A 115,343-nucleotide genomic window follows, 5' to 3' on the forward strand; every position below is an offset into this window, starting at 1 on the left:
CGCTATCAGCGCCCGTCAACACCCGTCAAGTCTTTGACAATATTTACGAAATCATCGCCGCGGTGTTCAAAGCTGTTGTATTGATCAAAGCTTGCGGCGGCGGGGGCCAGCAGGATGGTATCGCCTTCCTGTGCTTCGTCCCGGGCGCGGCTGACGGCGCGTGTCATGTCGGTGCAGATTTCGACGTCCAACCCCTTGAGTTGCATCGCGAAATGCGCCGCCTCGCGTCCGATCACGTAGGCTTTCACAACCGAGCCTGTCGCGTCGAGCAGGGCATCCAGCCCGCCTTCCTTTTCCAGCCCGCCACAAATCCAGCGGATATTCGGGAATGCCCGCAGGGCCTGTCTTGCACTATCCACGTTTGTGGCTTTGCTATCGTTGACGTAGCGTACGCCCCCTACCTCGGCGATGGTCTGGCTGCGGTGCGGCAGACCTGCGAAACTGTGAAACGCCGCTTCGATCTGGCGGGGTGCATAGCCGAGGGTGCGGGCCACGGCGTAGGCGGCACAGGCGTTCTGATGGTTGTGCGCGCCGGGCAGGCCGGGAATGGCGCGCAGGTCGATGGTGCCGATCTGGCGACCCTTGCGATATTCGGACAGGAACCCCTTGCGGGCAAAGACGGACCAGCCGGGGCCGCCCAGCTTGCGCGCGCAAGACACTGAAATCACGCGATCATCTGCCGGGCTTTGGGCAAGCTGGTTGGCCAGCATCTGCCCCTCGACCTCGTCCACGCCGATGATGCAACGGTCGGGACCGCCTTCGGCGAACAGCCTGCGCTTGGCCGCGAAATACCCCCCCAAACCGCCGTGGCGATCCAGATGATCGGGAGAAAGGTTCGTGAAAACAGCAACATCCGGGGTAAGCGAGCGCGCAAGCTCGGTCTGGTAGGATGACAGCTCCAGCACCACGATACCGCCGTCTTCGGGTGGGTCGATGTCCAGCACGCCGCGCCCGATATTCCCGGCAAGCTGCACGTCGCGGCCGAATTCACCCAGCATGTGCGCGATCAGGGCCGAGGTGGTGGATTTGCCGTTCGATCCGGTCACGGCAATGACGCGGGGCAGCTGGTCGAAACGATCCCAGTCCGGTTCCGCGAGGGAGCGGAAGAACAGACCGATATCGTTGTCGACGGGCACGCCCGCCCGCAGCGCGGCGGCGATCACAGGGTGGGGCCGCGGATAGAGATGGGGGATGCCGGGAGAGGTGACGAGGCAGGCAACATCCTGAAAGGCATCAGGTTTCGTGAGGTCGCGCAGAACAATGCCCTCGGCCTCGGCCAGCTGCGCAGCGGTGGGGCCATCGTCCCATGCGATGACAGTCGCCCCCCCGGCCCGCAGCGCGCGCACCGTCGCCAGACCCGAACGCCCAAGCCCCAGAACCGCAACTGTCTGACCTTGAAAACCCTGTACCGGAATCATGCGCATTCTCCTGTCGTGCCGGGCAACCTTGCCCCCCGGCGCGGGGAAGTTGCAAGGCGATGAAGCGGCGGGACGATGGCCGCTGGGGTGTCGGTGAGGGGTGTCGGTACGCCGAAACGGCGACTCGGCGCAAACCCCAGGTTAACAAGGCCGAAGTGCGAAATCGCAACGTCGGTATCTGAACGGTATCTATTCGGTTTCCGGGCGGTGCCGTCGGGCGGTGAAATGCGACTGTTAACGCACCGTGCGTTGCCGCAGGCCGCAAAGGGCGGGCAGAATGCCGCCCCGGCCCGGCCCGGATGGTGCGGGGCGGGGCGCGCGGTGGATACCCCCTGCCCGGCCCCGTTTGACGTGCTGAGCCGGGCACACGCGTGGCCGGCCCGCAGCAGCGTCAGCGTAGTTTCACAGCAGCGTCAGCGCAGTTTGAGTGTCGCGAGGCCGATGATCGCCAGGATCAGCGAGATGATCCAGAAGCGGATGACGATCTGCGGTTCCGCCCAGCCCTTTTTCTCGTAATGGTGGTGGATCGGGGCCATCAGGAAGACCCGTTTGCCGGTGCGCTTGAAGTAGGCGACCTGGATGATCACTGACAGCGCCTCGACCACGAAGAGACCACCAACGATGGCGAGGACGATTTCGTGTTTCGTCACCACGGCAATCGCGCCGAGCGCGCCGCCGAGGGCGAGGCTGCCGGTGTCGCCCATGAAGACGGCGGCGGGGGGCGCGTTGTACCACAGGAACCCGAGGCCGCCGCCGACCAGACCGGCGACGAAGATGATGATTTCGCCGGTGCCCGGAACGTAGTGCAGGCCGAGGTATTCGGTATAGTCGACCCGGCCCACCGTATAGGCGATGATGCCGAGCGCCGAGGAGGCAATCATCACCGGCATGATCGCAAGACCGTCCAGCCCGTCGGTCAGGTTGACCGCATTTGCGGCGCCGACGATGACGAACATGGCAAAGGGGATGAAGCCGTAGCCGAGGTTGATCAGCACGTCCTTGAAGATCGGCAGCGCCAGTTCGAATTGCAGATCGCTGGGGTGCAGCCAGGTGGCCCAGAGGCTGGCGATCAGGGCCACCCCGAAACCGATGGCCAGACGGACCTTGCCCGACACACCTGCGGTGGTCTGCTTGGCCACCTTGGCGTAATCGTCGGCAAAACCGATGGCGGCAAAGGACAGGGTGACGAACAGGACCAGCCAGACAAGCGGGCTGTCGAGGCGGGCCCAGAGCAGCGTCGAGGTGACAAGCGCCCCGACGATCAGCAACCCGCCCATGGTCGGCGTGCCCGCCTTGAGCAGGTGGGTCTGCGGGCCGTCTTCGCGGATCGGCTGGCCCTTGCCCTGGCTGCGGCGCAGCACGTTGATCAGCGGCGGGCCGAACAGAAAGCCGAAGATCAGCGCCGTCATGAAGGCCCCGCCGGCGCGGAACGTGATGTATCGGAAGAGGTTGAAGATGTCGCCGCCATCCGAGAGGGCCGTCAGCCAATACAACATCTCGTGGGTCCTTCCTTGGGTATCGCTTAATCGTCGGCGGGATGGCTGAGTTTTCGCAGGGCGTCAACGACAAGTGACACACGGGAGCCTTTCGAGCCCTTGATCAGCACGACATCGCCTGCGTCGACCAGGCGCAGCGGCTCTGCTGCCAGTTTGTCGACCTTTTTCACGAATCGACCGCGCTTGTGATCGGGCAACGCATCGTAGAGGCCCTGCATCCGCGGCCCGACGCAATGCACGAGGTCGATGTGTTCCATCGCGGGCAGATCGGCCAGCGCGCGGTGCATCGCCAGTTCGTTGGTGCCAAGCTCAAGCATCTCGCCCAGGATGGCGACGCGGCGGCCGTGGGCGTGGCGACCGAGGTTGTCGCGCGGGTGCGAGGCCGCCAGCACATCCAGCGCCGCCCCCATGGAGGCGGGGTTGGCATTGAAGGCGTCGTCGATCAGCTCGAAAGACAGGGCACGATCCAGCGGGTCGAGCACACGTTTCTGACGCAGGCCACGGCCGGCGGGCGGGGTCCAGCGGCCGATGTCGGCCAGCGACAGCGCCCTGTCGCAGCCAAGAACCTGCGCCACGGCCAGCACGGCAAGGCCGTTGAGCGCGAAGTGGTGCCCGGCGGCAGAGACCTTGTAGGTGATCGGCGTGCGCCAGGCGCGGGCGTGACAGACAAGGCAGTCTTCGGCCAGCGTGACCTTTTGCAGGCGATGGTGGCAGGGCGTGGTTTCCCCGAACGTCAGCACGCGCGCGCCATGATCGCGCGCCGCCTGGACCATCAGCGCAGTGGTCGAGAGGTCGCCGTTGATGATGGCGGTGCCGCCGGGTTCCAGCCCTTCGAAGATCGTGGCCTTTTCCCGGGCAATGCCCTCGATCGACTCGAAGGCTTCGAGGTGGGCCGGGGCGATGGTGGTGATCAGGGCGACATGCGGGCGCGCAAGGCGCGCAAGCGGCGCAATCTCTCCGGGGTGGTTCATGCCGATCTCGATCACCGCGCATTGGGTGTCGCGCGGCATCCGCGCCAGCGTCAGGGGCACGCCCCAGTGGTTGTTGTAGCTGGCCTCGGCCACGTGGGTGCGGCGCTGTGCGCCCAGCACGTCGCGCAACATTTCCTTGGTCGAGGTCTTGCCCGCCGATCCGGTGACGGCGACGACCCGACCCGTCATGCGGTTGCGGGCGGCGCGGCCCAGATCCTCCAGCGCCTGAAGCACGTCGGGGACGATCAGCAGCGGCGCATCCCGAGCGACCCCGTCGGGGACATGGGTGACGAGGGCGGCGGCGGCCCCGGCGTTGAGCGCCTGCGCCACGAAATCATGCCCGTCGCGGGCGGCCTTCAGCGCAACGAAGAGATCACCCTGCGCGATGGAGCGCGTGTCGATGGAGACGCCGGTGGCGCGCCAGTCGCCCTGCGCCTGACCGCCGGTCGCGGCTGCGGCCTCTGCCGCGTGCCAAAGAACCGTGCCGAGCGTCATGCGAGGCGCCCGTCGAGGGCGGCGACGGCAACCGAGGCCTGTTCGACATCGTCGAAGGGATAGGTTGTCTGGCCGATGATCTGGCCGCTTTCGTGCCCCTTGCCCGCAACCAGCAGGGCATCGCCCGGGCCAAGGGAATCGACGGCGCGCAGGATCGCCTCGGCGCGATCAGCGACCTCGACCGCGTCGGGACAGCCGAGCATGACGGCCTGGCGGATCGTCGCGGGATCTTCGGAGCGGGGATTGTCGTCGGTGACAAAGACGAGATCGGCATGTTCCGCCGCCGCCTGCCCCATCAGCGGCCGCTTGGTACGGTCGCGGTCGCCCCCGGCACCGATGACGGCCACGATCCGGCCCATGACGTGCGGGCGCAGCGCCTTGAGCGCGGTCGCGACCGCATCTGGGGTATGGGCATAGTCGACATAGACCGCCGCACCATTGGCACGGGTGGCCGCCAGCTGCATCCGGCCCCGCACACCGGCGAGCTGTGGCAGGACGCCGAACACCTGCTCGGGCGGTTCGCCCGTCAGGATCGCGAGCCCCGCCGCCACCAGCACGTTTTCGGCCTGGAATCCGCCGATCAGGTTGAGGTGGATCTGGTAGTCTTCGTCATTGAAGCTGACCCGCAGCGTCTGGCCCAGCGGTTCGAAGCGGCGCGCCATGATGCGCATTTCGGCGTCCGGGTGCATCCCCACGGTCAGCACGTCGATGCCGCGCATTTCCGCCGCCTCGGCCATGTCGGGGCCGCGCGCGCCGTCGATGTTGATCACGGCGTACCCGTCAGGCGGCAGGACACGCGTGAACAGGCCTGCCTTGGCGGCAAAGTATTCCTCGAACGAGGCGTGATAATCCAGGTGGTCCTGCGTCAGGTTGGTAAAGCCCGCGCCGCGCAGCATCACGCCGTCAAGGCGGCGCTGCGCCAGCCCGTGCGACGACGCCTCCATCGCGCAGCGGGTGACGCCGGCGGCGGCGGCATCGGCCAGGATGCGGTGCAGCGTGATCGGTTCAGGCGTGGTGTGGGCCAGCGGATGGGCATAATCGCCTTCGACGCCGGTGGTGCCGAGGTTGATCGCCTTTTGTCCCTGCGCCTGCCAGATCTGGCGCAGGAAGGTGGCGACCGAGGTCTTGCCGTTGGTGCCGGTCACCGCCGCGACGACCGCGGGCTGCGCGCCGAACCACAGGGCCGCGGCGCAGGCCAGCGCCTGACGCGGGTCTTCGGCGATCACCAGCGCGGCGTCGCTGTCGGCCAGGTCGCGGGCGGCAAGGGCCGCGCCTTCTGCATCTGTCAGGATGGCGGCGGCGCCCATGCGCAGCGCCGTTTCGATGAAGGCGGCACCGTGGATGCGCGTGCCCGGCAGGGCGGCGAACAGGAACCCCGGTTCAACATCGCGACTGTCGACCGCCAGCCCCGAGACCTGGACGGTCCGACCGGAGCGGCCATGCAGCCCGAGTTGCGCGAGAGACTTTGTCTGCCCGCCTGAAACGCCATTCCGATCCGCCATTCCCGCGCCTTTCCGGGCCATGCTGCCCGCCTCAGTTCGATGTGAGGGTTATATCAGCCACACGCTGGGGTTCAACGTAGGGACGCAGGCCCAGAAGCGGCCCGATCCGGCGAATGATCTCGGCGGCGACGGGCACGGTTGTCCAGCCTGCCGTGCGGCGATCTTCGCCATAGATGAAGGTTGAGGGTTCGTCGAGCATGACGATCAGCGCATATTTCGGATCGCGGATCGGGAAGATCGAGGCAAAGGTCGCGATGGTCTTGTCGTCGTAGTAGCCGCCCGTCGGTTTGAGCTTGTTCGCAGAGCCAGTCTTGCCGCCGACATCATAGCCCGGCACCTCGCCAAACGAGGCGGTGCCTTCGGTGACGACCTTGCGCAGCAACTGGCGGGCAATGGCCGATGTGGCCTCGCTCATCACGCGTTCGCCATCCTGCGGGACCGCCTGTTTCAACAGGGTCGGTTTCAGCAACCGCCCGCCGTTGGCAACCGCTGCATAGGCGGTGGCCAGCTGTAGCGGGGAAATCGACATGCCGTGCCCGTAGGACACGGTCATCGTCGTCAGGTCGGACCAGTTGGTCTGCCAGTTCGGCTTGGTCATGGCGGCTTCGGACAGTTCGACCGGCGAGGGCACGAAAAAGCCCAGCTTGTGCAGGAATTGCTGCTGGCGCTCGGCGCCGATCATCTGGGCAATTCGGGCCGTGCCGATGTTGGAGCTTTCGATCAGGATCTCGCTGACCGTCGCTTCCTTGCCGAGATAGTGGTCATCGCCGATACGAAAACGGCCCCAGCGGATCGGGCCGCGGATATCGACGACGGTATCAGGCGAGACGAGGCCGAGTTCCAGCGCCTGGCCGATCGTGAAGATCTTGAACACCGAGCCGAGTTCGTACACGCCCTGAACCGAGCGGTCGAACAGCGGGCTGTCGTCGGGGTGGCCCGAGGTCGGCAGGTGGGGCCGGTCGTTGGGGTCGAAATCGGGCAGCGAGGCCATCGAGACGATTTCGCCTGTGTGCACATCCATCAGCACCGCCGAGGCGCCCTTGGCATTCATCAGCTTCATGCCGCCGTCGAGCACCTGTTCCAGCGCGGCCTGCACGGTCAGGTCCAGCGACAGTTGCAGCGGCTTGCCGCCGTTCGCGGGGTCGCGCAGTTCCGCATCGAAGGAATGTTCGATGCCGGCCGTGCCCTTGATTTCGGCATAGCTGACGTCTTCGGTGCCGAAGGAGGTGCCGCCGAGGATATGCGCGGCGATCGGACCGTTGGGGTAGAGGCGCATTTCGCGGGGGCCGAACAGCAGCCCGGGATCGCCGATGTCATGCACGGCCTGGCGTTGTTCGGGCGACATGGTGCGGCGAATCCAGTAGAATTTGCCATTGCCGGTAAAGCGTTTTTCCAGCTTTTCCGCATCGAGTTCGGGAAAGATCTTTGCCAGTTCGCGCGCCGCGTTCGCCGGATAGATCATCTGGTGCGGGTGGGCATAGAGCGAATAGGTTTCCATGTTGGTCGCCAGGATGCGCCCGTCGCGATCCAGGATGTCGCCACGCTGGGCCACGATCCCCGCGCCGCGCGCCGAGGCACGCGGTTCTTCGGGGGTGGAGGAGGCCATGGTGCCCATCCGTGCCCCGACCGTCGCAAAGGCACAGACAAAGGCCAGCCCCAGCACCAGCAGGCGCCCTTCGGCGCGGGCGCGGGCGCGGTCGCGCATCGCCTCGTGGCGCAGGCGCAGGTTTTCACGTTCGATGGCGTCGGGGTTTTCGCCCTTTTCGCGGGCTTGCAGGATACGGGCCAGCGGGCGCAGCGGAATGCGGTTCATCTCTGGTTATCCCCCCAGGGCTTCGGCCAGGGCGCGGGCAATCGCATCCTTGGTGACATGCGCGACCGGCGCCTGGGTCCGCGCCGGGGCGACCGGTTTGCCTGCCGCAGGCGCGGGCGCCTTGGCCGCCGGAGCGGGGGCCGCAACGGCGGCGGGTGCCTGCGGATCGGTGGGTCGGTTCATCGTCGAGACGTCGACGGGTTCGTTGAACACCAGCGGCAGGACCGGATCGGGATAGCGCACCTGGGTGACCTTGCCGAATTGCGCCGGGTCGATGGGTTGCAGCTTGAGATTGGTGAAGTTCATCTCGGCCAGTTCGCGCAACCGGTCGGGGCGGTTCAGATAGGCCCATTCGGCGCGCAGCATCGACAGGCGCGCGCGCGATGCCATGATGCGGTTTTGCAACCGTTCAGCCTGATCGATGGCGGCCTGCGTCTGATAGTTTTCCCGGTACGCCCAGAAGGCAAGGCCGATCACGGCCATGGCGCTGAGCACATAAAGCAATGATTTCATCGACGTTTCCCCCTGTTCGTGTTGGACTCTTCGCGGCCCGCCTTCTTTGCCCCCGGCATACCCAGCATGGCACGATCGATATCTTCGGAGGGGGCATCAGTGCGGAATCCGACGCGCAGATGCGCCGAACGCGACCGCGGATTGAGCTTGAGTTCGTCTTCGTCGGCGCGGATGCCCTTGCGGGTCTTCTGGGTGAAGGCGGGCACCTCCTCCTCCAGCGCGGGGGCATAGCGGTTGGCATTGCCGGTGGTGCCCGAACGCAACTGGAAGAAGCGTTTGACCATACGGTCTTCGATGGAGTGAAAGGTGACGACAGCCAGCGCGCCGCCGGGTTTCAGCGCCCGTTCCGCCGCCATCAGGCCATCGGCCAGCGCGCCATATTCATCGTTCACGGCGATGCGCAGACCTTGAAAGGTGCGCGTGGCCGGATGGCTCTGCCCCGGCTTGGACCGCGGCAGGCAGCCCTCGACGATCTTGGCCAGACGGGCAGTGTTGTTGATCGGGGCCTCTTCGCGTTCGCGTACGATGGCCTTGGCGATGCGGCGCGAGGCACGTTCTTCGCCATAGAGATAGATCAGGTCGGCCAGTTCGGCCTCCTCTAGGTCATTGACCAGATCGGCGGCGGATGTGCCCGACTGGCTCATCCGCATGTCGAGCGGCCCGTCGCGCATGAAGGAAAAGCCGCGTTCAGCCAGATCGAGCTGCATCGAGCTGACACCGAGGTCGAGGACGATCCCGTCCAGCCCGCCATCGGTCTGCGCCTCGGCAATCTTGTCGAGGTTTGCAAAGTTGTCCTGCACCAGTTGCAAACGCCCCGCGTAGTCGCCGATCCAGCCCTGCGCCATGTCGATGGCCAGCGGATCCTGGTCGATGCCGATGACCTTGGCGGCCCCGGCGTCGATCAGCCCACGGGCATAGCCACCCGCGCCAAAGGTGCCGTCGGCCCAGACGCCCTCAACCGGCGCGACGGCCTTGAGCAGCGGCCCCAGCAGAACCGGAATGTGCGGCGTCTCGGGGGCGGAATTGTCATCGGCCATTGCTCAGGCACCCCCGGTCGCGGCTGCGGCGTGGCCGCGCAGCTCATCGAAGATCGCCGCTGGATCAAAGGTATCGTCCTCTTGCGCAAGCGCGGCCTCTTGGTCCGCGACCACGCGGGCATAGGCGGCCGGGTTCCAGATCTGAAACGTCTTGCCGAAACCTGCGAACATCACCGCATCGCCCATGGCGACACCGATCTTGCTGCGCAGTTTCGCGGGCAGCACGATCCGCCCGGTGTCGTCGATGGAGAAATCCAGGGACTCGGTCAGGAACATGCGGGTCATGGCCTTGGCGCGCGTGCCGGCACTGGGCATGCGATCGATGAGGTCCTGGATCTCGCCCATGGACTCGACGGAATAACATTCAATGTGATCGGTGAGGTGGGAGCCGTAGACAATGGTCATGCTGACGCTCTTGCCCTCGGTCCAGTCGGGATCCTGCGATTCAAGGACACGGCGGAAGTTGGCCGGGATGGACACCCTGCCCTTGGAGTCAATCTTGAGCTCCTCTTCGCCTTTGAACCTTTTGATACGCAAGGTTCTACCCAATCCCCTACCGGATCCCCCCTTGACGCCTCATGCCTGAATGGCGACCCTGAAACGGAAAACGGCGGATAGGAGCTGCTGCCACTGCCCTATCCGCCGCCCTCGTCCCGTTTCCGGGTATGTCCGACTGCGCGCGGCCACCTGGGGGGATGTCTGCTCGCCCCGCACGCCGGATCTCTTTGGTTCGATGAAAGCGGGGCCTGTACTACTTGCTGCCTGGGAAGTTGTTTTTATGAGGTCTTGTGCCTCTTAATTTCCCGTCCTCATCTTGTGATCCATGGATGCCATGGGAGGGGATGGGACGCAAATGGTTTTTTTGGGAATTCATGGGAAGATGTGGTTTTCGACGCAGGCAAAAAACAAGATGTAGAGGCTTTTCGGCATCGCCTTTGCCGCTAATTAGCGCCCCTCAGGCCACCCAACCACCACATATAGTTGCGACTGCGCCATGCCATGCGGTGCGCCACCCCTCTGCCAGCAGGTGAAAAAAATCGCGTCTGTCGCCCGAACGCCATGGAACCGGCGACATTCTGCGGATCATTTCGTGCCCTAGGTGCCCGATTTGGCCAGATTCCGCGCCTCACGACGGTGTGATTCGCCTTGAGCAGGGGATGTAACAGGGCCGGTGAGGCCGGCAATCCCATGTCATCCCAATCAGACAGTGAAAATTTGCGTTTCGGCAAGCCGAGGCGATGAAAACCACCCCTTGCGCGGCTTCGTGACCCGCAAGAGCAGAAATCGGCGGGGACATGCCCCGCCGATCCCATCTCGTCCCATCCTGATGCGCTACGTCTACGCGCCCGCGCGATGGCCCGCGCGCGATCGGGGTCGCCTCAGAACAGCCCCGTCGCGATCATCCGTTGCGCCAGTTGGGCATACGCCTGTGCCTGCGCGCCCTCACCCGCCGCGATCGGCGTACCACCATCCCCGGCCAGCCGCGTGTCGAGATCGAGCGGCAACGCCCCGAGCAGCGGCACACCCATCTTGTCGGCCTCGGCCGCGACACCGCCATGTCCGAAAGGATGCGATTCAGTGCCGCAATGCGGACAGACAAAGGTCGACATATTCTCGATCAGGCCGAGGATCGGCGTCTTGAGCGTCTGGAACATGTCGATGGCCTTGCGCGCATCCAGCAGCGCCACGTCCTGTGGGGTCGAGACGATGATTGCCCCGCTGACATCGGCACGCTGGCACAACGTCAGCTGCACGTCGCCGGTGCCGGGCGGCAGATCCACCAGCAGCACGTCCAGCTCTCCCCAGTTCACCTGGCCGATCATCTGCTGCAAGGCGCCCATCAGCATCGGACCACGCCAGACAACGGCCTTGCCCTCGTCCATCATCAAGCCGATCGACATCATGGTGACCCCGTGCAGGTGCAACGGTTCGATCACCTTGCCATCGGCAGAGGCGGCGCGCTTGGTCGCCCCCATCATGCGCGGCTGCGAGGGCCCGTAGATATCGGCGTCCAGCAACCCGACGCGCCGCCCCTGGCGAGCCAGTGCAACCGCAAGGTTGGAGGAGACGGTCGACTTGCCGACACCCCCCTTGCCCGAACCGATCGCGACGATGTGCTTGATGCCCGCAGGTTTGAGCGGCGCGGTCTGCGGTTTCGGATGGCCGCCGATCTTGAGACTGGGCGGCTGATCCGAGGGGGCGGAGGACGGGGTCGGTGCTTTTTGCGACGGCCCGTGCGCCGTCAGGATAGCGCTGACACGAGAGACGTCGGGCAGCGCCGCCACCAGATCTTCGGCGGCGCCCCGGATCGCGTCCATCTTGCGCGCAATGTCCGGATCGGGCGCCTCGATGACGAAACGAACCGAGTCACCCTCGATGGTCAGCGCCCTTATCATGTCGCGCGACACCAGGTTGCCACCGTCCGGCAGCGTGAGTCGTTCGAGTTCGATTAAAATTTGATCACGTGTGACGGGCAAGGCGCTCTCCTTCTTCATGCCCTGCATAGGTGCGTATTTTCCCAGTCGCAGCAAGGGCACGGGGACGATTTCCTCTGAAAACAACGCGCAGCCGGCCGTTGTTCGTACGCAAGCAACCGGTGTCACGCCTTCGTTAACTTTAGGTCAATGCTTCTTATGCACTTTCTGCATAGCGGCGTTGAAGAACCAACCATTGTGCAAACGCAGCAAAACCGTAAATTGGGGTCAACAGCGACGGACATGAACGACAACGCTTCGATCCGACGCACCGAGAGTACGAGACGAAAGGTTTTAGTAAGATGGCAATGGTATCAGAGATCCACGGCAAATCCGCAGCTGGTCGCGCACAGGGCAACGTTATTTCCCGCCTGATCAGTGCTGTCACAGAACGTCAGTCCCGCTTCTGGACGTACCGCAACTGCGTGAACGAACTGTCGGCCCTGAGCAACCGCGAACTGCGTGACCTTGGCCTGCATCGTTCGCAGATCCGGTCGATTGCCTACGAAGAAGCCTACCGCAAAGCGGCATAAGTTTTCCGAGATCAGCGGCCCTCTCCTCCTCCCTGGGCCACTGAGACCAGCGGCGATACCTCTCCTCCTCCCTGGTATCGCCGCGCCTATCCCCGAAGCAGGGTAACGCTTCGCAAGAATTCACGGCTCTCTCCTCCTCCCTGAGCCGTGATGCCAAGACCGACCGAGCCTCTCCTCCTCCCTGGCTCGGTCGGGCACTGGCAAAAGGATCGATCGCCCCTCCTCCTCCCTGGGCGATCGTGACACTCCGGTGATGCCTCTCCTCCTCCCTAGCATCACCGGCCCCATCCCCGGAGCAGGGTCACGCTCCGCAAGAATTCACGGCTCTCTCCTCCTCCCTGAGCCGTGATGCCAAGACCGACCGAGCCTCTCCTCCTCCCTGGCTCGGTCGGACTTTCGGCAAGATATCGATCACCTTCTCCTCCTCCCTTGGTGATCGTGACATGAACCGCGGTGCCTCTCCTCCTCCCTGGCACCGCGGTTTTTTGTTGTCTGAGATCGTTGAATTAGGGCTCTGCCCTCTGACGCCTTCGGCGCCATTCACCCGGGGTATTTCTGGCCAGATGACAGGAGAGCCGAGCGGCTCCGTATCATCTGGCCTAAAATACCCTGGGGGAGCCGCGCAAAAGCGCGGCGGGGGCGAAGCCCCGGTTTTACAGATGAGAACTCAGGATATCGCTGACATGGTCAAACGGGTTGAGCGATCAGAAGGGGACGTCTTCACTGCCTGTCACGAATTTGGCGACCACTTTCTTTGTGCCGGCCTTGTCGAAAGCGATCTCCAGCTTGTCACCCTCGATCGCAACAATTTCACCATAGCCGAACTTCTGATGGAACACGCGCTCTCCCACTGTATGTGAACTGATCGCGCCAAGATCGAGAATGGGACTACGGGTTTCGCGCGGCTGACTGACAGGACGATGGTTTGCACGCGCCTGCAGACGCTTCCAGCCCGGCGAATTATATCCGTCCGCTGCCGCAACCTTTGCGTCAATCGTGTTTGCCGGCGATCCGGCTGCACCGAATCCCCCGCCATAGAGTCCGGGTGGCGTCAGCACGTCGACGCTTGCATCTGGCAATTCGTCAATGAAGCGCGACGGCAGCGCAGATTGCCATTGGCCAAAAACGCGGCGGTTGCCGGCGAATGAGATCGTGCAGACCTTTTCGGCGCGGGTAATCCCGACGTAGGCGAGGCGGCGTTCCTCCTCGAGGCCCTTCTGGCCCGATTCGTCCATACTGCGCTGGCTGGGGAAGAGACCGTCTTCCCAGCCCGGCAGGAAAACCACGGGAAATTCCAGCCCCTTGGCGCCGTGGAGGGTCATGATCGAGACCTTCTCGCCTTCCTGCTCTGTCTCATTGTCCATGATCAAACTGACATGTTCCAGGAAACTTTGCAGATTTTCGAAACTTTCCAGTGCCTTGATCAGTTCCTTGAGGTTTTCCAGACGTCCCGGAGCCTCTGGCGTCTTGTCGTTCTGCCACATGGCGGTGTAGCCGGATTCGTCCAGCATGACCTCGGCCAGTTCGACATGCCCGATTGAGGCACGGGGGCGATCTTCGTCCAGCACGACGGCCTCGCCATCCTCGACAAGGCTGCCGGGGGTGTGCAGGCGCGCGATTTCATGCCAGCGGTCCATCTGCTCGACGAAGCGTGCCAGCAGACCGGCCGCCTTGCCGCCCAGCCCCTTGTCCTGAAGCAGGATACGCGCCCCATCGAGCAGCGAGACACCATTTTCGCGCGCTGTCATCTGGATCTTTTGCTGGGCCTTGTCGCCAAGGCCACGCTTCGGCGTGTTGACGACACGTTCGAACGCCAGATCATCGGCGGGCGAGACGGCGAGGCGGAAATAGGCCATGGCATCGCGAATCTCGAGCCGTTCGTAAAAACGCGGGCCGCCGATGACGCGATACGGCAGTCCGATGGTGAGGAACCGATCCTCGAACGCGCGCATCTGGTGGCTGGCACGGACGAGAATCGCCATGTCATCGAGAGAAAACGGGGGCATTCCGCGGGTACCGCGCTGCATCGCCTCGATATCATCGCCGACCCAGCGCGCTTCTTCGTCGCCATCCCAATGACCGATCAGGCGAACCTTTTCACCATCCGTCGCCTCGGTCCACAGATCCTTGCCGAGACGCGATTCGTTGCCTGCGATCACCGAGGAGGCGGCGGCGAGGATATGCGGTGTGGAGCGATAGTTCTGTTCCAGGCGGACCACCTTGGCCCCCGGAAAGTCCTTTTCGAACCGCAGGATATTGCCGACCTCGGCACCACGCCAGCCATAGATCGACTGGTCGTCATCACCGACGCAGCAGATATTCTTGTGCGCGCCCGCCAGCAGACGCAACCAGAGGTACTGGGCGACGTTGGTATCCTGGTATTCGTCGACGAGGATGTATTTGAACCAACGCTGATATTGCGCCAGCACATCGTCGTGCGTCTGAAAGATCGTCACGACATGCAGCAGCAGATCCCCGAAATCGACGGCGTTCAGCTCCAACAGGCGACGCTGGTACTGGTCATAAAGTTCGGTGCCGCGATTATTGAAGGCCGATGCTTCGGAGGCGGGCACTTTCGACGGCGTCCAGGCCCGGTTTTTCCAGCTGTCGATGACACCGGCCAACATGCGCGCCGGCCAGCGTTTGTCGTCGATGTTGGAGGCCGCAAGCAGCTGTTTCATCAGGCGAATCTGGTCGTCGCTATCGAGGATGGTGAAGTTGGACTTCAACCCGACCAATTCGGCATGGCGGCGCAGCAGCTTGACGCAGATGGCATGAAAGGTGCCGAGCCACGCCATGCCCTCGACCCCCTCGCCCAGCATCCGGGCCATGCGGTTCTTCATCTCGCGCGCGGCCTTGTTGGTGAAGGTCACCGACAGGATCTCGTTCGGGCGGGCGCGCTGCGTCGTCAGCAGGTGCACCATGCGTGCGGTCAGCGCCTTGGTCTTGCCCGTGCCGGCACCGGCCAACATGAGAACCGGGCCATCCAGTGCCTCGACCGCCTCGCGTTGCGCGGGGTTGAGATCATCCAGGTAGGGCGTGGCGGGTTGAACGCGCGCCATGGCCCGCTGCGACAGCGGGACGGAGGCAGCGGCCTCGAAGGCGTCATCTTCGGAATAAGAGCTCATGCGTTCATCTTACAGCGTCGCTGAGGAATTGCCAACGATGGTTCACCATTTGTTCACATGGCAATCGAAACCATTTGGCTGCGCAAGGTCAAGCCCCTGCTGCTACCAGCTATACCCAAGCTTTTCGACGACATCGGGGTGATATTCCCGAAAGCGGGCGCAAAGATCATCGTTGAACACGCTGCGCCACAATTCGCTGCGACCGCTGGTGATATGCTTGCTGCGTTTCATCTGAGGGTTGAAGACAGAGTTCTTGAAGGCGACGGCGAGCGCCAGTGGCATATAGGCCGGAGACACGCCGAAATGAGAGAACATCTGCTCAAACCGCTCCATTCTCGTGTCTGTCATCAGGTCTTCGAGGTGAATGAAGAGCGTGTCCTTGTGGCCGGGGGACGAGGCCGCGGTCGACATCCTCTGGATCGTCAGACCGGCGACGTTTTCCATCTCGAACACCAGGCGCGCGCGATCATCCGGCAGTGTGTGCAAGTATTTCTGATTGGAAGAGCGGGATCACCCTCAGCGCAATTGGCTGCGGTAACGATGTGGGCATCGAAAAACCGTTGGCGCGCATCGAATAGTGTGTCGCCATGTAAGTCTCTGGTTGCGCTGCGATGCAGCGTGGGGTTTCTTGGGTTGTAGAGACGGGAGGCAGACCGTCGGGATACGCTGCATCAAGGAACAGACATGGCCGATTTCCAAAAAATCCTCATCGCCAACCGGGGCGAGATCGCGATCCGGATCATGCGCGCCGCCAACGAGATGGGCAAGAAGACGGTCGCGGTCTATGCGGAGGAGGACAAGCTGAGCCTCCACCGCTTCAAGTCGGACGAGGCCTATCGCATTGGCGAGGGGATGGGGCCGGTCGCCGCGTACCTGTCGATTCCGGAGATCATCCGCGTGGCCAAGATGTGCGGTGCCGATGCAATCCATCCCGGATATGGCCTGCTGTCGGAAAACCCTGATTTCGTCGATGCCTGCGATGCGGCGGGGATCACCTTTATCGGGCCTAAGGCCAAGACCATGCGCCAGTTGGGTGACAAGGCCAGTGCACGTCGCGTCGCCATCGAGGCCGGGGTGCCGGTGATTCCCGCGACCGAAGTGCTGGGCGACGACATGGAGGCGATCAAGCGCGAGGCAGGCGAGGTCGGCTATCCCCTGATGCTGAAAGCCAGCTGGGGCGGCGGCGGGCGGGGCATGCGCCCGATCAACAACGAGAAGGAGTTGCCCGAAAAGGTGCTTGAGGGGCGGCGCGAGGCCGAGGCGGCCTTTGGCAACGGCGAGGGGTATCTGGAAAAGATGATCATCCGCGCCCGCCACGTGGAGGTGCAGATCCTGGGTGACAGCCAAGGCAACATCTACCACCTGTTCGAGCGCGATTGTTCTGTTCAGCGGCGCAATCAGAAGGTGGTTGAGCGCGCCCCTGCCCCCTACCTGACCCCGGAACAACGCGCCGAGGTCTGCGAGCTGGGACGCAAGATATGCGCGCATGTGAATTATGAATGCGCCGGTACGGTCGAATTCCTGATGGATATGGACAGCCAGCAGTTCTACTTCATCGAGGTGAACCCGCGCGTGCAGGTTGAACATACCGTGACGGAGGAAGTCACCGGCATCGACATCGTCCAGGCGCAGATCCTGATCGCCGAGGGCAAGACGCTGGCCGAGGCGACGGGCAAGGCGTCGCAGGGCGATATTTATCTGAACGGCCATGCGTTGCAGACCCGGATCACCACCGAAGATCCGCAGAACAATTTTATCCCCGATTATGGCCGCATCACCGCTTATCGCACGGCGACCGGCATGGGCATCCGTCTGGATGGCGGCACCGCCTATGCGGGTGGGGTGATCACGCGGTACTACGATTCGCTGCTGGTCAAGGTGACGGCCAAGGCCCAGACCCCGGAAAAGGCGATTGCCCGGATGGACCGCGCGCTGCGCGAGTTCCGCATTCGCGGCGTCAGCACCAACATCGCCTTTGTGCAGAACCTGCTGAAGCACCCGACGTTCCTGTCGAACGAATACACGACGAAATTCATCGACACGACGCCGGACCTGTTCGATTTCGCCACGACGCAGGACCGGGGCACCAAGGTGCTGACCTATATCGCGGATATCACCGTCAACGGTCATCCCGAAACGACGGGGCGCGCGACGCTGCCCGAGGGCTTCAAGATGCCCAAGCCCCCGACCCCGCGTGGCGACGCCCCCGCCGGCACCCGCACCCTGCTGGATGACAAGGGGCCGAAGGCGGTGGCCGACTGGATGCTGGCGCAGAAACAGCTGCTGATCACCGACACCACCATGCGTGACGGGCACCAATCGTTGCTGGCGACACGGATGCGCTCGATCGACATGATCACCGCTGCGCCGTCCTATGCGGCCAACCTGCCGCAGCTGTTCAGCCTTGAGTGCTGGGGCGGCGCGACCTTCGACGTGGCGTTCCGGTTCTTGCAGGAAGACCCATGGCAGCGGCTGCGTGATATCCGCGCCGCCTGCCCCAACATCCTGACGCAGATGCTGCTGCGCGGCTCCAACGGCGTCGGCTATACCAATTATCCCGACAATGCCGTGCAGGCGTTTGTGAAGCAGGCGGCGGAAACCGGGATGGATGTGTTCCGCGTGTTTGATTCGCTGAATTGGGTCGAGAACATGCGTGTCGCCATGGATGCAGTCGTCGAGACCGGCAAGATCTGCGAAGGGGCGGTCTGCTATACCGGCGATATCCTGAACCCGGATCGCGCCAAGTACGACCTGAAGTACTATGTCGCCATGGCGAAAGAGCTGGAAGCGGCAGGCGCGCATATCCTGGGGCTGAAGGACATGGCCGGGTTGCTGAAACCTGCCGCCGCGCGGGTCCTCATCAAGGCGCTGAAGGAGGAGATCGGCATTCCGATCCACTTCCACACCCATGACACCAGCGGTATCGCCGGGGCCAGCATTCTGGCGGCTTCCGAAATGGGCGTCGATGCCGCCGATTGCGCGATGGATGCGCTGTCGGGCAACACGTCGCAGCCGACCATGGGTTCAATCGTCGAAGCCCTGGCGCATACCGAACGCGACACCGGCCTCGATATCGAGGAAATCCGCCAGATGTCGGATTACTGGGAGGCCGTGCGCGGCCAGTACATCGCGTTTGAGTCCGGCATGCAGGCCCCTGCATCCGAAGTTTACCTGCATGAGATGCCGGGTGGTCAGTTCACGAACCTCAAGGCGCAGGCGCGCTCCATGGGGTTGGAGGAGCGCTGGCACGAGGTCGCGCATACCTATGCGCAGGTGAACCAGATGTTCGGGGATATCGTCAAGGTGACGCCGTCGTCCAAGGTGGTCGGCGACATGGCCCTGATGATGGTGTCGCAGGGGCTGAGCCGGGCCGAGGTAGAAGACCCTGCGCGCGACATTTCCTTTCCCGACTCGGTCATCGACATGATGCGCGGCAACCTCGGGCAACCGCCGGGCGGGTTCCCTGCCCCGCTGGTCGCCAAGATCCTGAAAGGCGACGCGCCCAACCTCGACCGCCCGGGCAAGCACCTGCCGCCGGTCGACCTGGAAGCGACGCGGAAGGAGCTTTCGGACAAGCTGGAGGGGCGTGAGGTCGATGACGAGGATCTGAACTCCTACATCATGTATCCGAAGGTGTTCACCGATTATGCCGCCCGGCACGAAATTTACGGCCCCGTGCGCACCTTGCCGACCAAGACGTTCTTTTACGGAATGGAACAGGGCGAACAGATCAGCGCCGAAATCGACCCCGGCAAGACGCTGGAAATCCGCCTTCAGGCCGTGGGGGATACGCGCGAAGATGGCAATGTGCGGGTGTTCTTCGAACTGAACGGCCAGCCGCGGGTGATCCGCGTACCGGATCGGTCGGCCACCGGCGCCTCTGCCGCGCGCCCGAAGGCCGATCCGACCAACGCAGCCCACGTCGCGGCACCGATGCCCGGTGTCGTCGCCTCGATCGGCGTCAGCGCGGGACAGGCGGTGAAGGAGGGCGATCTGCTGCTGACCATCGAAGCGATGAAGATGGAGACAGGCATGCACGCCGACCGCAGCGGCAAGATCAAGGCCGTGCATGTCACACCCGGCGGGCAGATCGACGCCAAGGACCTGCTGCTGGAATACGAAGAGTAAGGCACACCCAAGCACCGGACATGCGCCCCGCTGTTGCCGGCAGTGGGGCGTTTTGCGGTGGATGCGGCCCCGCCAATGAGCTCTCATGACGCGGCGTCGAGGAGACGTGATTGAACCCATCGGCGGCGGACACGTTTTGTAGGCAAGAGCAAGCAAACACGAGGTTCCGCCATGAGCGCCGATATCACCACGATCAACCCCGCCAACCAGGAGCAGATTGCAACCTACACCCACATGAGCGACGCCGAGGCCGAGGCCACTGTCGACGCCTGCCACGAAGCCTTCATGAGCTGGCGCGAAACTTCGGTCACCGACCGCGCGTCGGTGATCAAGGCGATCGGCCAGGGGTTGCGCGACAACAAGGAAGCCTTCGCGCAGCTGATGACGCAGGAAGTGGGCAAGCTGATCGGCGACAGCCGGCAAGAGATCGAGCTGTGCGCCGCGATCTGTGATTTCACGGCCGAGAATGGGCCGAGGGAGCTGGCCGAGGTAGAGCGCGACATTGACGGCGGGACAGGTGTCATCGCACACGCGCCCATTGGCGTGATCTACGGTATCCAGCCGTGGAATTTCCCCTGCTACCAAGCGGTGCGCTATGCCATCGCCAACCTGATGGCGGGCAATGGGGTGTTGCTGAAACATGCGGCCAATTGCACCGGCAGCGGGTTGTTCCTGCGCGACGTCATGGAACGCTCTGGCCTGCCCGAGCATCTGTTCAGCGTTCTCGTGATCAGCCACGATCAATCCGACCGCATCATCCAGCATCCGCGCGTGCGGGGCGTCACCCTGACCGGTAGCGAGGTCGCCGGGCGGCACGTCGCCGAAAAGGCTGCAAGTGTCCTGAAAAAATCCGTCATGGAGCTGGGCTCGAACGACGCCTACATGGTGCTGGACGACGCCGATCTGGATCTGGCTGTCGAAACCTGCGTGGCAGGACGGTTGTACAACAACGGCCAGACTTGCGTGAATGCCAAGCGCTTTATCATCACCGAAAAGAACTATGACGCCTTTGTCGAAGCCTTTACCGCCAAGATGAAGGCGGTCGAGCTGGGGGACCCTACCGCAGAGGGCACAAAGCTGGGGCCGATGTCGAAGGTTGATCTGCGTGACGCGCTGCACGAACAGGTCGAGGAGAGCATTGCCAAGGGCGCGCGCGCATTGTGCGGGGGGACGGTGCCCGATCGCACGGGCGCATGGTACCCCGCGACGGTTCTGGTGGACGTGGCCCCTGGTCAGCCCGCCTACGATGACGAGCTGTTCGGGCCCGTCGCGTCGGTGATCAAGGCCAAGGACGACGAGGACGCGATGCGGATCGCCAACGACAGCCGGTACGGTCTGGGCGGCGGCATCTTTTCCCGTGACGCAAAACGTGCGCGAGAGTTGGCGATCAAGTATTTCGACACGGGCATGGTATCGATCAACCGTTACAACGTAGCATTGCCCAACATGCCCTTTGGCGGGGTCAAGGATTCCGGCTATGGGCGCGAACACGGCGGCTTTGGCATCAAGGAATTCGTCAACACGAAATCGGTCTATCTGGCCGCCTGACGCCTCTTGGTCAGGGCCGGGTTTCGCGCCCTGCCCTTCGGCCCTGCCACCATGTCATTGGATACGGACTTTCGGCCCCTTTCCCAGGAAAGGGGCCGTCTGCACGAAAGCGCCCATCTAAGCGCCGCGCCGTGCCTGTTGCGCGGCCGTGTCGATCTGGGCCCGTAACAGTTGCAGCGTCTTGAGCGTTTGGTGGTAGCTTTCTTCGGTCATGCCGCTGTCGCGCGCAATGCAGCCCGGAACCTCGGCCGCCTGGGCCGCGCGCACCCGCCCCGTTTCGGTCAACGCCACCACAACACGCCGTTCGTCCTGCTGGGAGCGCACACGCGTGACCAACCCCGCCGCCGTCATACGCTTGAGCAGCGGCGACAGGGTATTCGTCTCCATCGCCAATGTCGCACCCAAGGTGCCGACGCCCTGCCGGTCCTGATCACGAAGCGACAGCAACACAAGAAACTGCGGATAGGTCAGATCGAGCCGTTCCAGATGCGGCGTGTAGAGCCGGATAAAGGCGTGGCTGGCCGCATAGAGGTTGAAGCATAGCAAGGCCTCGGTCCCTTGCGGGGCCGTCACCTGCGGAGAGTTGGGGGGCAATGATGGCTGGATATCGGTCACGCCTCCAAAATAAGTCGCGCACGACTTTATCACAAGTCTTGTCTTGGGTGGCGGATGACATATATATCGTGCACGACATAACCGCCTGCGATACAAAAGGACCCTCTCCATGGCCATTCAACCTCTTTACACCACCACCGCCTCTGCCAGCGGCGGTCGCGAAGGCACCGCCGGCACCGACGATGGCAACCTGTCCGTATCCCTGGTGATGCCCAAGGAACTGGGCGGACCGGGTGGCGACGGCACCAACCCCGAGCAATTGTTTGCAACCGGCTATGCCGCCTGCTTTCACTCTGCGCTGAAAATGGTGGCCGGCATGTCGAAGGTGAAATTGCCCGAGGGCGCAAAGACCTCGGCCGAGATCGGTATCGGCAAGCGCGAAGACGGCCAGGGTTCTGGGCTGACCGCCGCACTGACCGTGACCCTGCCCGGGCTTGAGGGCGACGTGGCCGACGATCTGATCGCCAAGGCCCATGCCGCCTGCCCCTACAGCGCGGCGATCAAGGGAAACGTTGACGTGACTGTCAGTCGCGCCTGACGGGGCCTACCCAAGACCGAATGGCCCGGACGGCCCAGTGCCACCGGGCCATTCACCAGTCAGGCGCGCCAATCCGCCGCGATCAAAATTCTTCTCAGCGCGGCCAAATTTCCTCTTGCGGCCAGACGGTGTTCTTTATACATCGTGCGACACCAAACGGATGCGGGCGTAGCTCAGGGGTAGAGCATTACCTTGCCAAGGTAAGGGTCGAGAGTTCGAATCTCTTCGCCCGCTCCAATTGGTCCTTTTCGAAGGAAAGACCCGGGATCACCAATCCCACGCCAAGGAAGCGGGCGTAGCTCAGGGGTAGAGCATTACCTTGCCAAGGTAAGGGTCGAGAGTTCGAATCTCTTCGCCCGCTCCAACACTCTCTCATGAAACTAAAGACTTAGCCTTCGGGCGTAGGGAAATGCCACAGCCGTCTTATTTCGAGACGCCGCAGGGAATTACTGCCGCTTTCGCGCGGGACCCCATCCTGTTTGCTTTGCTTTGATCAAATAGAGGCAGGGTCAGGTCAGATGCCGCTCTGCAGGCAGGCCGCACCGAGACCCTTGCGGCGCCGCCAGAGCGACACCCTCTTGCAGGTAGGGTCTGCCGGAACCTCGTCGGCCAGAAGCAACCCTGAAATCTTTGGCCTTTGTCTATCAGGTTCAGGATATGCAGCGGCGATTATAGATTGAATCGCACAGACTTCCTCAAGTTACCGAAAGAAGCTTCCCGCCAATCTGGCCGCGCCGTCAACTGGCGCGGCCGCGTGGAGAGTTCAAAGCGGCTGGAGCAAAGACACCTAGTCGAACTCCGCAGCATCTGGATCGGGCCCGATCCGCGCACCTGTTTCCATACCTTCGATCGCAGCCATATCGGCATCCGACAGCTCGAAAGACTGGGCTGCAAAATTGGACGCCATGTGATCAGGGTTGCTTGAGCGTGGGATCACCGACAGGCCCAACTGTATATGCCAGCGCAGAATGACTTGGGGAACCGAACGATCCAAACGCCTCGCGATCTCGACCAATGTCGGGTCAGAGAAAGCGTTGGCGCGCCCTAGCGGAGACCAGCTCTGCGTGATGACTCCCCGCTCGGCATTGGCTGCGCGCATATCGGACTGCTGCATCCGTGGATGCAACTCGATCTGGTTCAGAGCCGGGGCCACGCCGGTTTTGGCGATGATGCGATCAAGGTGCGTGGCCGTGAAGTTCGACACCCCGATCGAGCGCACCAGCCCGGTATCGCGGGCCTCGATCAGCGCCTGCCAGGTTTCGACGTAGAGGTCCTTTTCCGGGCACGGCCAATGGATCAGCATCAGGTCCAGGTAGTCGAGACCCGTCCGCTCAAGACTGCCCCGTATTGCTGCGCGCGCAGCGTCACGGCCCTGGTCGGAATTCCAGACCTTGGAGGTGACGAACAGATCCTCGCGCGCGACGCCGCTGTTACGCACGCCGCGGCCCATTCCGGCCTCATTGCCGTAGATCCTGGCACCGTCGATCAGACGATACCCGAGCCCTATCGCCGTTGCGACAGCATTTTCGGTGGTTTCCTCGGGGATTTGCCAGACCCCGAAGCCCATTTGCGGAATGGAGCGGGTGTCATTCAGGCTCAGCTTTTGCATTGCGCCCTCCTATTTTTCAGGGTTCGTGCGCCGTTGAGATGGCACGTTGCGCAAAAGGGTAAACCTGTACTGGCGAAAGACCACGAAAAGATCTGTCCGCAGGCGCGCAGGTCGGGTTCGGCGTGTGCGATGGGGGCAGTTGAGTGTGCCGCGAGACGAGAGTGACAAGGATACCGTTGCATGGCTTTCGCAGCTGCGCGGGCGCCTTAGACCGGGCGCCAGCCCCCGGACCCCCGGGATATTTCCGACAGGGAAACATGTATGGGCGCGCTTGTCGGGACGACGGTGGCGGCACGGCGGTGGGGGCAAGCATATGCCCACGACAGAAAAAAGGCGCCCGTTGCGGGGCGCCTTTTCATGAGAGTTTGACCGGATTACTGATCGAGGAAGCTGCGTAGCTTGCGCGAACGGCTGGGGTGTTTCAGCTTGCGCAGTGCCTTTGCTTCGATCTGGCGGATCCGTTCGCGGGTCACGCTGAACTGCTGGCCGACCTCTTCGAGCGTATGATCGGTGTTCATGCCGATCCCGAAGCGCATCCGCAGCACACGCTCTTCACGCGGGGTAAGCGAGGCGAGGACGCGGGTCGTGGTTTCCTTGAGGTTCTCCTGGATGGCAGAATCCAGGGGAAGAATCGCGTTCTTGTCTTCGATGAAGTCGCCCAGCTGGCTGTCTTCCTCGTCCCCGATGGGGGTTTCGAGCGAAATGGGCTCCTTGGCGATCTTCATGACCTTGCGGACTTTTTCCAGCGGCATCTGGAGTTTCTCCGCCAGTTCCTCGGGCGTTGGTTCGCGGCCGATTTCGTGAAGCATCTGACGCCCGGTGCGCACCAGCTTGTTGATCGTCTCGATCATGTGGACCGGGATACGGATGGTGCGCGCCTGGTCCGCGATCGAACGGGTGATCGCCTGGCGAATCCACCAGGTCGCATAGGTCGAGAACTTGTAGCCGCGACGGTATTCGAACTTGTCGACGGCCTTCATGAGGCCGATGTTGCCTTCCTGAATGAGATCAAGGAATTGCAGGCCACGGTTCGTGTACTTCTTGGCGATGGAGATGACGAGGCGCAGGTTGGCTTCGACCATTTCCTTCTTGGCCTGACGGGCTTCTTTCTCGCCTTTCTGGACCTGCTGCACGATGCGACGGAATTCCGAGATGTCCAGGCCAACGTACTGGCCGACCTGCGCCATGTCACTGCGCAATTCCTCGACCTTGTCGGTCGAGCGTTCGATGAACATGGTCCAACCCCGGCCCGGCTTTTGCGCCATCCGGTCCATCCAGTTCGGGTCCAACTCGTGACCGCGATATTCCTCGACAAATTCCTTGCGGTTGATTCGGGCCTGGTCGGCGAGTTTGACCATGGCGCTGTCGATCTGCATGATCCGCCGGTTGATACCGTAGAGCTGGTCGATCAGGGCTTCGATACGATTGTTGTGCAGATGAAGTTCATTGACCAGAAGCACGATTTCGGAGCGCAGCTTTTGATAGCGCGCTTCTTCGGACGCATTGAAGGAGCCGTCCTCGTTCAGGGTGGCGCTGATGCGATTGTCCTGAAGCTCGGAAAGGGTTTCGTAGTCGTTGGCGATCCGATCCAGGGTTTCCAGAACACGCGGCTTCAGCGCGGTTTCCATGGCCGCCAACGACATGTTGGTCTGGTCGTCCTCATCGTCGTCGTCGTCATCCTTGGAGATCGGATTGCCGTCGGCATCGAGTTCGGGGCCACTGTTTTCCTGTTTCGGCGCGGTGCTGACGCCGCTGGTATCTACGACGGGTTCTTCGCCCTCCTCGTCCTCCAGCGAGTTGCCGAAGGTCGTTTCGAGATCGATCACATCGCGCAGCAGAATGTCTTCGGAGAGGAGTTCGTCACGCCAGATGGTAATCGCCTGAAATGTCAGCGGGCTTTCGCACAGGCCGGCGATCATCGTGTTGCGGCCAGCCTCGATGCGTTTCGCGATGGCGATCTCGCCCTCGCGGCTCAACAGTTCGACACTGCCCATTTCGCGCAGGTACATGCGCACCGGATCATCGGTCCGGTCGAGCTTTTCGTTGCCGGTGGAGCCAATCGAGACGTCGCGGTTCTGGTTGGCCTGAACCACTGCCGTCGTCTTGAGTTCCTCTTCCTCGGCCTCGTCGTCCTCAATGATGTTGATCCCCATCTCGGAGAGCATCGACATCACGTCTTCGATCTGCTCCGAGGAGACCTGATCGGGGGGCAGAACCTGGTTGAGCTGGTCATAGGTGATGAAGCCACGTTCGCGGGCTTCCGCGATCATCTTCTTCACCTGGGTCTGGCTCATGTCGAGCGAGACTTCCGCATCCTGCTCTTCGATCTGGGCTTCGTCGTTGTCCTTGGCGGCCATGGCGATACTCCTTGGCAGTGGATCGGGGCAGTGGTCGAACATCGGATCGACACGCGGTGATTCGCTTAGAGCGAATCAATAGCGGGTTTGTCCGATTCGCACACCCGTTTACCCTGAATTTCTTGAGGATACCTGTATTTTTACGTTTCAGCCGCGTGGCTTTGTGTAGCGAATCGACTGAACCAGTGCATCGAGGGCGCTTCGTTCGCCCCGATTGATTCGGGCACCATTCTCTCCCAGGTCATATTCCGCGCGATCCTCATTCTCGCTTCGTGTGGCTGCGTTGCGGGCCTGTGCAGCCTGCCCCAGACGCCAGGTCATCGCCTCATCCTCGGATCCGAGGATATCTTCCTCGGCTTCGGCGATTTCCGCCCTGAGCGCACGCGCGGCCTGAAGCTTGGCAAGCTCCTCGGCCACGGTCATGCGGGCCATTTCCTCGTCCCCCGGATGTCGCACGGGGGGGCACAGGGCCACATGGTGCTGCGCAAGCAGTTCGTCAAGGGCGCCCGGCCCCAGTGCCGCCGCTATTTCAGCGTGCAACACCTCGGTTCCGCGCCCTGCAAAGGCCAGTATCAGGTCACGCAAACGGGCGTGACGTGCATCACGGCATTCCATCCGCTCCAACCCCAGTTCGAAGTCGTCGACAATGCAGGGGGTGCAGATGATCGCCGCAAGGATGACCGCTTCGCGCAGGCCCTCGGTCGCGGCCGCGTCATCGGACGCCAGGATAGAGTTGCGGGTGGATTGCATCGGGATGGCCGGAGGTTTCCAGGGTTTGCCCTTTTCCCAGCGGCTCGATGCCCGCCCCGCCCCGCTACGCCCCGTTTGCGCGCGGCTGCGAAACAGCTCCCGGCTCTTGTCGCGCAACGCCTGTTCGTAGTGATAGCGCAGCCCTTCGTCGGGGATCTGGCGGGTCGCGGTGCGCAGCGCCGCATCCAGTGCCGCACGGCGATCGGGGCTGTCGAACGTCTTTCCTTCGGTTTCGCGCAGCCAGAGCAATTCGGCCAAGGGCAAGGCCGTCTCGACCACCTTTTGCATGGCGGCGGCCCCCTTGGCCTTGATCAATTCGTCAGGGTCCTGCCCTTCGGGCAGGATCGCGAACCGGATCGAGCGCCCGACCTGAAGCTTCGGCAGCGCCAGGTCGATCACCTTTCGGGCTGCGCGCATCCCCGCGGCATCGCCATCCAGAGACATCACCGGTTCGGGCGAAACACGCCAGAGCAGATCAAGATGATGTTCGGTGACCGCCGTGCCGAGGTTGGCGACAGCACCGCCGAACCCGGCCTCGACCAGCGCGATTGCATCCATGTAGCCCTCGGCCACGATCAGCGCGGCGCCCTTGCCGACAGCCTCTCGCGCCGGGCCGTAGTTGAACAAGGTCCGCCCCTTGTCGAACAGCTCCGTCTCGGGAGAGTTGAGATATTTCGCATTATCATTGGGATCCATGGCGCGACCACCGAAGGCGATGCAGCGGCCACGGGGATCGCGAATGGGAAACATGATGCGATTGCGGAAGGTGTCGTAGGGCTTGCCCCCCTTGGAGGACGGTTTGGCAAGACCGCAGGCCAGGATCTCCTCGGGACGTGCACCCTTGCCGATCAGGTGATCCCAAAGGCCCTGCCAGCTGTCCGGCGCGAAGCCGAGGTTCCAGCGCGCCCGGGCCTCCGGACCAAGGCCACGGCGGTCAAGATAGGCGCTTGCGTCGCGCCCTGCGCCGCCGCGCAACGCCAGCGCAAAGAACTTCACCGCCTCTTCCATCAGTTCACTGAGGGTGGCGCGTTTCTCGGCTTTCCTGGCGGCCTGCGGATCGCGGGCCGGCATCTGCATCCCGGCTTCTCGGGCCAGGATCTCCACCGCTTCCATGAATTCTACATTTTCGGTCTTGCGCACGAAGGCGATGGCATCGCCTTTTTCATGGCACCCGAAGCAATAGAAAAAGCCCTTGCGATCATCGACGTGGAAAGAGGCGCTCTTTTCCTGGTGGAACGGACAGGGCGCCCAGAGATCACCTTTGCCCGGTTGCGATTTCTTGTTGTCCCATAGGACTTTGCGCCCGACCACCTGAGCGAGCGAGATGCGGGATTGCAATTCATCCATGAACGAGGAGTCGAGCTTCATGCCGCTAAATATCGGGCCTCTGGCGGCCTAAGTCCAGATGCCGCAGGCAGCCACCTGCCAAGACGGCGGCAAGCTGCGCTGACGCCTAGAGATTTTCCCGCGCGGCGCAGCTCAGCAGACCATGGCGCAGTTCATCTAGCAGGGTCTCGGCCATGGAGCGGAAAACCATCAGGCGAAACCCATCCTCGCTGACACGCGTGACACAGGCCATCATGTGACGAATTTCGGTTCGGGCGACGGCCCCCTGCGCGAAGTGCGCCGCGCGCAGGTCCAGCGGGCATAACCGCGCCAGCACATCACGCGCCAGCGGCCCCTCCAGCAGGACGGTGCTCCAGCCGTCGGACTGATCGGTCAGCGCCGCGACATCGGAAAGAGAGTGTGCAGGCGACACGCCGATCAGCAGGTATTGGCGATGCCCGAACCACAGACACCGACCGCCCGCAGAGGTGCTTGTCTGACCGACGCCAGGCAATGCCAGGCCGTGCTCATCCATCAGCACCGTCGCCAGCGCATCGGCCCCCGCCCCCGGCATCATGCTGGTCATCTGCTGCATCGGCAGAACCCTGATCGCCGTTCCGGCGCGTTCGATCACGTCACCCTGTGGCAGCGCGTTTTGCGCACTGAGCGTTACATCAGCCACGACTGCGCCCTCCTTCGGGATCATGGAACACCGGGTCGCACACCTCGCAAAGTGCGGTGATTCCGCGCAGGTGATCCACCATGATAACCCGGTCTCCAAACCGATCCGGTCCATTTTTCAGAAACGCCAGGCCGATGAAATGCCCCACGGTCGGAGAAAAGCCGACCGAGGAAACATGCCCCTGGGCATTTTGCCGTATCGGCTCTGCATCCTCCTCGAACAGAAATGCCCCGGCGGTCAGTTGCCGAACGGGCCCGACAGGTTTCAATGCCACCAGTCGCGCCCGGTCGTCTGCCACCAGTCCGGGTCGTGTCGCGGCGGCCTTGCCGATAAATTCCTTGGACGGTGACATCATCCGCTCCAGCCCGAGATCGAATGCGGTCGTGCGGCCATCAAGCTCGGCATGGGTCAGAAACCCCTTTTCCAGCCGAAGGATGTTCAGGGCCTCCAATCCGTAGGCACCGCCCCCGAGCGCCTCGGCACGCGCGACAAGTAGGCGATACAGGCTCTCACCGTAGCGGGCTGGCACGGCCAGTTCATAACCCAGCTCTCCCGAGAAAGAGATACGGAACAGCCGCGCGGTGACGCCCGCCAGGGTCACGGGACCGCACGACATGAAGGGGAAGGCCGCGTTGGAGACATCCTGCCCGACAAGGTCGGCAAGCAAGGCGCGGGCCTGCGGACCCGCTATGGCAAACTGCGCCCATTGTTCTGTCACCGATATCAGGCGCACGTCCCAATCCGGGCGCAGTACCTGCGCCGCGAATTCCAGATGCTGCATTACCAGCCCCGCCGCCGCCGTGGTCGTCGTCATCAGGTAATGCTGCGGACCGAGGCACGCAGTCGTGCCGTCGTCCATGACGTGACCATCCTCGCGCAGCATCAGGCCGTAACGCACGCGCCCTTCCTTCAGCGTCGAAAAGGTATTGGTATAGACGAACTCAAGAAACTTTGCGGCGTCCGCACCCTGTATGTCGATCTTGCCGAGGGTCGAGACATCACAGACACCGACAGCGTTGCGCACCATCGCGACCTCCCGGTCACACGACTGCCGCCATGTCGCCTCGCCCCGGCGGGGAAAGTGGCTGGGCCGATACCACAGACCCGTCTCGATCATAGGGGCATTCATCGACAGGCTGACATCGTGGCTGCTCGTGCGCCGCCGTGGTGCGAAGCCCTGCCCCCGCCCCCCCGCCCCGAGCGCGGCAATCGGCACCGGTACGAATGGCGGCCTGTAGGTGGTCGTGCCTGTCTGCGGGACATCGCGCCCGGTCACGTCCGCCAGCACCGCGAGGGCACCCAGGTTCGACGTCTTGCCCTGATCCGGCGCCATTCCCTGCGTGGTGTAACGCTTCATGTGTTCGACGGAGCGAAAGTTTTCCGCAGCGGCTGTACGCACGTCCTTCACGGTAACGTCGTTGTGCAGATCAAGCCAGGCACGCCCAGGTCCCGGCACCTGCCACAGCGGGACAATGTCGTAGGAACCAGCCTCGGCCAGCGGAATATCAGGGGCATCTGCTGCGCGGCCAAGCGCCGCCAAGGCCTTGACGGCCGCTGAAGCCCCGGAGCGCAGACAGCCATCGGTCGAAAATACGCCTGAGGCTGCCCCTGCCGGGATCAGGTTGGGCACGGCACCCGGCGCAGGCACAAAGGCCGCAAGTGCGGAGTCCCACTCAGGGCGTCCGTTCAGGTGGCAGGTCAGGTGCACCGAGGGATTCCAGCCACCGGATACCGCGACGCAATCGCTCTGGATCTTTTGCCGCCCGGTTGCGGTACGGATCACCACCGCCTCGACCCCATTTTGACCGAGGACCTGTTCGACCATCGCACCGGCGTAAAACGGCACCGGCAGATCCGTGGTGGCACCCGGGCGCGCGTCGACCAGTGCCGCAACGTGCACGCCAGCCGCCAAAAGGTCGCGGGCTGTCCGGTGGACATTGTCGTTGTTGCCAAACACCGTCACAGCGCGGCCGGGGCTGACGGCATAGCGATTGAGATAGGTCCGCACAGCCCCCGCCAACATGACACCGGGCCGGTCATTGTTGCGAAAGGCGACCGGACGTTCAATCGATCCGGCAGCAAGGATCACCTGCCTTGCCGCGATCCGCCAGAAACAATCGAGCGGCAGATCGTCCCTGCCCGGCGCCACATGTCGCGATACCCTCTCAAGAGCACCGAACGTGCCCTGATCATATATCCCCGTCACGGTGGTGCGGGTCATGACGCGGACATTCGCCATTTCGCGCAGTTGCGCGACGGTCTGCGCCGCCCAGTCGTGCGCTGCCTGCCCGCCGATCTGCTCGACCTCGGCATTCAGCCGCCCGCCCGGCATCGCGTCCTCGTCACACAGGATCACGTCCGCTCCGGCCCGGGCGGCGGTCTGCGCCGCCATGAGGCCGGCAGGCCCTGCGCCGATCACAAGCAGGTCGCAATGGGCGAACGCCTTTTCGTTCAGATCGGGGTCAGGCGCGCCAGACAAAGCCCCGATCCCAGCGGCGCGCCGGATCAATGGCTCATACACGGCCTCCCACGCCTTTTTCGGCCACATGAATGTCTTGTAGTAAAAGCCTGCGCCCAGAAAATCCGCCAGCAGGTCATTCACCTGCAAGAGATCCCAATCGACCGAAGGCCAGCAATTCTGCGCGCGCGCCTCGAGGCCTGCAAACAGCTCCTGAGTGGTTGCACGCACGTTGGGTTCCCGCCCGGCGCCAGCGCCAATGGTCACAAGGGCGTTCGGTTCTTCACTGCCTGCACTGAAAATCCCGCGTGGGCGGTGATACTTGAAGCTGCGCGCGACCGTGCGAACGCCGTGCGCCATCAGCGCCGACGCCAATGTGTCACCCTGAAAGCCGGTGTAGTCGCGCCCGTCAAAGCGAAAGCGGATGGGACGTGAGCGTTCGACAAGCCCTGCGTGTGACAACCTCATTGCCTGCCCCCCGACGCCAGTGAGACCGAAAGGATATCATGGGTACGCGTATCACGTTCAACGACCAGAAAGGCCGAACAGCCAAATCCATGCCACCAATGTTCGCGCGATGCACCGGCGGGATTGTCACGCTGGTGCAGATAGGCGTCCCAGGCCGGGCTCCATGCGCCCTCGGGGCGATCCAGCGCGGCCCCCCGATAGGTGAATTCGCGCAGATCACGTTCGCCGCAATTTGGGCAGGTCAGTCTCATGCCGCCGGTCTCGCTTGTTGATTGCCGTCAATTTGCATCGCTTCGTCAGTGCAGGTTGTGCTGGGCCCCGGTGCCCTCTTCGTCCATCAGGCCGATGCCGTCACGGAACCGGTTCAGCCGCAGGCCGACGGCACTTTCGTGCGGACGATCCGTGGCCAGCAGGTGCGCCAGCGCAAAACCCGATCCCGGCACCGCCTTGAAACCACCGTAACACCAGCCGCAATCCAGGTAGAGGCCACCGATATCGCTGCGGTCGATGATGGGGGATCCGTCAGGCGTCATATCCATTATTCCGCCCCAGGACCGCAGTACGCGCGCCTTGCCGATCATCGGCATCAGGGTCATCGCAGCCTCCATCACGTGTTCTTTCGTCGGAAGGTTGCCGCGCTGCGCATAAGATGGGTAGAAGTCGAGGTCGCCACCGAACACCAGCCCCCCCTTGTCGGATTGGCTGATATAGAAATGGCCCATTCCAAAGCTGACCACGTTGTCGATGACGGGTTTCAGCCCCTCGGTCACGAAAGCCTGCAGAATATGGCTTTCAATCGGCAATCGCAGCCCGGCAAGGGCGGCGACCTGCCCCGAACGGCCGGCGGTAACGATGGCCACCTTGCGCGCCCGAATTGCGCCACGGCTGGTTTGCACACCTGTAACGCTGCCATTTTCCACGTCGATACCCGTCACCTCGCAATTCTGGATCAAATCGACTCCACGCTCGGACGCGGCGCGTGCAAACCCCCAAGCGACGGCATCATGACGCGCCGTTCCACCGCGACGATGCAACAATCCCCCGTGTATGGGAAAGCGCGCCTGATCGAAATCGAGATAGGGCAGCTGGCGGCGCACCGCGTCGCGGTCCAGCAGCTCAGCATCGTCCCCCTGATTGATCATCGCATTGCCACGCCGAACGAAGGCATCACGCTGGCCGTCGGAATGAAACAGGTTGATCAGCCCGCGTTGCGAATGCATCACGTTATAGTTCAGCTCCTGCTCCAACCCTTCCCAAAGCCGGAGGGAGTGCGAGTAGAATTCGGAGTTTCCAGGCAGAAAGTAGTTTGCGCGTACGATGGTCGTGTTCCGCCCCACGTTGCCGCCGCCGAAATATCCCTTCTCCAGCACAGCGACATTGCGCAGTCCATGTTCCTTGGCCAGGTAAAATGCCGTCGCCAGGCCATGACCGCCACCGCCTATGATCACGATGTCGTAGGCCTGTTTCGGGGCCGGATCACGCCAGTGCGGCTTCCAACCCCTGTTGCCCGTCAGCCCCTCTTTCAGGACACGCAGCCCGGAAAACCGCATCGTTCGCTCCTTCTGCCTGCGGGCTCAGAAAAGCAACTCTGGTGCGCAGGTGCAATGCAGGGTTTGCAGTTGCCCAAATTTAAATCAAACGCCGGGAACAAACGAAAGAAAACACCTGACAAACGGGCCAGATGCGCAGGACGGACATGACAAGAGCGCGGCACTTTGGCACCATTTCAGACAGACAGCCGGGGTGACAGGATGACGTGTCGGATCCTACTTTATTCCAAGGTCGGCAATACACTGAAGGTCGGTGAGGAACTGGCTTGGGAACTCGGCGCACAGCTTCACGAGATCGAGGTTCCGGATTGCGAAGACGGTTTTCGCGCCAGGCTGAGACAGAGGATTTCTGCCCTATTGTCGAAGGAGCCGCAGGTTTACACCTCGGACCAACCCTGGGGCAAAAGCGATCTGTTGATCCTGGGCACCCCTGCCTGCGCAGGCCGCGCCGCACTGCCCTTGCGGCAATGGCTGGCGACACGACCGGCGCTGCCTGACCGCGTCGCCCTTCTAATCACATCGGAAGAGGCCAGCTGCCCGAGTTCCGTGGTCGAAGATCTGACGCGGCTGATCGGGCGTAATCCGGTTGCCGTGATGTACGCCAGTACAACAGAATTGCCGACAGGCGCATGGAAATCGCGCCTGTCGCAGTTTCTGGATCTTTGCGTCGTCCGCTACCGCCAAAGTGCCTGACGCGACCTAAAGCCCCTTGGCCCGATAGCTCGACGCGACCCGGTCGATCGCGACAAGATAAGCGGCCGTGCGCAGATCCTCGACATCACCACGTGCGTGCCAGACCGCCCGCATTGACTGGTATGCCGTGCGCATCGTGTCATCAAGGCCAGAGCGCACCAGCTCAAGCTCGCCCGCGCCACGCAGGTACTTGTCCTTGAAACCCGGCGACAATTGCCAGCCGATGCCGCTATCCGCGGACAATCGCTCCAACTCGTCGACAATCAGCTGGTGCCGGGCCTCTTCCTGCCGGCGTTGCATTCGGCCGAAACGAATATGGCTCAGGTTCTTGACCCACTCGAAATAGGACACTGTCACGCCGCCAGCATTGGCGAAGAGGTCCGGGATGATCACACATCCCTTGCGACGCAGGATTTCGTCGGCTCCGGCGGTGATCGGGCCGTTCGCGGCCTCGATGATCAGGGGCGCCTGAATACGTTCGGCGTTTTCAAGATTGAGCACACCCTCAAGCGCCGCGGGGATGAGAATATCGCACTCCTCCTCCATCACGCTGGCACCATCTGTCACGAACTGGCCCTCGGGATAACCTGTCACGCCGCCGTGCCGATTGATCCACTCCCGCACCGCTTCGACATCCAAGCCTTCGGGATTGAACAATGCGCCATCGCGCTCGACGATCCCGGTAATGCGCGCGCCATCTTCGGTGCTCAGGAACAAGGCCGCGTGATAGCCGACATTCCCGAGGCCCTGCACGATGACCCGCTTGCCATCCAGCGTCCCGGACAGGCCCGCCTTCTTCTTGTCTTCCGGCTCGCGAAAGAATTCTTGCAGGGCGTATTGCACGCCACGGCCCGTTGCCTCCACACGCCCCGCGATACCGCCGGCGTTCAACGGCTTGCCCGTCACACAGGCTTTGGAATTGATGTCGGTGGTGTTCATGCGCGCGTATTGGTCCGCGATCCAGGCCATTTCTCGTTCGCCGGTGCCCATGTCGGGCGCAGGGACGTTCTGGGCCGGGTTGATCATGTCGCGCTTTATCAGTTCGTAGGCAAAGCGGCGGGTGATCTGTTCAAGCTCATGATCGTCCCAGTCACGCGGGTCGATGCACAGCCCGCCCTTGGAGCCACCGAAGGGTGCTTCGACCAGGGCGCACTTGTATGTCATCAACGCGGCCAGCGCCTCGACCTCGTTCTGGTTGACCGACAGCGCGTAACGAATGCCGCCCTTGACCGGCTCCATATGCTCGGAATGCACGGACCGATAGCCGGTGAACGTCTGGATCTGCCCACGCAACCGCACCCCAAAGCGCACGGTGTAGGTCGCGTTGCAGACGCGAATCTTTTCCTCCAGCCCGGGCGGCAGATCCATCAGCGCCACGGCGCGGTTGAACATCAGATCGACGCTCTGGCGAAAGCCTGGTTCCTTGACGGGTTGCATGGTTACTCCTCCCATGAGCGGGCTGCGTGACGGTCAACGTGAACCGTTAGTGTGACTGCCCTGTTAAGATTAGCGACGCCCAATCGACATTTCCCAAGGACGTCGTGTCGTCGATTGCGGCCAGTTCCGCAGGGGAATATCCCTAGGTTCCCCGGTCTTGCCCCATAGGTCACTCAGCCCCCTCGGCCGCCGCCCGCTCGGCCAGGTGAATGGCGATGACATCGGCCATCTGCTTGGTCTCGGACCCGCGCAGCACACCGCCCACCCCGATGCGCCGTCCGAGTTGCCAGTACAACCCCGGCAGGAAACGACGCGGCCCCGCAGCAGAGAGACGCAGCAGAAACCCGTTCGATGGCTTGAAGGCGAATGTGCCGCGATCCACCCCGGCAATCTGGTGCAAAGGGGCCAGAAGATGACCGGCACTGTCATACAAACCGGCCTCGGTCAGCTCCAGCGTCAGCATGGTCGCGCGGTACATGGACCAACCGGCGAAGGCCACGGCGATCGCGATGGCGAACACCAGCAACCGCATCCATGGCGACACGGGCTGCGGCGATACGCCCAGCCAGACCAGGGCAATGGCCAGCAAAGCAAGCACACCGATGCCGAACACCCGCCGCCCCGCGCTCGCTTCGACCCGCGCCAGTACAACCTTTTCCAACTCTGTCCCCTTTGCGAAATCAGTTCCTGCCCGCCCATACCGCAACGAGGCACCAAAGGCGAGATTCGAGCGGATCGACATGGCGACGGCGCGCTGCGACGCGATTGGCGGCAGGCCCGCGCGTTCACGCGTCGACAAGACGTCGGGTCATGTCCCAATAGATATCTTCAACCTCTGCCTGGCTCAGACGCCCTGCGGGGCGGAACCATGTGGTCACCCCGGTCAGCAATGCAATGATCGCAAGACAGGCCAATTTGACATCAGCGACATGCATCACTCCGCCCGCTTTGCCCCGCCGCAGGATCTCTTCCAGACGCGCCTCGTAGGCGCGACGCTGCGACTCGACCTGCATGAAATTCTCAGGGGTCAGGTTGCGCAGCTCCATGTAGGCGATGAACACCGCATCGGGACGCTCGGCGTGATAGCGCAGGTGGAACCGCGTGAACGCCTCCAGCGCCAGAACCGGATCGGCGGGCAGCACGACCTGGTCCAGCGCGGCCATCAGGTCATCCATGTGATCCGACAGCAGATCGAACAGCAGGCTCTGCTTGTCCGTCGTATGGTTGTACAAGGCCCCGACCTGCACGCCCGTCTCAGCCGCGATCTGGCGCATCGATACGGCGGCATAGCCGTGCCGTGCGAACAGGCTCACCGCCGCGCGCCGCAGGCGTTGTCCCGTCTCCACCGATGTCGATCCCGTCGTGCGTGCCATCCCGGGACATTAACTGAACAGACGTTCAGAGCAAGAGCACCACCGCCAGTGCAGGCCCAAAACATCAGCCGCTCTTGCCAAGGTCGGGCGGCTGAGGCACAGCTTTGCCATGCCCGATGACAAAACCACGCCCTTGCGCAACCTGCTGCTGATCGCCCCCCTTCTGGTGGCGCTGTGGGGCTGCAACCGCCCCCCCGCCCTGGACGCGACGCTAAGTACTGCCAATCGCGAAGCCGCCTATCCCGATCTTGTCCCCGGCAGCCGCATCACCAGCCGCACCCAGGATCAGGCCCGCCTGGACACCGCGGACGATGATGCACTGGCCGCACGGGCCGCGGATCTGCGCAGACGGGCCGATGACCTGCGGACAGCGGAAATCGGGCTGTAACCCGCGCCGCGCGGAATTGCCGAAATGCCCTGAAAAGTCGCGTTGCGCCGAAGCCGCTAAGGCGATAGGCCCTTGCAGCACAATCATATGCCAACCTGGAGAATTCGAATGAGCGAGCCTCTGCGCCTCGGGATTGCCGGCCTTGGAACGGTCGGCGTCGGCGTGTTGAAAATCCTGCGCAGGGAGGCCGCCATGCTTACCGCCCGCACCGGGCGCGAGATCACCGTCAGTGCCGTCTCGGCCCGCAATCGCGGCAAGGATCGCGGCGTGTCCCTGGATGGTTACGTTTGGGAAGACGACCCCGTTGCGCTGGCCGCACGCGATGACATCGACATCTTTGTCGAACTGATGGGCGGATCTGACGGCCCGGCCAAAGCGGCAACAGAGGCCGCGCTGAAATCCGGCAAGGACGTCGTTACGGCGAACAAGGCGATGCTGGCGGTTCATGGACAAGCGCTGGCTGAGCTGGCCGAAGGCAATGGCCGGGTCATCCGCTATGAAGCTGCCGTCGCCGGGGGCATTCCCGTGGTCAAGGCACTGACCGAAGGGCTGGCAGGCAATCGCATCACCCGCGTCATGGGTGTCATGAACGGCACCTGCAACTATATCCTGACGCGCATGCAATCCTCGGGCCTGCCTTACGACGAGGTGTTTCAGGAAGCCTCCGATCTCGGCTATCTCGAAGCGGACCCGAACCTTGACGTGGGCGGCATCGATGCCGGTCACAAGCTGGCCCTGCTTGCCTCGATCGCCTTCGGCACCCGCGTCGCCTTCGACGCGATGGAGCTTGAGGGCATCGGGCGCGTCACCATCGACGACATCAAGGCCGCCGCCGACATGGGCTTTCGCATCAAGTTGCTGGGTGTCAGCCAAATGACCGGGCGCGGGTTGGAACAGCGCATGGCCCCCTGCCTGGTGCCTGCCGCCAGCCCGATCGGGCAACTGGAAGGCGGCACCAACATGGTGGTGCTGGAGGGAGATGCCGTCGGACAGATCGTGTTGCGTGGCGCAGGTGCCGGTGAAGGCCCGACGGCGTCAGCCGTGCTGGGCGACATCTGCGATATTGCCCGCAATTTCCGCCTGCCTGTCTTTGGGCAACCTGCCGGCACGTTGACCGACGTGCAACCGGCCAGCTCGACAACACCCGCTCCCTATTATGTGCGCCTGGCGCTACAGGACAAACCCGGCGCATTGGCAAAGGTGGCCACCGTGCTGGGCGAAGCCGGTGTGTCGATCCATCGGATGCGCCAGTACGACCACAAGGGGGGCCGCGCGCCGGTGCTGATCGTGACACACAAGACCCAGCGATCCGCGCTCGACCTTGCCATTGCCGGCATGGCGGGCACCGGCGTCGTCGAAGGCGATCCGGTGGCACTGCGTATAGAATCCGTCTGACCCGCCAATCCCGGGACATCCTGCGGGGTGCCGGCAGGACCGACGAACACGGACAACAGCCAAGTGCTCTGGCAAAACCCAAGGTATATTGGCACAACTCGGGGGTGCCGACGTACCTCGGGGCACAGGCAAACCCGGCCCATCGGCCAGTGCAGGGATCAAACCAATGGCGTTTCTCGATGTCACCGCTTCGCTGACCGGACGGCGCTGGATCGGTCCTGCCCCCGAAATCGAACGCCAGGCAGAGGCGCTTGTGCAATCCGAACATCTGCCACCTGCGCTTTGCCGCGTCCTGGCGCGGCGTGGCGTCACCGAGGGGCAAAGCGCGGCGTTTCTGGAACCCAAGCTGCAGGACCTTCTGCCGGACCCGCGATCGCTGCGCGATATGGAGCGCGCTGCCGCGCGGTTTCTGCAGGCCGTCAAACAGCGCCAACGCATCGCCATCTTTGCGGATTACGACGTCGACGGCGGTAGCTCGGCCGCGCTCCTGCTGGACTGGCTGCGCCAGATGGGCCGCGAGGCAACCCTGTACGTTCCCGACCGTATCGACGAAGGATACGGCCCCAACGTACCGGCCATGCGCGACCTCGGGCGTGCGCACGATCTGATCGTCTGCGTCGACTGCGGCACCCTGAGCCATGAACCGATCGAGGCGGCGGGCTGTGATGTCCTTATCCTGGACCACCACCTGGGCGGAGAAACCCTGCCCGACTGCGTCGCCGTGGTGAACCCGAACCGTCAGGACGAAGACGGAGCGCTGGCGCACCTGTGTGCCGCGGGCGTCGTGTTCCTGATGCTGGTGGAGGCCAATCGCCAGATGAAGGCCGAAGGCGCCGCCGGTCCGAACCTGATGGATCTTCTCGACCTCGTGGCGCTTGCCACGGTGGCGGACGTCGCCCCCCTGATCGGGGTCAACCGCGCGCTGGTCCGACAGGGCCTGCGCATCATGGCGCGGCGCGAACGCCCCGGTCTGTCGGCCCTGGCGGACGTGGCGCGCATGAACACCGCACCCTCGGCCTATCACCTCGGTTTTCTCATGGGGCCGCGCGTGAACGCCGGCGGTCGCATCGGTCAGGCCGACCTTGGCGCGCGCCTGCTCTCCACCGCCGACCCGTTCGAGGCCAAGGCGATGGCCGACCGCCTGGATGAGCTGAACACCGAACGCCGCGAAATCGAGGCACAGGTGCGCGCAGCAGCGCTGGCGCAGGCTGAGGAGCGCGGACTGGAGGCTCCCCTGGTCTGGGCCGCTGGCGAGGGCTGGCATCCCGGTGTCGTGGGCATCGTCGCCTCTCGGCTGAAAGAGGCGACCAACCGCCCCGCCATCGTCATCGGCATGGACGGAGACGAGGGCAAGGGATCGGGGCGCTCGGTCGCCGGTGTCGACCTTGGCGCGGCCATTCAGCGTCTCGCGGCAGAAGGGCTGTTGATCAAGGGGGGCGGGCACAAGATGGCGGCGGGCCTGACCGTCGCCCGCGACATGCTGGAAACCGCCATGGATCGGCTGAGCACGCTGCTGGCCAAACAGGGCGCAGGCGAAGGTGGCCCGCTGGACCTTCGCCTTGACGGCCTGCTGATGCCCGGCGCCGCGACGCCAGAGCTGATCGAAAGCCTTGAGGCCGCCGGCCCCTATGGCGCTTCGGCCCCTGCCCCTCGATTTGCCTTTCCGTCCCAGCGGATCGGATTCGTCAAACGGATCGGCGAGAGCCATCTGAAGCTGTCGTTCGGCGATGGAATGGGCGCACGAGTCGAGGCGATTTGCTTTGGCGCGTTCGACGGTCCGATCGGTCCCGCGCTGGAACAGCACGGCGGCCGGCCGTTCCATCTGGCGGGCCATCTGGAGATCAACGACTGGGGCGGGCGCAGATCAGTGCAAGTGCGCCTCAGCGATGCGGCTCCGGCCTCGGAAAGCTGATATTTTTCATATATTTGATGCACCCGGCCCCGCGAAATCGCGGGCGCATCCGGCGTGCGAAATCGGCCTTTGACCGGGCGTTGAGAAAAAAGTTCACAGAGGCGAAAAAAGCGCTTGCGACCTGCAGCTACTTCTCTTAGAACCCGCCTCACGCCAAGCGTGGCCCGTTCGTCTATCGGTTAGGACGCCAGGTTTTCAACCTGGAAAGAGGGGTTCGACTCCCCTACGGGCTGCCACTTTTCCCAAGTTTGCAGCGCCTCGCGACAGGCCCGCCACCACGATCCACAGGGTCGCTTACAGCTGCAATCGGCACCGACCTGCCCTGCATTCCCCCCGACGTTTCTTGTAGATGTGCTGCGCATAGCAAGCGCGGATCGTCTTATGCTTCGGGCGCAACCTTGAGGATTGACGCCAGAAGTCCGGGAAACCGGGCATCCAGATCGTCGCGCCGCAGACTCAGCAGGCGACCCCGGCCCTTGGCCACATTGCGGATCACGCCCGCTTCGCGCAGCACCTTCATCAGATGCGACTTTGTCGACTTTGGCATTGTCGGATCACTCAGACAGCATTGCGCCATTTCCAACGGCCCCGAATCCAGCTGCCGCACGATATCAAGCCGCGCCGGATCGCTGAGCGCGAAGAGAACCTGGGTCAAAATCAGATCCTCGCACGCCGGATGCGGCAGGTCGGCAGTATTTGGCACATCTGTGTGATCCATCATGGTTCGAATATAGTTGAACCTTCTGGATTACGGTAGTAGGTATTTTGTTCGAACTTTTTCGAACCAATCCACCGACAGATGGCAGGCCCCTGATGAGCGTGACTGAGATACGATCGAACCGGATACACCGCACCGGTTTCTACCTGGTGCTGACCGGGGTCGCCCTGATGATGGCCGGCGCCAGCGCGCCTTCGCCTTTTTACCCGATCCTGCAACGCCAGATCGGATTCTCCCCGGCCGTCATGACAGGGATTTTCGCGATCTACACGATTGCTCTGCTCTGCACGTTGCTGGTGGCCGGCTCGCTATCCGATCATATCGGCCGACGCCCCGTGCTATCGGCGGCCTTTGCCGTTCTGGCGGTGTCGCTGGTGATGTTCTGGCAAGCGGACACCGTCGGCACCTTGCTGTTCGCGCGGGTGGTTCAGGGCGTGGCCAGCGGCCTGCTGCTGTCGACCCTCTCCGCCGCTGCGGTCGACCTTGAGCCGGTCGACAAACCTGGTTCTGCGGCAATCTGGACGTCGGTGCTGCCGCTGGGGGGCCTCGGGTTGGGGGCGCTGGCCTCGGGGGCCATCCTCGATTTCAGCTCTGCTGCCAAGCCGGAGGTATTCGGCAGCCTTGTGGCCATCTATGCTGCCCTTGCGGCACTGGTGCTGCTGCTGCCCGAAACAGCGCCGCGTCACGACGGCATCTGGTCGGCCCTGCGCCCCCGCATGGGCCTGCCCCGCTCGGCCCGCAAGACCTTCCTGCGCAGCGCTCCGGCCGTCTTTGCCGGCTGGGCGACAGGTGGGTTCTACCTGTCGCTCGGCGCGCCGATCATCGCGCAGATATTCGGGGTCACCGACTACCTCTTGCAAGCGCTGGTCATCACGTTGCTGGCTGGCTCCGGCTCAGTCGCGTGTTTCGTCGCGCGCCATTACACAGCCCGTCAGGTCACGTTGTTCGGCACATCGGCGCTGGCGGTCGGCACGACGTTGACGGTCCTGGGGGTGATGGCGGAACTCCTGCCGTTCTATCTGGGCGCAGTCATCGTGGCAGGCGCGGGATTCGGCACCTGCTTTTACGGCGTCATGCGCTCGATCATCCCCCTGGCAACCGCGAACGAGCGCGGAGAGCTGTTCGCGACACTGTTCACGGTAAGCTACATGGCCTTCGGGGTGCCCGTCGTCATAGCCGGACTTGCCCTGCCCCATATCGGGCTGAGCATGACCATCTGTATCTATGGCGGGGTGATCATCGTCTTGTCCGCCGCTGCCGGTCTATTGCGCAAATTCGGCACCTCCGAATAACGCCGCCGCCGCCACGCCTGCAGCCCGTTCAGCGCCTGCAGCCCGCTCAGCGCCTGCGGCCCGTTCAGCGCTTGGGCGTGGCACGACGCCCGGTGGTCAGACGATCAACCACCGAACATGCCTCGGGACGATCCGGTGCTGCCAAATCCACCGCGCGAGGACAGGGTGGCCTTGGTCATCGGGGCCTTGCCGATGGTCGAGGTCGGGCGCTGAAACAACGACGAGCGTAACTTGGCCTTGCCGCTGTTGCTGGAGTAGGCCGCCGTACCGCCTGCGTTGGTATAGCGCCCATCCGACGTACGATACAGCGGCTGCGCACCGACCATCCCGCTGCGCCCACTCAGCATGCTGCCCACCAGGTAACCCGCCATCAACGGCATGAAAATGCTGCCGGAACCACCCTCGGACACTTGCCTTTCGCTGCCGCAGGCCCCCTGCCCATGCTGTTCTTCGCAGACGGCGATGCTGTCATATCGCGGCGCGGCCTCGACATGCAGCTGCTCTGCCTCGGAAAAGGCGGTCTCGCAGGCACCTGCGGGGATCAACCCATCAGCCTGCGATGCAGCCTTGCAACTGGCGAGATCGGGAAACGCCTGCGCATCGACCTGTTCCTCTCGGCACCCTGCAAGGGCAAAGGCAGAGGCACCGAGAATGCTGAGGGCGACGGTTCTGGAACGAGGTCTCATTTTTGGCAATCCTTTGCGGGTTCAATCGCGGATGAAGTGGGGTTTGAAGCGGGACAGATCCTGCGTGATGCGCGACCGGTCCTCGCGTATGCCGATGCCGGCACATTCGGTGCCGATGATCCAGGCGCCGATCACGGGGCGGAAGCCGTCGAAAACCGGCAAGGGTGCGTACCCCTGAACGATGCGCGGTTGCTGCGCATATTCGGTGTTGTCCGCCTGCTCCTTCAGGGTGCCCTCTTCAAAGATCGAAACCGACGCCCCCTCGCGCGAGAAAAGTGGCTTGGTGACATACCCCCGTGCAAGCGCCTTGTCCGCCCTGGAAAATGCCTGTGCGACCGGCCCCGCTGCCGGGCCGGTTCCGGCCAGGGCCTCGGCAATATCGGCCTCGAAAAAGGCGGGCAACAGGTTGGGGTGCCCGGGAAACATCTGCCACAGGACGGGCAGCAACCCCTTGTTTGACAACAGGCTTTTCCATGCCGGTTCAAGAACCCTGCATTCGGCTGTCGCAAGATGGCGCGCGTAGTCGTCGCGCAGCAGGTCTTCCCAGGGGTAGAGCTTGAACAGGGTGCCGATCACCCGATCCTCTGCATCAAGGAATTGCCCGTCGGTGCTGAGACCGACCTTTTCCAGGTCGGTATAATGCGCGCCAAGCCCTGCTTCGCGCGCCGCCCAGCCCATACATTCGACCGTCGCGTAATCTTCGGCGTTCCCGCCGATGGCAGCAAAGTGCAGATCGCTGTCGGCAGCGAAGAGAGCGCGGAACCGCTCTACCAGCGACTCGTGTATGCCGTTGAACTGATCGTCGCTGTCGCGCAGCACCCCGAGCGCCTGCTGCCCCTCAAGCCAGCTCCACTGAAACGAGGCGGATTCATAAAGCGAGGTCGGTGTGTCTGCGTTGTATTCCAGCAGTTTCGCAGGCCCCGTCCCGTCATAGGCCAGGTCGAAACGGCCATAGATTTCAGGATCTTCGCGGTGCCAGCTGTCTGCGACCAGATCCCAGTGTTCGCGTGGAATCCCCATCTTTTCCATCAGGGCTTCGTCCGCCAGGATGATCGGAACCGCTTCGCGGCACATGGCGTGCAGCGCGGTCGAGGGGTCTTCGATATCATCCTCGATCTGGGCCAGGCTGAACTGGTACACCGTCCCTTCATCCCAATAGGGCTCGCCGTGCATGTCGGCGAAGGTGAACCCCAGCTCTTCGGCCTCGGCGCGCCAGTCGGGCCGCTCGGGAAGCATTATTTTTTGCAAGGTCGTCCTCCTCCGGTGACAGGGCGTGCCTAGTCGGCTTTGGCACGGATGGCCAGACGCCTGCCTGTTCGCAGGTTATGTAGGGGGTGTCACGCGCGGCTGAAAGGGCGGATCGCACCGGGGCGCGCGCCCCCCGGCTCCGCAGAGGTGCCGCCACACGGAATCCGGCGGGCGGCGCCTGCCCTTTTGGAGGCGAAAACGCCAGTCTGGCAGGGGCTTAGGCGATCGCGCAGCCGGAAAGCGCCGCGTGGTCATCAAGGATCAGCGACACCGGCACGCGCGCCGCTGTATCCAGGGCAAGGGGGCGCATGTAGGCGGCGCGGAAGCAGTCGAGGCCATGGGCCGCCGCCGGGCCGGTCAGGATCGCGCGCGCCACGCCGCCGGCAAAATACAAGCCCCCCGAGGGCATGAAAGCCAGCACCAGGTCCTGCGCGAGCACCGCCATCATGTCGGCATAAACCCCAGCAAATTCAATCGCCTGGTCGGTACTGGCAGCAAGGGCCTGGGCAAAGGACAGGTCACTGCCCGAGGAGGCGCGCCAGAGCTTTTCGCAGCCGCGCCCCGAGAAGAGATGTTCGACCGTATCATAGCCATGATCGCCATGACCGACCTGATCCGCGACGGCCTGATACAGGCGCCAGGACAACTGGATATGCCCCATTTCGGCATTCGGACAGACCACGCCCTGTTGCGTCATCACCACGGGGCTGACGTTGAAGCCGGTGCCGATGCCGGCCACCAGACGCTGATCGCCCGCGCCGTCGATGTCGATGTGCGGCGTCACGCGCAGGAAACTGTCGGCGCTGAGGGTCGAAACGGAATACCCCAAGGCCTTGAGATCGTTCAACAGTGCAACCGAGACGCCAAAGTCCGCAGCCAGCGCAACCGTGTCGAAATACCATTCGCGATTGGTCAGCCGGGCATGGGTGCCATTCACCGGCCCGGCGACCGCAATGGCCATGCGGGTCAGCGCAGGTTTGCCTTTGTCTTCAATGTATTGCGCGGCCGCATCGCGAAAGGTCGCAAAGTCGTCGTTGCGAAAGCTGGAGATGGTGTCGGGTTGGACGCGATCCCCTTCGACAAGGGCGAAACGCACGTTGGTGCCACCGACATCAGCTACTAGTTTCATCGCGTCTCATCCCTCGGGTTTGTGCCGGTGCGCTGTCGTATCCCGCGCGCGAGCGACAGGATTCCCGGCATGTGTTAGCGCTATTAGCAGAGCTGAAAACCGGCGTCCAAACGCTTTCGCCCGGCGGGGCAGTGTGCCGAGGGCGGCGCATGTCGGTGCAGGGGCGACAGGAGCCGCATAAGTCATTGAAAAGCCTAGATTCGAACGTCGGTATCTGAGCGGTATCCGAACGGTATCTGAACGGTGCGAAATCCGCGACTGGCCTGGCTGAATTTTGGGCAGCCTGGCCGCAGCAGGTCCGCAGCAGGGCCGCAGCAGGGCCGCACCAAGGGTCCGGCGCGCACGGGTGGCGCCCTGCCGGGGCGCAGCAGCGAAAACCTGCATGGGCCGGGGCCGCAGGCCGGCCATTTCTGCAACACCTTCGCGCCGTCCGCCCCCGCAATGTCAACAGTATAGACGCAAGAGCCCCGCTGGCATTAACGTCGTCATCATGGGCTACCCCATCGCACACACGGCTCATGGCACGCACTGCCTGCGCCATGAAGCAGCTACGGAGGGTATGGGCGCTGGCAAAGTTTGACTGGGTGAAACGGCTGCGGAACAGGCGTCGCGTGGCCCTGGTTGCCATCGTCGCGATCCTGCTGGGTGCCATCGCGCCCGTGGCGCTGACAGCGTGGCTGGCCAGCGTCATGGCAGAGCGCAACACCCATGAGACCCTGAACCTGTATGGCTCGGTCCCCGTCATCCGCATGGAAAAGGTAATCGAACAGGCCCACGACGTGTTGCAGACGGTCGAGGGGATGACAGGATGCACGCCGGAGCATATCGCGGCCATGCGCAACGCCGTGATGCAATCTTATTTCATCGACGAGGTCGGCTATTTCGAGGACGGAGAGCTGGCCTGTTCCTCCTGGGGGATGGCACCGCCGGGGATAGCGGAAAACCGTATCGACTTCGTTCTGCCGAATGGCGTGGGCCTGCGGGCCTCGATCACCCCCGGCCAGACCGACGCGGGCAGTGTGATGGCGCTGCACCTGGGCGCGCACAACGTGCTGGTCAGTCATACCCGCCTGGTCGAGGTGCTGAGCCTGCAAGGCGTGAGCGTCGCACTGGCTTACATGCCGGTCGGCGCGCCACCGCTGCTGCTGGCCAGTGGCGGTGATGCCGTCGCCGCCGAACTGCTGTCCCAGGCCCCGCTGGAACGCAAGGCCAATGCCCAGGGCCATCGCCATGTCGGAGATCTGTTCCGCAGCGGCGACCTGGTGGCCGTGGCAATGATGCCGCCGGAGCTGACCCACAGCAGCGACCAGCTGGACTATATGCTGCGATTGCTGCCGCTGGCCTTCGTGCTGGCCTGCATCATCGTGTTCAATGTCATCTGGCTGACCCTGCGCCGTCTGGATCTGAGGCACGAGACAAAGGCGGCGCTGCGCAGCGGCAACCTGCGGCTGGTCTATCAGCCCGTGGTCGAGCTGGCGACCGGGCGCTGCGTCGGAGCCGAGGCCCTGATCCGGTGGCAACAGCGCGACGGCAGCTATATCAACCCGGAGGTGTTCATTCCCGTGGCCGAGCAATCTGCCCTGATCGGGCAGATTTCGACCTTTGTGGCGCGGCGTGCCTGCGAGGATCTGGGCAATCTGCTGCGCACCCATCCCGAGGCGCATCTGTCGCTGAACATGACGGCCTACGACGTCACCTCGGGCGATATCGTCAGGACGCTCGAGGATACCTTCGGGCGCGCCGGGGTGCCCCCCACCAGTGTCTGGCTGGAGCTGACCGAGCGCAGCCTGATCGATTTCGAGACCAGTTGCGGCAAGCTGTCGGCGCTGCGCGACGCGGGCTATCGAATAGTCATCGATGATTTCGGCACGGGTTATTCCAACCTGCAATACCTGCAGGAGATGAAGCTGGATGCGCTGAAGATCGACAAGAGCTTTGTCGACGTGATCGGACGACAGACCGCCAACCGGTCGGTCATCGAGACCATCATCGAGCTGGCGACGACGCTGGAACTGGACATCGTCGCGGAAGGGATCGAGACCCAGGCGCAGCTGAGCTTTCTGCGACAGCGCAACGTCAGGCTGGGACAGGGATATTTCATCGCCCGACCGATGGAGCTGGCGGATTTCGTCGCCTTCTACGCCGCCTGGAAGGACGGGGCCCCCGAGGAAGTGACCTGGGTGGCCTAGGCGGGTCCGGCGCGCCTGCCGTGCCCTCTGCCGACCGACCCTGACGTGCCGTGAGCTGAGCCGCCGGGTGCCGTGGCGGGCCACCGACCGGCAAGGCGGGTGCGCGGGGCCGGTTATCCATGCAAAAGGGGCGGCGCCAGATGGCCCCGCCCCTTTTCCGATTTCAGGCTGATCCGCGGGCGGATCAGTTCAGGCGTTCGCCGGTTTCGGGGGCGAAATAGCTGACCTTGGCCAGATCGAAGGCGAGGTTCATCGCCTGACCGGCGCGGGCGCTGGTTTCGGCGTGCAGGCGTGCCGTCACCTGTTTGCCGCCCAGTTGCGACACGACATAGGTATCGGCCCCGGCGGGTTCGACCATGTCGATCAGGCAGTTCGCCTCCTGCACCTCGGCGCCGGCGCGGAAACCGGCCTCGGCGATGTCTTCCGGGCGCAGGCCCATGATGACGTTGTCGGGCAGGTTCAGCGGGCGCTGGTCGGCCAGTACCAGCGGTTCGGCAGAGTCGCGCTGGATCTCGATCCGGTGGAACGCCCCATCACGGCGCACGCTGGCCGGGATCAGGTTCATCGCGGGCGAGCCCATGAAATCGGCCACGAACAGGTTGGCGGGGGTGTTGTAGATTTCCGCCGGGGTGCCGATCTGCTGGATCACGCCGCCCTTCATGACGACGATCTTGGTGGCCAGGGTCATCGCCTCGATCTGGTCGTGGGTGACATAGACCATCGACGCGCCGAGGTTGTGGTGCAGTTTCTTGATCTCGGTACGCATCTCGACGCGCAGCTTGGCGTCGAGGTTGGACAGCGGTTCATCGAACAGGAACAGCGCCGGGTCGCGCACCAGCGCGCGGCCCATGGCGACGCGCTGACGCTGGCCGCCCGAGAGCTGGCCGGGACGGCGGTTGAGCAGCGGTTCGATCTGAAGCTGGGCTGCGACCTCGGCCAGCTTGGCGGCCTGCGTCGCGGCATCGACGCCGCGCACCTTCATGCCGAAGGTGATGTTCTTGGCGACCGACATGGTGGGATAGAGCGCGTAGGACTGGAACACCATGGCGATGTCGCGGTCCTTGGGCGAGACATCCGTCATGTTCTTGCCGTTGATGTGGACCGCGCCGCCGGTGATCGGTTCCAGGCCGGCGATACAGTTCAGCAACGTGGACTTGCCGCAGCCCGAGGGGCCGACGAGGACGAGGAAATCACCCGGTTCGATGGCGACGTTGATATCCTTGAGGATCTCGGTCGCGCCGTAGCTTTTGTAGAGGTTCTTGATGTCGAGGATGGGGGCCATTCGAGTTACCCTTTCACGGAACCGGCGGTGAGACCGCGGATGAAGTATTTACCGGCGACGACGTAGACCAGCAGCGTCGGCAGCGCGGCGAGGATCGCGGCGGCCATGTCGACGTTGTATTCCTTTACGCCGGTGGTCGAGTTGACGATGTTGTTCAGCGCCACGGTGACGGGCTGTGTTCCGGCCTGGCTGAAGGACACGCCGAACAGGAAGTCGTTCCAGATCTGGGTGAACTGCCAGATCACGGTCACGACGATGATCGGCAGCGACAGCGGCAGGAAGATCGACCAGAAGATGCGAAAGAACCCTGCCCCATCGATCTTGGCCGCGCGTACCAGTTCCATCGGGATGGTGACGTAGTAGTTGCGGAAGAACAGCGTGGTGAAGCCGAGACCGTAAACCGTGTGCACGAAGATCAGGCCCGGAATGGTGCCCGCCATGTTCAGGATGCCCAGCACCCGCGCCATCGGCAGCAGCACCACCTGAAACGGGATGAAGCAGCCGAACAGCAACAGAGAGAACAGCAAATTGGCGCCGCGGAATTTCCACTGGGCAAAGACATAGCCGTTCATCGCGCCGAACAGCGTCGACAGGGCGACGCCCGGAATCGCGATCATCAGCGAGTTCAGCAGATAGGGGCGCAACCCTTCGCAGCGGATGCCCGAACAGGCCCCCGACCAGGCCGTCTTCCACGCCTCGAAGGTGATGTCGCGCGGCAACGCGATCAGGCTACCCGTGCGGATTTCATCCAGGCTTTTCAGCGAGGTGGTCAGCATCACGAACAACGGCATCAGATAGAACAGCGCGAAGGCGATCAGAAAGACATAAAGCAGCGTGCGCAGCACGATCCGCCCGGTGCGCGACGATGTCTTGCGCGGGCTGCGGGCGGTCTGGATGGTGGCGTCAGTCATGTTTCGCCCTCAGTTCCGAATAAAGGTATGGCACCACGATGGCAAAAACGACGGCCATCATGATCATGGCGGAGGACGCCGCCTGCCCGATGTTGCCGCGCGAAAACGCCATGGCGTACATGTAGGTGGCGGGCAGATCGGTGGCATAGCCGGGGCCGCCGCCGGTCAGCGCGATGACCAGATCAAAGCTCTTGATTGCCAGGTGCGACAGCACGATGAAGGCCGACAGGAAGATCGGCGCCATCGAAGGGATGATGATCGCGGTATAGATGCGCGGCGTCGGGATGCCGTCGACCTGCGCGGCCTTGATGATTTCGCCGTCGACCGAGCGCAGGCCCGCAAGGAACAGCGCCATCACGAAGCCCGAGCTTTGCCAGACACCGGCCAGCACGATGGTGTAGATCGCGTAATCGGGATTGATCAGCCAGTCGAAGGTGAACGTCTCGAACCCCCAACCCTGCACCATCGCCTGAACGCCGAGGCCCGGATTCAGGATCCATTTCCACGCCGTGCCGGTGACGATCATCGAAAGCGCCATCGGGTAGAGGTAGATCGTGCGGATCACCCCTTCGGTGCGGATCTTCTGATCGAGGAAGATCGCCAGCAGCAGGCCCAGCACCATCGAGATCACGATGAACAGGGCGCCGAAGATGAACAGGTTGTTCATCGCCGTGTCCCACCGGGGGGTATCGAACAGCTTGGTATATTGTTGGAAGCCCTCGATTTCATAGCGCGGCATCAGCTTGGATTTTGTCAGCGACACCCAGGCCGTCCAGCCGATGAAGCCGTAGACGAAAAGCAATATGGCGGCAAAGGTCGGAGCCAGGACCATCTTTGGTACCTGCCGTTCTAGCCATTTAGTCATGGAGGAAACTCCCAAAGACGAAACCGCCCGGCCCATGACGGGCCGGGCGGCGGATTGATCGGAACGATTACATCACGTTGGCGACGGCTTCGCTCAGCATCTTGACGGCATCTTCGGAGGACATGTCCGAGTTGAAGTGCGCGGTCACGACATCGGTGATGGCGCCAGCCGCTTCGCCGCGCAGGGCCATGCCGTGGGCATAGCTGGGCAGGAGCGAACCATCGGCCGCATCCGCCTGCATATCCTCGGAGGATTTGATGGCGCAGGAGTCGAATTTGTCCAGCGACACGTCATTGCGCACCGGGATCGAGCCCTTGTTCAGGTTGAAGGTTTCCTGAAACGACGGGCCGACGATCAGCTCGGCCAGAATGTTCTGACCTTCGACCTTGTCCTCGTCACCCGAGACATCGAACATCGCAAAGCTGTCGACGTTGTAGAGATAGCCATGGCCCGGCGTCGCGGCGCAGAGGAAATCCTTGCCCGGCTCCTTGCCGGCGGCCAGGAATTCGCCCTTGGCCCAGTCGCCCATGATCTGGAAGGCGGCTTCGCCGTTCATCACCATGGCCGTGGCCAGGTTCCAGTCGCGCCCCGAGAAGTTGTCGTCGACATAGCCGCGCAGGGTGCGCATTTCGTCGAAGACCTTGACCATCGTATCGGAGCTGAGCGCCTCGGGGTCGAGATCGACCAGGGCGGACTGGTAGAAATCCGCGCCCTGCGCCAGGACGACGGTCTCGAACACCGTGGCGTCCTGCCAGGACTGACCGCCATGGGCCAGCGGCGTGATGCCTGCGGCCTTCAGCTTGTCGGCGGCGGCATTGAACTCTTCCCAGGTGGTGGGCATTTCGATGCCGTTCTGCTCCAGGATCTCGGCATTGCCCCAGAGCCAGTTGACCCGGTGCACGTTGACCGGCGCGGCGCACCATTCGCCATCGCATTTCATGTGCGCGGCAAGCTGATCGGGCAGGACGTCTGCCCAGCCCTGCTCTTCGGCCACGTCCGAGATATCGGCCAGGACGCCCTCTTCGTACCATTCCTGGATCGCCGGGCCTTTCAGCTGAACGGCGGTCGGGGCGTTGCCCGACAGGACACGGGCGCGCAGCGCGGTCATGGCCGCGTCGCCGCCGCCGCCCGCGACGGGCATGTCGGTCCAGGTGCCGCCACGCTCGGCGAATTCCTCTTGCAGGACGGCGACGGATTTCGCCTCGCTGCCCGAGGTCCACCAGTGCAGCACCTCTGCCTTCGGTTCGGCAAGGGCGGGCAGCGCCAGCAGGGTGACAGCCGTCGAGGCTGCGAAAACGGATTTCAGTTTCATTTGGATTTTCCTCCCAAAATTCCTCCTCGTCCACCGGATGGGGGACGGCGACGGGCGCATACTCACGACTTCGCGAGGTCTGTGGCAACAGGGCGCGACACCTTGGGCGAAGATTTCCCGCCGCTCTGTTACATGCTGTTACGAAACGGAAAGTGCTGCAATGCAGCGCGGGCAGATCCGGCAGGCGACAGGTCGGGCGCGCCTGCAATCCCCGGCAGATCACAGCGCAAGGACGTCCGCCCAGGTCGCAGGGGCGCAGGGGGCACGGGGGGCGCAGGGGGGGGCGCAGCCGTCAGGACGATGGCCGGGACCGGCGGCTTACAACCTGTAATTGCACAAACTGCACCGATACGGTCACGCGGCGGCCAAAACCCTGCCCCAGCGTATGGAAACCTTGCGCGAATGCCGACCGCTGACTAAGAAAGCTGCGGGAAATAAGGGGGGACATGCCAAGCGTCGGTTGGTGGACCGGGCCCGTCAGGGCAGCGTCTTGGAATGGCCTGATCATTGAAATGGCCGCCCTTGGGGTGGCCCATGGTCTGGACAGTGCGCGTGGAAAGTGGCCCGGTTAATCTGCAAGTCAACCTGAACGTCGTGGTGGCAATCGCCAGCATCATCGTCATTGTGTCTTTGCTGATCCTGCTGATCGACAACTGGAAACGCGCCGGAAAGGGGCTGACCTCGTCCGGGGGCAATTCCGACGGGCTGCGGGCGCTGATCGTCGTGCACCTGATGTTCATCTTTGGCACCGCCAGCCTGACGATGATCCAGATCGCGAATTTCTGGGTGGTTGCGACGCTGGTGATTGCCGGGGCGCTTGGCGGGATCATCGCGGGCTATGTCGCGACACGCAGCACGCTGGGGTTGTCGCGCAACGTGCGCAAATGGGCGCTGGTCTGGGCCGGGCTGAGCCTGGTGAGCATCGGCGTGAACTTTGGCCTGAAAAGCCTGCCGGCGATGCTGGTGTTCACCACGCTGATCAACATGGTTCTGGCGGGCGCCTTCGGTTGGAAGACATGGCGCGCCGCACGCACCGGCGCAACCGAGGCGCGGGTGTTGATGACGTTTCCCTTTGTCGCCATTTCGCTGGCCTATCTCTGCCGGCTGTTGCTGATGGTCATGGATGCCGACAACCGCGCCCTGCTGGTGGCCACGGCGGTCATTGCCTATGTGCTGGCGTTTTCGGCCTTTACCTGGGTGTTCGCGTCGATGTCGGTACGGGCGCACCGGTTGAACCAGCGGCTTGACTGGGCGGCGCGGCACGATCCGCTGACCGGCCTGGAAAACCGCCGGTCCCTGGCCGAGCTGTCGCAGCGCTGGCCGAACGAGAAATGGGCACAGCTGGGGCGCCGGATCATCTGTGCCTGCATCGACCTGGATCATTTCAAGGCGATCAACGATACCTACGGGCATGAGGCCGGCGATCAGATCCTCGAGGCGACGGCAAATCGCCTGAAGGTGCTGTTGCAGGGGCAGACGGGCCGCATCTTTCGCGTGGGCGGGGACGAATTCATCCTGTGGCAGGAGGTCAGCGAGGATACGAACGTCGAATTGCTGCTGGCCGAAATGCTGGATTGCCTGAGCATGGAGATCAAGTTTCGCGGTCGCTATATCCGTCCCAGCGTCAGTATCGGGTATTGCGACACGATGTTGCCCCTGCCGGTCGACGACCTGATCCGTCGGGCCGACAATGCGCTGTACCAGTCCAAGGAAAATGGCCGCGGACGGTTCAGCCGCCATCACGAGGACATCACCCAGATCGAGGCCGTCCCCGAGGTTCCGCCGGTACGCATGGCCGTCACCTCGGCCTGACGACGGGGTGGATGATGCGCCTTTGCACGGTCCTCCTTGGGCGTGAGGTCATGCAAGGAACCGGCCCAGGGGTATGTGCGGGCGTTGTCGCGCGGCGTCCGTCTGTTCACTGGCGCAATGTGCACTGCCTGTCCGGGCAATCACGGCGGCGCTGCGCCGGGCCGCGGGGCAATTGCCGCGGGCGCGGTGCTGGCCTAGTGTGGCGATGGTTCGCGACGGGCGGTCCCGGCACCCTGCCCGCTGCACGGCGCCGATGCCTCTGCCCTGCGCGACACAGCCACCCGGACGATGGGGAAAGATAATGACGATAGCGCGCCTGCTGGTGGTCGATGACGATAACGAAATGCGGGACATGCTGACGGCGTTCCTGCGCCGGTCGGGGTTCTTTGTCATGCCCGCCGCAAGCCGCGCCGAGATCCGCACCCACCTGTCGGGTGGCCGGATCGACCTGATCCTGCTGGATGTCATGCTGGGCGATGACAGCGGGGTCGATATCTGCGCCGAATTGCGCGCCGAACACGACATGCCGATCATCCTGGTGTCGGCCCTGTCGGCGGATCATCAGCGCATGGCGGGCTACGAGGTCGGCGCGGATGATTATATCGCCAAGCCCTTCAACCCCCAGCTGTTGCTGGCGCGGGTGCGGGCGGTCTTGCACCGGGCGCGGCGCACGCCGTCGCTGGTCTATCGGCGCAATACCGAACGATACGGGTTCGCGGGCTGGGTCTATGACGGCAAGCGGGACGAGGTGACCAGCCCGCAGGGCTATCAGGTGGCCCTGTCACGTCGCGAGACGGAGCTGCTGAAGGTGCTGCTGGCCAATCCGCACATCCCCCTGACGCGGGAAGAGATCGCCGCCGCGCTGGACATGGGCGACGAGGGCGCGACCGAGGCCTCGGGGCGCGCCATCGACGTTCTGGTGGGCCGCCTGCGCAGCAAGATCGAACGCAGCGCGAAGGAGCCGGACATCCTGAAGACAGTGCGCGGCACCGGCTACGTCATGGCGGCGGATGTGACCGTGGCGGCGGCATGACCACGGGCGCACGATGATCGGCGGATCGGCCAGCCTGCGGCGGCTGGGCACCATCTGGATGCTCAGCGCCTTTGCCGCCGGCGGGTTGGCGGGCGGGCTGTGGTTCGGGGCCCAAGCGGCGTGGGACAGTTACCTGGGGCGGGCCTATGTCGCCGGTGTGACCTTGTGGGATTCGCTGGCGCGGGGATCATCGACCGCCGCCGGCGTGACGATGACGCCGCTGCCGCAGGACGTGATCGCCCTGGCCGATCAGGGGGCCTTCGGACGGCTGCCGGATGTTCCCGTCCCGGCCTATGTGACGCAGGCCTCGATCCGCGATGCGACGAACGACGATTTCGGCGGGCTGCTGCTGCGCCTGGCCATCGTGTCGGACGGGGTGCAATACGAGGTGGCGCAGCTGATCCCCGGCGACGGGCGCACCGCGCCGGAAAAGCTGGGCCATGTGACGCGCCTGCTGGCCAGCTATTGTTCCCAGCCGATCCTGTTTGCCCAGATGGGCGAGGCCCCCTGGCAGCGCATCGACGGGCGCGCCGTCTGGGGCTGTGATGCCGCGCCGCGCGACACCCGGCTGGCCGGCATCCTGATCGCGCTGCTGGCGCTGGCGGCGATCTATACGCGGGTGTCCGATACCTCGGGCAGGTTCGTGCAGTTTGCCGAGACGCTGCGCAGCCGCCGCCGGCTGGGCGGCCCGCAATCCTATACCGCCGAGGGGCCAGAGGAACTCGGCGCGATCGTCGAGGCGGTGAACGCCTATCTGGAGGCCGAGCGCGAGCAGCTGTCGCGCCGTGCCACGGTGCTGTCGGGGGTCAGCCACGACCTTGGTACGCCCGCCACCCGGTTGCGGCTGCGCACCGCGCTGATCACGGATGACGACCTGCGGGCGCGCTTTGACAGCGACATCGACCGCATGACCGGCATGATCGAATCCGTGCTGACCTATACCCGTTCGGAGCTGAGCGTGGAGGAGCCGCGCCAGATCTCGCTGTCGTCGCTGGTGCAGGCCATCGTGGCGGACTTTCAGGACATTGGCCTGCCGGTCGAGCTGAGCGGGGTGGAGCCGCAGACGATCCAGGGGGGCGGGTCGGTGTTTGCCGCACGCACCCGCATCACCGCCCTGCCCGACAGCGGCCGTGTTCTGGTGACGGCGCGGCCCGTGGCGCTGCAACGGGCGGTGACCAACCTGATCGACAACGCGCTGAAATATGGCCGCCGCGCGCATGTCGAGCTGGCCGCCACGTCGGCCCGCGCGGTGATCGTGATCGAGGACGAGGGCACGGAGCAGCGCGCCGAGGATGTCGAGGCGCTGATGCAGCCGTTCCGGCGCGGCGGCAATGCCGCCGCCATCGACGGGTTCGGCCTGGGCCTGACCATTGTCACGGCGGTGGCCGAACAGCACGGCGGCACGCTACGCTTTGCCAATGGTCGCCGTGGCCTGCGCGCCGAACTGGAAATCCAGCGCAGCTGAGGTGGCGCCGAAACGCCCCGGCAAGCGGGGCGTGGTCGTAAGTGGGCGTGGGCGTAAGTGGGCTGGTTTCGCGGGGTTTGCCGCACCAGGTGAGAAGCTTGCAAGGAGAGTGAAAGATGACGAGGGACAGACCTGACGCCGCGCGCGTCGCACTGATCGGGGCCAGTGGCTGGCTGGGGCAGTTTATCGGCCCCGCCATGCTGCGCCGGGGCGTCACCACGCCCGAACGGTTCACCGCGATCAATCGCAGCGGCCCCAGCGCCGCCTATGACGGGCTTGGCGCCATCCCCTGGGCCGCGACGCTGGCCGACCTGCCCACCCCGCCCGAAGTGGTGATCCTGTCGCTGCGCGCGCACGACTTTCGGGCCGGCAGGTTCGAATGCCCGGATGCGCTGGTGATCTCGCTCATGGCGGGGGTCACGGTCGGGGAGATCGAGGCCCGCACCGGATCTGCGCGCATCATCCGCGCCTTGCCCAACGCGCTGGCCGAGATTGCGCAATCCTACACCCCCTGGCTGGCCAGCGCCGCGGTGGACGCGGCAGACCGGGCGCTGTGCCGCGCGATATTTCGCGGCGTCGGTCGCGAGGCCGAGGTGCCCGACGAAGCCGCGCTGGATGTGCTGACGACGCTGTCGGGCGCGGGCCCGGCCTTTGCCGCCCTTCTGGCGCGCGCATTGGTGCGGGCGGGCCAGCGGGCCGGGCTGAGCGAGACCGTGGCGCAGGGGGCGGCCGAGAACATGGTCTGCGGGGCGGCGCACCTCATGGCGGGCAGGATCGAAAGCGCCCCCGAAATCGTGCAGAGCTTCGTGGCCTACGACGGGGTGATCGCGGCGGCCCTGCGCGCGGCCGAGGACACCGGCTTTGACGCGGCGATCGAGGCGGCTGTCGAGGCGGGCCTGGCACGGGTCCACGCGATGACCGCCGAAGATTAGGGGGCGCTGCCCCCGTCGCCGGGCCGGCTCCTCCCCCGGGGTATTTCCGGCCAGATGACAGGGAGCCGCTGCGCGGTCAGGCGCGTTCGGGCAGCTCGGATTCGATCAGAGCGACCATGGAGGCGGCGATGACGGGGATCAGGTCGTCGTTGAAGTCATAGGCCGGGTGGTGGACCATCGCCTGGGCCTGGCCGTCGCGGGCCATGCCGAAGTTCACGTAGGCGCCCGGCACTTCGTTCAGCATGTAGGCAAAATCTTCTGCCGCGAGCAGCGGCGCGGCCTCGGCAAATGTCACCGGGGTCGCGTCTGTGGCGAGCACCTGCGCGGCATGGGCGGCGGCGGCGGTGTCGTTGCTCAGCGGCGGATAGCCCTTTTCCCAGGCGATTTCCGCCTCGATCCCGCGGGCGGCGGCGTGATGGGTCGCAATGGACCTGATGCCTTGTTCGAGAAAGCCGCGATCCTCGGGCGAGAGGCAGCGGACGGTGCCGCTCATCCAGCCGCTTTCGGCGATGACGTTATGGGCGGAGCCGACATGGATCTGGGTGACGGAAACGACCGCGCTGTGCAGCGGGTTGATGCCGCGCGAGACCAGGCTCTGCAGCGCCACGGTGATTTCCGAGATCAGCAGCGCGCAATCGCGTGCCATGTGCGGCATGGCCGCATGCCCGCCCTTGCCCGTGAAGGTGATGCGAAAGCCGTCGGCGGAGGCCATCATCGGCCCGGGCCGCGTGGCGGCAACGCCGAAGGGCAGATCGGGGGCGTTGTGAAAGCCGTAGATCCGGTCGCAGGGGAAGCGGGTGAAGAGGCCTTCCTCGACCATCCTGAGCCCGCCACCGAGGCCCTCTTCGGCGGGTTGGAAGATCAGGTGGACGGTGCCGGCGAAACGGCCATGCGCCGCAAGCGCCTCGGCCGTGGCCAGCAGGGATACGGTATGGCCGTCATGACCGCAGCCGTGGAATACACCCGGTGTGCGCGAGGCATATGGCGCGTTGGTCTGTTCGTCCATCGGCAGCGCGTCCATGTCGGCGCGCAGCCCGATGGTGGGGCCGTTGTCACCCGCATCGCCCCGGGTCAGCGTGGCCACCAGGCCGGTGGTCGCAATGCCCGTGGTCACCTGGTACCCGGCGGCGCGCAGGCGATCCGCGACAAGGGCCGACGTCCGGTGTTCGTGAAAGCCGAGTTCCGGGTGGGCATGGATATCGCGGCGCAGGGTGCGGTGATCATCGAAGCGGTGGGCGAGGAAATCTGAGACGGCGGTCATCTGGAGCCTTTCGGGTGGGCGGTATGGGCGCAGCCTCGCCCAGGCGGGCGGGCTGTGCAAGGGGCCGACGGGGGCGCCCGCAGGGCCAGCGGCCGCAGCCGCGCCCCGGTTGGTTGGCTTGTCAGGGGCTGGTGCCGAAGGTGGCACGCCATTGGGTGACAAAGCGTTGCCGGCGATGCGCATCCATCGCCACCAGCAGCTTTGGGTCGATGGCGATGGGGCGTTGCGCGCTTTCCGACAGGGAGGACACGTCGCCGTCCAGCCGTTGCACCAGGCTGTTCTGTGCCAGGATCGCCTGCCCGTCGGGCGAGAGGAGGAATTCCAGCAGGGCCGCCGCCGCATCCTTTTGCGCCGCGCCTTTCGGGATCATCAAGGCGCGGGACAGGAAAAAGGTATAATCCTCGGGTTGTATGACGCCGATATTGGGCCCGTGCCCTGACGCCACGTAGGAGCCGAGCACGTTGTAGGCGATCAGGTAGCGCCCCTCGGCCACGCCCTCGATGATCTCGTTCGAACAACAGGTGGCGATGGCCTCGGTGCGGGCAAACCCCTCCAGCAGACCGCCGAAGGTCGTGGCCTCAAGACTGTCCATGAAGGCGAAGAGGTATCCCAGGCCCGAGGTTTCGATATCGTATGTCGCGATCTTGCCGCGATAGGGCGAACTCGGGCGCCGCATCAGGTCGAGCAGGCCGAAGCGCGTGCGCGGCGCATCGGCCGCCGGGACCAGCGCGGTGTTGTAGATGATCACCGCCGGTTCGTGGGTGATCCCCCACAGTTCGTTGCGCCATCGCCGCGCCGCCGGCAGCGCCTCGGTCACGGGCGAGGCATAGGGGCTGGCACAGGCGCGGTTCACCAGGTCGACCATCTGATGCACCCCCGACGAAAACACGACGTCCGCCGCACCGGTCTGCCCTTCGCACCCCGCCAGGCTGATATCGTAGAGCGCGTTCGAGCCCCATTGTTCATAGCGCAACGATATCCCGGGGGTGCGCGCCACGAACGCCTCGAGCGCCGGGGCCAGAATCGCGATATCGGTGGTGGAGCGGACCAGCAGCGGGCGCAGCGGAGCCGCACCGCCCCCCACGTATTGCGCCACTGCCTCCTGTGCCCTGGCCGGGCCGGTCGGCGCGACCAGGGCAGCAAGCACCATAGTGAGAGGCAACAGGCGGGGCACCGGGCAGGATACGGGCCCCGGAACGCGCAGCGGCGCGGGCGACGAGACGACCGACAGGAACGGACGCGCGACGGCGCGCAGCCCCCGACCCACGGCCCGGCGCAAGGCACGCGCGCCCGACTGGCTCCCCCCCGACTGGCGCCCCCCTGATCTGGGGCGGTGTTTCGCGGATGGCGTCATGTCGGTGTTCCTTGAGATGGGGCGGCGCTGTGCTCCGGCAGGGCCAGGGTGACCCGGAAGCCCGCCTCGCCCCGACCCATTCGCAGCGTACCGCCAAAGGCCTCGGCTACCGCGCGAACGATGGACAGGCCGAGGCCGGCGCTGTTGCCGCGCGAGGCCGCCGCGCGTTCAAAGCGGCCCCCGATGCGCGTCAGCAGGTCTTCGGGCGGCCCGTCGCCGGCATCCTCGACCCAGATCTCGGCTGTCGCCGCGCCGGCGGTGACGCCGATGCGCACGGGCGCCGCGCCGTGGCGCAGCGCATTGCCCAGCATGTTCTTGACCGCCTCGCACAGGGAAATCTCATCCGCCAGTACCAGCACGGCGGCCTCTCCGATCACCAGCTCCACCTCTATCCCGGGGGCCAGAACCTCGTGGTCGCGCTGTTCCAGGACCAGCAGCGCGACATCGCGCAGGTCGACAGCCTCGGGCGGGGCGTTGTCGGTGCGATGGATCACCAGCGCCCGCGACAGCATCTGGTCCAGCAGACTGCCGAGCGAGCGGGTGCGGCGCAACAGGCGCTCCAGCCGGTGCGGCAGGTGGTCGGCATCGTCCTCCAGCGCCAGTTCGGCCTGGGCGCGGATCGCCGCGACGGGCGTGCGCAACTGGTGCGCCGTGTCCGAGATCAGGTGCTTCATCGCGCCGACCTGCCGGTCGAGCCGCGCCATGAAACGGTTGAGGGCGTGCACCGTGACCGCCACCTCGGCGGGTCCATCCTCGGGCATCGGGGTCAGGTCGTAGGGGTCGCGCGCCAGCAATTGCTCTGCCAGCCGTTCCAGCGGGCGCATGGCCGAGCGGATGACCAGAAAGGCCCCGAGGATCAGCGCCAGCCCACCGAGGCCGGTGACCAGCAGCGCGCCCCTGGTGATATCCAGCGCCATGGCGTTGCGGGCGCGCAGCGTTTGCCCGACGGTGATCGAGACACGGCCGGAATAATCCCGTTCGGAAAAGCGGCGCACGATCGTCACATAGCGCGCGCCCTCGCCCTGCATCCGGGCATCGAAATAGATCGGGTCCCGCCCCGGCACCGGGCCGCTTGCGGGCGGGTGCGCATCGGCATAGCCGGTCAGCAGGGTGCCATCCGGCCCGCGCACGGCATAGGAAATCCGATCGTCCAGCGACAGCGCCAGCAGGCCGAAGGTGGAGACCGGAATATCGGCAACCGGCGCACCGTCGATGATATCGATCGATTCGGCGATGTCGCGGGCAGCGCCGACCAACAGCCGGTCATAGGCCTGTTGCGCGGCCGTGCGGCCATAGACGAAGGCCGCCAGCGTCACCACGCAGCCGCCCACCATCAGCAGCGACAACACCCCCAGCATGACACGCGACAACAGCGAACGCTGCGCCCTGTGCGCCAGCCCACCGGCCACCGCCTCAGCCATCGCCGTGGATCCGGTAGCCCAGCCCCCGCTGCGTCTCGATGCTGACGGAAGATCCCGATAGCTTTTTGCGCAGGCGGGCGATGTACAGTTCGATCGCGTTCAATCCGACATCGGCGTCATCGAAAGTGAACAACCCGTCATACAGGCGCTTCTTGCTCAGCACCTGTTTCTGATTGCGCAGCAGCAGCCCCAGCAGGGTCGCCTCGCGCCGGGTCAGCTCCAGCGGTTCGCCCGCCAGCGTCGCACTCAGCGCGGCGGGCTGAAATGCCAGCGGGCCAAGGGCGATCACGTCTGATTTCTGATCCGCGTCGCGCCGTATGAGGGCCCGCAGACGCGCCTCAAGCTCTCTCTGATCGAAGGGTTTGACGAGGTAGTCGTCGGCCCCGAGATCCAGCGCCGAGACGCGGTCATCCACCGAAAACAGCGCCGTCAGCATCAGCACCGGGGTGCGGTCATTCTTCTGACGCAGGTCCTGCAACAGCTCGGTGCCGTTGCGGTCGGGCAGGTTGATGTCCAGCACGATGGCATCATATTTTTGCACCGACAGGAAATCCTCGGCCAGCGCGACGCTGTCGGCCAGATCGCAGGCCATGCCCGATTTGCCCAGCCGGATCGCCACAGCCTCGGCCATGTCGGTGGCGTCCTCCACGATCAGAACCCGCATCGCCCCCCCTTCCCTTTTCCAGTCGACCTGACAACATTTTTCGCGGTGACAGGTTCATGACAGCTTGTCGGTTTATCCACCGGTCATAGCCATTCGCGAGGAGCCTGCAAAGCGCAGTGCGTTGGTTGAGGACACCGGGCGGCCTTACGGCCCGGATGAAATCAGACTTGGAGGAGTTATCAAATGATTTTCAAGGCAACCCGCCTTACCGTCGCCGCCGCCCTGTTCGGCGCGCTTCCCCTTGCCGTCATGGCGCAGGACTTCACCCCCGAAAACCCCGAATGCATCGCCCCTGCCAACCCCGGCGGCGGCTGGGATTTCACCTGCCGTCAGGTCGGTAAATCCATGCAGGACGAAGGTCTGCTGAGCAAGACCATGCAGGTCGTCAACCTGGCGGGCGGTGGCGGCGGTGTCGCCTACGCCGAGGTCGTGAACAAACGCAACGACGACAACGACCTGATCGTCGCCGCCTCGACCGCGACCGCCACGCGCCTGGCTCAGGGCGCTTATCCGGGCAACACCATGGACCAGGTCCGCTGGCTGGCCTCGGTCGGCGCGGACTACGGCGTCATCGCCGTCGCCGCGGACAGCGACATTGCCGATCTGCCCGCCCTGCTTGAGATCATGAAGACCGACCCGAGCGCGATTTCCGTCGCCGGTGGTTCGGCCGTGGGTGGCTGGGATCACCTCAAGGTGCTGATCGCCGCGAATGCCTATGGCATCGAAGACGTGCGCAAGGTGAAATACATCGCCTTTGACGGCGGTGGCGAGGCTGTTACGCAACTGCTGGCCGGGTCTGTTCAGGCCTTCACCGGTGACCTGTCCGAGGCCAAGGGTTTCGTCGACAGCGGCGACATCAAGGTGCTGGCCGTTCTGGCGCCCGACCGTCTTGAGGGCGAATTCGCCAGCTTCCCGACCGCCCGCGAACAGGGTGTCGAGGCGATCGGCGCCAACTGGCGCGGTTTCTACGCCCCCGGCGGCATGTCGGATGCGGCCTATGACGCCTGGGTGTCCAAGATCGCCGACCTCTATGCCTCGGACCACTGGAAAGAGATCATGGCGACCAACGGCCTGGCCCCGCTCGACCTGCAAGGCGCTGAATTCGAAGAATTCGTCGCCACCTCGGTTCAGCAGATCCAGGATATCTCGCGCGAAATCGGCATCATCAAGTAATCGGCCCGCTACAGGCTGACCCCAACAAGGGCGCCCCTCGGGGCGTCCTTTCCACACATTCACCTTCCGCAACTTGTCGCACCAGGAGATCCTCATGAGTGATCGTATCTTTGGCGCTGTCGGACTTCTGATCGCCATCGGCTTTGCCTTTGCCGCCATGGCGATCGAGGAAAGCTTTCTGTCCGATGCCGTTGGTCCCAAGGCCTTTCCGCTGATCATCGCCGCCGTCCTCGGCCTCAGCTCCGTCGCCATCGCGCTGCGCCCCGATGACTCGCCCGAATGGCCCAGCCTCGGCCGCCTGACCGAAATCCTGGCCGCCGCCGTGGTCATGATCCTGTACGCCGAAATGCTGCCGGTCATCGGGTTCGTCATCGCCACCGTCGTCGCCGCCGCATACCTGACGTGGCGCCTCGGTTCGGGGCTGATCGGCTCGGTGCTGACCGGCCTTGGCACCTCCATCGGCATCTATGTCATCTTTCACCTCGTGCTGGGACTGTCGCTGGCGCGCGGTCCGCTCGGCTTTTAAGGGGGCGTTATCTCATGGATACCCTTTCATCTCTTGCTGACGGGTTCGCCATCGCGCTGACCTGGCAGAACCTGCTGCTGGCCCTTCTGGGCTGTTTCCTTGGCACCATCATGGGCGCGCTGCCCGGCCTCGGCCCGTCGAACGGCGTGGCGATCCTGATCCCGCTGGCCTTTACCCTCGGCCTTGGCGCGACGCCTTCGCTGATCCTGCTGACCTCGGTCTACTACGGGGCGATGTATGGCGGGCGGATCTCGTCGATCCTGCTGAATATTCCCGGCGATGAACCGGCGATGATGACCTGCCTCGACGGCTATCCGATGGCGCAAAAGGGCATGGCCGGTCAGGCCCTGTCCCTGTCGGGCATCGCATCGTTTGTGGGGGCGTTCTTTGCCACCTGGGGCCTGATCTTTCTGGCGCCGCAACTGGTCAAGATCGCGCTGTTGTTCGGCCCGGCAGAATACTTTGCCCTCTTCGCGCTGGCCTTCATGACGCTCGGCGGTGTCTCCTCGACCAACCAGGCAAAATCGGCCTTTGCCGCCGCGCTCGGCCTCGGCCTCGCCATGATCGGCGTCGACACGCAAACCGGCGTGCCGCGGTTCACCTTCGGCGAAGTGCACCTCTATGACGGTCTCGACTTTCTTGTCGCCATCGTCGGCCTGTTCGCCCTGTCCGAGGTGTTCATCTTTCTTGAAAACCGCCACGGCGAAGCCGACGGCAAGAAGGAAAAGATGGTCATCGGGCGCCTGACGCCGCCGGCGTCGATGCTGAAGCAGACCACCCCCACGATGCTGCGTTCGACTGTTCTGGGCTTTCTGGCGGGCGTCCTGCCCGGCGCCGGGGCCTCGCTCGGTTCGTTCATCTCCTACTCGATGGAAAAGCGTCTGGTCGATCCCAAGGGCAAGACCTTCGGCAAGGGCGATCCGCGTGGTGTCGCCGCCCCCGAGGCCGGCAACAACGCCGCCGCCGGTGGCGCACTGGTGCCGATGCTGGCGCTCGGCGTGCCCGGTTCCGGCACCACCGCCGTTCTGCTGGCGGTGCTGCTGTCGCTGAACATCACACCGGGGCCGCTGCTGTTCTCGCAGAACCCCGATGTGGTCTGGGGCCTGATCGCGGCGCTGTTCATCGCCAACTTCATGCTGCTGGCAATGAACATCCCCATGGTCGGCCTGTTCACCCGCGTGCTGATGGTGCCGCCGCGCATCCTGATGCCCGTGGTGGCGATGATCAGCTTTGTCGGGATCTACGGCATCTCCGGGTCGTCCTTCGATTTGCTGGTGATGGTGGGCTTTGGTCTGCTGGGCTGGGTGCTGCGCAAGTTCGACGTGCCGCTGGTGCCCATCATCCTCGGCACGCTGCTGGGCAACTCGATGGAAAACAACCTGCGCCGGGCGATCACCATCGACAACGGCAACTGGTTCACGCTGGTCGACAGCCCGCTGGCGCTGACACTCTGGGCGATTGCCATCATCGGCTTCATCCTGCCGCTGATCATCGGTCGCAAGGTCAAGTCCCGCATGCATGAGCGTGGCGACGATGAAGGCTCTACCGCGGACTGACGCGGAAGGTCGCGACGGGGTCTGAAACCGGCCCAAAGGCCGGCCGGAACACCGTTCAAATACCGACGTGATACCGACACCCGCACCGACTGGCGCGGGTGTCTTTTTTCTTGCGCGTCCCCCTCGCTGGAAATCGCCTTGCAAACCGGCGCCGTCCTGCCCAAGCCTGTGCGCAGCCAGCTCAGGACCAGAACGAAAGAGGCCCCAGATGTCGCTGCTCTCGATCACCGAACCCGCCCGCGAAACACCGGTCGTGCACCAGACCGACGTGCTGGTCGTCGGCTCGGGTCCCGGCGGTCTGGCGGCCGCCCTTGCCGCTGCGCGCTGCGGAGCCGACGTGACATTGCTTGAACGTTTCGGCTGTTTCGGCGGCAATATCACCGTCGTCGGGGTCGAGGGATTTGCCTGGTATCGCCACGCGGCCACAGTCGAGGGCGGCGGCATCGGGTGGGAGTTCGAAGAGCGCGCAAAGGCCATGGGCGCCGCCACACCCGAGAGCCAATCCCTCAGCTATGAGCTTGATAGCGAAGGGTTTAAGCTGGTCGCGGATGCACTGGTCGAAGAGGCGGGCATCCATCCCATGCTGCACCGCCAGTTCGCCGCGCCGATCATGGAGGGCTGCACGATCCGTGGTGTTATCGTCGAATCCAAGGCCGGACGAGAGGCCATTCTGGCCAAACGCGTGATCGACGCCACCGGCGATGCCGACGTCGCCCTGCGGGCCGGCGCGCCCACCGTGAAGACCCCGGTCGAACAGATGCAGGCGGCCAGCGTGATGTTCCACCTTGCCGGTGTCGACAAGGCCGCGTTCATGGCCGGGGTCCGCGCCGATCCGCAGACCTACAAGGACTGGTCGACCGGGGAATGGCAGGTCGAAACGGACAGCAAGGAGGACGACATGTTTTCCCCCTTTCTGGCCAAGCCGTTCGCGCAGGCCCTGCGCGACGGGATAATTCCGTCTCATCTCAATACCATAGGTGGCACATGGGGTGCGGTACATGACTCGGGCGAGATGACCTACATGAACCTCGTGCACCTTGCGGGCTGCGACGGCACGGACCCCGACAGCATGACCCGGTTCGAGATCGAGGGCCGTAAGCAGGCGATGCACGCCATCAACGCCCTGCGCCATTATACCCCGGGCTGCGAGGGCGTGCGCCTGCGCAACTTTGGCATGTCCATCGGTATCCGCGACACGCGCAAGATCGACGCTGCCTACAACATGACCGAGACCGACGTACGCCAGCAGGGCCGGTTTGATGACAGCATCGGGATATATCCTGAGTTCATAGATGGTTACGGCGTTCTGATCCTGCCGACGACGGGACGCTACATGCAGATCCCCTACCGCTCCATGCTGCCCAAATCCGTGCGTCACCTGATCGTGGCGGGGCGTGCCACGGGCGGCGATCGCATCGCCCATGCCGCAACACGCAACATGGCCTGCTGCGCCGTCGCCGGTCAGGGCGCGGGTGTCGCCGCCGCCTGGTCAGTGCAGCACGATTGCGACTTTGCCGAGGTCGATATCAGCGCCGTTCAGGCGATCATCGTGAAACAAGGCGCGCGCATCCACTGACACCTTCTGCGGCAGCGGCGATGGACCACTTGGTGACCTCTGTGGCGGGGATCGCGCAATCGTGTAGCCCAAGTGATCGCCAAACAGCCTCAACAGACTGAAACGGCGGGGCAATTGCACTATCGTCAGGCGTGTATACGCCAGCGGATTTCGCACCCCTCCGCCAAGGTCCCGGACGCAAGAGGAGACAGTCAGATGCACAACGCCGAACACCACCGTCCCAAATGCCTGCCCGCCCACAGGCAACTGCTAGGCGCATTGGCGTTTGCAATAGCCCCCGTCGTCGCGGCGGCCCAAGGTTTCAACGACATCCCACCCAATGCCAGCGGACAGACCCCTGCTTTTGCAGACCAAACCCGCGCGCCCGTCATTGCCGACGATCTGCGCCTTGATCGTCAGGTCATTGCATCCGGGTTGGTCAACCCCTGGGGCATGGACCAGTTGCCTGATGGGCGATGGCTGGTCACCGAACGCCCGGGCCGCCTTCGGATCGTCTCTGCCGATGGCACCGTCTCGGAGCCTGTTGCCGGCCTGCCGGAAATCGACGCACGCCGCCAGGGTGGCCTGCTGGATGTGGTTGTTCGCCCGGACTTCGACCAGACGCACCGCCTGTGGTTCAGCTTTTCACAACCCAGGGGCAATGGCACCAATGCAACCGCCGTGGCCACCGGCGTGCTGTCACAGGATGAACAGCGCCTGGAACAGGTCAAGGTGATCTTTCAGCAACAGCCCGCCTGGGCATCGACCGCCCATTTCGGTTCGCGCCTGGTCTTCGATGGGAACGGCGCGCTCTTCGTCACGACAGGCGAACGGTCCCTGCCCGGTCCGCGCGCGCTGGCGCAGGACGTCGGGACGCATCTGGGAAAGGTGCTTCGCATCGACCCTATGGGGGGGCCCGCAGCAGGAAATCCCGACATTCCCGGAGGATTGCCCGAGATCTGGTCCTGGGGTCATCGCAACATCCAGTCCGCCGCGCTCGGACCCGACGGTGCGCTGTGGACGGTGGAACATGGCCCGCGTGGCGGCGACGAACTGAACCGTCCCGAGGCAGGGCGCAATTACGGTTGGCCTGTCATCACCTATGGTGAGGATTATTCGGGCCGTCCCATCGGCCAGGGATTGACCGCACAACAGGGGATGGAGCAGCCAGTCTATTACTGGGATCCGGTGATCGCCCCCTCGGGAATGGTGTTTTACGATGCTGCGATGTTTTCAGGCTGGCAGGGCAGCGCGCTGATCGGAGGGCTGGCAAGCCAAGCTCTGATACGGCTTGAGATTGACGGGGGCCGGGTGCGTGGAGAGGCACGGTACCTGGAGGGTCAAGGCCGTGTGCGGGACGTGGACCAAGCGCAGGACGGTGCCGTCATTCTATTGATCGACGCCGACGATGGTGCGCTGGTCCGCGTGACCCCTGCCCGCTGAACTGGCTTTAATTCTTCAATGAAATCGGCAGCTTGCGACAGCGCCACTTGACCTCCGGCGGATTGGCCACAAGGTTTCAGGCGGACGGAGGAAGTCGAATTTGACAGTATTGCAGCGCCCAGGTCGTACGACACACCTCAGCACCGAACCGGTGCCATCAACCGCATCGCGCGGTGACGAAAGGCAAGGAGATCCTTCGCGTTACGTTTCGTGGCGCGTGAAATCCGTGACCGGAGGCGCATCGCGACCTGCCAGCAGTCCGATCTGACGCTTCGCCCCCTGACACAACGACTGACGTGTTTCCACCGACAACAAGACGTTGCCGGCGGCGGAGCATGGCAAAAGCTTTTTGCCACCGCATCGACAGATTGGCTCAAGAGATAGGGGCCTGCGCCGCTCAGGTGGCCCATGCGTCAGCAATACCAAGAATGCGGACCAATGACGCGGGGCCGCGCGCTGTTACATCCGACCCCGTCACCGGACTTTTCAAAGGTTCGCGACAGGGTTGAGACAGCGATGCGCCCCGATCAGACCGCCAATGGAAGGACATGACAATGACCGACAAGAACCCCGACAAAGGCTATGTTGCCATTCTGGGCTGGAGCCTGAACGCCATCAATGCGATCGACCAGTTCGACCGCCGCTATGTCGTGGTGGCGCCGCCTTGGGCACAAGATTACTGCGCGCAAAATGACATCCCTTTCGTACCTTGGGATTTCGACCGTTTGAACGAACGCTCCTACGAGCTGGCGCAACAGCTGAAGGAGATGGGCGTCGACGTGGCGATCCCGATATTCGAAGAAACCGTGGAATGGGCCGGCGCGATCAACGCCGTGCTGCTGAACCAGCCGCGCCTGTTGGGACAGGCAATGCTGTTCCGCGACAAGTCACTGATGAAGCGGCGCGCTCAGCTGGGCGGTATCCGCGTCGGCGTGTTCGAAGAGGCACATGACCGCGGCGATGTGATCCGATTTTTGAAGCGGGTCAACCAGACCCTGCTCAAGCTGGATGGCGACGTGAACGATCCGATCCACTTCAAGGCCTTCGACAAGTCCGGCACCGCCGGGCACCGGGTGATCCGCAGTCCCGAAGACGTCGACAATATCCCCGAAGATGAATTTCCCGCCCTGCTGGAAAGCCACCTGGATGGCTGGGAGTTTGCGGTCGAGGCCTGGATCAAGAACGGCAAGATCCAGTTTCTGAACATTTCGGAATACGTCACGCTGGGGTATTCGGTCTTTGTGCCGGCCACGCCCGAACTGGAACAACACCGGGCGCGCATCACTGAACAGATCGAGAAACTGATCGAGACGTTCGAGATCGACTTCGGCTTCATCCACCCCGAGTATTTCCTGACCAGCGACAACACGCTGTACTTTGGCGAGGTTGCCTATCGCCCACCGGGCTTCAATGCCCTGGAGCTGATCGAGCGGGCATATAGTTTCAACGGCTATCAGGGCCTTGTCGTCGCGTTCGATCCCAAAACGACGCAGGAAGAACTGGACGCCTTTTTCCCGACACCAATCGAAGACGCCAAGGGGTTCGCCGGCTGCTTTGGCGTCTATCCGCGCCGCCGCGTGGTCAGCAAATTGGAAATTCCCCAGGAAACTGCCGATCACCCCTATTTCGAATTCCACGAGCTGGCGGATCCGCGCGAACAGAAGGTCGCGAAACGATCGGCCTTTGGCACACACTGGGGGCTGGCGTATTTCTTTGGTGACGACCCACACCAATTGCGCGATCTTCTCAAGCAACAAGAAGAACTGGACTATTACATCTGATGACTTCCTCCGGCACGGCCCCCGAGGGCCGCGAACGCGTCAATGACGGCGCGCGGGCGGCACGTCTTGCGGAAACGCTGGACGTGGCGATCGCGCGGCTGGAACCTGCGCGCCCCTTTGCCAAGCCGCGGTATCAGCGCGCCGTGCTGGATGTGACGGCGCGGCTGTTGCAGACCGAGGGTGGCCTGGACGTGATCCGTTCCCGCGCGATGCAGATGGATGCAGCGGGCTTGTTCGCCGGGTCTGATTGGGACCGGCCAGAAGCCTTGTTGCCGCAGTTGGTCGGCACCACGTTGATGGCTGACGACCCGATCTTTGTTGCACTTGAGGCTGCCAGCCTTGCCCGCTTTCTGGCGGTCGCGAACGGTGAGGGCCGCCACGAAAACCTGCACAAGGACATGGCGGTGCACTTTCTGACACAGGTGCTGGCCCTGAACCTGAAGGACATTTTCGGCCAATCCGATGAAGCGAGCCGGGCGCTCGGGGATCGAATGGTGATCAAGCGCCAACTGCTGAACTATATCTCGGAGCATATCGGGCTGACCGACGTGCTGGGCGTCCTGGTGAGCGAGATCTGGCGCTTGCTGGAGCAACGGTCCGTGCAGGTCGCCGTTGCCAAGGACATGATCGCCCAGATTGCCATCGCGCTGGATCAAAAAGGCACCGAGCCGGGCAGCGAACGGCTGGGCGCAGAGCGCCTGGTCAGCGCGTTGTTCGGGCCGACCGTCGCATCGTTGGACGATCCGGGCATCGACGTTTACCTGGATCGCATCGCCCATTTCGACGAAACCGCCCTGTCGCGCGAGGCAATGGGGTTTGCACGTGCGATGCACGACACCGGCCTGGTTTCAGACTATCATGCGGCCTTTCTTGTCTGGGCGCTCGACTATCGTGATCGCCCTCTGGTGCCCGAGGCGCTAGGCCTTGGCACGACAGGTCTGGACTGCTGGCGGCATTATCGTCGCCTGATCGAGGATCTGATCCGCACCGCCGTCAGCCCGACGACGCCACAGGCCGCCTATGGGCTGGCGATGCTGCTGGAGCGCGGCGTATTGCACCACGCGCCCATGGTCCCCGCGCTGCACCGTCACATGCAGCAAAAGGTGCAGGGGGACGCGCGCCAACGTCTGAGGCTGAGCTTTGGCGACGCTGTGTCGCCCGAGGCCCATCTGCTGGCAGGTGTGCTGCAGGTGATCGGACAGCCACTTGGCGTCGGCCAGGGCGCGAACCCGACCTGCCAATCCGCGCGCGCCATTTCGATGTGGGCGTTGATCGAGCCCGATTTCCTTTTGCACCTGATCTCTCAGGCCTGTGAATTCGACACCGTCTTGATGCAATTCGAAGGCACACAGATCAACTCTGCCGATCTACCGGCCGGCCTGGCCGGGCACGGCCCTATTGATGCCGATCCGGTTTCGGTTCTGCTGGTCTCGCATCTGGACAGGATCTACGCGGAAATGGGCCGCCTTTGCCTTGGCCGCGAAGGGGACCCTCACCGCTGGATCAATCCGCAGTTTCACGGCTGGTGGGTGGCGCGCGACTGTGCCGTGGCTGTTGACGTGGCAACGGGTGAACTGGCCGGGTACGACCGTTTCCTGCGTCGTTTCTTTGCGGCCTATCATCCGCATCACAACGGCGACCGCCCCGTCAGCCACCCCCAGCCTGCCGGAATTGCCGTCACCGACCCGAACCAGCAGTTCGTCGGCTGGCACGCCATCGCGATCCTGCGGGTCAGCGCAGATCAGGCCGGTGTCATGCGCGTCTATTTCTACAACCCCAACAACGACAGCGGCCAGGATTGGGGCGGGGGCGTCGTCGTATCGACCAGCGGCAACGGGGAACGCTATGGCGAGGGATCGCTGGAATTTGGCCAATTCCTGTCCCGGGTCTACCTGTTTCACGATGACCCACTGCGCAGCGCCGAGGCGGCCGATGCGGTTCCCGACGCAGAATTGCCCCCGATCCATGCGCAGGCCGCTGCCAGCTGGGCCGCGGATCGCCTGCCGCAGGCAGCGCCTGCCGTCGTGCAGGATAAGATGGGCACGGAGCCGCCCGAATAGAGGCCCCTATGGGACGGCCTGGCGCGTGTCGTTACGGCCAAGCAGGGATTGAAGGATCTCGCTGCTGAGGGCGACAAAGTTCTCGGCAGCCTGCGACAGCGGCATCTCGGCGTTTGATGCAAAGGCAAAGCGATGGGTCAGGGTCGGGGCGAGCGGTCGTTTGGTAACGGGCAGATGGTCAAAGTCCCGCGCCATCAGCTCATTGACCAGAGTCAGGCCAAGACCCTCGGCAACCAGCGAACAGGCCGACAGGACCGAGTGCGCCTCGACGCGCACATTCGGGGCCAGACCGGACATCCAGAAGGCTTCGTCAAGTTCGCGACGCGGCGCCCGCATGCGCCCCAGAAGGATCAGTGGTTCGGCGCGCAGGTCTTCCATCGTGATAACCGCCTTTTGCGTCAGCGGATGCCCGTTGGGCATGACGCAAACAGTATGCGCCTCGATCGACGGACGCAGGTCCAATCCCGCGCGCTGGACCGGGATACGCAGAAACCCGACCTCGGCACGGTCATCCAGAAGCATCCGTTCGATGGTGTCATACGGGCCCGAGTGCAATTCGATCTGAACGCGATCGTTCGCCTCAAGGTATTGGCGCAAGATACGCGGCAGGATCGACAGGGTCAGGCTGGCCGGAACGGCAATACGCAGCCGTATCGCCGAAGAATTGCCACGCTTCAGGTCGCCTGCCAGATGCTGCAACTGCTGACCGCGATCCACCATGCCAAAGATCTTGCCCTGCAACGCCACGCATTCGCGCGTCGGCACCAGCCGCCCCTTGTCACGGCGAAACAGTTCGAGGTTCAGTTCCCTTTCCAGTTGCGTGACCCTGCGCGAAACTGCGGACTGCGTGATGCCCAGTGTGCTGGCGGCCGCTTGCGTAGAGCCCTGCTCGATGACAGCCCGGAACGTTTCTAGAAGGTTGAGCTGCATTTATATTCCCGCTGCGCATAGGCTCTCATGATTTTGTCATAATCTTGCATAGATTCGAATCTTCGCGCAAGTTTTCGTCAAAACAGGGACAGCCATCAAAACCATGCCATACGCCAGTCCGCCACAGTCAGGTCAACAGTCGGGCAAACTCCCCGCGCGCCTCTTGCCCTTCGGCCACCGGAGCGCACCATGACAGTCTTTATTCTTCGTCGTGTCTTGCAGGCGATACTGGTTCTGGCGATCACGTCGCTTGTGGTTTTTCTAGGGGTTTATGCCATCGGTGATCCGCTGGAGATCCTGTTGCCGGCAGACGCCTCGATGGCGGAACGGGCACAGGTCACCGCATCGCTGCACCTGGATGACCCGCTGGCGCTGCAATACTGGAACTTTATCGTTCAGGCGCTGCAAGGAAATTTCGGGCGCAGCTTCGTGTTCAACCGGCCTGCTCTGGAGGTCATCTTTGAACGCCTTCCCGCGACGCTGGAGCTGGTCACGACGTCGCTGATCCTGTCGCTGATAATCGGTATTCCGTTGGGCTTTCTGGCCGGCACCCGCCCCCGTACGGTCACGGACGAGACGATCATGACCGGGTCGATCCTGGGGTTTTCCCTGCCGAACTTCTGGCAGGGCATGATGCTGATCATGATCTTTTCAGTCTGGCTGGGGTGGCTGCCGTCGACCGGGCGTGGCGACACCGGGACGATACTGGGGGTCCGGACCAGTTATGCGACCTGGGATGGGTTCGTGCATCTGCTGCTACCTGCAACCAACCTGGCCCTGGCGCAAATCGCGCTGGTCATTCGCCTGACACGCACAGGCGTACAGGAAACCATGCCGCTTGATTTCGTGAAATATGCCCGCGCACGCGGGATTTCCGAACGGCGTATCCTGTCCGTGCATGTCTTCAAGACGATCCTGATCCCCATTGTCACGGTGCTGGGCATCGAATTCGGGTCGCTGATCGCCTTTGCCGTCGTGACCGAGACGATCTTTGCATGGCCCGGCGTCGGCAAGTTGATCATCGACTCGATCAACATGCTCGATCGGCCCATCGTCGTCGCCTACATCCTGGTCATCGTGTCGATGTTCATCGTGATAAACCTTGTGGTCGACGTGCTGTATTCGCTGCTCGACCCCCGCATCCGGAGCCGCGCATCATGATTGCCGCACGCATCAGGGGCGAAAGCATGGGCGCGCGGATTGCACGTGGCCTGCTGTCCAGTCCCAAGGCCACCATCGCCGCGATCATCTGCGTCGTGTTGATCACATCGGCCATCCTGGCGCCGCTGATCGCGCCGCAAAACCCATATGACCTGACCGAAATCGACTTTTTCGATGCCAAGTTGCCGCCGATGTCCGAAGGCTACACCGGCATGACCTACCTGCTGGGCACCGATGGGCAGGGGCGCGACATGCTGTCGGCGATGCTGTACGGATTGCGCACCTCGCTGGCGGTCGGCGTCACGGCCGGGCTGCTTGCCATGATGGTGGGCACCGCGCTTGGCCTGGTTGCCGCCTACCGAGGCGGGGTCATCGACAGCTTCATCATGCGGTTCGTCGACCTGATGCTGGGTTTTCCGACAATCCTTGTCGCCTTGATGATCCTCGTCGTCTTCGGTCAGGGGGTCGACAAGGTGATCCTGGCGCTGGTGTTCGTGCAATGGGCCTATTTCGCCCGCGCGGTCCGTGCCACGGCCATGGTCGAAACCGGAAAGGAATACGCCGAGGCGGCGCGATGCCTGGGGATTCCGGCGTGGCGCATCATGGGCGGGCATATTTTGCCCAACTGCCTGCCCCCCCTGATCGTGATCGCAACGATCCAGGTGGCCGGGGCGATTGCCGCCGAGGCGACGCTTTCCTTTCTTGGCATCGGCCTGCCGATCACCGAACCGTCGTTGGGCCTGCTGATTGCCAATGGCTATCAGGTCATGTTGGCCGGGTTGTACTGGATGTCGGTCTATCCGGGCCTGCTGCTGCTGGTGCTGGTCTTTTCGGTCAATATCGTCGGTGACCGCCTGCGTGAAATCCTGAACCCGAGGTTGGCCCAATGAGCGAGCATCTTTTGGAGGTGCGCGGGCTGCGCACATGGTTCGAGACACCCAAAGGCACCGTCAAGGCGGTGGATGGCGTGGATCTGACCCTGAACCGGGGCGAGATCCTGGGCCTTGTCGGGGAAAGCGGGTCGGGAAAGTCGATCACGGGCTTTTCTCTGCTGGGGCTGGTCGACCCGCCGGGCAAGGTTGTCGAGGGCGACATACGGTTTCAGGGCGAAGACCTGCGCGCGGCCTCGGCGCGCCGGCAACGGGCGCTGCGCGGCAATCGCATCGCGATGATCTTTCAGGATCCGATGATGACGCTGAACCCGGTCCTGCGGATCGGCACCCAGATGATCGAGACTGTGCAGGCCCATGAAAAAGTGTCGAAATCCGAGGCGCGCAGGCGGGCGAGAGATGCCTTGGGGATGGTTGGCATTCCCCACCCCGAGGAACGTATAGACGCATATCCGCACGAGTTTTCCGGCGGGATGCGGCAGCGAGTGGCGATTGCCATCGCCCTCTTGCACAAACCCGATCTGATCATCGCGGATGAACCCACGACCGCCCTGGATGTCACCATCCAGAGCCAGATCCTGTCCGAGGTCCAATCCCTGACGCGCGATCTTGGAATGGGCCTGATCTGGATCAGCCATGATCTGGGCGTGGTCGGACAGTTGGCCAACAAGGTGGCCGTGATGTACGCGGGCCGGATCGTCGAGCGTGGCGCGGTAGACGACGTTCTGGACCGCCCCCGCCACCCCTATACGCGCGGGCTGCTCGACAGCCTGCCGATGGAGAATGACCGCGGCCAGCCCTTGCGTCAGATCCCCGGCAACGCGCCGCCGCCGTTGAACCGCCCCGAGGGCTGTCCCTTTCGCCCCAGATGTGCCCGCGCCAGCGAGGCCTGCCTGGCAGAACCCGCGGAAACCGGCACCGCTGCGCGGGCGTGGCGCTGTTTCCATCCGCTTGAACAGACGGGGGTCTTTGCATGACCGATGCGCAACCGATGATCGAGGCCGCCGGCGTCATCAAGAATTTCCGCCGCAAGACGGACCTGGCCGAACGGATCGCCATGCGTGTCGGGCTGGCACAAGAACCCGGCACCGTCCATGCGCTCGACGATGTTTCGCTGAGCATCCGACGTGGCGAGGTGGTCGGACTGGTCGGGGAATCCGGCTGCGGCAAGTCCACTTTTGGCCGGGCAGTCGCCGGGATGCTCCCCCTCACGGGCGGAGTGGTTCGGCGCAACGGTCAGGATATCGCGAAATTGAAGGGTGCCGAGGCCCGCGCCATGCGTCTGGCGACGCAAATCATCTTTCAGGACCCAATGTCATCGCTCAATCCGCGCAAGAAGGTGCTGGAAATCATCGGCGAAGCCCCGCGTCTGCACGGGCTGGTTGCCCGGGGCGGTGTCCGGAATCTGGTCGAGGGGCTGATGGATCAGGTGGGTCTGGACCCGGCAATGATCAATCGCTATCCGCACCAGTTTTCGGGCGGCCAGCGGCAGCGGATCGGCATCGCACGCGCCCTGGCCGTGAACCCCGATTTCCTGATCTGCGATGAAAGCATCGCCGCGCTCGACGTGTCGATCCAGGCCCAGGTCATCAATTTGCTGGTCCGCCTGCGCCAGGACCTGTCGCTGACGTTGCTGTTCATCAGTCACGATCTGTCGGTGGTACGCTATATCTCGGACCGCGTCGTGATCATGTACCTTGGCCGCGTGGTGGAAAGCGCCCCCACAGATCGGGTTTTTGCCGCCGCGCGCCACCCCTATACGCAGGCGCTGCTGGAGGAAATCCCGCGCATTGATCGGCGCGGCCACCGCTTTTCCTCGGTAAAAGGCGAAATCCCGTCGCCGATGAACCCGCCAGGGGGCTGTCATTTCCACCCGCGCTGCCCATTGGCGATGGACCGCTGCCGGGTCGAGCGCCCGATGCTGAAACAGGCCGGGCGCGATCACGCGGTCGCCTGCCATCTGGACGGGGGCTTTGGCCGCCCCAAGCCGACACTCTTTCCCACTCAAAGCACGTTGCAGGCCGCCGAAAGCGGACTGCTCTGAATAAAAACACCATCCAACAAGGAGAAATGACATGAAACTGGCAAAAACCGCAGTCCTTGCGGCCCTGCTTTCCAGCACATGGCTGATGCCGGCCATGGCCCAGGACCTCACCATCGGGCGTGCGTCCGAGCAAAGTTCGATCGATCCGCAGTTTTCGCGGACCGGGAACAACCAGATGACGTCGGCCATGTTCTTTGACAGGCTGGTCGACTTTGGCCCCAACCTGGAGATGACCCCGGGCCTTGCCGAAAGCTGGGAGGTCGAAAACCCGACAACCTGGGTGTTGCACCTGCGCGATGGCGTGACCTTTCACGACGGATCGGCCTTTACCGCAGACGATGTGATCTTTTCGCTTGAGCGCGCGGACGAAGTGCCGAATTCGCCGGCGCCTTACACGGACATGGTGTCGGCCGTCGCCTCGATGGAAAAGGTCGATGACCTGACCCTCAAGATCACCACGAACGCCCCTGCCCCGACGCTGATGCAGGATATCGGTCGGGTCTTCATCATTTCCAATGCCGCATCTGACGGCAAGGCGAGCGAGGATTTCAACAGCCCGGCGACCGCCGTGGGCACCGGCCCCTACATTCTTGAGGAATGGAAGCCGGGTGAAACCCTGACCATGAAGGCGAATGATGCCTATTGGGCGGACGTGCCGGAGTTCAAGGACGTCGAAATCCGCTATATCTCGAACGACGCGGCCCGGGTTGCGGCGCTGCTGTCGGGTGCCGTCGACGTGATTGATGCCGTGCCGCCGCAGGACGTGCCCCGTGTCGATGGCACCGACGGCCTGCATGTCTTTTCCGCCGCATCGGGGCGGGTGATCTATTTCGGCCTGTCCATGCGCTTTGATCAGGCCCCCGGCGTGACCGACCTGGACGGCAACCCCCTGTCGGAAAATCCGTTCAAGGATGTGCGCGTACGCAAGGCCGTGTCGCTGATGATCGACCGCAAGCTGATCGTGGATCGCATCCTGGGCGGCTCGGGCGTGCCTGCGGGCCAACTGGCCGGCGAAGCGCTTGGCGGACATAACCCTGACGTCAAGCCCGATGAGGTGGACGTGGCCAAGGCCAAGGAACTGCTGACCGAGGCAGGTTATCCGAATGGGTTCGGCATCACCGTCTACAGTTCAAACGACCGTTTTCCGGGCGATGGCGATCTTGCCCAGGCTCTTGGGCAGATGCTGGCGCGGGGCGGGCTGAAGGTGAACGGGGTCGAGGCCCTGCCCTATTCCGTCTATTCCAAGGCCGCATCCGCGGGGGATTACGGCGCGTTCGTCTTCTCCCTCGGGGCGTCGACACCGAATTCGGCACCGCTGCTTCAGGCCTTGCTGCACACCTACGACAAGGACCGCGGCATGGGCGCGTTCAACCGCGTCCGGTTTTCGGACCCGGCCTATGACGCAGCCCTGGAAGAGGCGTTGCAGGAGTTCGACCCCGAGGTGCTGGACGCCAAGTTGCAGGACCTGACCACCATGGTCTTTGCCGAACAGCCCATCGTGCCGCTGTACTGGCAGAAGGTGCATTGGGGCCTGAAAGACGGGCTGAACATCAACGAAGGCCTGTCCGAACAAACCCTGCCGCAAAACGTGAGCTCTGCTGAATAATGACACCGATGACCACCTCTGAACCTGTTGTGACCGATATGGTATCCCTCACTCCGGCGGAACACGCGGGGCCAGGGGTGGTCGTGCATCGCAATGTCATGGTCGCGATGCGGGACGGCGTGCGGCTGGCAACGGATGTCTATCGTCCCGTTGCCGCCGACGGCAGCCCAGACGCCACGCCGCGCCCCGTGATCTTTGAGCGTACACCCTACGACAAGGCGGGGACGCCGCGCACGGAACTCTCCGTGGCGTCCCCCACCCCGCAAACCCGGCAAGAATTGGCGGTTCGCCTGGTCGCGGAGGGATACGTGGTCATCTGGCAGGATTGCCGGGGCCGCTACGCGTCCGAGGGCAACTTTACCAAGTATCTGAACGAAGCCGAAGACGGCTATGACAGCATGGTCTGGATTGACGGCCAGGCCTTTGGCAACGGTCGTGTCGGCACCATGGGCCTGAGTTATGACGCGCATGTGCAGATGGCCCTGGCCTGTCTGAACCCGCCGGGCCTGGCCTGCATGGCCGTGGATTCGGGCGGTTTTTCCAACGCCTTCACCTGCGGTATCCGTCAGGGTGGCGCGCTGGAGATGAAACAGGCGACCTGGGCCTACAACCGCGCGATGGAGGCCCCCCTGGCCGCCGCCGACCCAGCCATCCTGAAGGCGATCCAGTCGGAGAGCCTGGCGGACTGGATGACGCGTACCCCCTGGACACGGGGGCGCTCTCCCGTGCGGTGGGATCCGGATTACGAAGGGTATCTGCTGGACCAGTGGCAGCACGGCACATTCGACGCCTTCTGGAAAAAGACCGGCATTTGGGCCGCAGGATATTACGAGACATTCCCCAAGATCCCGATCGTGTTCATGTCAAGCTGGTATGACGTCTACGTCCAGACGACGCTGGAAAATTACATGGGGCTGAAGGGTTTGGCCGACCGCCCCCTGACGCTGATCATGGGCCCCTGGACACACGGCAACCGGTCCCGGCGGGTATTCGGGGACGTCGACTTTGGCCCCAATGCGACCCTTGATGGTCAGGTCGATCAGGACTGGCTGACCTTCCGGCTGAAGTTCTTTGCCCGATGGCTGAAGGATGAGCACGTCTCTCTGCGCGATGAACGGGTGCACCTGTTTGCCATGGGGGGCGGGTCGGGCCGCCGTACCGCCGAGGGGCATCTGGATCACGGTGGGCAATGGATCGAAGTCGCGGACTGGCCTGTTCCCGAGGCCGAACCGCTGCACCTGCATCCCCGCCCGGACATGACCCTCGGCGCGCCGCAGGATGGCGTATTGAGTTATACCTACGATCCTGTCGACCCTGTCCCGACGATTGGCGGTGCGCTGACGTCAGGCGAGCCTATCTTTGAAGGCGGCGCCTTCGATCAGACCGAGGATGCGCGGTTTTTCGGCTGTACCACACCGGGCTTGCCGCTGATCGCCCGACGCGACGTGCTGAGCTTTGAGACGCCGCCGTTGGAGGATGACCTGCTGATTGCCGGCCCCGTGACCATGCGCCTGCGGGTCTCGACCGACGCACCGGATACCGACTTCACGGCCAAGCTCGTGGATGTTTATCCGCCCTCCGAAGATTACCCGCGCGGCTATGCGATGATCATAACCGACGGCATTTTCCGGGTACGGTATCGAAAGGGATACGACCGCCCTGAACCTGTCGCCCCGGACGAAGGCGCGTTCGACATCACCATCACCCCCTTCGCGACGGTCAACCTGTTTGCCAAGGGGCACCGGTTGCGGTTGGACATCTCCTCCTCGAACTTTCCCAAGTACGACATAAACTTCAACACCGGGGACCCCGAGGGGACGGCCCGCGGCGGTCGGCCTGCCCGCAATACCCTCCACCTGGGGCAGGACAGCGTGCTGGAACTGAGCGTCCTTCCCTCTCCCCCCGCGCCCGCGACGAACCGGTAGGCGGCGCACACCTGCACCGCCCCGACTTCACCTGCACCGACATATCGGCTAGGTCGCTGTCAAAATGCGATGATAGGAGTTCCGGCATGTTGCCTTGGATCGAACTGGCGACAGCGGCGGCACCGCAGGGGGATACCCTCAGGCTGTTCCGGCGGGGCGATGAATATTCGATCCGCCTCGGCGGCGGAAACGAGCTGATGAACAGTCGGCTTGGCGGGTCGGAGGAGGCGCTGGCGACGCTGGCGCTGGACCGCATCGCGACAAAAGGCGCACCGCGTGTGCTGATCGGCGGCCTTGGCATGGGGTTCACGCTTAGGGCGATGCAGGCGGTTGCGCCGCACGACGCCCAGCTGATCGTTTCCGAAATTGTGCCCGACCTGGTCGACTGGGCGACGGCGCACATGTCTGCGGTATTCGGGACATGCCTGGCCGATCCCCGCGTCGAGATCCGAACCGGCGACGTGGGCGATGAAATTCGCAACGCCAGCGGCGCGTTCGACGCCATCCTGCTGGATGTGGACAATGGGCCGGATGGTCTGACCCGAACCGACAACGACGCGTTGTACAGCAACACTGGCCTGAGAGCGGCAAGGCGCGCTCTGAGCGTTGGCGGCGTCCTGTCCATATGGTCGGCAGCACCGGATGCGGCATTTACCAAACGTCTGTCACGCTGCGGTTTTGCTGTGCAGGAACAATTGGTTCGCGCCGGACGGACGCGGCGGGGGCCACGTCACACGATCTGGACGGCGGTGCGTGACGGCCCCTGAGGCCAAAGCGCCGCGACCCTAATCCGGCAAGGCACCTGCCAGCCAGGCAATGCAATGTCGCGCGCCTTGCAAGGCTTCGTCCGCCGTGTCGAACCGGGCCGATCCGTGATGCCCGATTGCGTACCAACCGCGCCCGTCTTCGGGGTCGCGACGATATTCGTCGAATCCGTAGCTGCCATCGGGGCGCATGAAAATATCAACGCACAGACATTCGCCCGCGAGATTGATCGATCGGATGACCTTGTTGATATGCGCCATGTCCTGATTTCCATCGCCGGTTCGCAACTGTCGGCCATCGCCGGTCGCAGCATTTTAGCCAGCGCGTGCGAGCGCGGTGAAAGCAGACAGCCAAATTTTCGGGATGGTTTTTATGGTACCGCCTCCCCGGCTTGAACGGGGGACCTCTGGATCCACAATCCAGCGCTCTAACCAACTGAGCTAAGGCGGCACGTGGGGGGTGACTTACCGAGGCCGGCCGGTGAATGCAAGAGGCAGAAAGTGGAAAATGTCGCCACCCTGCAAAGTCATGTTTCGCGGCAGGTGAGCGGAGACGAACTCCCCGCGCGCTGAAGGACTGCGAAGGCGATTGATTCCCGCCCTGGCCCGGTGTCTGCTGGTGTGGCGCGGTCCCTTTGGGCCCGGCGCTTTCCCTTGCAAAAAGGGGCGCGGGGCTGTAGCGATCCGTGATTATTTTCGGAGAACCGCCATGGGCATCGACACTGAACGCGACATCGAAGCGAACCTGCAAATCGGCCCGACCGATTCCGGCATGGTCCGCCTGTTCATTGAAGCTGGCAGCACGGAAATTCCAATGGATTTCGAACCTGAAGAGGCGCTCGAAATCGCTGAGGAACTGCGCGCTGCAGCGCAGGCTGCGGCCTCTGTCAGCAAGAAGAAACGCCGTTAAGGCATATCGGCACGGCGCCACGGCCCACAGAGCACATGCGCCGTGCCCTCTATCGCTGTATCAGATCCGCGGATCGCGAACCCCCTGAAGGCGCCGCGCGGCGTCGCGGGCAAACTTGCGCGTCATCGCCGCGCGCCGTGCCCCGGCCAGTTTCTGTTCGTCCGGCATCCGCACGATTTCCCCACCGTAGGCATCTGCAATGATCAGGCCGCTGGCCTCTGGCAAAAGGTCCAGCGGGAATTCGGCGTCGACTGCCCAGAAGAATCGGTCGCACCAGTCCAGGTAGCCCTGCCATTTGGCATCGGACATGAAATCGGCCCGGCTGGACTTGCACTCGACCACCCAAAGCGCGCCCTTGGGTCCGACAGCCATGACATCGACACGCTTGCCGCGTTCAGGCACGAACTCCTCAAGGCAGGCGAAATCGTGGGTGGCAAGCAGACGACAGACACCGCGTGCCAGAAGCTGGCCGGGCTGCGGTGCGGAGGGATCGGGGACAAAAGTTGTAACTGGCATGGGCCGAGTCTTGAACATTGCGTGAACAAACGCAAGTGCCGGTGGTGTTGTGCCACTTTGCCTCTATCTGTGTCTGAGCGCCGTCCGGCGCGCCCGAGCAGGAGAAGCCCTTGACCCCAGATGACACGCCGCCACCCGCCCCCCTGCTGCCTGATGGCACTCCGTTGCATTCCACGGCGCCCGCGCAGCGGCCTGTCACGGATCGTGGCGCACGAATGGCACGGGAACTGGAAGGACACCTGGCCTACCTCGAGACGTTCACAGGGGCGGCGCTTGGCGTTCTGTCGGTTGCGTCAGGCATCTACACCTACCTCGGGGTCAGCTCGCTTCTGGATGGCGACGGGCCGATGCTGGCCTTTGCGGCGATTGCCTATGCGGTGGCCGTGTCGACGGGGATTTTCGTGTTCTGGTCCTACATGATGCGGCTGTTCCCCGCGATGCGCACGGCGCGGTCGCGTGCGGGTCTGCTGGGGGCCATGGGCCTTGGGTCGCTGGCCATCATCGCGATGTCGTCCTGGTTGAATGCGGCGGCGCTGGCGGGGGGTGCGGCCGTCGAACAGCACCTGGCCGAAACCGTTCAGGACTATCAGGTCTCGCTTGAGCGGGCTCATGAAATTGCGCTGTCGGCGCAGGCACTTGAACGTGACGTGTCGCGCACTCAGCAAAGCTTTGCCGACCTGTCTGAGCAAGAAGCCTCAGGCGGTCTGTCTGGCTTTGCCGGGCGCGGTGCGGTGTTTCGCGTGTTGCGCCAGAAATCAGAGGAACTGGCCGCCCTGCAATCGCAGATCGAGGCACAAGGGCCCTTGGTCGAGGCGGCCTTTGCCGAGGGCAACGCGCTGTTGAGCCGTATGCGCGCCCTGACCGTCGAACCCGGCCCGGTCGAGGCCCGCTCCGTCGACTTTTCGGAGCAGGCGGTCGAACTGGCCGGCATCATTGCACAGATGCGGCAGTTGTCCGTCGCGCCGCTGGTCGCCCGCGCGGCGCAGGATCTGGCGGCCTCGGTTGTCCTGCCTGAACTGGACGGCGCGAACGAGACGACGCGCGGCGCGCAGGGGGCGACCATCACCTCGGTGCTGGGCGTGTTGCAACAGCGCGCCACCACCTTGGAGCAGGCAGCCTCCGAAGTGCTGGCCATGACCCCTGCCCCGGAGGTCACATATACACCGATATCGGCGGCAGATGCCGTCATCCGCTATGCCGGGAACTTTATTCCCAGCTGGGCCGGGGCGATCGCCATCGACCTGTTGCCGGCCGTACTGGTGCTGATCCTGGCTGTCACGCAGACGGCGATCCGGTCGGGGCGTGAGACCGCACCGATCGAGGATCGAATGACAATCGCTGAGTTGCGCGCGGCCCTGGTGGCGGCGCGCGATGTCGACACGGCCCTTGGTGAAGGGCGCGGGAAAACCCCATGACCGAGGACGCAGCGCAGCGCCCAGGCATCGGTTCAGGGACAGGCCGGGATCGGGACATGCGCACCGGCCGCACCGCTGGCGATGACCCCGAGGACCCCGTCCTGGCGGGCAGGAATCAAGCGGATGAGAGCCCTGGCGGGACGCGCCGCCAGCGCCGTCATCGGGCGCCCAAGGCCCCGGTTTCGCGTATCATGGCGGGCGTGCTGATCTTTCAGCTGGGCCTGTGTGCATTGCTGTTTGCCGGGGATCTGAGCGAGGGGCTGCGCCTGCCCGGCTGGGGCCCGAGGGCGCCCGAATTTCAGCTGCCAACCTCGCCCGGCGATCAGACGCGGCGCTATGATCCGCGCGACCTGCCAGCCACCCAACCCGCCGGGCCGGACAGCGCGCCGAGTGGGCCGATGCCGGACCGGTTGGTGCTGCGCCGCGAGGGTGCTGACTGGCGGCTGATCGGCACCATCGCACCGGGAGATGCGGACAGGATCATCCGCCAGATGGAGGCCGCGGCGGACCCCGAGACGCCGATAGAAGGGACACCCGAGGGCACGCCTGCGCCGGTGCCGACGCGCGTGTTGCTGAACTCTCCCGGCGGGTCGGTTGGGGATGCCCTGAGGCTGGGCCGACACCTGCGCCAAAGCGGGCTGGACACCGCCCTTCGGGCCAGCGACGTCTGCCTGTCGGCCTGCCCCTATCTGCTGGCGGCGGGCACCCGACGCATGGCCGAACCGGGCGCGAGAATTGGCGTGCATCAGCATTATTTCGGGGAAAACACGCTGCTTCCGGCCTTTACCGCAGTGTCGGATGTACAGCGCGGGCAAGGGTTGGTGATGCAATACCTGGATGACATGGGGGTGGACACGATGATCATGACCCACGCCCTGGTCACCCCGCCCGACGAGATCTACCTGCTGGAGCCTGAGGAGCTGGAGGACTACGGCCTGCTGACGGAACCGATGGCGCGTCTTTGATCGACAAATCAAGACCTTGCCCGCCATTTCCAACGCTTGAGCCACGCCTTTGACGATCACCGGCGAAACGAATTTGCAAAATTCGATACGGCGCCCCCTTGCCGGGTTGCCTGCAAACGCCTAACTGATGCTGAGGCGGGTGCTGCCCTTCTCGTGAACGGTTACATTCCGGTGGCCTTAAGCAAATCCGAGGGAGCTGGCTCTGTCCGGGCCCTGGTCCGGTTACCTGGCGCCCACCTGATCATCAGGTCCTCGGGAATGCACTAACCAAACGGTTGCGTTGCGGGCCCGCCACTTTCCCCCGACTCTATCGCACAAGCCGCCCGTGGCGGTGGCGCCCCCGGAGACGGCTGATGCGACGGCGGCTGCGCTGACGCCCGGCTGCGCGTGGGCAATGGTTTCATCTGCAATGGTTAACGCTGCGCGCAGGGTGTCGGTGCGACGTCGGTCGCAGCGCGCGGCGACTCGGCGCGATATGCCAGGGAAACAAGGCGAATGGCCGAAATCCGAACGTCGGTATCCGAACGGTATCTGTACGGTATCTGAACGGTGCAGGCCGCCCGCCCCGGGCCGGGTTAAGGCAGCGTGCGGTGTCAAGGCAGCGGAGGAGCACGACCCGTCGGCGCACAGCGCGGGCGGCACCCGGAGCCGAGGTCGCGCCCGCCGTGTGCCAGGCTGGATCAGGTACGGGAGTGGGCCACCGGGGAATATCCCCGCGCCGCGCTGCGTCTGGGCCCGCGACGGTCAGGCGCCGGGGCAAGCTGGCGCGCGGACTGGCCGAGACGACGACGGACCCTGCCGGGGCACGCGGTCTTTGGCAGGCTGGTCTGGGCAGATGCACGGAAGGCGGAACAGTGGGCGGTGCAGAGGGCATCGCGGCACAGAAGGCGGCACAGAGGGAGGCACGGAGGGAGGCACAGGGCGCGACTTGTGCGCGTCGGGCGGACCGTCGCGGCCTGTTGCGATTGGGCGGCGGCAACGGCCAACGACAGGGCCACCATCATGCGCCACATCGCTTTCCTTTCCGGTGCCGCGCGGCGCGGGTCGAGCGGCGAGGATGCGGGCGCGGGATCACGCGCCCAGATCGAGGTCGCGCGACGGGACCCCCATCGCTTCGGCAATCCGGCGCATGTCATCGACCGAGATCCGCCGCTTTGGCCCGCGCAGCAAAAGCCCCCAGTTGCCGGGATGATCCCGCGTCAGGTCCAGCCTGTCCAGAAGCGGGCGGATGGGCGCGGGGCGGGCCCCGGGCAGATAGGCCACGTCGACCCGGTAGGGATGGAACCCCATGGCCTGCGTGGCATGATATGGCGCGTCTGAGGTGACGCGGCCTATCGCGGTAAAGGCCTGAACCGGCGCGCCCGTTCCCATGCCCTGGCGCGGGGCATAATAGGCCAGCCAATCGCCCTTTCGCAGCGCCTTGACCGCGTCGTGCCTGCCGTGGCCCAGCTGGGCAAAGCCACCGTCGACACCGCCCTGTACATGGTCAGCCGAGGCGATGCCGATCCAGCAGGTCATGACTTTGGCCCATCCGGCGCCCGGCCCGCCTGTTCCGCGGTATGTGCGGTGATCGTATAGCCGAAGGGATCCTGAAAGGCGAAGTAGCGACCGAAGGGGCCATCCTTGGGGGCGAAGGCGATGGTAACGCCCCGGGTCTGGAGATGTGCGTGCAGCGCGTCGGCGTCGTCGCAGCCGAACCACAGGGCAATGCCGTGGCCGAGCGGGCGGGTCGCCCCGAGGTCAACGACGGGGGTGCGCACGGCAAAGGGGATCGGCCTTGTATCGAAAACCACCGCGCCCGGGGGCGCGAAGGGCGCCGGGGTCAATCCGACGATCTGCGTATAGAAGGCGCGGGCGGCGTCGAGGTCGGCCACCTGAATACCGATGAAGTCGGGGCCGATGAGGTGGGGTTGTGTGGAGTGGGGTTCGGTGGAGTGGGGCATGTCGATTGTGTTCCGTCGGCTATGACATTAATATCAGGGGACTGATATAATATAAGCCCACTGATATTGAAAGCTGAAAGATGCCACCACCCGAAAATGACGTGCCCTTCACCCCGCACGAGTCGCTGGGCTATGCCTTGAAGCGCGCCCAACAGGCGCTGCGCCTGCACATGGACAGGCGGCTGAAGGCGTTTGGCCTGACGGCGCCGCAGTACAACGTGCTGTGCAGCCTGGAGGCGGAACCGGGGGCGTCCAACGCCCAGCTGGCGCGGCGCGCCTTCGTGACGCCGCAAACCATGCAATCCATGTTGGTCAAGCTGGAGCGCGCCGCCCTGATCGAGCGGACCCCGGATAGCGACCATGGCCGCATTCAGCGCACGCAGCTGAGCCGGTCGGGACGTGAAACCCTTAGCAAGGCGCATCAGGCCGTTCAGGAAACAGAGCGTCTGGCGCAGGCGGCAGCCTCTCCCGACGCGATGAAGATGCTGTTGCGCGTTGCCGAGGCGCTGTCGTAGCGCAACCGCGAGGTGGGGGAGGCCAGAGGAAGGCCAGAAGAGGGAGGCGAGAGGCCCCGGTGGGACCGGGGGGCCGTTTGGGGGGGCGCTGGTGGGCTGTGTCAGGCCCGCATGTATTGCCACCCGTCGCGCTGGCGTTCGGCCAGATGCAGGACGGCGGCGGTGACAACTGTCAGGCCTTCGGGGGCGCTGCGGCCCGTTCTTGCAAGCGTATTGCCGCAGATCCGCAACAGCGCATCCGTCTCGGGGTCGGGGTGTTCCAGCGCCGCGGCCACGGCGGCGGCGTTCACCACGATCTCGCAGCGGGCGTCGGGCGCGGCCTTCAGCAGGTTGCGGGCGTTGTTGCGCGCACGTGCCAATGCGTCGGGTTCGGGCGCGTGAATGAGCAGGCTGATGGGGGTCACAGGGCGGCTCCGATGCGTTTTCCGATGGCGTCCAGTGCCGGGTCCGCGCGGTCGCGCGGGCGGGCAAGGGCGATATGTTCGTCCAGGACGATGCCCGCCGGGCTGCCGGCCAGCACGATGACACGATCCGCCAGAAAGGCGGCCTCGGCAATATCGTGGGTGACGAAAAGCACCGCCTTGCCGCTGGCCTGCCAGAGGCGCAGCACCTCGTCCTGGAGGCTTTCGCGGGTCAGGGCATCGACGGCCGAAAAGGGTTCGTCCATCAGCAACAGGTCAGGTTGCACCGCGAGTGCGCGCGCAATGCCGCCCCGCTGGATCTGCCCGCCCGAGAGCTGGTGCGGATAGCGGTCCGCCAGATGGCTGAGGCCGGTCAGTTCCAGCACGTCGTCGACGCGCGCGCGCCGGGTGGCGGCGGACACCTTGAGCCCCTCGAGCCCGTAGCCGATATTGGCGCGCAGATCGCGCCAGGGCATCAGGCGGCCATCCTGAAAGACGATGGCACGACGGCGGCGGTCCGGTGCTTCGGAGGTGGTGACCGTCACCGTGCCCGTGTCGGGGGCGACCAGGCCTGCGACGACCCGCAGCAGCGTCGACTTGCCCACGCCGGAGCTGCCGACGATCGCGACGAATTCGCCCGGCTCGACCACCAGGTCGAAGCCTTGCAGCACCGGGTGCGGCGCGCCGGGAAAGCTGAGGCCGATGCCCTGTGCGTTCAGGATGGGCGCCATTTCAGGATCCTTCCTTCGACCAGGCCGAAGACCCAGTCGCTGAGACTGTAGACCAGCGAAATCGCCAGCATGTAGACCACCACCGCGTCATAGGCCCCGACCCCGGCAGCAGCGTTCATTTCCTGGCCCATGCCCGGCACGCCCAGCAGTTCCGCCGCGATCAGGGTCATCCACGCCTGTCCGACGCCCGTGCGCAGACCGGAAAAGATGCCGGGTGCCGCGCCGGGCAGGGTCACCGTCCAGTGGCGGCGCAGGAAGCTGCCGTGACCGAAGGCGCGGGCCAGTTCGCCCAGGCGCGGGTCGAGGTTGCGCACGGCAGAGGCGGTGGCGAAGTAGTTGACCCAGAACACCCCGATGGAGATCACGAAGGCCGCCCCGGCGTGGCTGACCTTGAACCAGGCGATGGCAAAGATGACCCAGGCCAGCGGCGGGATCGGGCGCAGGATGCGGGCCACCCAGCCGTGCAGGTCGTCGAACGTGCGGCTGGTTGCGGACAGGAACCCGACCAGGACGCCCGCCAGGCTGCCCAGCCCCAGGCCCCAGACATAATGGATCATGCTGGACCCGATGGCGGGCAGCAGCCGGTCGGTGCGCCATTCGTCAAGAAAGGCGGCGGGCAAACGGAAGGGATCGGGCACCGTGCCCGGGCGCATCCAGCCGAAGGCCTGGGCGGATTTCCACAGCCCGATGAACAGCACCAGCCCTGCCAGCCCCATCAGGGCGCGGCGCCACCGCCGATCAGACGACGGCCGGCCGGAAGGCTGCGGCGCGGAGGACGGCTGCCGGTCGGAAGAAGGCCGCCCGGCAGCGGACTGCCCGTCAGGGGACAGCAGGGCCAATGTCAGTTCCCCGCGATGCTGTCATAGACCGAGAGGTCGAAGAGCGCGTCGAGGTCGACGGGCTGCTTGAGGGTGCCCTGCTCGGCCTGGAAATCGTGCATGACGCGGGTGCCGTCGACGATCCGGTTGGGATCGGCCACGAAGGATGCGCCGGTGCGTTCGATCGCCGCCTGGATGATCGCGGGATCCATGCGGCCACCGCCGACGTACTTGGCAACCAGCGGCGTCGCCGCCTCGGCGTCATTCACCAGCATCTCGGTCGCGCGGACATGTGCGGCCACCAGCGCCGCGATCTGATCGCCATGATCGGCCAGCACGCCTTCGCGCACCGCCAGCACCGCCCCGGGCTGGTTCGCAAACAGCTGCGAGCCTGCGGCGACGACACGGGCGTCGGGATCCTGCGCCAGAACGGAACTGACGACGGGTTCCAGGATCGCCGCGCCATCAACGGCACCGGTCAAAAGCGCCTGCTGCACCTGGGCGGCGCCCTGAGCAATGATTTCGACCTGGGACGGGTCGATCTGAAGCCCCTTGGTCAGCCAGTATTGCAGCACGGTTTCCGGCACCGATCCGCGCGGGAAGGTCGAGATCACGGGTTTGCGGCCATGGTCGGCGGCAAAGCGTTCAAAGGCCGTCGCGGTGTCGCCTTCGTCGAAATAGGGGGCCAGGTCACCGAGGGCGACAACCGAGATCTGCTCGATCACGTTGGAGGCGACGACCTTGATGTCGGCACCACGGGCGCGCGCCACCATGGCGGGGCCGATGCCGAAATAGGCCACGTCGAGCTGACCGGCCAGAAGGGCCTGCACCATGGCGGGGCCTTCCTGGAATTGCACGAGGTCGGCGTCGATCCCGGCCTCTTGCATCCAGCCTTCTTCAAGCGTGACGAAGAGCTGGGCATCGGGAAGGATCGGCATATAGCCGATTTCCAGTGTGACAGTGTCCTGCGCAAGGACGGGCTGACTGCCGAACGCGAGGGCGGCAGAGAGGACAGCAGAGAGGGTGAGACGACGCAAAAGGGCCATTTGGAAACTCCTTATTTGCCATGGATCTGGCACGTCGTTCCGCGAAAGAAAAGTGAGCCCTGCAAGATAGGAACAGCGATCAGGCCCGATGCGCGTTGGGTGGAAGGATGTTCCCGCAGCGCGGGGTTTCGGAAAACGCCGGACCGAGGCACCCCGCCCGACATTATCGCCCCTGCGGGAGGGGGTTTCGTCACCGGATCGGGCGGCCTGAAGCAGGGCCGGGGATAGGGCAACGGAGGATTTCGGGCGCCGCTGTCGTTTGACAGGTCGGGCTTTTACCGGGCGACGGTGGGCGCATGGTGGGCGCACGGTGGGCGCATGGTGGGCGCACGGTGGACCTGCGCCGCTTTACCGGGCCGGTCATGCGCCGGAATCAGGAAAGGCCCCGCGATCCGCGAGGCCCCTGGCGGTTTACCGGCGTCGGGTTCAGAACGCTTCGGGCTTGGCCTCGCGCGCCATGTGGTCGAGGACGGCGTTGACGAACTTCGGCTCTTTGGTTTCGGGGAAGAACGCCTTGGTCACGTCGACATATTCGACGATGACGACCTTGGGCGGTGCGACGCCTTCGATCATCTCGGCACCCGCGGCGCGGAACAGGGCGCGCAGGGTCGGATCGATGCGGGCGATGGGCCATTTGGCGACCAGCGCACGGTCGGTCATCTGGTCGATCTTGGCCTGCCAGTTCACCGCATCGCGCATGGTCTTGCGGAACAGGTCAAAGTCGCCCTCGGCCATCTCGTCGCCCTCGTAGGTGGCGCCAAAGCGGTGCTCCTCGAATTCGTGGATCACCTTGTCGACGGTCTGGCCCGCGGCCTCCATCTGGAACAGGGCCTGCACGGCATAGAGACGCGAAGCAGAGCGCATCTTGCGCTTCTGGTTGCCGGAGGGTGCAGCGGGCTGCGGGATCTGAGTGTCGTCGGTCATCGGTGGGCCTATCGGGTCAGGTGCCTCAGACGGAGGTTTCTCCACCGGCGAGACGATATTCCTCGGTCGCGGGCCGGAATCCGACGCCGCTTTTCGGAGCGCCCCATTTGCGCGAAAGCGCGAGGAGATGCAAGGCCGCAGCAGCCGCGCCGCCGCCCTTGTTCTGATCGTCGGTCCTGGCACGCACCAGGGCCTGGTCGCGGTTTTCGACCGTCAGGATGCCGTTGCCGATGCAAAGCCCCTGAAGGCCCAGCAGCGTGAGCCCGCGCGAGCTGTCGTTGCAGACCGTGTCGTAATGCGTCGTCTCGCCCCGGATGACGCAGCCGAGGGCGACATAGGCATCGTAGTTCGACATCCGGCCCGCCATGGCGATGGCTGTCGGCACCTCGAGCGCGCCGGGCACTTCGATCAGCTCATGTGTGGCGCCCCAGGCGGTGATTTCAGCCTGCGCCCCCGCGATCATCTGGTCGGCGATGTCGCGGTAGTAGGGGGCGACGACGATCAGCACCCTGGTGGGTTTGTCGACGCTGCCACGGGGCATGGAGTAGTGCTGTTCAGCTGCGGCCATGGCTCAGCCTCCGATCTTCTGGGTGCCGGTGATTTCAAGGCCGTAAGCCTCGAGCCCGACGACATTGGGTTGCGGCGAGTTGGTCAGCAGGATCAGCTTGGACAGTCCGAGCGAGGTAAGGATCTGCGCGCCCAGCCCGTATTGGCGCAAGGTGTGGGGCGAAACGCCGCCGCCCGCCGTCGCCAGCTTCATGTGCAGGTCGCGCAGCAGCACGACGACGCCGCGCCCTGCCCCGGCCACCATCTGCATGGCGTCGCGGAATTCGTCGGCGCGGCCCGCGGGGCCGGAGCCGACGACATCCTGAAGCGGGTCGAGGGCGTGCATCCGCACCATCACGGGTTCGTCGCCCGAGATGTCGCCCTTGATCAGCACGATATGTTCGGCGCCTTGCGTTTCATCGACATAGATCTTCAGCGTCCAGGTGCCGCCGAATTCGGATTCGATCTGCTGTTCGCTTTCGACACGGACCAGGTTGTCGTGGCGGCGGCGATAGGCGATCAGGTCGGAGATCGTGCCGATCTTGAGGCCGAAGCGTTGCGCGAAGGCGATCAGTTCGGGCAGGCGCGACATGGTGCCGTCTTCGTTCATGATCTCGCAGATCACACCGGCGGGGTTCAGCCCGGCCAGGCGCGACACGTCGACCGCGGCTTCGGTATGGCCGGCGCGTACCAGCACGCCGCCTTCGCGGGCGCGCAGGGGAAAGACGTGCCCCGGTGTCGCGATGTCCTGCTGGCCCTTGCCGGAGTCGATGGCGACGGCCACGGTGCGGGCGCGGTCATGGGCGGAAATCCCGGTCGAGACGCCCTCTCGGGCCTCGATCGACACGGTAAAGTTCGTCTCGTGACGCGAGGAGTTCTGCGAGGCCATCAGCGGCAGGCCGAGCTGGTCGACGCGCTGGCCGGTCAAGGACAGGCAGATCAGCCCGCGACCGTGGGTCGCCATGAAGTTGATCGCCTCGGGCGTGGCCATCTGGGCGGGGATGACCAGATCGCCTTCGTTTTCGCGATCCTCGTGATCGACGAGGATGAACATCCGACCGTTGCGGGCATCCTCGATGATCTCCTCGATGGAACTGATCGCATCGGACCAGCTTTCTTCGACGGGACCGGCATTTTCGTAGCTGGCGCTTTCGGACATCTGTGGCTTCCTTCTTGACGCCATTCGCAGATAACGCAGGTCAACGGCGAACGCCAGCCTGTCGGACGGTGCGGATATGGACAATTGCTGTGCGGCGCTGTGACCGCGGTGTGCGGCGATGCGGCCCTGGCCCGGGAAGGCGAAGGCGCACGGGCGGGCGGGCGGGCACCGGAACGGCAAAGGGCAGGAACGGGAAAGGGGGCGCGCGGCCTAGCCGAACAGGCTGTCCGCGCGCAGGACGCCACCGAGACGCCCCGCCATCACCCATTCGTCCTCTCGCGGGAGGGCGGTTACCGCCACGATCGACGCCGCCGGCATCTTGCCCTGCGCCAGCGCCAGCGCCTGGCGCATTGCGGCGTTGCCCCCATAGGGCGCGGGCGCGGCAAACACCGCATCGAGGGCCGGCACCCGTTCGGCCAGTTGATCGGGCGTCAGCGGCGGCACGGCAAGGCCGATGCGGCGCACGCCCTGAAGCGCGGCGAGGCGGGCCGTGACCTTTGCCGGGGGCGGGCCGCCATTGGCAAAGACCCCGAGCGCGTTGGACGAAAACAGATAGGCCCCGATATCGCGCCCCGCCGTCATGTGGATCGAGGCATAGACCGCGTAGGACAGGCCCAGTTCGCGGGCCCGTTTCACGCGGCGCCGCACCACCTCGGGCGACCGCTCGGTTTCGGTGCGATCATCCAGCGCCTGTTTCCAGGCAAGGATGCGCGCACGGCGACCGGCCTGCGAGACGGGGCCCTGATTGTGCCCCGCACCGGGCAGCCAGTCATCATCGTCAGTGATCAAGGTCGGGCCGAGGCCTCTTGCAGGCGGGCAACGTAGCGCGCCATGGTGTCGACCTCGAGGTTGATCAGATCCCCGACGGCCGCGTCGCCCCAGGTGGTGACCGCCTTGGTGTGCGGGATCATGTTCACGCCGAAGGTATCGCCCTGAACCTCGTTCACCGTCAGCGAGGTGCCGTTCAGGGCAACCGACCCTTTCGGCGCGATGAATCGGGCCAGCTCACCGGGGGCGCGGAACAGCACGCGGGTGCTGTCGCCCTCCTCGCTCAGCGACAGCAGCTCGGCCACGCCATCGACATGGCCCGAGACGATGTGGCCGCCGAGTTCGTCCCCGACCTTGAGCGGGCGTTCCAGATTGACGCGCCCCCCCGTGGCCCAGCCCGACAGGTTGGATTTCGACAGGGTTTCCGCGCTGATATCGACGTCGAACCAGTCGTCGCCCATGTCCACCACGGTCAGGCAGACGCCATTGCAGGCGATGGACGCCCCCAGGTCGACGCCGCCCATGTCATAGCTGCATGCAATCCGCGCCTTGAGGTCGCCGCGTTTTTCCAGCGCGCGAATTGTGCCGATATCGGTGACGATTCCTGTGAACATGAGCAGCCTCGTTTGAACTCTGCCCTTTGGCCTAGCGCCAAGACCAAGGCCCCGCAAGCAGGCTTTACCTTATCGCAGGATACGATAGGTCATATTTCAGCCAGTCGCATGATTTCGCACGCCCCGCGCCGCGCCCAAACACGCGTAGCCACGCGGGGATCAACAGACACAAGGGCACCAACAGACACACCGGGATCAACAACCAAACGGGGATCAACAGCCAAACGGGCACCCAAACGAAGAGCCACACGAATAGCCAAAAGGACAGACGCATGAGCGATACCCCCGCGGAACACCGGGTTTTCCTGTTCCTGCAGGGGCCGCATGGCCCTTTCTTTCACCAGCTTGCCCGGATGTTGCGGCTGGCGGGTGCCGACGTGTGGCGTGTCGGTTTCAATGCCGGTGACAGCGCGTTCTGGCCGCATCGCGCCAGCTATATCCCCTATCGTGACCAGGTAAGCGGCTGGTCGGCGGCCTGCGACACGATCCTGACGGACAAGGCGATCACCGATATCGTGCTGTACGGCGACACCCGCCGCGTGCATTCCGAGGCGATCACGCGGGCACGGGCCCGCAGCCTGCGCGTGCATGTGTTCGAGGAGGGCTACATGCGGCCCTACTGGGTGACCTACGAACGCGGCGGGTCGAACGGCAATTCGCGGCTGATGGAGATGTCGGTCGACACCATGCGACAGATGCTGGCACTGTCGGACATAGATGCCCCCCTGCCCCCGGCGCGGTGGGGCAACCTGCGCGAGCATGTCTTTTACGGCGCGCTGTACCATTGGTTCGTGATGTTCTGGAACCGCCCCTACCGGCATTTCGCGCCGCACCGCGACCTGCCCGTGACGGCGGAATTCATGTTGTACCTGCGGCGTCTGGTCAAGATGCCGTTCAGCGCGTTGGAACGGAGCATCGCGTCGTTCAGGATCCGGCGCGGCGGTTTTCCCTATCACCTGGCGCTGTTGCAGCTGGAACATGACAGCTCGTTCCGGGCGCATTCGCCCTTTGCCACGATGACCGAGTTCATCGAGGTGGTGATGCGCGGGTTCGCGGACGAGGCGCCGCGCCATCACCACCTGGTCATCAAGGCGCACCCGCTGGAGGATGGCCGCGTCGCCCTGCGCCAGGACATCCGCCGCATGGCGCGGGCCCTGGGCCTGAAGGGGCGCGTGCATTACCTGCGTGGCGGCAAGCTGGCGCAGCTGCTGGCCGATACGCGCAGCGCCGTGACGGTGAATTCGACCAGTGGCCAGCAGGTGCTGTACCGGGGCATTCCGCTGAAGACGTTCGGGGCGGCCGTCTATGCCAAGCCCGAGTTCGTGTCGACCCAGCCGCTGGACGCCTTTTTTGCCGGGGCGGTGCGGCCGGATCGCCGCGCCTACCAGGATTTCCGCCGTTTCATGCTGGAAACCAGCCAGATCGCCGGTGGGTTCTACGCCGGGCGTGCCCGACGGCAACTGCTGCGCCAGGTGGTCGACATGATGCTGGCGGAGGATGATCCCTACGATGCCCTGAAATCGGGAACCGCGGCGCCGCGGCAACAGTTGCGAATCGTCCATCGGGACGAGGCATAGCGAATGCTGGCTTTTAAACCTCTGCTTGTGTAGCGTTTTCTCAAAACACGTCCGTCCGACCTGGACCGAGGAGACTGAGCAGTGACACACAGAGCGCCCCGCTGGATTCGGTACGCCGCGATGGCGGGTGTGATGACGGCGATCTCGGCCTGTGCGATCCTGCCGCGTGTCGGTCCCAGCAAGCGCGAGATCTATGCCGGATCCGTCGAACGCAGCGGCAACGCCCACGTCGTGGCCATCAACGACCGGGTCATCCGTGCCACGGCGGTGACGCCAGCCCTCGGCTTTTCCGCCGGGTTTCGCGATGCCGCGATGCTGGGGTCGGACACCATCCGCGCCGGAGACACGCTGAGCCTGACCATCTGGGAAAACGTCGATGACGGGCTGTTGTCGAACCAGGGCATCAACTTTACCCAGCTGGACGCGGTGCAGGTGGATGGCGACGGCTTCATCTTCGTGCCCTATGCCGGGCGCGTGCTGGCCGCCGGCAACACACCCGAGGCGATCCGGCGGATCATCACCGAAAAGCTGGCCGACCAGACGCCCGACCCGCAGGTCGAGGTCCGCCGCGAGGCCGGTGACGGTGCCAGCGTGACCCTGATCGGGTCTGTCGCGGGCCAGGGGGTGTATTCGATCACGCGACCGACGCGGACGCTGTCGGCGATGATCGCGGCGGCGGGGGGGATCGGAATTGCCCCCGAGGTGGCGCAGGTCACGGTGATCCGGGGCAACATGCGTTCAAAAATCTGGTTCCAGGACATCTTTGACGACCCGCGCCACGACATTGCCCTGCGCAACGGCGACCGGATCCTGATCGAGGAAGACAGCCGTGCCTTTACCGTGATGGGGGCGACGGGCACGCAATCGGTGATCAAGTTCGAGACGCCGACGCTGTCGGGGATCGAGGCGATCGCGCAGGCGGGCGGCCTGCGATCAAACGCCGCCGACCCCACGGGCGTATTCGTTTTTCGCAGCGAACCCGAGGGGATAGCGGAGCAAGTGCTGGGGCGTCCGGGGCTGACGGGGCCGCAGCGCATGGTCTACGTGATGGACCTGACACAACCGAACGGCATGTTCATGGCACGGGATTTCCAGATCCGCGACGGCGACCTTCTGTATGTCACCGAGGCGCCGTTCACCCAATGGGACAAGACGATTGCTGCCCTTACAGGGTCGCTGGGCACGGTCAACAGACTGTCCGCCCTGGGCCAGTAGGCGATGACGCGGCGCGGCGCCGCGCCGCCCGGACCGCCCGGGCAGGAGAGCGAGGAGCGGCACCGCGTCCCGTCGGTATCTTGTCGGTATTACGTCGGCCCAGTGGGGGTCTGGATGCAACCGAGGGTGCGGCGCATCCTGCGGCTGGCGGGCTATCGCCTGCGCATCGGTCCGGCCCGCCCCGGCGATCTGGTCGCCGTCTGGGGACACGCCGAAGCCGCCCGGCGCGGCGCGGCCCTGGCGAAACGGCGCGGCGCGGCGCTCCTGCGGATCGAGGATGCCTTTCTGCGATCCCTGGAGCCGGGGCGGGCCGGGGCGCCGCCGATGGCCCTGACCGTCGACCACCGGGGATGCCATTTCGATGCGACACTGCCATCTGATCTGGAACACCTGCTGAAGAGCGAACCGCTGAACGATCCGGCCCTGCTGGCGCGCGCCGAAGGTGTCATGGCCCGGCTGCGAGAGGCGCACCTGACGAAATACGCCGCCGTCGACCCCGACCTTGCCCTGCCGACGCCGGGATTTGTGCTGGTGATCGACCAGGTGCGCGGCGATGCCTCGGTCCGGTTGGGGCGTGCGGATGCGGCGACATTCGCACAGATGCTGGCCCGTGCGCAGGCGGAAAACCCCGGCGTGCCGGTGGTGATCAAGACCCACCCCGAAACCCGTGCCGGTTTTCGCGCCGGGTATTTCGGCGCCTCGGATGCGACCGACCGGGTCACGCTGCTGGACAGTGCGATCAGCCCGTGGCGCCTGCTGGAGGCCGCAAGCGCGGTTTATACCGTCAGTTCCCAATTGGGGTTCGAGGCGATCCTGGCCGGGCACCGGCCGCGCGTCTTCGGCATTCCCTTCTATGCTGGCTGGGGTCTGAGCGAGGACCGCCACCCCGACATGCCCGGACCCGACCGGAGGGGGCGGAGACTGACGCCGGCGCAGCTGGTCGCCGGGGCGATGCTGCTGTACCCGCTGTGGTACGATCCCTGCCGCGACCGCCTGTGCGCCGCCGAGGACACGATCGAGGCGCTGGCGGCACAGGCCCGCAGCTGGCGCGAGGATCGGCAGGGCTGGCGCGGACTGAACATCCGGCTGTGGAAACGCCAGGCGTTCCAGCGGTTTTTCGGCACGGTCGTGCCCATGCGGTTCACCCCTGCCCCGGATCGGCGCCGGGTGATGAGCTGGGCCGCGCGCACACCACAGGCCGACACCGTGGTACGGGTCGAGGACGGGTTCCTGCGATCCCGCGGGCTGGGCGCGGCGCTGGTACCGCCGCTGTCGCTGGTTCTCGACGATCTGGGGATCTATTATGACCCCGCCCGCGAGAGCCGGCTGGAGCGGTTGATTGCCACGCGCAGCACCTTGCGCGCCGATCAGCGAGCCCGCGCCGAGGCCCTGATCGCGCGGCTGCGGGCGGCGGGTCTGAGCAAGTACAACACGGGCCAGGTGCCTGACCTGTCGCACTTGCGCGCCGGCCGACGCCTGCTGGTGCCGGGACAGGTAGAGGACGATGCCTCGGTCCGGCTGGGCGCGGGCGCCGTGCGCACCAACCTGGCGCTGTTGCAGGCGGCGCGGGCGGCCCATCCCGACGCGGTGATCCTGTACAAGCCGCACCCGGATGTCGAGGCCGGGCTGCGGCCCGGCGCGATCGATGCCGGGGGCCTGGCGGATGCGGTGTTGCGCGATGTCGATCCGGGGGCGGTGCTGGGCCAGGTCGATGCGGTCTGCACGATGACATCGCTGATCGGGTTCGAGGCCCTGCTGCGCGGCCTGCCCGTGCAGGTGCTGGGCCAGCCGTTCTATGCCGGATGGGGCCTGACGGACGACCTGGGGCCGCAGGTGGATCGGCGGCGGGCGCGGCCCGACCTGGCCGGTCTGGTCCACGCGACCCTGATCGACTATCCGCGCTACCGCGATCCGGTCAGCGAGCTGCCCTGCCCGGTCGAAGTGGTGGTGGATCGGCTGGCCGAGGGGCGCGCCCTGCCGCGCGGACCGGCGCTGCGCCTGCTGGCACGGGCACAGGGGCTGGCCGCATCCCATGCCCGGATATGGCGGTAGCGGAAAGCGGGTTTCTGGCGGGCTGGGTATTTGGGGGCTGGGTATTTGGGGGCCGGGTATCTGGGGGGCCGGGTATCCGGGGGGCGTCAGCTGGTGGGGCGACGCCAGCGGGTCATGACATCGGGGCCGAGACGGCGCAGATCGCTGAGGCTGAGACGCGGCGCTTCGGCCAGGCGGTCGATGCCCATGGCGCCAAGCGCAGGCCGGCCTTCGGCACCGAACAGCAGGCCGCCGTTCATCACCACCAGTTCATCCACCATATCGGCCGCCAGCAGGGTTGCCGCCAGCGCGCCACCGCCTTCGCAGAACACCCGCGTCAGCCCGGCCGAGCCGAGCGCGCGCAGGACCGACACGATATCGAGCTGCCGCCCCTGAAGATCGCATGACAGCAGTTTCGCCCCCAGCCCCTGCCATGCGTCGATCAACTGCGGATCGGCATCGCGGCCATGGCAGATCCAGACCGGCACGTCGCGCGCGGTCCGCGCCAGCGTGCCCAGCAGTGGCAGGTCGATCCGGCGCGACACGACAACACGCACCGGCTGGCGCGTGACCCCGAGGTCACGCACGGTCAGGGACGGATCGTCGATGCGCGCCGTGCCCGCCCCCACCATGACCGCGTCGTGACGATGGCGCATGGCGTGCACGGTGCGGCGCGCCTCGGTGCCGGTGATCCACTGGCTGTCACCGCTGGCGGTGGCGATGCGGCCATCCAGCGTCAGCGCGAGTTTCAGCGTCAGGAAGGGCCGCCCCTGTTCGCGCGCCAGAAAGAACCCCTCGTGATCGCGGGCGGCCTGCTCGGCCAGCAGGCCGGTGGTGACGGCGATACCGGCAGCGCGCAACATGGCAAAGCCCCTGCCGTCGACGCGCGGGTCGAGATCGGCAATGGGGGCGACGACGCGGGCAATGCCCGCCGCGATCAGGGCCTCGGCGCAGGGCGGTGTCTTGCCATGGTGGGCGCAGGGTTCAAGGCTGACATAGGCAGTGGCACCGCGCGCGGCCTCGCCCGCCTGTGCAAGGGCCTGGGGTTCGGCGTGCGGGCGCCCCCCCGGCTGGGTCCAGCCCCGACCGACGATGCGCCCATCACGCACGATGACACACCCGACCGCCGGGTTCGGCCATGTGCCACCCTGGCCGCGCCGCCCCAACGACAGGGCCAGCGACAGGTAGCGGAGGTCGTCGGCGGCGGTGCTCACTCGTCTTTCGGCGGGGTCGGGCGCAGCTCGCTGACAAACTTGTCGAAATCGTCGGCGGCCTGGAAGTTCTTGTAGACACTGGCGAAACGCACGTAGGCCACGGTGTCGATCCGGGCCAGCGCCTCCATCACGATCTCGCCGATCACCTTCGAGGGGATGTCGGTTTCGCCCATGCTTTCCAGCCGGCGCACGATGCCGGAAATCATCTGGTCGATGCGTTCCTGTTCGACGGGGCGTTTCTGCATCGAAATGCGGATCGAGCGTTCCAGCTTGATACGATCGAAATCCTCGCGGCGTCCGTTCGACTTGATGACGACGAGGTCGCGCAGCTGCACCCGTTCGTAGGTCGTGAAGCGGCCCCCGCAGGCGGGGCAGAACCGGCGCCGGCGGATCGAGACGTGATCCTCGGCGGGCCGGGAATCCTTCACCTGTGTGTCGATATTGCCGCAAAATGGACAGCGCATTCGCTGACCCCCCTATCCGTTCGACCCCGAGGTGCGCAAATCGCTATGGGGTCTTTCCGTTTTATCCACAGCGACTATAGGGGGTCCACAGCAGATTGGGTAGCATGGAAATGTGCGGTCCATATATGCTGCGAATTTGCCACGCTGACATTTGAAACACAGATAAACATGCAATCAAGAGCGCTGCATGAATAATCGCCCCCAACCGGCAAATGCCCAAATAGACAGCCTTGGGTCGCCCCGCCAGCCACCTCATCCGGCAAGAAACCGCGCATCGGTGACGTTCGTGCTTTAGTCCCGCGCGCAGGCGTCTTATGGCGAAAACGCGGCAATCTCAGATTTGCATGGAGCATTCGCCGTTCGCCCCGAAAATCGGGGCATGATTTCCGGCTGTGAACATGGGCCGCGCGACGGGGGCCCGCCGGCCCCGCAACCCTTGATGGACAAGGGCGTTGATCATAATATGTATCCCTAAGGCAGATTAAGTACGGGCATTAAGAGAGTTGAATGTTTTCTAAATCAGGTGTGTCGACGATCGACAGGCCGTCACCCGCAGCCCCCACCGGATCCGATGGATCGACCGGCGCCATCGGCAGCCCGGCGTCGGAGATGGACAGCAGCGCGGAGAGCGACGGGGACACAGAGCAGAATTGGGACGCGGAGCAGACGAGAGCGAGCTCTCGCGGATCGCGCGCGGCGTCACCCGGCCCCGCATCCTCATCTTCGGCGTCGCGGAGAGCACCCAGGTCGCGCCGCCCGGCGCGCGACGGAGCTGTGACCGAGAGCTGCCTTGATCTGCTGCGCCGCGAAACCCGCGGCGCCCACGAGGCTACCGAAGCCCTGTTCGCCCCCTTCATGACGCAGCCAGCCGCGCATCTGGACATGTTCCTGGCAACGCATCTGCTGGCCTTCGAGGCAATGCGGGACGCCCGGATCGGTGCCGAGCTGAGCGAAGAGGCCCAGTGCCTGCCCGACATGATCGCCAGATTGCGCAAAGACTGCGATCTGCGGATGCTGCACCTGCCCGAAGCCCCCGTCCTGCCCCCCTTGCCGAGCGCGGCAGTCGCCTATCTGGTGATCGGGTCGCGGCTGGGCACCGAGGTGATCCGGCGCAAATTGGTGGCGGGCGGTTCCGATCAGCCCTTGCCATGCTATTTCGCCCCGCAGGACACCGGACCGGCCTGGCAGGCCCTGCGGGCACGCCTGACCGCCCTGCCCGCCGCCAGCGCTGAGGCCATCGACATCTGCGCGGCGGCCCGAACCGGATTTGACGCCTTCGTACGGGCCGACGCGCTGCTGCGCGCGCACCCGCAAGCACGACCACTGGCGACACAACCGGCGGCGCCACAGTTGCGCCCGACGTCGCGCATCGACGCACCGGGCGATCGCCACACCCACGATACCAAACCAGCGACGCAGGAGTCCTGACCTTTGACCAACGCCCAAACGCCTGCCGTGGCTGCGCATTATTCCGAACCCGATCTGACCAATTGCGCCCGCGAACCGATCCATATCCTGGGGCGGGTGCAATCCTATGGCGCCCTGCTGAGCCTGTCGTCCGACTGGTGTGTCCAGCATGCGTCGGAAAACCTGGAAGACATCCTGGGGATCAGGGCAGAGGCCGCGCTTGGCCAGCCGCTGGCCCAGTTGCTGCCCGAAGAAAGCTTTGCCCGCATCCGCGAGGCCCTGCGTTCCGTCGGGGCGCTGCACCCGGTGTTGCGGCTGTTCGGCGTTCCGATCCAGGGCGCGGCGACGCCGAATTTCGACCTGTCGATCCATCAGTCCGGGTCGCGCCTGATCATCGAATTCGAACCGCACGGCACGCAGCGCAGCGGCGATCCCATGTCGCAGGTCTATCCCTATATCAACCGGATCCGGCGGACCCGCGACCTGCGGTCATTCACCCGCGAGGCCGCGCGGTCGCTGCGGGCGCTGTGCGGCTTTGACAGCGTGATGGTCTATGAGTTTTCCGAGGATGCGTCGGGGCATGTCATCGCCGAGGATACGGCGGACGGTCAGCGCCGTTACCTGGATCAGCATTTTCCGGCGTCGGACATTCCTGTGCAGGCGCGCGTTCTGTACAAGCGATCGCTGCTGCGCCTGATTGCCGATGTGAACGACCCCGGCGCGCGCATCCTGGCGGCCGATCCGGCAGACACGCAGCCGGTCGACCTGTCGCTGGCGGCAACGCGCGCCGTGTCCCCGATCCACATCGAATACTTGCAGAACATGGGCATTCAGGCGTCGATGTCGGTGTCGATCATGAAGGATGGCGAACTGTGGGGCCTGTTCGCCTGCCACCACGACCAGCCACGCTATATCGACTACGAACTGCGCACCTATGTCGAATTGTTCGCGCATCTGTTTTCCTATGAGCTGGGCCACCTGGACCAGGCGCAAAAGCGGCTGGCCGCCGAACGCTCTGCCCAGTTGCAGACCCGGCTGATGGCCAGCATGGCAAATGGGCAGGACCTGCCCGGCAGCTTGATGTCCGTGTCCGAGGATATTCGCAGCGTCATTCCCCACGACGGGCTGGTGCTGATCACCGAGGGACAGTTTTCCGCCACGGGGATCACGCCGACACGCGAGGAATTCGCCGGCATTTCACGCTTGCTGAACATGAAGGGGGAATCCCAGGTTTTCGCCACCAACGCCCTGTCCGAGGTGCTGCCCGAGGCGGCCGATTTCGCGCAGCGCTGTTCGGGAATCCTGGCGATTCCGATTTCGCGGATGCCGCGCGATTACATCGTGTTGTGCCGCCGGGAGATGACCGAGACCGTGAAATGGGCCGGCAATCCGAACAAGCCGGTGACGGTCGGTCCGAACGGTATTCGCCTGACGCCGCGCAAGAGCTTCGAGATCTGGCAGCAGACGGTGGACAAGACCTCGCGCCCCTGGTCGGCAGGTGCCACCCATGCGGCAGAATTGCTGCGGGTGGTGTTGCTGGAGATTTTCCTGAAGATCACCGAGCAGACCGCCGCGGAACGCAAACGGTCGCAGGAGCAGCAGGAACTGCTGATTTCCGAGCTGAACCACCGTGTGCGCAATATTCTGAACCTGATGCGCGGGCTGGTCGCCCAGTCGCGCGGGGCCGAAGATACGCTGGAGAGTTTCGCCACCAGCCTGGATGGGCGCATCCAGGCCTTTGCCCGTGCCCATGATCAGCTGACCAAGGACGATTGGACGCCATCCTCGTTCATGGAAATGCTGCGGCTGGAATTCGCGGCGTTTGCCGATGACCGGTCGGGCCGGGTCGATCTGCAAGGGGCCGACGTCCTGATCACGCCCGCGGCCTATTCCAACCTGGCGCTGGTGTTTCACGAACTGGTGACGAATTCGGTCAAATACGGCGCACTGAGCGATTCCGGCGGCGTTGCGGTCAGGCTGGAGCGCAACAGCGACGGATCGCTGGACATTCACTGGCGCGAATTCGGCGGTCCGCCGGTGGCCGCGCCAAAGCGGCGCGGTTTCGGATCGACCATCATCGAGCGTTCGATCCCGTTCGAGCTGAACGGCGAGGCAGAGGTCGCGTATAACATCACCGGTCTGGTCGCCAAGTTCTGCCTGCCGTCGCGCTATGTACTGGACGCCCCGACGCGAAAGGCAGCCGCAAACGCCGACTCGGCCCCGAGGGTCCGGGGCGAAGGGCCATTCCTGACCGGCAAGGCCTTGGTGGTCGAGGATGCCATGATCATCGCCATGGACGCAGCCGACATGCTGGAGGACATGGGAGCCGCCACCGTGCGCATCTCGGCCAGTGTCAACGCCGCCCTGGCCGAGATCGAGCAGCACGATTTCCAGGTCGCGATGCTGGATGTGAACCTGGGGGCGGAGCAGTCGGTGCGCGTGGCACAACGGCTGGCCGACCTGGGTGTGCCTTTCGTGCTGTCGACCGGATACGGCGAAAGCGACGATATCCGTATGCTGTACCCGCCCTGCGAAATCCTGCGCAAACCGTTTTCCAACGAGACGGTGCAAGCTGCCGTCTGGAACGCCCTGCACAACGCCGACGGGTAAACGCCGCGACACGCCTTGCACGGTTCAGGGGGCACGATGATCCCGCCTGACCCGTGCAGGTGCGCCGCCGAGATCCGCCGCGCCTGATCGCCAGCCGGATCAACGGGCGGGGGGGTGCCCCTGTTGCGTCGAAAAGAAACTGTGGCGGGCGCGGCCGGCCTTTTTCGATGCGTAGAGCGCGACATCCGCATCCGCGATCATCTGTTCCGCGCGCGGCTGGGGGTAATGATGCGACAGCGCCGTCCCCATCGAACAGGACACGCGGCATTCCGCCCCCTCGAAAAACACTGGTTCTTCAAGGCGTTTGATCAGGCTGGCCGCGATTTCCTCAATCCGGGCGGGTTTGACCAGCCGCGGAAACAACAGGACGAATTCATCACCCCCGACCCGGGCAACGGTGTCTTCCTCCCGGGTTTCCTCGACCAGCACACGCGCGACATGTTGAAGGACGTAGTCACCGGCGCGATGGCCATGGGTATCGTTGACCTGCTTGAAGTAATCCAGATCGAGGTGCATCAGCGAAAATTGCGTGCGCGTGCGCAGTAGCCGGGCCAGCACGTGATCCATGGCGCGGCGGTTCTTGAGACCGGTCAGCGTGTCGGTATAGGCCTGTTCCTCGGCCGCGATCTTGGCCCCTTGCAGGCGCATGTTGAGCTTGCGCGATGCCTCCATTGCGGCTGTCTTGGCCTCGATCAGGTAGAGCATTTCGATGGTCAGGTCGGTGGGCGCGAAATCCCCGCTGTGCAGGCTGTAGGTCTGCAAGGCATCGACGATGGAAATTCCGAAGGAGAAGTTGACGATGGCACCCCGCCGGCCCGCGGTATCGGCGCCGAGCGGGATCAGCACGGCCTTGAGCGCGGTGCGGGGATGGTCGCGCAGACGCAGGTGCAGCTTGGTGCCCGCCGCGCGCAGCAGCGACGCCATGTTATCGACCGCCCGCGGGCGGCTCATCTCGAACAATTCGAGAAAGCGCGCCCCGGCCAGCGGCGTGTCGGGGCGCAGTTTCTGCATGGTCGGCCCGGCATGGCGAATATGCCCTGTCGGGTCGAGCACGACATGCAGCGGGCACAGGACATCCAGTGCCTCTTGTGGCAGCCCGACAAGGGGCGAGGGCGCCTGCGGGGCGCCCTCGCCCGGACCTGAGCGTCTGGCGCTGCCGGTGGAGGAGCCGGACACCGAGATACCCACACTCATCCCGCGCGGGCCCCGAGATCAAAACTGCGGCCTTCGGCGAAGGCGGTTTCGACAAGCGATATTTCTATTTTTTCAATACCTTGCACCATTCCCGCGTAGTCGAGCAGGACCAGGGCGCCATAGTCGTCCGCCATGGCGCGCAGCACCCCGACAAGAACATGACCAAAGCCGGGGAGCCGCGAATGACAGGTCACCGAAAACCGTTCCGCCGAATGCTGGCGCAACTCGACCACCGGCAGATCCAGATCGGACACGGCAAGGCGGGTGCGATCGGGCAGGTCATCGAGCGAATGCAGGAAGTCTTCGTAACAGACCCCGGCGAAGCGGAGCAGGCGACGCAGACCTTCGTTGTTGGGATGCGAGACGAGGTAGGTTCCAATATCCTCGAGCACCATGTTGAGCGGCTTGTCGAGACGGAGGCAGGCGGCATCCAGCACCTGCCAGGTGAGGGCGTCATCGTAGGCCAGCATCGCCTCGAACTCGGCAAAGGGGAGGTCGACGGCAAGGGCAACATCGCTCCATGCCGCTTCACCATAGGTGTCGCGCAGGAAACATTGAATGGACCTGTTGATCAAACCGTGCATGGCGCCGCGTGCCCCTTTCTGGAAACGTCAGAATGGCCCGGGGAGCCTTAATATAGCGACAATATGTCCAATTTTCAGGACTTCGCCCGGCCGTTTCCCGCCGAAGCTGCGGGACGGGCCAAGTGCCCCTGCGCGCCGTCGGACGGCGATCACCGACCCGTCGAAAGCGTCACGCGGGGAGCCGCCGGAGGCCCGGCGCGCCCTCCGAAAGGGATCGGCACGGGACAGGCGTGGGCCGCAAACCGGCCGCGAAATGCAACGTCGGTATCCTGTCGGTGTTGCGTCAGTAATCGGTCGGTGCGCCGCCGGCCTCTTTCCGGGCGATCACGAAGGCTTCGAGTGCGGCGCGGTTGGCGTCGGGCATGGTGGGCATCCGGTAGTCTTCGAGGATGCGCAGGTACAGGGTGTGGGCACGCTCGGCCGTCCAGACGGCACCGGTCTGTTCCCAGCTTTCGTAATTGCGCCAGTCCGACAGGAAGGGCTGGTAAAAGGCCGTGGTATAGCGATCCTGCGTGTGCTGGGTGCCGAAGAAATGCCCGTTCTGCCGCACCTCGCGCATCGCCTCCAGCGCGAGGTCACCGGGGGCGGTGGCGGTCAGGGCGGGGTCGAGGTAGCGCTGGATATGCTGGAGCACCTCGCAATCCATGATGAATTTTTCGGGGCTGGCGATCAGCCCGCCCTCCAGCCAGCCGGCCGCGTGGTAGACGACGTTGGCGCCCGATTGCACGGCAGACCAGAGCGCGTTGGAGGTTTCCCACATCGCCTGCCCGTCCGGCACGTTGGCGGCGCAGGACCCCGAGGCGCGCATCGGCAGGCCATAGTGGCGGCACATCTGGCCGGTCATCTGGGTCGCGCGCATGTATTCCGGGGTGCCGAAGGCGGGCGCGCCGGATTTCATGTCGACGTTGGAGGTGAAGGTGCCGAAGGCGCAGGGCACGCCGGGGGTGATGTATTGCGCAAGGGCAATGGCCGACAGCCCCTCGGCCAGGCTCTGGACAACGGCACCGGCCATCGTCACGGGCGCCATCGCGCCGGCAAGGGTGAAGGGCGACACGATCAGCCCCTGCCCGCGTCGCGCCATGCGCATCCAGCCATCGAGCATCGGATAGTCGTGTTTCAGCGGCGACGTGGAGTTGATGTTGGTGAAGAGGTGCGGCTTGGCGGTGAATTCGTCCTCGGTGGCGCCGCTGGCGAGGCGCACCATCTCCATCACGTCCTCCACCCGCTCGGCCCCGAGGGAATAGGCGTGCACGACCTTGTCGGTCAGGGTCAGGCTGTCGAACATCACGTCGAGGTGGCGGATCGAGGGGTGGATGTCGACGGGTTCGACCGGGTAGCCGCCGGAAAAATGGATGCAGTTGAAATACTGGGTCAGGCGCAGCAGGTTGGCGCAGTGATCGCGGGTGCCCGGCACCTTGCGCCCCAGCGACATGTCCCAGTAGTTCGGCGGCGAAGACACGTTGCCGAACAGGATATGCCTGCCGCCGATCGGCAGCGTGTGGGCGGGGTTGCGGGCTGTGATCGTCCATTCGGACGGCGCATGGGCCAGCATCTCGGTCACGAAATCGCGGTCCATGCGGACCACCTCGCCCTCGGTCAGACAGCCGGCCTGACGCAGGATCGACAGGGCCTCGGGATTGAGGAAGGCGACGCCGATTTCCTCAAGCACCGTCATGGCCGCGTCGTGGATGGCGGCGATACCGGCATCGTCCAGTGGTTCGGTGGGATGGTCGGTGTTGACGGGAATGCGCCACTGGCTTTGTGCAATCGCCGCCGAGCCGCGCCGCCCGGCAGCCCCTGCCCGCCCGCCGCCGCGTTTGCGCAGGATGGCCGGGGTCAGCTCTGCATCAGCGTTCGATATCTGGGCCATCGTTCGTCTCCAAGTTGCCGGATCAGGAAATCCCGCAGCGTGGGCCGATGCCATGCCAGTTGCGACAGGTGGGGTCGCAATCAGGCTATGCGTTGTCCAGGGCCGGTACTGTGCCGTCCAGCCAGGCAGGCAGATGCCCGATATCGGGCAGAATGACATCCGCGAGGTCGGCCAGGTCACGCGCCGACGCCGGGCCGGTCAGCACGCCGACGGTGGCCATGCCCGCCGCGCGCCCCGCGGCCAGGTCATGGGTGCTGTCGCCCACCATGACGACGCTGGCCGGGGGCAGACCATGTTGGGCGGCAAACGCCAGCAGGGGCGCAGGCGCGGGTTTGGCCCCATGGCCCGAGTCAAAGCCCGCGACGAAATCGAAGTGATCGAAGATCCCGGCGGCACGCAGCTGGGCATGGGCGCTGTAGGCGCTGTCGTTGGTCATCACCCCGAGGCGCAGGCCGCGCGCGGCAAGCCCTGCCAGCAGGGGCGACAGCGGCGCCGTCGGCACCAGATCCGCATCCGCCGCCTTGCGGATCAGAAAGGCGGCAATCTCCTCGACCGGGCGTTCGGGAAGCGCCGAATGGAACAGCGCCGCCGCCTCGTCGTTGGTGCCGGCGATCACGGGGCTGTCGGGGTGGAAACGACCGCTCGACAGGTCGAAATGCACGGCGCGGGCCAGCGCCGCCGCGCGGGTCGGATCGCCAGCGGACAGATCCTGGATGACCGCGCCGGCCCAGGCGTTCCATGTCGCGCCGAAATCGAACAACGTGCCGTCCTTGTCGAAGAGAATGCCCTGAAATTCCATTTGCACCATCCTGTCCTGGCCTGCGCCGTCCGGTTCTGCCTGCGGGTCCGATCCCGTGGCGACGGTTCTGCGCGATCGGGGCCCGCATCACAAGTGGGCAGCGCGCCCGACCGGCGCCCGCGATGCCCGGGGCGGGCGGTTCAACCTGCCCCTGTGCTTGACTTTTCCGGGGCTGTCAGGCTCAACACCCTGTATGAGCGATGAGATGACCCGATACCGGCTTCACAAGTCCCTGGGCTACTGGCTGTCACTGGCCGCCCGCCTGCAGGAGCGGCGGCTGGATGAGCAATTGCGCCAGATCGGGCTGAGCCGGATCACCTGGTGCATCCTTCTGGGTGTCGGCAACGAAGGGCTGAGCCAGCCCTCCGAGCTGGCCGAGTTCGTCGGCATCGATCGCACCGCGACATCGCGCGCCCTGCGCCAGATGGAGGAAGCGGGCCTGATCGCGCGCACCTCGGGCACCGGCGACCGGCGCACGCGGCAGATCACGCTGACCGCGGCGGGGCGCAGCGCGGTGGCCAAGGGCACGCCCTATGCGCAACAGAACATGGACGTGATGCGCGACCGTCTGGCCGAGGGCGAAACCGAGCAATTGCTGCGCCTTCTGGAAAAACTGACCGAAGGCGAAGAGACCAAGCTGCGCTATCTCTAGGTCCAGTGCACCTGTTCGCCGCCCGGCAGCGCCGCCCGCGCCTGCATCGGCACCTCGTAGGCGAGGCCGCGGCTGTCGCAGAAGGCGATGACCCAGGCGTCATCCATCATCACGAAATCCAGCACCGCCCCAAGAAATTCCGGCGCGGTCGCCGCGTCGCGCAGATCATCGGTGCTGAGGCCCGTTGCGCCCATGAAGACCGGCAGCAGATCGTCGTTGCCGGCCAGCCAGGTCAGGCAGTCCAGCGCGGTCTTTTCCGCAGCATCGCGCGACATGGTCATTTTGATGAAAAACCTCTGAAAACCGGAAATCCTTTCTTAACCAATTCCATCAATTCTCTTTTCATGCAACCCAACTCGGTTCCCGGGTGTTGACTGCCTGTAACCGCAATTTTTCGTGAGGGGCCAATGCCCGGACGCATTCTGATCCTCGACGATAACATGACACGGCGCATCACCCTGGCGGCGCGTCTTTCAGGGGCCTTTTACGACATCCAGGTAGCGAGTTCGGATGCCGAGGCCGAGGCGATCATCGGCAATGATCGGCCCGGCGTGATCCTGGTGGCGGACGAACTGGCCTGCATCAGCGCGACGGTCTTCATCCGCCGCCTGCGCGAGGATCCGAAGCACGCAAACACGACGATCTTCGTGCTGACGGCGCCGGGGGCGCAAAACGGACGCGCCGACCTGCTGACCGCAGGGGCGGACGAGGTGTTGCCACGCAGCGAGCCGGACGAGGTGTTTCGCGCCCGCCTGCGGTCGCATGACCGGTCGCGCGACATGATCGACGCCTTGCGGATGCGCAACGAGGACGGCCAGGTGCCCGGCCTGTCCGAGGCCGCGCCGCAGTTCCGTGGCAAGATACGGGTGACGCTGATGGCGCCTGAGGCCGAACAGGCCGAGGCCTGGCGCGAGGCGATCGGCAGCGTCGACGGGTTTCAGATCTGCGTGGCCAGCGACGCGGGGAGCGACAGGCGCGGCGATATCCGCGGCCAGGATCGGTCGGGCGTGGTTCTGCTGGGCGTGGTCCCCGGCTCGGAACACCGCGCGTTTCGGATGCTGGCCGACCGTGTGACGCGCCCCGAGGAGCAGGACGGCGCCCTGCTGATCTTTGCCCCCGAGGCCGACGAGGCAACGGTGATCGCAGGCTACGAGGCCGGCGCCGGCGCGGTGATGTCCGGCCCGTTCGATCCGGCCGAAGTGGTGGCGCGGCTGCGCATGCTGCACGATCGCCAGACCCGCCAACGGGGCCTGCGACGCGCCTTGCAGGAAGGATTGATCGCGGCGATTACCGATTGCCTGACGGGGTTGTACAATCGCCGCTATGCCCTGCCGCAACTGGCGCGCCTGTCGGCGCAGGCCGCGGGCAACGGTCACGACCTTGCGGTGATGATCCTGGACCTGGATCACTTCAAGCAGGTCAACGACAGCCATGGGCACGGCATCGGGGACATTGCCTTGCAGACCGTCGGCCAGATCCTGCAGAGCAACCTGCGCCCCGACGACCTGATTGCGCGGATCGGCGGCGAGGAATTCCTGGTCGCCCTGCCGCAGACTGACATCGTCGCCGCCGAAAAGATTGCCGAGCGGCTGTGCCGGATGGTGCGAGAGACGGCCGTTCTGCTGCCTGGCAAGCAGCCCGCGCTGAACATGACGGTTTCGGTCGGGCTGGTGATGGCGCCGCGAATGCGACGCAGCGCCGAGGAGCTGATCGCCGCAGCCGACAAGGCGCTCTACGCCGCCAAGGGGGGCGGGCGTGACCAGGTGGTGCTGCTGCCCGGCGTCACCGCCCCGCTGGAGCGCCCGAGCGTGGCACACACCCAACCTCTGCTGACAGGCACTCCGCCGACGAACCCGAATGCGCAGGACCCGCAAATGCAGCTGCGCATCTGAGCAGGCACAGGTAATGGCCTCGGCGGTGCCGGTGCGGGGTGTGTGGGGCCGCGTGTCTGCCTGATTGCGCGGGCGAGGCATGAAATATTAGGGCCGCTGCGCCGGCCGGATCCGTTCGCTGGGCGGGCCTCTGCGTGGAGCGCGAGAGGGGGGCCGATCAAGGCGGAGACGCAGATGCAACCGGGTTGGGCATGGATCGCGTGCAAGCGGCATATCCGATACGACAGCCACAACAGCGCGCATCGGCGCAGAAACCGCAAGAGCGCGCAAAGTGCATCGCCACAACAGCGCGCATCGGCGCAGAAGCCGCAAGAGCGCGCACGGAGCAAGGAGCACGGGGCAAGGAGCACGGCGAGCGAAAACGTCGGGTCATGCACCTGCCAAGGCGCGCTGCACAGTCCCCGAAAACGCGATGACGATGCCGCACCGATTGGGTGCGCGGGGTTTACTTGTCGCTCTTCTTGTCGCGGGGCGGACGGTTCACAGCCTCTTCCAGGCGATCCGCGAAGGCCATGCGTTCCTTGCGCGACATCTGCGAAATTCGTTCGACAAGCAGCTTTTGCCCGATATCCTGCCGACGCATCGCCTCTTGCAGCTGGTTTTGCAGGCTCGCCCTGAGGGCGGTGCTGTCATAGGGATCCGAGCGCAGCGCCGTCAGGATTCTCTGGAATTCAGCCTTTACCGCGCCGCGCTCAGGGCGATTGGCGCGAATTTCACGCATCATCTCGCGCCCGATTTCGCGCCGGTCCTCGTGCGTCAGGGCATAGGAAAAGATGCCACCGATCCGATCGGCGCGCGGCGGCCCCTCCATCGGGGGATGCTTGAGAAAGGCGCCAACGACGATGCCCGCGACGGCAAGGTTTGCCGCCAGCGACACAAAGAGCAGGACGCGCACCGCGATGCTGCCACGCTTGCGCATCGGGGCCTGTGTGCTGCCGGTTGCGGTGTCTGGTGTCGGATCGCTCATCGCCCTACCCTTCGGTCTGCGCAAATTCGAAGACATCGCTGCTGTCCACGAAATAGATGTCGAAAATTTCTTCGGTGCCGGTGGTGCCCATGACGGTCTGAAGGCCGCTTTGCAGCCCTGCGGGGGGCACGATGCCAACCCAGACCCCGGCCATGGTGGCAACGGCAAGACCCGCCAGCGCGGGCGCCCCGCCAATAGATTTCAGCAGCTGCGCCCAGAACCCCCCGCGCGCAAGACCGGGGGCAGGCGATGCGACCGGTACCCGGTGGCGCGCGTTGAGGCGATCGTTGGCCTGAACGGCCAGAACGGCATCGGCATCCGCGAGGATACGGGCGGTCAGTGCCGCTGGCAGTTCTGCCGGCACGTCGCGCGCCTGTGCAAACAGCGACTCGAGTTCGGCTTCGGCCTGTTGGCGACGGCCCGCCTGTTGATGCGCCAGACCGTCAACGTTCTTGTCGTCAGTCATCTTGATACCCCAATTCATCACGCCGCGCTGCGAGCAGATCGCTGAGTGCGCGTTTGCCACGGGCCGTCAGACTCTCGACCGCCTCGGTGCTGATCTCCATGATCTCGGCAATCTCAGGATTGCCCAGTCCTTCTATGTGGCGCAAGACCACGGCCTGCCTTTGACGGTCGGGCAATTGGTTCAGCGCCTGTTGCAGGGCATCCATCCGGCTGCGCTGCTGCATCTGTTCGTCGACCGGAGCGACCGGATCGGCCATCTCGGGGACGTCTTCGATGTCGGGCACACCGACCCGCCGCCGCCGCAGCCGGTCAGTGCACAGATTGGCCGTCACGCGGTAGAGCCACGTTGTGACCTTGGCCTCGCCCTGCCGCCAGTCGGGCGCGATGCGCCACAGGCGCAGCAGGGCCTCTTGCGTGACATCCTGCGCTTCGTCACGGTCGCCCAGCATCCGCCAGGCCTGCGCCAGCACGCGCGGGCCCAGACGCGCGGTCAACACGCGCGCCGCAGAGGCATCCCCATTGGAAAACAGCACCAGCAGGGCGTCATCCGGTATGGCGTCTGGATCGTCGAAAGCCATGTCACTCATGCCTCAGGGGCGTATCCCGTTGGTCTGTCCGTGGCAATGTGCTGTGCCTTTCCCGGGAGGATTTGCCCCGGTTGTCGCCTATGGGTGCAACGGCGTGTCAGCGCCGCCTGTCGTGTGACCCCGCCGCAACCTGCGCTGGGGATGCAGGCCGGATTGCGGCGGGGCATTTCCGGCTGGACCTCGGTCGAGATCTGGCAGGAAACCCGCTGTATGCCGGCACCACGCAGGGCGCCGGTCCACAACGCGGGATCAGCGTCGATCAGCCCTTGTCGGCGTCCTCGACGGGTTTGCGGTGACTGCCGTCACGGTCGCCATGGTCGCCCATGTGGCGCCCGTCACGCCCGCCCATGCGCGGGCCGAACTTGCCCGGACGATCGCGCATCTTGTCCATACGATCTTTCGCGGCGGCGAATTCCTCTTCTGAGATCGCGCCGTCACCATTTTTGTCGAGGCGTTCGAACATGGTTTTCGGGGCCGGAGCGGCGCCGGGTTTCATCTCGTCCGCGCTGAGCACGCCGTCATCGTTCTGGTCCAACCGGGCGATCATGCGTTCGGCCATCCGGGTCTGGCGATCTTCGCGGCGCTGTTCGGCCATGGCCTGCATGCGCGCGACCATTTCCTCGACACTGACGGTGCCGTTGCCATCGCTGTCCGCTTCGGAAAAGCGTTTGGCGGCAGCGGCATCAAGCTCGTCCTGGGTCACCTGGCCGTCACCGTTGGCGTCGAGCGTGGCAAAATCCATGTGCGGAGCGCCCTGCGGCCCGCCGCGCCCCTGTGGCATGTCGGATTGCTGTGCGATGGCCCCGACAGAAAGGGAGGTCAGCGCAAGTGCGGCAAGGCCGCTGAGAATGACTGCACGTTTCATGGGATATCTCCTCTGGTGCCTGTTCGTCAGATGGCCGGGGGGGCCGGTTTGGCCGTTCAGCCCGTCATCTGCATACTCATACGG

98 protein-coding genes and 4 tRNA genes are annotated in these 115,343 nt (G+C 64.5%); 42 read left to right on the forward strand and 60 right to left on the reverse strand.

The window, feature by feature from the left end; all coding sequences use genetic code 11:
- Positions 1-5 precede the first annotated feature (5 nt).
- The 9 genes from murD to DL237_RS08365 all read right to left on the reverse strand — a co-directional run bounded on the left by murD (position 6) and on the right by DL237_RS08365 (position 11,722).
- A complete protein-coding gene (murD, locus tag DL237_RS08325) occupies positions 6-1,418 on the reverse strand; it encodes a UDP-N-acetylmuramoyl-L-alanine--D-glutamate ligase (protein ID WP_119398591.1) in 1,413 nt (470 codons plus the stop codon).
- 413 nt (positions 1,419-1,831) lie between these two features.
- Positions 1,832-2,914 (reverse strand): phospho-N-acetylmuramoyl-pentapeptide-transferase, encoded by a 1,083-nt coding sequence (gene mraY / locus DL237_RS08330; protein ID WP_119398592.1) that lies wholly within the window; start codon positions 2,912-2,914, stop codon positions 1,832-1,834.
- Positions 2,915-2,940: 26 nt separating this feature from the next.
- A complete protein-coding gene (locus DL237_RS08335; RefSeq protein ID WP_119398593.1) occupies positions 2,941-4,380 on the reverse strand; it encodes a UDP-N-acetylmuramoyl-tripeptide--D-alanyl-D-alanine ligase in 1,440 nt (479 codons plus the stop codon).
- Positions 4,377-5,903 carry a UDP-N-acetylmuramoyl-L-alanyl-D-glutamate--2,6-diaminopimelate ligase gene (locus DL237_RS08340; RefSeq protein ID WP_233544908.1) on the reverse strand — a complete coding sequence of 509 codons (1,527 nt, stop codon included), beginning with the start codon at positions 5,901-5,903 and terminating at the stop codon, positions 4,377-4,379. Before DL237_RS08340 ends, DL237_RS08335 begins: the two co-directional genes overlap by 4 nt.
- A 10-nt stretch (positions 5,904-5,913) precedes the next feature.
- Entirely contained in the window at positions 5,914-7,695 is a 1,782-nt protein-coding gene (locus DL237_RS08345; protein ID WP_119398595.1) for a peptidoglycan D,D-transpeptidase FtsI family protein, read from the reverse strand.
- 6 nt (positions 7,696-7,701) lie between these two features.
- On the reverse strand, positions 7,702-8,208 hold the full coding sequence (ftsL, locus tag DL237_RS08350; RefSeq protein ID WP_321185972.1) for a cell division protein FtsL: 507 nt from the start codon (positions 8,206-8,208) through the stop codon (positions 7,702-7,704).
- Positions 8,205-9,245, reverse strand: coding sequence for a 16S rRNA (cytosine(1402)-N(4))-methyltransferase RsmH (gene rsmH, locus DL237_RS08355; RefSeq protein WP_119398596.1), 1,041 nt, complete (start codon positions 9,243-9,245; stop codon positions 8,205-8,207). Before rsmH ends, ftsL begins: the two co-directional genes overlap by 4 nt.
- 3 nt (positions 9,246-9,248) lie before the next feature.
- The gene (locus tag DL237_RS08360; RefSeq protein ID WP_158585604.1) at positions 9,249-9,782 is read right to left on the reverse strand and encodes a division/cell wall cluster transcriptional repressor MraZ; all 534 of its coding nucleotides are present in this window, start codon (positions 9,780-9,782) and stop codon (positions 9,249-9,251) included.
- 842 nt (positions 9,783-10,624) lie between these two features.
- Positions 10,625-11,722, reverse strand: coding sequence for an Mrp/NBP35 family ATP-binding protein (locus DL237_RS08365; protein ID WP_119398723.1), 1,098 nt, complete (start codon positions 11,720-11,722; stop codon positions 10,625-10,627).
- A 299-nt stretch (positions 11,723-12,021) separates the two neighbouring features.
- Between DL237_RS08365 and DL237_RS08370 the strand changes: the two genes are divergently transcribed.
- Entirely contained in the window at positions 12,022-12,252 is a 231-nt protein-coding gene (locus DL237_RS08370) for a DUF1127 domain-containing protein (RefSeq protein WP_119398598.1), read from the forward strand.
- A 704-nt stretch (positions 12,253-12,956) separates the two neighbouring features.
- Here the strand turns inward: DL237_RS08370 and DL237_RS08375 are convergent.
- Both DL237_RS08375 and DL237_RS08380 read right to left on the reverse strand, forming a co-directional pair.
- Positions 12,957-15,380: an ATP-dependent helicase gene (locus tag DL237_RS08375; protein WP_119398599.1), complete on the reverse strand. Its 2,424-nt coding sequence runs from the start codon at positions 15,378-15,380 to the stop codon at positions 12,957-12,959.
- A 102-nt stretch (positions 15,381-15,482) separates the two neighbouring features.
- Positions 15,483-15,866: a hypothetical protein gene (locus tag DL237_RS08380; protein ID WP_119398600.1), complete on the reverse strand. Its 384-nt coding sequence runs from the start codon at positions 15,864-15,866 to the stop codon at positions 15,483-15,485.
- 198 nt (positions 15,867-16,064) lie between these two features.
- On the opposite strand from DL237_RS08380, the gene DL237_RS08385 reads away from it, so the two are divergent.
- Together DL237_RS08385 and DL237_RS08390 are read left to right on the forward strand one after the other, a co-directional pair.
- On the forward strand, positions 16,065-19,508 hold the full coding sequence (locus DL237_RS08385) for a pyruvate carboxylase (protein ID WP_119398601.1): 3,444 nt from the start codon (positions 16,065-16,067) through the stop codon (positions 19,506-19,508).
- Between the two features lie 171 nt (positions 19,509-19,679).
- Positions 19,680-21,056 (forward strand): NAD-dependent succinate-semialdehyde dehydrogenase, encoded by a 1,377-nt coding sequence (locus tag DL237_RS08390; RefSeq protein WP_119398602.1) that lies wholly within the window; start codon positions 19,680-19,682, stop codon positions 21,054-21,056.
- A gap of 117 nt (positions 21,057-21,173) precedes the next feature.
- On the opposite strand, the gene DL237_RS08395 is transcribed toward DL237_RS08390, so the two are convergent.
- Positions 21,174-21,671, reverse strand: coding sequence for a MarR family winged helix-turn-helix transcriptional regulator (locus tag DL237_RS08395; protein ID WP_233544909.1), 498 nt, complete (start codon positions 21,669-21,671; stop codon positions 21,174-21,176).
- 109 nt (positions 21,672-21,780) lie between these two features.
- Between DL237_RS08395 and DL237_RS08400 the strand changes: the two genes are divergently transcribed.
- The 3 genes from DL237_RS08400 to DL237_RS08410 all read left to right on the forward strand — a co-directional run bounded on the left by DL237_RS08400 (position 21,781) and on the right by DL237_RS08410 (position 22,573).
- Positions 21,781-22,209, forward strand: a complete 429-nt coding sequence (locus DL237_RS08400; protein ID WP_199672022.1) for an organic hydroperoxide resistance protein — start codon at positions 21,781-21,783, stop codon at positions 22,207-22,209.
- Between the two features lie 162 nt (positions 22,210-22,371).
- Positions 22,372-22,446: transfer RNA gene (locus DL237_RS08405), tRNA-Gly, on the forward strand.
- 52 nt (positions 22,447-22,498) lie between these two features.
- Positions 22,499-22,573 (forward strand) — tRNA-Gly (locus DL237_RS08410).
- A gap of 423 nt (positions 22,574-22,996) precedes the next feature.
- Here the strand turns inward: DL237_RS08410 and DL237_RS08415 are convergent.
- From DL237_RS08415 to DL237_RS08445, 7 genes are all read right to left on the reverse strand, one after another.
- On the reverse strand, positions 22,997-23,818 hold the full coding sequence (locus tag DL237_RS08415; RefSeq protein ID WP_119398604.1) for an aldo/keto reductase: 822 nt from the start codon (positions 23,816-23,818) through the stop codon (positions 22,997-22,999).
- A gap of 374 nt (positions 23,819-24,192) precedes the next feature.
- Positions 24,193-26,175, reverse strand: coding sequence for an RNA polymerase sigma factor RpoD (gene rpoD / locus DL237_RS08420; RefSeq protein ID WP_119398605.1), 1,983 nt, complete (start codon positions 26,173-26,175; stop codon positions 24,193-24,195).
- A 147-nt stretch (positions 26,176-26,322) separates the two neighbouring features.
- The gene (gene dnaG / locus DL237_RS08425) at positions 26,323-28,293 is read right to left on the reverse strand and encodes a DNA primase (protein ID WP_119398606.1); all 1,971 of its coding nucleotides are present in this window, start codon (positions 28,291-28,293) and stop codon (positions 26,323-26,325) included.
- Positions 28,294-28,378: 85 nt separating this feature from the next.
- Entirely contained in the window at positions 28,379-28,933 is a 555-nt protein-coding gene (locus DL237_RS08430) for a sarcosine oxidase subunit gamma (RefSeq protein ID WP_158585605.1), read from the reverse strand.
- Complete coding sequence (locus tag DL237_RS08435) at positions 28,926-31,859, reverse strand: sarcosine oxidase subunit alpha family protein (protein WP_119398608.1); 2,934 nt, start codon at positions 31,857-31,859, stop codon at positions 28,926-28,928. The genes DL237_RS08430 and DL237_RS08435 overlap by 8 nt, the downstream gene beginning before the upstream one ends.
- A complete protein-coding gene (locus DL237_RS08440; RefSeq protein WP_119398609.1) occupies positions 31,856-32,110 on the reverse strand; it encodes a sarcosine oxidase subunit delta in 255 nt (84 codons plus the stop codon). Before DL237_RS08440 ends, DL237_RS08435 begins: the two co-directional genes overlap by 4 nt.
- A gap of 45 nt (positions 32,111-32,155) precedes the next feature.
- Positions 32,156-33,409, reverse strand: coding sequence for a sarcosine oxidase subunit beta family protein (locus tag DL237_RS08445; protein ID WP_119398610.1), 1,254 nt, complete (start codon positions 33,407-33,409; stop codon positions 32,156-32,158).
- A 201-nt stretch (positions 33,410-33,610) separates the two neighbouring features.
- On the opposite strand from DL237_RS08445, the gene DL237_RS08450 reads away from it, so the two are divergent.
- The gene (locus DL237_RS08450) at positions 33,611-34,102 is read left to right on the forward strand and encodes a hypothetical protein (protein ID WP_119398611.1); all 492 of its coding nucleotides are present in this window, start codon (positions 33,611-33,613) and stop codon (positions 34,100-34,102) included.
- Between the two features lie 6 nt (positions 34,103-34,108).
- Here the strand turns inward: DL237_RS08450 and DL237_RS08455 are convergent, their stop codons facing one another.
- The 3 genes from DL237_RS08455 to DL237_RS08465 form a co-directional block, all read right to left on the reverse strand.
- Positions 34,109-35,539 carry a Glu/Leu/Phe/Val family dehydrogenase gene (locus tag DL237_RS08455; RefSeq protein ID WP_119398612.1) on the reverse strand — a complete coding sequence of 477 codons (1,431 nt, stop codon included), beginning with the start codon at positions 35,537-35,539 and terminating at the stop codon, positions 34,109-34,111.
- Between the two features lie 169 nt (positions 35,540-35,708).
- On the reverse strand, positions 35,709-36,338 hold the full coding sequence (locus DL237_RS08460) for a hypothetical protein (protein ID WP_119398613.1): 630 nt from the start codon (positions 36,336-36,338) through the stop codon (positions 35,709-35,711).
- Entirely contained in the window at positions 36,325-36,912 is a 588-nt protein-coding gene (locus DL237_RS08465) for a TetR/AcrR family transcriptional regulator (RefSeq protein WP_119398614.1), read from the reverse strand. Before DL237_RS08465 ends, DL237_RS08460 begins: the two co-directional genes overlap by 14 nt.
- A gap of 109 nt (positions 36,913-37,021) precedes the next feature.
- Between DL237_RS08465 and DL237_RS08470 the strand changes: the two genes are divergently transcribed.
- From DL237_RS08470 to DL237_RS08485, 4 genes are all read left to right on the forward strand, one after another.
- Positions 37,022-37,300 (forward strand): hypothetical protein, encoded by a 279-nt coding sequence (locus DL237_RS08470; RefSeq protein ID WP_119398615.1) that lies wholly within the window; start codon positions 37,022-37,024, stop codon positions 37,298-37,300.
- A gap of 108 nt (positions 37,301-37,408) precedes the next feature.
- Positions 37,409-38,695, forward strand: coding sequence for a homoserine dehydrogenase (locus DL237_RS08475; protein WP_119398616.1), 1,287 nt, complete (start codon positions 37,409-37,411; stop codon positions 38,693-38,695).
- A 166-nt stretch (positions 38,696-38,861) separates the two neighbouring features.
- Positions 38,862-40,607 (forward strand): single-stranded-DNA-specific exonuclease RecJ, encoded by a 1,746-nt coding sequence (gene recJ / locus DL237_RS08480; RefSeq protein ID WP_119398617.1) that lies wholly within the window; start codon positions 38,862-38,864, stop codon positions 40,605-40,607.
- Between the two features lie 161 nt (positions 40,608-40,768).
- A tRNA-Glu gene (locus DL237_RS08485) sits at positions 40,769-40,843 on the forward strand.
- A gap of 143 nt (positions 40,844-40,986) precedes the next feature.
- On the opposite strand, the gene DL237_RS08490 is transcribed toward DL237_RS08485, so the two are convergent.
- Complete coding sequence (locus DL237_RS08490) at positions 40,987-41,262, reverse strand: ArsR/SmtB family transcription factor (protein WP_233544910.1); 276 nt, start codon at positions 41,260-41,262, stop codon at positions 40,987-40,989.
- Between the two features lie 158 nt (positions 41,263-41,420).
- Here DL237_RS08490 and DL237_RS08495 point away from each other — a divergent pair, with 158 nt between their 5' ends.
- Positions 41,421-42,617 carry an MFS transporter gene (locus tag DL237_RS08495; RefSeq protein WP_119398618.1) on the forward strand — a complete coding sequence of 399 codons (1,197 nt, stop codon included), beginning with the start codon at positions 41,421-41,423 and terminating at the stop codon, positions 42,615-42,617.
- Between the two features lie 104 nt (positions 42,618-42,721).
- On the opposite strand, the gene DL237_RS08500 is transcribed toward DL237_RS08495, so the two are convergent.
- The 3 genes from DL237_RS08500 to DL237_RS08510 form a co-directional block, all read right to left on the reverse strand.
- Positions 42,722-43,303, reverse strand: coding sequence for a DUF1190 domain-containing protein (locus DL237_RS08500; RefSeq protein WP_119398619.1), 582 nt, complete (start codon positions 43,301-43,303; stop codon positions 42,722-42,724).
- Positions 43,304-43,324: 21 nt separating this feature from the next.
- Complete coding sequence (locus tag DL237_RS08505) at positions 43,325-44,551, reverse strand: glutathionylspermidine synthase family protein (RefSeq protein WP_119398620.1); 1,227 nt, start codon at positions 44,549-44,551, stop codon at positions 43,325-43,327.
- 217 nt (positions 44,552-44,768) lie between these two features.
- Positions 44,769-45,680: a glucokinase gene (locus tag DL237_RS08510; protein WP_119398621.1), complete on the reverse strand. Its 912-nt coding sequence runs from the start codon at positions 45,678-45,680 to the stop codon at positions 44,769-44,771.
- Positions 45,681-46,291: 611 nt separating this feature from the next.
- Here DL237_RS08510 and DL237_RS08515 point away from each other — a divergent pair.
- Positions 46,292-47,869: an EAL domain-containing protein gene (locus DL237_RS08515; RefSeq protein WP_158585606.1), complete on the forward strand. Its 1,578-nt coding sequence runs from the start codon at positions 46,292-46,294 to the stop codon at positions 47,867-47,869.
- 184 nt (positions 47,870-48,053) lie between these two features.
- On the opposite strand, the gene DL237_RS08520 is transcribed toward DL237_RS08515, so the two are convergent.
- The 4 genes from DL237_RS08520 to DL237_RS08535 all read right to left on the reverse strand — a co-directional run bounded on the left by DL237_RS08520 (position 48,054) and on the right by DL237_RS08535 (position 52,239).
- Positions 48,054-49,151 carry an ABC transporter ATP-binding protein gene (locus tag DL237_RS08520; protein ID WP_119398623.1) on the reverse strand — a complete coding sequence of 366 codons (1,098 nt, stop codon included), beginning with the start codon at positions 49,149-49,151 and terminating at the stop codon, positions 48,054-48,056.
- Positions 49,152-49,156: 5 nt separating this feature from the next.
- Positions 49,157-50,062: a carbohydrate ABC transporter permease gene (locus DL237_RS08525; protein ID WP_119398624.1), complete on the reverse strand. Its 906-nt coding sequence runs from the start codon at positions 50,060-50,062 to the stop codon at positions 49,157-49,159.
- Positions 50,055-50,927 (reverse strand): carbohydrate ABC transporter permease, encoded by an 873-nt coding sequence (locus DL237_RS08530; RefSeq protein ID WP_119398625.1) that lies wholly within the window; start codon positions 50,925-50,927, stop codon positions 50,055-50,057. The genes DL237_RS08525 and DL237_RS08530 overlap by 8 nt, the downstream gene beginning before the upstream one ends.
- Before the next feature lie 67 nt (positions 50,928-50,994).
- Positions 50,995-52,239: an ABC transporter substrate-binding protein gene (locus DL237_RS08535; protein ID WP_119398626.1), complete on the reverse strand. Its 1,245-nt coding sequence runs from the start codon at positions 52,237-52,239 to the stop codon at positions 50,995-50,997.
- A gap of 534 nt (positions 52,240-52,773) precedes the next feature.
- Here DL237_RS08535 and DL237_RS08540 point away from each other — a divergent pair.
- The 4 genes from DL237_RS08540 (at position 52,774) to DL237_RS08555 (ending at position 57,481) form a co-directional block, all read left to right on the forward strand.
- A complete protein-coding gene (locus DL237_RS08540; RefSeq protein WP_119398627.1) occupies positions 52,774-54,051 on the forward strand; it encodes a GGDEF domain-containing protein in 1,278 nt (425 codons plus the stop codon).
- A 301-nt stretch (positions 54,052-54,352) separates the two neighbouring features.
- On the forward strand, positions 54,353-55,084 hold the full coding sequence (locus DL237_RS08545; protein ID WP_119398628.1) for a response regulator transcription factor: 732 nt from the start codon (positions 54,353-54,355) through the stop codon (positions 55,082-55,084).
- Positions 55,085-55,097: 13 nt separating this feature from the next.
- Complete coding sequence (locus tag DL237_RS08550) at positions 55,098-56,549, forward strand: sensor histidine kinase (protein WP_119398629.1); 1,452 nt, start codon at positions 55,098-55,100, stop codon at positions 56,547-56,549.
- Between the two features lie 116 nt (positions 56,550-56,665).
- A complete protein-coding gene (locus tag DL237_RS08555; protein ID WP_119398630.1) occupies positions 56,666-57,481 on the forward strand; it encodes a pyrroline-5-carboxylate reductase family protein in 816 nt (271 codons plus the stop codon).
- Positions 57,482-57,557: 76 nt separating this feature from the next.
- Here DL237_RS08555 and DL237_RS08560 read toward each other — a convergent pair whose 3' ends face one another.
- From DL237_RS08560 to DL237_RS08575, 4 genes are all read right to left on the reverse strand, one after another.
- Positions 57,558-58,742, reverse strand: a complete 1,185-nt coding sequence (locus DL237_RS08560; RefSeq protein ID WP_119398631.1) for an amidohydrolase — start codon at positions 58,740-58,742, stop codon at positions 57,558-57,560.
- A 121-nt stretch (positions 58,743-58,863) separates the two neighbouring features.
- Entirely contained in the window at positions 58,864-60,096 is a 1,233-nt protein-coding gene (locus DL237_RS08565; protein WP_233544911.1) for an ABC transporter substrate-binding protein, read from the reverse strand.
- Positions 60,093-61,517, reverse strand: coding sequence for a sensor histidine kinase (locus tag DL237_RS08570; protein WP_119398632.1), 1,425 nt, complete (start codon positions 61,515-61,517; stop codon positions 60,093-60,095). The genes DL237_RS08565 and DL237_RS08570 overlap by 4 nt, the downstream gene beginning before the upstream one ends.
- Positions 61,510-62,181, reverse strand: coding sequence for a response regulator transcription factor (locus DL237_RS08575; protein ID WP_119398633.1), 672 nt, complete (start codon positions 62,179-62,181; stop codon positions 61,510-61,512). The genes DL237_RS08570 and DL237_RS08575 overlap by 8 nt, the downstream gene beginning before the upstream one ends.
- 183 nt (positions 62,182-62,364) lie before the next feature.
- On the opposite strand from DL237_RS08575, the gene DL237_RS08580 reads away from it, so the two are divergent.
- The 7 genes from DL237_RS08580 to DL237_RS08610 all read left to right on the forward strand — a co-directional run bounded on the left by DL237_RS08580 (position 62,365) and on the right by DL237_RS08610 (position 72,275).
- Positions 62,365-63,354: a Bug family tripartite tricarboxylate transporter substrate binding protein gene (locus DL237_RS08580; RefSeq protein WP_119398634.1), complete on the forward strand. Its 990-nt coding sequence runs from the start codon at positions 62,365-62,367 to the stop codon at positions 63,352-63,354.
- A gap of 94 nt (positions 63,355-63,448) precedes the next feature.
- Positions 63,449-63,880 (forward strand): tripartite tricarboxylate transporter TctB family protein, encoded by a 432-nt coding sequence (locus DL237_RS08585; protein ID WP_119398635.1) that lies wholly within the window; start codon positions 63,449-63,451, stop codon positions 63,878-63,880.
- Positions 63,881-63,894: 14 nt separating this feature from the next.
- Positions 63,895-65,436: a tripartite tricarboxylate transporter permease gene (locus DL237_RS08590; protein ID WP_119398636.1), complete on the forward strand. Its 1,542-nt coding sequence runs from the start codon at positions 63,895-63,897 to the stop codon at positions 65,434-65,436.
- A gap of 208 nt (positions 65,437-65,644) precedes the next feature.
- Positions 65,645-67,012 carry an FAD-dependent oxidoreductase gene (locus DL237_RS08595; protein ID WP_119398637.1) on the forward strand — a complete coding sequence of 456 codons (1,368 nt, stop codon included), beginning with the start codon at positions 65,645-65,647 and terminating at the stop codon, positions 67,010-67,012.
- A gap of 195 nt (positions 67,013-67,207) precedes the next feature.
- Positions 67,208-68,434, forward strand: a complete 1,227-nt coding sequence (locus tag DL237_RS08600) for a PQQ-dependent sugar dehydrogenase (RefSeq protein WP_119398638.1) — start codon at positions 67,208-67,210, stop codon at positions 68,432-68,434.
- Between the two features lie 554 nt (positions 68,435-68,988).
- Entirely contained in the window at positions 68,989-70,215 is a 1,227-nt protein-coding gene (locus tag DL237_RS08605; RefSeq protein WP_119398639.1) for an ATP-grasp domain-containing protein, read from the forward strand.
- The gene (locus DL237_RS08610) at positions 70,215-72,275 is read left to right on the forward strand and encodes a hypothetical protein (RefSeq protein WP_119398640.1); all 2,061 of its coding nucleotides are present in this window, start codon (positions 70,215-70,217) and stop codon (positions 72,273-72,275) included. Before DL237_RS08605 ends, DL237_RS08610 begins: the two co-directional genes overlap by 1 nt.
- A gap of 6 nt (positions 72,276-72,281) precedes the next feature.
- On the opposite strand, the gene DL237_RS08615 is transcribed toward DL237_RS08610, so the two are convergent.
- Positions 72,282-73,205 carry a LysR family transcriptional regulator gene (locus DL237_RS08615; protein ID WP_119398641.1) on the reverse strand — a complete coding sequence of 308 codons (924 nt, stop codon included), beginning with the start codon at positions 73,203-73,205 and terminating at the stop codon, positions 72,282-72,284.
- 189 nt (positions 73,206-73,394) lie between these two features.
- Here DL237_RS08615 and DL237_RS08620 point away from each other — a divergent pair, with 189 nt between their 5' ends.
- The 7 genes from DL237_RS08620 to DL237_RS08650 all read left to right on the forward strand — a co-directional run bounded on the left by DL237_RS08620 (position 73,395) and on the right by DL237_RS08650 (position 81,598).
- Positions 73,395-74,366: an ABC transporter permease gene (locus DL237_RS08620; RefSeq protein WP_119398642.1), complete on the forward strand. Its 972-nt coding sequence runs from the start codon at positions 73,395-73,397 to the stop codon at positions 74,364-74,366.
- On the forward strand, positions 74,363-75,256 hold the full coding sequence (locus DL237_RS08625; protein WP_119398643.1) for an ABC transporter permease: 894 nt from the start codon (positions 74,363-74,365) through the stop codon (positions 75,254-75,256). Before DL237_RS08620 ends, DL237_RS08625 begins: the two co-directional genes overlap by 4 nt.
- On the forward strand, positions 75,253-76,233 hold the full coding sequence (locus DL237_RS08630) for an ABC transporter ATP-binding protein (protein ID WP_119398644.1): 981 nt from the start codon (positions 75,253-75,255) through the stop codon (positions 76,231-76,233). The genes DL237_RS08625 and DL237_RS08630 overlap by 4 nt, the downstream gene beginning before the upstream one ends.
- Positions 76,230-77,300, forward strand: coding sequence for an ABC transporter ATP-binding protein (locus DL237_RS08635; protein WP_119398645.1), 1,071 nt, complete (start codon positions 76,230-76,232; stop codon positions 77,298-77,300). The genes DL237_RS08630 and DL237_RS08635 overlap by 4 nt, the downstream gene beginning before the upstream one ends.
- A gap of 31 nt (positions 77,301-77,331) precedes the next feature.
- Positions 77,332-78,906: an ABC transporter substrate-binding protein gene (locus DL237_RS08640; protein ID WP_119398646.1), complete on the forward strand. Its 1,575-nt coding sequence runs from the start codon at positions 77,332-77,334 to the stop codon at positions 78,904-78,906.
- 8 nt (positions 78,907-78,914) lie between these two features.
- Complete coding sequence (locus tag DL237_RS08645) at positions 78,915-80,831, forward strand: CocE/NonD family hydrolase (protein WP_233544912.1); 1,917 nt, start codon at positions 78,915-78,917, stop codon at positions 80,829-80,831.
- 86 nt (positions 80,832-80,917) lie between these two features.
- Positions 80,918-81,598 carry a spermidine synthase gene (locus tag DL237_RS08650; RefSeq protein ID WP_119398648.1) on the forward strand — a complete coding sequence of 227 codons (681 nt, stop codon included), beginning with the start codon at positions 80,918-80,920 and terminating at the stop codon, positions 81,596-81,598.
- An 18-nt stretch (positions 81,599-81,616) separates the two neighbouring features.
- Here the strand turns inward: DL237_RS08650 and DL237_RS08655 are convergent, their stop codons facing one another.
- Both DL237_RS08655 and DL237_RS08660 read right to left on the reverse strand, forming a co-directional pair.
- Positions 81,617-81,856 carry a hypothetical protein gene (locus DL237_RS08655; RefSeq protein WP_119398649.1) on the reverse strand — a complete coding sequence of 80 codons (240 nt, stop codon included), beginning with the start codon at positions 81,854-81,856 and terminating at the stop codon, positions 81,617-81,619.
- Between the two features lie 113 nt (positions 81,857-81,969).
- A tRNA-His gene (locus DL237_RS08660) sits at positions 81,970-82,046 on the reverse strand.
- A 258-nt stretch (positions 82,047-82,304) separates the two neighbouring features.
- On the opposite strand from DL237_RS08660, the gene DL237_RS08665 reads away from it, so the two are divergent.
- Entirely contained in the window at positions 82,305-82,505 is a 201-nt protein-coding gene (locus DL237_RS08665) for a DUF6324 family protein (protein ID WP_119398650.1), read from the forward strand.
- Positions 82,506-82,565: 60 nt separating this feature from the next.
- Here DL237_RS08665 and DL237_RS08670 read toward each other — a convergent pair whose 3' ends face one another.
- Complete coding sequence (locus DL237_RS08670; RefSeq protein WP_119398651.1) at positions 82,566-83,021, reverse strand: MmcB family DNA repair protein; 456 nt, start codon at positions 83,019-83,021, stop codon at positions 82,566-82,568.
- 215 nt (positions 83,022-83,236) lie between these two features.
- On the opposite strand from DL237_RS08670, the gene DL237_RS08675 reads away from it, so the two are divergent.
- Both DL237_RS08675 and DL237_RS08680 read left to right on the forward strand, forming a co-directional pair.
- Positions 83,237-84,436, forward strand: coding sequence for an AAA family ATPase (locus DL237_RS08675; RefSeq protein ID WP_119398652.1), 1,200 nt, complete (start codon positions 83,237-83,239; stop codon positions 84,434-84,436).
- Between the two features lie 191 nt (positions 84,437-84,627).
- Positions 84,628-85,401 carry a COG3904 family protein gene (locus DL237_RS08680; protein WP_119398727.1) on the forward strand — a complete coding sequence of 258 codons (774 nt, stop codon included), beginning with the start codon at positions 84,628-84,630 and terminating at the stop codon, positions 85,399-85,401.
- Between the two features lie 1,071 nt (positions 85,402-86,472).
- Here the strand turns inward: DL237_RS08680 and DL237_RS08685 are convergent.
- Positions 86,473-86,919 (reverse strand): EVE domain-containing protein, encoded by a 447-nt coding sequence (locus DL237_RS08685; protein ID WP_119398653.1) that lies wholly within the window; start codon positions 86,917-86,919, stop codon positions 86,473-86,475.
- Entirely contained in the window at positions 86,916-87,344 is a 429-nt protein-coding gene (locus DL237_RS08690; RefSeq protein WP_119398654.1) for a VOC family protein, read from the reverse strand. The genes DL237_RS08685 and DL237_RS08690 overlap by 4 nt, the downstream gene beginning before the upstream one ends.
- A gap of 80 nt (positions 87,345-87,424) precedes the next feature.
- On the opposite strand from DL237_RS08690, the gene DL237_RS08695 reads away from it, so the two are divergent.
- Complete coding sequence (locus DL237_RS08695) at positions 87,425-87,859, forward strand: MarR family winged helix-turn-helix transcriptional regulator (RefSeq protein ID WP_119398655.1); 435 nt, start codon at positions 87,425-87,427, stop codon at positions 87,857-87,859.
- Between the two features lie 101 nt (positions 87,860-87,960).
- Here DL237_RS08695 and DL237_RS08700 read toward each other — a convergent pair whose 3' ends face one another.
- The 9 genes from DL237_RS08700 to DL237_RS08740 form a co-directional block, all read right to left on the reverse strand.
- The gene (locus tag DL237_RS08700; RefSeq protein ID WP_119398656.1) at positions 87,961-88,263 is read right to left on the reverse strand and encodes a DsrE family protein; all 303 of its coding nucleotides are present in this window, start codon (positions 88,261-88,263) and stop codon (positions 87,961-87,963) included.
- The gene (locus DL237_RS08705; RefSeq protein ID WP_119398657.1) at positions 88,260-88,991 is read right to left on the reverse strand and encodes an ABC transporter ATP-binding protein; all 732 of its coding nucleotides are present in this window, start codon (positions 88,989-88,991) and stop codon (positions 88,260-88,262) included. Before DL237_RS08705 ends, DL237_RS08700 begins: the two co-directional genes overlap by 4 nt.
- Positions 88,976-89,707: an ABC transporter permease gene (locus DL237_RS08710; protein ID WP_119398658.1), complete on the reverse strand. Its 732-nt coding sequence runs from the start codon at positions 89,705-89,707 to the stop codon at positions 88,976-88,978. The genes DL237_RS08705 and DL237_RS08710 overlap by 16 nt, the downstream gene beginning before the upstream one ends.
- 125 nt (positions 89,708-89,832) lie before the next feature.
- Positions 89,833-90,855 (reverse strand): ABC transporter substrate-binding protein, encoded by a 1,023-nt coding sequence (locus DL237_RS08715; RefSeq protein WP_119398659.1) that lies wholly within the window; start codon positions 90,853-90,855, stop codon positions 89,833-89,835.
- 426 nt (positions 90,856-91,281) lie between these two features.
- Positions 91,282-91,779, reverse strand: coding sequence for a transcription antitermination factor NusB (gene nusB / locus DL237_RS08720; protein WP_119398660.1), 498 nt, complete (start codon positions 91,777-91,779; stop codon positions 91,282-91,284).
- Between the two features lie 25 nt (positions 91,780-91,804).
- Positions 91,805-92,347, reverse strand: coding sequence for a 6,7-dimethyl-8-ribityllumazine synthase (locus DL237_RS08725; RefSeq protein ID WP_119398661.1), 543 nt, complete (start codon positions 92,345-92,347; stop codon positions 91,805-91,807).
- Between the two features lie 3 nt (positions 92,348-92,350).
- Positions 92,351-93,484, reverse strand: a complete 1,134-nt coding sequence (gene ribB / locus DL237_RS08730) for a 3,4-dihydroxy-2-butanone-4-phosphate synthase (RefSeq protein WP_119398662.1) — start codon at positions 93,482-93,484, stop codon at positions 92,351-92,353.
- Positions 93,485-93,694: 210 nt separating this feature from the next.
- Positions 93,695-94,273, reverse strand: coding sequence for a hypothetical protein (locus DL237_RS08735; protein WP_119398663.1), 579 nt, complete (start codon positions 94,271-94,273; stop codon positions 93,695-93,697).
- Positions 94,270-94,866, reverse strand: a complete 597-nt coding sequence (locus DL237_RS08740) for a riboflavin synthase (protein ID WP_119398664.1) — start codon at positions 94,864-94,866, stop codon at positions 94,270-94,272. Before DL237_RS08740 ends, DL237_RS08735 begins: the two co-directional genes overlap by 4 nt.
- A gap of 272 nt (positions 94,867-95,138) precedes the next feature.
- Here DL237_RS08740 and DL237_RS08750 point away from each other — a divergent pair, with 272 nt between their 5' ends.
- The 3 genes from DL237_RS08750 (at position 95,139) to DL237_RS08760 (ending at position 99,710) form a co-directional block, all read left to right on the forward strand.
- The gene (locus DL237_RS08750) at positions 95,139-96,443 is read left to right on the forward strand and encodes a capsule biosynthesis protein (protein WP_119398666.1); all 1,305 of its coding nucleotides are present in this window, start codon (positions 95,139-95,141) and stop codon (positions 96,441-96,443) included.
- Between the two features lie 120 nt (positions 96,444-96,563).
- Positions 96,564-97,658, forward strand: coding sequence for a polysaccharide biosynthesis/export family protein (locus DL237_RS08755; RefSeq protein WP_456107157.1), 1,095 nt, complete (start codon positions 96,564-96,566; stop codon positions 97,656-97,658).
- 114 nt (positions 97,659-97,772) lie between these two features.
- Complete coding sequence (locus DL237_RS08760) at positions 97,773-99,710, forward strand: capsular polysaccharide biosynthesis protein (protein ID WP_233544913.1); 1,938 nt, start codon at positions 97,773-97,775, stop codon at positions 99,708-99,710.
- An 86-nt stretch (positions 99,711-99,796) separates the two neighbouring features.
- Here the strand turns inward: DL237_RS08760 and ribD are convergent, their stop codons facing one another.
- Both ribD and nrdR read right to left on the reverse strand, forming a co-directional pair.
- A complete protein-coding gene (gene ribD / locus DL237_RS08765) occupies positions 99,797-100,873 on the reverse strand; it encodes a bifunctional diaminohydroxyphosphoribosylaminopyrimidine deaminase/5-amino-6-(5-phosphoribosylamino)uracil reductase RibD (RefSeq protein ID WP_119398729.1) in 1,077 nt (358 codons plus the stop codon).
- A 26-nt stretch (positions 100,874-100,899) separates the two neighbouring features.
- Entirely contained in the window at positions 100,900-101,367 is a 468-nt protein-coding gene (gene nrdR, locus DL237_RS08770) for a transcriptional regulator NrdR (protein WP_119398668.1), read from the reverse strand.
- 774 nt (positions 101,368-102,141) lie between these two features.
- Between nrdR and DL237_RS08775 the strand changes: the two genes are divergently transcribed.
- A complete protein-coding gene (locus tag DL237_RS08775) occupies positions 102,142-102,795 on the forward strand; it encodes a heme oxygenase-like domain-containing protein (protein WP_119398669.1) in 654 nt (217 codons plus the stop codon).
- Positions 102,796-102,798: 3 nt separating this feature from the next.
- The gene (locus tag DL237_RS08780; protein WP_233544914.1) at positions 102,799-105,384 is read left to right on the forward strand and encodes an HWE histidine kinase domain-containing protein; all 2,586 of its coding nucleotides are present in this window, start codon (positions 102,799-102,801) and stop codon (positions 105,382-105,384) included.
- Positions 105,385-105,483: 99 nt separating this feature from the next.
- Here the strand turns inward: DL237_RS08780 and DL237_RS08785 are convergent, their stop codons facing one another.
- The 4 genes from DL237_RS08785 to DL237_RS08800 form a co-directional block, all read right to left on the reverse strand.
- On the reverse strand, positions 105,484-106,578 hold the full coding sequence (locus DL237_RS08785) for a GGDEF domain-containing protein (protein WP_119398670.1): 1,095 nt from the start codon (positions 106,576-106,578) through the stop codon (positions 105,484-105,486).
- A complete protein-coding gene (locus DL237_RS08790) occupies positions 106,575-107,162 on the reverse strand; it encodes a heme NO-binding domain-containing protein (RefSeq protein ID WP_119398671.1) in 588 nt (195 codons plus the stop codon). The genes DL237_RS08785 and DL237_RS08790 overlap by 4 nt, the downstream gene beginning before the upstream one ends.
- A gap of 283 nt (positions 107,163-107,445) precedes the next feature.
- On the reverse strand, positions 107,446-109,032 hold the full coding sequence (locus tag DL237_RS08795) for a trimethylamine methyltransferase family protein (RefSeq protein WP_119398672.1): 1,587 nt from the start codon (positions 109,030-109,032) through the stop codon (positions 107,446-107,448).
- Between the two features lie 85 nt (positions 109,033-109,117).
- A complete protein-coding gene (locus DL237_RS08800; protein WP_119398673.1) occupies positions 109,118-109,831 on the reverse strand; it encodes an HAD family hydrolase in 714 nt (237 codons plus the stop codon).
- 205 nt (positions 109,832-110,036) lie between these two features.
- On the opposite strand from DL237_RS08800, the gene DL237_RS08805 reads away from it, so the two are divergent.
- Complete coding sequence (locus DL237_RS08805) at positions 110,037-110,483, forward strand: MarR family winged helix-turn-helix transcriptional regulator (RefSeq protein WP_233544915.1); 447 nt, start codon at positions 110,037-110,039, stop codon at positions 110,481-110,483.
- Here the strand turns inward: DL237_RS08805 and DL237_RS08810 are convergent.
- On the reverse strand, positions 110,480-110,764 hold the full coding sequence (locus tag DL237_RS08810) for a DUF3572 domain-containing protein (protein WP_119398675.1): 285 nt from the start codon (positions 110,762-110,764) through the stop codon (positions 110,480-110,482). The two genes, DL237_RS08805 and DL237_RS08810, sit on opposite strands and share 4 nt — an antisense overlap.
- A gap of 126 nt (positions 110,765-110,890) precedes the next feature.
- Between DL237_RS08810 and DL237_RS08815 the strand changes: the two genes are divergently transcribed.
- The gene (locus DL237_RS08815; RefSeq protein WP_119398676.1) at positions 110,891-112,375 is read left to right on the forward strand and encodes a diguanylate cyclase domain-containing protein; all 1,485 of its coding nucleotides are present in this window, start codon (positions 110,891-110,893) and stop codon (positions 112,373-112,375) included.
- A 445-nt stretch (positions 112,376-112,820) separates the two neighbouring features.
- Here the strand turns inward: DL237_RS08815 and DL237_RS08820 are convergent, their stop codons facing one another.
- The 4 genes from DL237_RS08820 to DL237_RS08835 all read right to left on the reverse strand — a co-directional run bounded on the left by DL237_RS08820 (position 112,821) and on the right by DL237_RS08835 (position 115,259).
- Positions 112,821-113,342, reverse strand: a complete 522-nt coding sequence (locus DL237_RS08820) for a periplasmic heavy metal sensor (protein ID WP_158585607.1) — start codon at positions 113,340-113,342, stop codon at positions 112,821-112,823.
- A gap of 4 nt (positions 113,343-113,346) precedes the next feature.
- Positions 113,347-113,808, reverse strand: coding sequence for a hypothetical protein (locus tag DL237_RS08825; protein ID WP_119398678.1), 462 nt, complete (start codon positions 113,806-113,808; stop codon positions 113,347-113,349).
- Positions 113,801-114,394 (reverse strand): RNA polymerase sigma factor, encoded by a 594-nt coding sequence (locus tag DL237_RS08830; protein ID WP_119398679.1) that lies wholly within the window; start codon positions 114,392-114,394, stop codon positions 113,801-113,803. Before DL237_RS08830 ends, DL237_RS08825 begins: the two co-directional genes overlap by 8 nt.
- Before the next feature lie 259 nt (positions 114,395-114,653).
- Positions 114,654-115,259, reverse strand: coding sequence for an EF-hand domain-containing protein (locus DL237_RS08835; protein ID WP_158585608.1), 606 nt, complete (start codon positions 115,257-115,259; stop codon positions 114,654-114,656).
- Between the last annotated feature and the right edge of the window lie 84 nt (positions 115,260-115,343).

Source organism: Pseudooceanicola sediminis, assembly GCF_003575965.1.
GTDB classification, from domain to species: domain Bacteria; phylum Pseudomonadota; class Alphaproteobacteria; order Rhodobacterales; family Rhodobacteraceae; genus Pseudooceanicola; species Pseudooceanicola sediminis.

What these genes read in the sequence shown, in the direction of transcription:
- DL237_RS08590 (WP_119398636.1), top strand. Translation starts at nt 63,895, where the DNA reads ATGGATACCCTTTCATCTCTTGCTGACGGGTTCGCCATCGCGCTGACC.
- DL237_RS08445 (WP_119398610.1), bottom strand. Translation starts at nt 33,409, where the DNA reads ATGCGGTTTTCCGGGCTGCGTGTCCTGAAAGAGGGGCTGACGGGCAAC.
- DL237_RS08335 (WP_119398593.1), bottom strand. Translation starts at nt 4,380, where the DNA reads ATGACGCTCGGCACGGTTCTTTGGCACGCGGCAGAGGCCGCAGCCGCG.
- DL237_RS08400 (WP_199672022.1), top strand. Translation starts at nt 21,781, where the DNA reads ATGGCCATTCAACCTCTTTACACCACCACCGCCTCTGCCAGCGGCGGT.
- DL237_RS08805 (WP_233544915.1), top strand. Translation starts at nt 110,037, where the DNA reads ATGACCCGATACCGGCTTCACAAGTCCCTGGGCTACTGGCTGTCACTG.
- DL237_RS08595 (WP_119398637.1), top strand. Translation starts at nt 65,645, where the DNA reads ATGTCGCTGCTCTCGATCACCGAACCCGCCCGCGAAACACCGGTCGTG.
- DL237_RS08605 (WP_119398639.1), top strand. Translation starts at nt 68,989, where the DNA reads ATGACCGACAAGAACCCCGACAAAGGCTATGTTGCCATTCTGGGCTGG.
- DL237_RS08390 (WP_119398602.1), top strand. Translation starts at nt 19,680, where the DNA reads ATGAGCGCCGATATCACCACGATCAACCCCGCCAACCAGGAGCAGATT.
- DL237_RS08785 (WP_119398670.1), bottom strand. Translation starts at nt 106,578, where the DNA reads ATGAGTGTGGGTATCTCGGTGTCCGGCTCCTCCACCGGCAGCGCCAGA.
- DL237_RS08725 (WP_119398661.1), bottom strand. Translation starts at nt 92,347, where the DNA reads ATGGCCGCAGCTGAACAGCACTACTCCATGCCCCGTGGCAGCGTCGAC.
- DL237_RS08510 (WP_119398621.1), bottom strand. Translation starts at nt 45,680, where the DNA reads ATGAAACTAGTAGCTGATGTCGGTGGCACCAACGTGCGTTTCGCCCTT.
- DL237_RS08535 (WP_119398626.1), bottom strand. Translation starts at nt 52,239, where the DNA reads ATGAAACTGAAATCCGTTTTCGCAGCCTCGACGGCTGTCACCCTGCTG.
- DL237_RS08550 (WP_119398629.1), top strand. Translation starts at nt 55,098, where the DNA reads ATGATCGGCGGATCGGCCAGCCTGCGGCGGCTGGGCACCATCTGGATG.
- DL237_RS08525 (WP_119398624.1), bottom strand. Translation starts at nt 50,062, where the DNA reads ATGACTGACGCCACCATCCAGACCGCCCGCAGCCCGCGCAAGACATCG.
- DL237_RS08385 (WP_119398601.1), top strand. Translation starts at nt 16,065, where the DNA reads ATGGCCGATTTCCAAAAAATCCTCATCGCCAACCGGGGCGAGATCGCG.
- DL237_RS08640 (WP_119398646.1), top strand. Translation starts at nt 77,332, where the DNA reads ATGAAACTGGCAAAAACCGCAGTCCTTGCGGCCCTGCTTTCCAGCACA.
- DL237_RS08690 (WP_119398654.1), bottom strand. Translation starts at nt 87,344, where the DNA reads ATGCCCCACTCCACCGAACCCCACTCCACACAACCCCACCTCATCGGC.
- DL237_RS08825 (WP_119398678.1), bottom strand. Translation starts at nt 113,808, where the DNA reads ATGACTGACGACAAGAACGTTGACGGTCTGGCGCATCAACAGGCGGGC.
- rsmH (WP_119398596.1), bottom strand. Translation starts at nt 9,245, where the DNA reads ATGGCCGATGACAATTCCGCCCCCGAGACGCCGCACATTCCGGTTCTG.
- nusB (WP_119398660.1), bottom strand. Translation starts at nt 91,779, where the DNA reads ATGACCGACGACACTCAGATCCCGCAGCCCGCTGCACCCTCCGGCAAC.
- DL237_RS08415 (WP_119398604.1), bottom strand. Translation starts at nt 23,818, where the DNA reads ATGCAAAAGCTGAGCCTGAATGACACCCGCTCCATTCCGCAAATGGGC.
- ribB (WP_119398662.1), bottom strand. Translation starts at nt 93,484, where the DNA reads ATGTCCGAAAGCGCCAGCTACGAAAATGCCGGTCCCGTCGAAGAAAGC.
- DL237_RS08645 (WP_233544912.1), top strand. Translation starts at nt 78,915, where the DNA reads ATGACCACCTCTGAACCTGTTGTGACCGATATGGTATCCCTCACTCCG.
- DL237_RS08440 (WP_119398609.1), bottom strand. Translation starts at nt 32,110, where the DNA reads ATGAGACTGACCTGCCCAAATTGCGGCGAACGTGATCTGCGCGAATTC.
- DL237_RS08575 (WP_119398633.1), bottom strand. Translation starts at nt 62,181, where the DNA reads ATGCGGGTTCTGATCGTGGAGGACGCCACCGACATGGCCGAGGCTGTG.
- DL237_RS08755 (WP_456107157.1), top strand. Translation starts at nt 96,564, where the DNA reads ATGGCGGGTGTGATGACGGCGATCTCGGCCTGTGCGATCCTGCCGCGT.
- DL237_RS08830 (WP_119398679.1), bottom strand. Translation starts at nt 114,394, where the DNA reads ATGAGTGACATGGCTTTCGACGATCCAGACGCCATACCGGATGACGCC.
- murD (WP_119398591.1), bottom strand. Translation starts at nt 1,418, where the DNA reads ATGATTCCGGTACAGGGTTTTCAAGGTCAGACAGTTGCGGTTCTGGGG.
- DL237_RS08530 (WP_119398625.1), bottom strand. Translation starts at nt 50,927, where the DNA reads ATGACTAAATGGCTAGAACGGCAGGTACCAAAGATGGTCCTGGCTCCG.
- DL237_RS08545 (WP_119398628.1), top strand. Translation starts at nt 54,353, where the DNA reads ATGACGATAGCGCGCCTGCTGGTGGTCGATGACGATAACGAAATGCGG.
- DL237_RS08345 (WP_119398595.1), bottom strand. Translation starts at nt 7,695, where the DNA reads ATGAACCGCATTCCGCTGCGCCCGCTGGCCCGTATCCTGCAAGCCCGC.
- DL237_RS08475 (WP_119398616.1), top strand. Translation starts at nt 37,409, where the DNA reads ATGAGCGAGCCTCTGCGCCTCGGGATTGCCGGCCTTGGAACGGTCGGC.
- DL237_RS08465 (WP_119398614.1), bottom strand. Translation starts at nt 36,912, where the DNA reads ATGGCACGCACGACGGGATCGACATCGGTGGAGACGGGACAACGCCTG.
- DL237_RS08375 (WP_119398599.1), bottom strand. Translation starts at nt 15,380, where the DNA reads ATGAGCTCTTATTCCGAAGATGACGCCTTCGAGGCCGCTGCCTCCGTC.
- DL237_RS08715 (WP_119398659.1), bottom strand. Translation starts at nt 90,855, where the DNA reads ATGGCCCTTTTGCGTCGTCTCACCCTCTCTGCTGTCCTCTCTGCCGCC.
- dnaG (WP_119398606.1), bottom strand. Translation starts at nt 28,293, where the DNA reads ATGAAGCTCGACTCCTCGTTCATGGATGAATTGCAATCCCGCATCTCG.
- DL237_RS08790 (WP_119398671.1), bottom strand. Translation starts at nt 107,162, where the DNA reads ATGCACGGTTTGATCAACAGGTCCATTCAATGTTTCCTGCGCGACACC.
- DL237_RS08455 (WP_119398612.1), bottom strand. Translation starts at nt 35,539, where the DNA reads ATGCAACCCGTCAAGGAACCAGGCTTTCGCCAGAGCGTCGATCTGATG.
- DL237_RS08800 (WP_119398673.1), bottom strand. Translation starts at nt 109,831, where the DNA reads ATGGAATTTCAGGGCATTCTCTTCGACAAGGACGGCACGTTGTTCGAT.
- DL237_RS08705 (WP_119398657.1), bottom strand. Translation starts at nt 88,991, where the DNA reads ATGGCGCCCATCCTGAACGCACAGGGCATCGGCCTCAGCTTTCCCGGC.
- recJ (WP_119398617.1), top strand. Translation starts at nt 38,862, where the DNA reads ATGGCGTTTCTCGATGTCACCGCTTCGCTGACCGGACGGCGCTGGATC.
- DL237_RS08470 (WP_119398615.1), top strand. Translation starts at nt 37,022, where the DNA reads ATGCCCGATGACAAAACCACGCCCTTGCGCAACCTGCTGCTGATCGCC.
- DL237_RS08570 (WP_119398632.1), bottom strand. Translation starts at nt 61,517, where the DNA reads ATGGCTGAGGCGGTGGCCGGTGGGCTGGCGCACAGGGCGCAGCGTTCG.
- rpoD (WP_119398605.1), bottom strand. Translation starts at nt 26,175, where the DNA reads ATGGCCGCCAAGGACAACGACGAAGCCCAGATCGAAGAGCAGGATGCG.
- mraY (WP_119398592.1), bottom strand. Translation starts at nt 2,914, where the DNA reads ATGTTGTATTGGCTGACGGCCCTCTCGGATGGCGGCGACATCTTCAAC.
- DL237_RS08685 (WP_119398653.1), bottom strand. Translation starts at nt 86,919, where the DNA reads ATGACCTGCTGGATCGGCATCGCCTCGGCTGACCATGTACAGGGCGGT.
- DL237_RS08495 (WP_119398618.1), top strand. Translation starts at nt 41,421, where the DNA reads ATGAGCGTGACTGAGATACGATCGAACCGGATACACCGCACCGGTTTC.
- ftsL (WP_321185972.1), bottom strand. Translation starts at nt 8,208, where the DNA reads ATGAAATCATTGCTTTATGTGCTCAGCGCCATGGCCGTGATCGGCCTT.
- DL237_RS08580 (WP_119398634.1), top strand. Translation starts at nt 62,365, where the DNA reads ATGATTTTCAAGGCAACCCGCCTTACCGTCGCCGCCGCCCTGTTCGGC.
- DL237_RS08435 (WP_119398608.1), bottom strand. Translation starts at nt 31,859, where the DNA reads ATGAGGTTGTCACACGCAGGGCTTGTCGAACGCTCACGTCCCATCCGC.
- DL237_RS08560 (WP_119398631.1), bottom strand. Translation starts at nt 58,742, where the DNA reads ATGACCGCCGTCTCAGATTTCCTCGCCCACCGCTTCGATGATCACCGC.
- DL237_RS08815 (WP_119398676.1), top strand. Translation starts at nt 110,891, where the DNA reads ATGCCCGGACGCATTCTGATCCTCGACGATAACATGACACGGCGCATC.
- DL237_RS08635 (WP_119398645.1), top strand. Translation starts at nt 76,230, where the DNA reads ATGACCGATGCGCAACCGATGATCGAGGCCGCCGGCGTCATCAAGAAT.
- DL237_RS08615 (WP_119398641.1), bottom strand. Translation starts at nt 73,205, where the DNA reads ATGCAGCTCAACCTTCTAGAAACGTTCCGGGCTGTCATCGAGCAGGGC.
- DL237_RS08600 (WP_119398638.1), top strand. Translation starts at nt 67,208, where the DNA reads ATGCACAACGCCGAACACCACCGTCCCAAATGCCTGCCCGCCCACAGG.
- DL237_RS08650 (WP_119398648.1), top strand. Translation starts at nt 80,918, where the DNA reads ATGTTGCCTTGGATCGAACTGGCGACAGCGGCGGCACCGCAGGGGGAT.
- DL237_RS08370 (WP_119398598.1), top strand. Translation starts at nt 12,022, where the DNA reads ATGGCAATGGTATCAGAGATCCACGGCAAATCCGCAGCTGGTCGCGCA.
- DL237_RS08675 (WP_119398652.1), top strand. Translation starts at nt 83,237, where the DNA reads ATGGCACGGGAACTGGAAGGACACCTGGCCTACCTCGAGACGTTCACA.
- DL237_RS08610 (WP_119398640.1), top strand. Translation starts at nt 70,215, where the DNA reads ATGACTTCCTCCGGCACGGCCCCCGAGGGCCGCGAACGCGTCAATGAC.
- DL237_RS08760 (WP_233544913.1), top strand. Translation starts at nt 97,773, where the DNA reads ATGCAACCGAGGGTGCGGCGCATCCTGCGGCTGGCGGGCTATCGCCTG.
- DL237_RS08630 (WP_119398644.1), top strand. Translation starts at nt 75,253, where the DNA reads ATGAGCGAGCATCTTTTGGAGGTGCGCGGGCTGCGCACATGGTTCGAG.
- DL237_RS08520 (WP_119398623.1), bottom strand. Translation starts at nt 49,151, where the DNA reads ATGGCCCCCATCCTCGACATCAAGAACCTCTACAAAAGCTACGGCGCG.
- DL237_RS08625 (WP_119398643.1), top strand. Translation starts at nt 74,363, where the DNA reads ATGATTGCCGCACGCATCAGGGGCGAAAGCATGGGCGCGCGGATTGCA.
- DL237_RS08450 (WP_119398611.1), top strand. Translation starts at nt 33,611, where the DNA reads ATGACGTGTCGGATCCTACTTTATTCCAAGGTCGGCAATACACTGAAG.
- DL237_RS08695 (WP_119398655.1), top strand. Translation starts at nt 87,425, where the DNA reads ATGCCACCACCCGAAAATGACGTGCCCTTCACCCCGCACGAGTCGCTG.
- DL237_RS08835 (WP_158585608.1), bottom strand. Translation starts at nt 115,259, where the DNA reads ATGAAACGTGCAGTCATTCTCAGCGGCCTTGCCGCACTTGCGCTGACC.
- DL237_RS08820 (WP_158585607.1), bottom strand. Translation starts at nt 113,342, where the DNA reads ATGAGCGATCCGACACCAGACACCGCAACCGGCAGCACACAGGCCCCG.
- DL237_RS08565 (WP_233544911.1), bottom strand. Translation starts at nt 60,096, where the DNA reads ATGACGCCATCCGCGAAACACCGCCCCAGATCAGGGGGGCGCCAGTCG.
- DL237_RS08655 (WP_119398649.1), bottom strand. Translation starts at nt 81,856, where the DNA reads ATGGCGCATATCAACAAGGTCATCCGATCGATCAATCTCGCGGGCGAA.
- DL237_RS08795 (WP_119398672.1), bottom strand. Translation starts at nt 109,032, where the DNA reads ATGGCCCAGATATCGAACGCTGATGCAGAGCTGACCCCGGCCATCCTG.
- DL237_RS08555 (WP_119398630.1), top strand. Translation starts at nt 56,666, where the DNA reads ATGACGAGGGACAGACCTGACGCCGCGCGCGTCGCACTGATCGGGGCC.
- DL237_RS08710 (WP_119398658.1), bottom strand. Translation starts at nt 89,707, where the DNA reads ATGGGGCTGGCAGGGCTGGTGCTGTTCATCGGGCTGTGGAAATCCGCC.
- DL237_RS08810 (WP_119398675.1), bottom strand. Translation starts at nt 110,764, where the DNA reads ATGACCATGTCGCGCGATGCTGCGGAAAAGACCGCGCTGGACTGCCTG.
- nrdR (WP_119398668.1), bottom strand. Translation starts at nt 101,367, where the DNA reads ATGCGCTGTCCATTTTGCGGCAATATCGACACACAGGTGAAGGATTCC.
- DL237_RS08750 (WP_119398666.1), top strand. Translation starts at nt 95,139, where the DNA reads ATGAGCGATACCCCCGCGGAACACCGGGTTTTCCTGTTCCTGCAGGGG.
- DL237_RS08540 (WP_119398627.1), top strand. Translation starts at nt 52,774, where the DNA reads ATGGTCTGGACAGTGCGCGTGGAAAGTGGCCCGGTTAATCTGCAAGTC.
- DL237_RS08340 (WP_233544908.1), bottom strand. Translation starts at nt 5,903, where the DNA reads ATGGCCCGGAAAGGCGCGGGAATGGCGGATCGGAATGGCGTTTCAGGC.
- DL237_RS08665 (WP_119398650.1), top strand. Translation starts at nt 82,305, where the DNA reads ATGGGCATCGACACTGAACGCGACATCGAAGCGAACCTGCAAATCGGC.
- DL237_RS08680 (WP_119398727.1), top strand. Translation starts at nt 84,628, where the DNA reads ATGGCGGGCGTGCTGATCTTTCAGCTGGGCCTGTGTGCATTGCTGTTT.
- DL237_RS08585 (WP_119398635.1), top strand. Translation starts at nt 63,449, where the DNA reads ATGAGTGATCGTATCTTTGGCGCTGTCGGACTTCTGATCGCCATCGGC.
- DL237_RS08500 (WP_119398619.1), bottom strand. Translation starts at nt 43,303, where the DNA reads ATGAGACCTCGTTCCAGAACCGTCGCCCTCAGCATTCTCGGTGCCTCT.
- DL237_RS08740 (WP_119398664.1), bottom strand. Translation starts at nt 94,866, where the DNA reads ATGTTCACAGGAATCGTCACCGATATCGGCACAATTCGCGCGCTGGAA.
- DL237_RS08670 (WP_119398651.1), bottom strand. Translation starts at nt 83,021, where the DNA reads ATGCCAGTTACAACTTTTGTCCCCGATCCCTCCGCACCGCAGCCCGGC.
- DL237_RS08620 (WP_119398642.1), top strand. Translation starts at nt 73,395, where the DNA reads ATGACAGTCTTTATTCTTCGTCGTGTCTTGCAGGCGATACTGGTTCTG.